Source organism: Pseudonocardia kunmingensis, assembly GCF_006716445.1.
Lineage (GTDB): Bacteria > Actinomycetota > Actinomycetes > Mycobacteriales > Pseudonocardiaceae > Pseudonocardia > Pseudonocardia kunmingensis.
Genome location: NZ_VFPA01000003.1, coordinates 288358 through 402532, shown reverse-complemented (window position 1 = coordinate 402532; position 114175 = coordinate 288358). Strand labels below are relative to the sequence as shown.

General features: G+C 73.6%; 109 protein-coding genes and 1 pseudogene (2 of these 110 running past the window's edge). 56 read left to right on the top strand and 54 right to left on the bottom strand.

The features are described 5' to 3' along the window. A protein-coding gene (locus FB558_RS24830) for an HNH endonuclease signature motif containing protein (RefSeq protein ID WP_142057350.1) crosses the window boundary here: on the top strand, positions 1-646 show its 3' portion. 626 nt of this gene lie to the left of the window's left edge; the window shows 646 of its 1272 coding nt (coding positions 627-1272); its start codon lies off the left edge, out of view; its stop codon occupies positions 644-646. Positions 647-672: 26 nt separating this feature from the next. Here FB558_RS24830 and FB558_RS43395 read toward each other — a convergent pair whose 3' ends face one another. Continuing rightward, the gene (locus tag FB558_RS43395; protein WP_170231517.1) at positions 673-819 is read right to left on the bottom strand and encodes a hypothetical protein; all 147 of its coding nucleotides are present in this window, start codon (positions 817-819) and stop codon (positions 673-675) included. A 211-nt stretch (positions 820-1030) separates the two neighbouring features. Next, positions 1031-3514, bottom strand: coding sequence for a PEP/pyruvate-binding domain-containing protein (locus tag FB558_RS24825; protein ID WP_142057348.1), 2484 nt, complete (start codon positions 3512-3514; stop codon positions 1031-1033). Positions 3515-3821: 307 nt separating this feature from the next. Here FB558_RS24825 and FB558_RS24820 point away from each other — a divergent pair, with 307 nt between their 5' ends. Then, positions 3822-4358, top strand: coding sequence for a universal stress protein (locus FB558_RS24820; RefSeq protein ID WP_246106730.1), 537 nt, complete (start codon positions 3822-3824; stop codon positions 4356-4358). Here the strand turns inward: FB558_RS24820 and FB558_RS24815 are convergent. Then, positions 4273-5433: an acyltransferase family protein gene (locus FB558_RS24815; RefSeq protein WP_142057346.1), complete on the bottom strand. Its 1161-nt coding sequence runs from the start codon at positions 5431-5433 to the stop codon at positions 4273-4275. The two genes, FB558_RS24820 and FB558_RS24815, sit on opposite strands and share 86 nt — an antisense overlap. 249 nt (positions 5434-5682) lie before the next feature. Between FB558_RS24815 and FB558_RS24810 the strand changes: the two genes are divergently transcribed. Next, positions 5683-7167: a SulP family inorganic anion transporter gene (locus FB558_RS24810; RefSeq protein WP_142057344.1), complete on the top strand. Its 1485-nt coding sequence runs from the start codon at positions 5683-5685 to the stop codon at positions 7165-7167. An 18-nt stretch (positions 7168-7185) separates the two neighbouring features. On the opposite strand, the gene FB558_RS24805 is transcribed toward FB558_RS24810, so the two are convergent. Next, entirely contained in the window at positions 7186-7542 is a 357-nt protein-coding gene (locus tag FB558_RS24805) for a hypothetical protein (protein WP_142057342.1), read from the bottom strand. A gap of 371 nt (positions 7543-7913) precedes the next feature. Here FB558_RS24805 and FB558_RS24800 point away from each other — a divergent pair, with 371 nt between their 5' ends. Continuing rightward, complete coding sequence (locus FB558_RS24800) at positions 7914-8252, top strand: DUF4175 domain-containing protein (RefSeq protein WP_142057340.1); 339 nt, start codon at positions 7914-7916, stop codon at positions 8250-8252. Between the two features lie 10 nt (positions 8253-8262). Here the strand turns inward: FB558_RS24800 and FB558_RS24795 are convergent, their stop codons facing one another. Beyond that, a complete protein-coding gene (locus FB558_RS24795) occupies positions 8263-9246 on the bottom strand; it encodes a YeiH family protein (RefSeq protein WP_211366927.1) in 984 nt (327 codons plus the stop codon). A 142-nt stretch (positions 9247-9388) separates the two neighbouring features. Between FB558_RS24795 and FB558_RS24790 the strand changes: the two genes are divergently transcribed. Beyond that, positions 9389-10321 carry a LysR family transcriptional regulator gene (locus FB558_RS24790; RefSeq protein WP_142057336.1) on the top strand — a complete coding sequence of 311 codons (933 nt, stop codon included), beginning with the start codon at positions 9389-9391 and terminating at the stop codon, positions 10319-10321. On the opposite strand, the gene FB558_RS24785 is transcribed toward FB558_RS24790, so the two are convergent. Together FB558_RS24785 and FB558_RS24780 are read right to left on the bottom strand one after the other, a co-directional pair. Further along, positions 10278-11042: a sulfite exporter TauE/SafE family protein gene (locus FB558_RS24785; RefSeq protein WP_142059043.1), complete on the bottom strand. Its 765-nt coding sequence runs from the start codon at positions 11040-11042 to the stop codon at positions 10278-10280. The genes FB558_RS24790 and FB558_RS24785 overlap by 44 nt on opposite strands. Next, positions 11042-11818, bottom strand: coding sequence for a GntR family transcriptional regulator (locus FB558_RS24780; RefSeq protein WP_211366824.1), 777 nt, complete (start codon positions 11816-11818; stop codon positions 11042-11044). The genes FB558_RS24785 and FB558_RS24780 overlap by 1 nt, the downstream gene beginning before the upstream one ends. Before the next feature lie 153 nt (positions 11819-11971). On the opposite strand from FB558_RS24780, the gene FB558_RS24775 reads away from it, so the two are divergent. Together FB558_RS24775 and FB558_RS24770 are read left to right on the top strand one after the other, a co-directional pair. Beyond that, entirely contained in the window at positions 11972-12532 is a 561-nt protein-coding gene (locus FB558_RS24775; RefSeq protein ID WP_142057334.1) for a GrpB family protein, read from the top strand. Between the two features lie 198 nt (positions 12533-12730). Continuing rightward, entirely contained in the window at positions 12731-13963 is a 1233-nt protein-coding gene (locus tag FB558_RS24770) for a hypothetical protein (RefSeq protein ID WP_142057332.1), read from the top strand. Positions 13964-14008: 45 nt separating this feature from the next. On the opposite strand, the gene FB558_RS24765 is transcribed toward FB558_RS24770, so the two are convergent. From FB558_RS24765 to FB558_RS45280, 7 genes are read right to left on the bottom strand one after another with little or no spacing between them, the layout of a single operon-like run. Further along, complete coding sequence (locus FB558_RS24765) at positions 14009-14938, bottom strand: ROK family protein (protein ID WP_170231516.1); 930 nt, start codon at positions 14936-14938, stop codon at positions 14009-14011. Next, positions 14935-15687: a copper homeostasis protein CutC gene (locus FB558_RS24760; RefSeq protein WP_142057330.1), complete on the bottom strand. Its 753-nt coding sequence runs from the start codon at positions 15685-15687 to the stop codon at positions 14935-14937. Before FB558_RS24760 ends, FB558_RS24765 begins: the two co-directional genes overlap by 4 nt. Then, positions 15684-17174, bottom strand: a complete 1491-nt coding sequence (locus tag FB558_RS24755; RefSeq protein WP_142057328.1) for a M81 family metallopeptidase — start codon at positions 17172-17174, stop codon at positions 15684-15686. Before FB558_RS24755 ends, FB558_RS24760 begins: the two co-directional genes overlap by 4 nt. A gap of 35 nt (positions 17175-17209) precedes the next feature. Continuing rightward, a complete protein-coding gene (locus FB558_RS24750) occupies positions 17210-18886 on the bottom strand; it encodes a dipeptide ABC transporter ATP-binding protein (protein ID WP_142057326.1) in 1677 nt (558 codons plus the stop codon). After that, positions 18883-19758, bottom strand: a complete 876-nt coding sequence (locus FB558_RS24745) for an ABC transporter permease (RefSeq protein ID WP_246106728.1) — start codon at positions 19756-19758, stop codon at positions 18883-18885. Before FB558_RS24745 ends, FB558_RS24750 begins: the two co-directional genes overlap by 4 nt. After that, a complete protein-coding gene (locus FB558_RS24740; RefSeq protein WP_170231515.1) occupies positions 19755-20732 on the bottom strand; it encodes an ABC transporter permease in 978 nt (325 codons plus the stop codon). Before FB558_RS24740 ends, FB558_RS24745 begins: the two co-directional genes overlap by 4 nt. Positions 20733-20739: 7 nt before the next feature. Then, positions 20740-22545, bottom strand: a complete 1806-nt coding sequence (locus FB558_RS45280) for a peptide ABC transporter substrate-binding protein (RefSeq protein ID WP_281288677.1) — start codon at positions 22543-22545, stop codon at positions 20740-20742. A gap of 166 nt (positions 22546-22711) precedes the next feature. Between FB558_RS45280 and FB558_RS24730 the strand changes: the two genes are divergently transcribed. Beyond that, on the top strand, positions 22712-23836 hold the full coding sequence (locus FB558_RS24730) for an ROK family protein (protein ID WP_142057322.1): 1125 nt from the start codon (positions 22712-22714) through the stop codon (positions 23834-23836). 19 nt (positions 23837-23855) lie between these two features. On the opposite strand, the gene FB558_RS24725 is transcribed toward FB558_RS24730, so the two are convergent. Next, positions 23856-24590 (bottom strand): hypothetical protein, encoded by a 735-nt coding sequence (locus FB558_RS24725; RefSeq protein ID WP_246106727.1) that lies wholly within the window; start codon positions 24588-24590, stop codon positions 23856-23858. A gap of 161 nt (positions 24591-24751) precedes the next feature. Between FB558_RS24725 and FB558_RS24720 the strand changes: the two genes are divergently transcribed. After that, entirely contained in the window at positions 24752-25492 is a 741-nt protein-coding gene (locus FB558_RS24720; RefSeq protein WP_170231514.1) for a thermonuclease family protein, read from the top strand. Positions 25493-25552: 60 nt separating this feature from the next. Here the strand turns inward: FB558_RS24720 and FB558_RS24715 are convergent, their stop codons facing one another. Both FB558_RS24715 and FB558_RS24710 read right to left on the bottom strand, forming a co-directional pair. Then, the gene (locus FB558_RS24715) at positions 25553-26824 is read right to left on the bottom strand and encodes an HNH endonuclease signature motif containing protein (RefSeq protein WP_142057318.1); all 1272 of its coding nucleotides are present in this window, start codon (positions 26822-26824) and stop codon (positions 25553-25555) included. Positions 26825-27787: 963 nt separating this feature from the next. Next, positions 27788-28336 carry an anthrone oxygenase family protein gene (locus FB558_RS24710; RefSeq protein ID WP_211366823.1) on the bottom strand — a complete coding sequence of 183 codons (549 nt, stop codon included), beginning with the start codon at positions 28334-28336 and terminating at the stop codon, positions 27788-27790. A 121-nt stretch (positions 28337-28457) separates the two neighbouring features. Between FB558_RS24710 and FB558_RS24705 the strand changes: the two genes are divergently transcribed. Both FB558_RS24705 and FB558_RS24700 read left to right on the top strand, forming a co-directional pair. Further along, entirely contained in the window at positions 28458-29498 is a 1041-nt protein-coding gene (locus FB558_RS24705) for an RCC1 domain-containing protein (RefSeq protein WP_211366822.1), read from the top strand. Between the two features lie 261 nt (positions 29499-29759). Continuing rightward, positions 29760-30632 (top strand): NAD-dependent epimerase/dehydratase family protein, encoded by an 873-nt coding sequence (locus tag FB558_RS24700; protein ID WP_142057316.1) that lies wholly within the window; start codon positions 29760-29762, stop codon positions 30630-30632. Positions 30633-30641: 9 nt separating this feature from the next. Here the strand turns inward: FB558_RS24700 and FB558_RS24695 are convergent, their stop codons facing one another. From FB558_RS24695 to FB558_RS44035, 4 genes are all read right to left on the bottom strand, one after another. Continuing rightward, the gene (locus FB558_RS24695; protein WP_142057314.1) at positions 30642-31871 is read right to left on the bottom strand and encodes an ROK family transcriptional regulator; all 1230 of its coding nucleotides are present in this window, start codon (positions 31869-31871) and stop codon (positions 30642-30644) included. 79 nt (positions 31872-31950) lie between these two features. Then, positions 31951-32982, bottom strand: coding sequence for an alcohol dehydrogenase catalytic domain-containing protein (locus FB558_RS24690; RefSeq protein WP_142057312.1), 1032 nt, complete (start codon positions 32980-32982; stop codon positions 31951-31953). A 54-nt stretch (positions 32983-33036) separates the two neighbouring features. After that, a complete protein-coding gene (locus tag FB558_RS24685; RefSeq protein WP_142057310.1) occupies positions 33037-33915 on the bottom strand; it encodes an MBL fold metallo-hydrolase in 879 nt (292 codons plus the stop codon). After that, positions 33912-34523, bottom strand: a complete 612-nt coding sequence (locus tag FB558_RS44035; protein WP_211366821.1) for an enolase C-terminal domain-like protein — start codon at positions 34521-34523, stop codon at positions 33912-33914. Before FB558_RS44035 ends, FB558_RS24685 begins: the two co-directional genes overlap by 4 nt. A gap of 11 nt (positions 34524-34534) precedes the next feature. Between FB558_RS44035 and FB558_RS44030 the strand changes: the two genes are divergently transcribed. The 3 genes from FB558_RS44030 (at position 34535) to FB558_RS24665 (ending at position 36606) form a co-directional block, all read left to right on the top strand. Next, positions 34535-34780, top strand: coding sequence for a hypothetical protein (locus tag FB558_RS44030; protein ID WP_211366924.1), 246 nt, complete (start codon positions 34535-34537; stop codon positions 34778-34780). Positions 34781-34867: 87 nt separating this feature from the next. Next, complete coding sequence (locus FB558_RS24670) at positions 34868-35920, top strand: aldo/keto reductase (protein ID WP_246106726.1); 1053 nt, start codon at positions 34868-34870, stop codon at positions 35918-35920. Positions 35921-36102: 182 nt separating this feature from the next. Then, the gene (locus FB558_RS24665; protein ID WP_142057306.1) at positions 36103-36606 is read left to right on the top strand and encodes a hypothetical protein; all 504 of its coding nucleotides are present in this window, start codon (positions 36103-36105) and stop codon (positions 36604-36606) included. Between the two features lie 18 nt (positions 36607-36624). On the opposite strand, the gene FB558_RS24660 is transcribed toward FB558_RS24665, so the two are convergent. The 10 genes from FB558_RS24660 to FB558_RS24615 form a co-directional block, all read right to left on the bottom strand. Beyond that, on the bottom strand, positions 36625-37722 hold the full coding sequence (locus FB558_RS24660; RefSeq protein WP_142057304.1) for a serine hydrolase domain-containing protein: 1098 nt from the start codon (positions 37720-37722) through the stop codon (positions 36625-36627). Further along, a complete protein-coding gene (locus FB558_RS24655; RefSeq protein ID WP_142057302.1) occupies positions 37719-38171 on the bottom strand; it encodes a GNAT family N-acetyltransferase in 453 nt (150 codons plus the stop codon). Before FB558_RS24655 ends, FB558_RS24660 begins: the two co-directional genes overlap by 4 nt. Then, a complete protein-coding gene (locus tag FB558_RS24650) occupies positions 38168-39139 on the bottom strand; it encodes an ABC transporter ATP-binding protein (protein ID WP_142057300.1) in 972 nt (323 codons plus the stop codon). The genes FB558_RS24655 and FB558_RS24650 overlap by 4 nt, the downstream gene beginning before the upstream one ends. Continuing rightward, complete coding sequence (locus FB558_RS24645; protein WP_211366820.1) at positions 39139-40149, bottom strand: ABC transporter ATP-binding protein; 1011 nt, start codon at positions 40147-40149, stop codon at positions 39139-39141. The genes FB558_RS24650 and FB558_RS24645 overlap by 1 nt, the downstream gene beginning before the upstream one ends. After that, entirely contained in the window at positions 40146-41327 is a 1182-nt protein-coding gene (locus FB558_RS24640) for an anhydro-N-acetylmuramic acid kinase (RefSeq protein WP_142057298.1), read from the bottom strand. The genes FB558_RS24645 and FB558_RS24640 overlap by 4 nt, the downstream gene beginning before the upstream one ends. Further along, the gene (gene murQ, locus FB558_RS24635; RefSeq protein WP_142057296.1) at positions 41324-42244 is read right to left on the bottom strand and encodes an N-acetylmuramic acid 6-phosphate etherase; all 921 of its coding nucleotides are present in this window, start codon (positions 42242-42244) and stop codon (positions 41324-41326) included. Before murQ ends, FB558_RS24640 begins: the two co-directional genes overlap by 4 nt. Next, positions 42241-43125, bottom strand: coding sequence for an ABC transporter permease (locus tag FB558_RS24630; protein WP_142057294.1), 885 nt, complete (start codon positions 43123-43125; stop codon positions 42241-42243). The genes murQ and FB558_RS24630 overlap by 4 nt, the downstream gene beginning before the upstream one ends. Then, positions 43122-44090, bottom strand: a complete 969-nt coding sequence (locus FB558_RS24625) for an ABC transporter permease (RefSeq protein ID WP_142057292.1) — start codon at positions 44088-44090, stop codon at positions 43122-43124. The genes FB558_RS24630 and FB558_RS24625 overlap by 4 nt, the downstream gene beginning before the upstream one ends. Continuing rightward, positions 44087-45634 (bottom strand): ABC transporter substrate-binding protein, encoded by a 1548-nt coding sequence (locus FB558_RS24620; RefSeq protein WP_211366819.1) that lies wholly within the window; start codon positions 45632-45634, stop codon positions 44087-44089. The genes FB558_RS24625 and FB558_RS24620 overlap by 4 nt, the downstream gene beginning before the upstream one ends. A gap of 119 nt (positions 45635-45753) precedes the next feature. Next, positions 45754-46470 (bottom strand): YwaF family protein, encoded by a 717-nt coding sequence (locus FB558_RS24615; protein ID WP_142057288.1) that lies wholly within the window; start codon positions 46468-46470, stop codon positions 45754-45756. Between the two features lie 1065 nt (positions 46471-47535). On the opposite strand from FB558_RS24615, the gene FB558_RS24610 reads away from it, so the two are divergent. From FB558_RS24610 to FB558_RS24590, 5 genes are read left to right on the top strand one after another with little or no spacing between them, the layout of a single operon-like run. After that, positions 47536-48555 carry a LacI family DNA-binding transcriptional regulator gene (locus FB558_RS24610; protein WP_142057286.1) on the top strand — a complete coding sequence of 340 codons (1020 nt, stop codon included), beginning with the start codon at positions 47536-47538 and terminating at the stop codon, positions 48553-48555. A 39-nt stretch (positions 48556-48594) separates the two neighbouring features. After that, positions 48595-49890 (top strand): ABC transporter substrate-binding protein, encoded by a 1296-nt coding sequence (locus FB558_RS24605; RefSeq protein ID WP_142057284.1) that lies wholly within the window; start codon positions 48595-48597, stop codon positions 49888-49890. Beyond that, a complete protein-coding gene (locus tag FB558_RS24600; protein WP_142057282.1) occupies positions 49887-50795 on the top strand; it encodes a carbohydrate ABC transporter permease in 909 nt (302 codons plus the stop codon). Before FB558_RS24605 ends, FB558_RS24600 begins: the two co-directional genes overlap by 4 nt. Continuing rightward, positions 50782-51666: a carbohydrate ABC transporter permease gene (locus FB558_RS24595; RefSeq protein WP_142057280.1), complete on the top strand. Its 885-nt coding sequence runs from the start codon at positions 50782-50784 to the stop codon at positions 51664-51666. Before FB558_RS24600 ends, FB558_RS24595 begins: the two co-directional genes overlap by 14 nt. A gap of 19 nt (positions 51667-51685) precedes the next feature. Continuing rightward, positions 51686-53053, top strand: coding sequence for a sulfatase-like hydrolase/transferase (locus FB558_RS24590; protein WP_142057278.1), 1368 nt, complete (start codon positions 51686-51688; stop codon positions 53051-53053). A gap of 81 nt (positions 53054-53134) precedes the next feature. Here FB558_RS24590 and FB558_RS24585 read toward each other — a convergent pair whose 3' ends face one another. Both FB558_RS24585 and FB558_RS24580 read right to left on the bottom strand, forming a co-directional pair. Further along, entirely contained in the window at positions 53135-54463 is a 1329-nt protein-coding gene (locus tag FB558_RS24585) for an MFS transporter (RefSeq protein WP_142057276.1), read from the bottom strand. 2 nt (positions 54464-54465) lie between these two features. Further along, a complete protein-coding gene (locus tag FB558_RS24580) occupies positions 54466-55437 on the bottom strand; it encodes a LysR family transcriptional regulator (protein WP_142057274.1) in 972 nt (323 codons plus the stop codon). An 82-nt stretch (positions 55438-55519) separates the two neighbouring features. Here FB558_RS24580 and FB558_RS24575 point away from each other — a divergent pair, with 82 nt between their 5' ends. From FB558_RS24575 to FB558_RS24560, 4 genes are all read left to right on the top strand, one after another. Further along, positions 55520-56461 (top strand): DMT family transporter, encoded by a 942-nt coding sequence (locus FB558_RS24575; protein WP_142057272.1) that lies wholly within the window; start codon positions 55520-55522, stop codon positions 56459-56461. Positions 56462-56471: 10 nt separating this feature from the next. After that, entirely contained in the window at positions 56472-57047 is a 576-nt protein-coding gene (locus FB558_RS24570) for an Lrp/AsnC family transcriptional regulator (RefSeq protein WP_211366818.1), read from the top strand. 109 nt (positions 57048-57156) lie between these two features. After that, positions 57157-58071 carry a DMT family transporter gene (locus FB558_RS24565; protein ID WP_211366817.1) on the top strand — a complete coding sequence of 305 codons (915 nt, stop codon included), beginning with the start codon at positions 57157-57159 and terminating at the stop codon, positions 58069-58071. Positions 58072-58280: 209 nt separating this feature from the next. Continuing rightward, positions 58281-59201: a ferritin-like domain-containing protein gene (locus tag FB558_RS24560; protein WP_246106725.1), complete on the top strand. Its 921-nt coding sequence runs from the start codon at positions 58281-58283 to the stop codon at positions 59199-59201. Between the two features lie 7 nt (positions 59202-59208). Here the strand turns inward: FB558_RS24560 and FB558_RS24555 are convergent, their stop codons facing one another. The 5 genes from FB558_RS24555 to FB558_RS24545 all read right to left on the bottom strand — a co-directional run bounded on the left by FB558_RS24555 (position 59209) and on the right by FB558_RS24545 (position 63436). After that, on the bottom strand, positions 59209-60108 hold the full coding sequence (locus FB558_RS24555) for a helix-turn-helix domain-containing protein (protein WP_142057266.1): 900 nt from the start codon (positions 60106-60108) through the stop codon (positions 59209-59211). Between the two features lie 173 nt (positions 60109-60281). Then, on the bottom strand, positions 60282-61772 hold the full coding sequence (locus tag FB558_RS24550; RefSeq protein ID WP_142057264.1) for an MFS transporter: 1491 nt from the start codon (positions 61770-61772) through the stop codon (positions 60282-60284). A 158-nt stretch (positions 61773-61930) separates the two neighbouring features. Further along, positions 61931-62089 carry a hypothetical protein gene (locus tag FB558_RS43390; RefSeq protein ID WP_170231513.1) on the bottom strand — a complete coding sequence of 53 codons (159 nt, stop codon included), beginning with the start codon at positions 62087-62089 and terminating at the stop codon, positions 61931-61933. Positions 62090-62449: 360 nt separating this feature from the next. Continuing rightward, positions 62450-62599, bottom strand: a complete 150-nt coding sequence (locus FB558_RS43385) for a hypothetical protein (protein WP_170231512.1) — start codon at positions 62597-62599, stop codon at positions 62450-62452. Positions 62600-63001: 402 nt separating this feature from the next. Next, entirely contained in the window at positions 63002-63436 is a 435-nt protein-coding gene (locus tag FB558_RS24545) for an Lrp/AsnC family transcriptional regulator (protein ID WP_142057262.1), read from the bottom strand. A gap of 161 nt (positions 63437-63597) precedes the next feature. On the opposite strand from FB558_RS24545, the gene pdhA reads away from it, so the two are divergent. The 11 genes from pdhA (at position 63598) to leuS (ending at position 76979) form a co-directional block, all read left to right on the top strand. Beyond that, positions 63598-64653: a pyruvate dehydrogenase (acetyl-transferring) E1 component subunit alpha gene (pdhA, locus tag FB558_RS24540; protein WP_425468066.1), complete on the top strand. Its 1056-nt coding sequence runs from the start codon at positions 63598-63600 to the stop codon at positions 64651-64653. Positions 64654-64670: 17 nt separating this feature from the next. Next, positions 64671-65642: an alpha-ketoacid dehydrogenase subunit beta gene (locus FB558_RS24535; protein ID WP_425468094.1), complete on the top strand. Its 972-nt coding sequence runs from the start codon at positions 64671-64673 to the stop codon at positions 65640-65642. Continuing rightward, positions 65639-66880: a dihydrolipoamide acetyltransferase family protein gene (locus FB558_RS24530; protein ID WP_142057258.1), complete on the top strand. Its 1242-nt coding sequence runs from the start codon at positions 65639-65641 to the stop codon at positions 66878-66880. The genes FB558_RS24535 and FB558_RS24530 overlap by 4 nt, the downstream gene beginning before the upstream one ends. A gap of 300 nt (positions 66881-67180) precedes the next feature. Next, positions 67181-68806, top strand: a complete 1626-nt coding sequence (locus FB558_RS24525; protein WP_142057256.1) for a peptide ABC transporter substrate-binding protein — start codon at positions 67181-67183, stop codon at positions 68804-68806. Beyond that, the gene (locus tag FB558_RS24520; protein WP_170231511.1) at positions 68803-69771 is read left to right on the top strand and encodes an ABC transporter permease; all 969 of its coding nucleotides are present in this window, start codon (positions 68803-68805) and stop codon (positions 69769-69771) included. The genes FB558_RS24525 and FB558_RS24520 overlap by 4 nt, the downstream gene beginning before the upstream one ends. After that, the gene (locus tag FB558_RS24515) at positions 69768-70670 is read left to right on the top strand and encodes an ABC transporter permease (RefSeq protein WP_142057252.1); all 903 of its coding nucleotides are present in this window, start codon (positions 69768-69770) and stop codon (positions 70668-70670) included. The genes FB558_RS24520 and FB558_RS24515 overlap by 4 nt, the downstream gene beginning before the upstream one ends. Then, entirely contained in the window at positions 70667-71668 is a 1002-nt protein-coding gene (locus tag FB558_RS24510) for an ABC transporter ATP-binding protein (RefSeq protein ID WP_142057250.1), read from the top strand. Before FB558_RS24515 ends, FB558_RS24510 begins: the two co-directional genes overlap by 4 nt. Continuing rightward, positions 71665-72486, top strand: a complete 822-nt coding sequence (locus FB558_RS24505) for an ABC transporter ATP-binding protein (RefSeq protein WP_142057248.1) — start codon at positions 71665-71667, stop codon at positions 72484-72486. The genes FB558_RS24510 and FB558_RS24505 overlap by 4 nt, the downstream gene beginning before the upstream one ends. Then, a complete protein-coding gene (locus FB558_RS24500; protein WP_142057246.1) occupies positions 72483-73721 on the top strand; it encodes a metal-dependent hydrolase family protein in 1239 nt (412 codons plus the stop codon). The genes FB558_RS24505 and FB558_RS24500 overlap by 4 nt, the downstream gene beginning before the upstream one ends. A 63-nt stretch (positions 73722-73784) precedes the next feature. After that, complete coding sequence (locus tag FB558_RS24495) at positions 73785-74300, top strand: DUF488 domain-containing protein (RefSeq protein ID WP_142057244.1); 516 nt, start codon at positions 73785-73787, stop codon at positions 74298-74300. A 186-nt stretch (positions 74301-74486) separates the two neighbouring features. Continuing rightward, complete coding sequence (gene leuS / locus FB558_RS24490; protein ID WP_142057242.1) at positions 74487-76979, top strand: leucine--tRNA ligase; 2493 nt, start codon at positions 74487-74489, stop codon at positions 76977-76979. A gap of 366 nt (positions 76980-77345) precedes the next feature. Here leuS and FB558_RS24485 read toward each other — a convergent pair whose 3' ends face one another. Both FB558_RS24485 and FB558_RS24480 read right to left on the bottom strand, forming a co-directional pair. Beyond that, entirely contained in the window at positions 77346-78968 is a 1623-nt protein-coding gene (locus tag FB558_RS24485) for an arylsulfatase (RefSeq protein WP_142057240.1), read from the bottom strand. A gap of 32 nt (positions 78969-79000) precedes the next feature. Next, positions 79001-80320, bottom strand: coding sequence for an MFS transporter (locus tag FB558_RS24480; protein WP_142057238.1), 1320 nt, complete (start codon positions 80318-80320; stop codon positions 79001-79003). A 108-nt stretch (positions 80321-80428) separates the two neighbouring features. Here FB558_RS24480 and FB558_RS24475 point away from each other — a divergent pair, with 108 nt between their 5' ends. After that, positions 80429-81241, top strand: coding sequence for an IclR family transcriptional regulator (locus tag FB558_RS24475; protein WP_170231510.1), 813 nt, complete (start codon positions 80429-80431; stop codon positions 81239-81241). 22 nt (positions 81242-81263) lie between these two features. Here FB558_RS24475 and FB558_RS24470 read toward each other — a convergent pair whose 3' ends face one another. Beyond that, complete coding sequence (locus tag FB558_RS24470) at positions 81264-82055, bottom strand: AraC family transcriptional regulator (RefSeq protein ID WP_142057234.1); 792 nt, start codon at positions 82053-82055, stop codon at positions 81264-81266. 101 nt (positions 82056-82156) lie between these two features. Between FB558_RS24470 and FB558_RS24465 the strand changes: the two genes are divergently transcribed. The 11 genes from FB558_RS24465 (at position 82157) to FB558_RS24415 (ending at position 90710) form a co-directional block, all read left to right on the top strand. Then, positions 82157-83026 carry a phytanoyl-CoA dioxygenase family protein gene (locus FB558_RS24465; protein ID WP_211366815.1) on the top strand — a complete coding sequence of 290 codons (870 nt, stop codon included), beginning with the start codon at positions 82157-82159 and terminating at the stop codon, positions 83024-83026. Then, positions 83023-83310: a hypothetical protein gene (locus FB558_RS24460; RefSeq protein ID WP_142057232.1), complete on the top strand. Its 288-nt coding sequence runs from the start codon at positions 83023-83025 to the stop codon at positions 83308-83310. Before FB558_RS24465 ends, FB558_RS24460 begins: the two co-directional genes overlap by 4 nt. A gap of 108 nt (positions 83311-83418) precedes the next feature. Further along, positions 83419-84669, top strand: a complete 1251-nt coding sequence (locus FB558_RS24455; RefSeq protein WP_170231509.1) for an ABC transporter substrate-binding protein — start codon at positions 83419-83421, stop codon at positions 84667-84669. 15 nt (positions 84670-84684) lie between these two features. Continuing rightward, positions 84685-85626, top strand: coding sequence for a carbohydrate ABC transporter permease (locus tag FB558_RS24450; RefSeq protein ID WP_211366814.1), 942 nt, complete (start codon positions 84685-84687; stop codon positions 85624-85626). Positions 85627-85663: 37 nt separating this feature from the next. Next, positions 85664-86464, top strand: coding sequence for a carbohydrate ABC transporter permease (locus tag FB558_RS24445; protein WP_211366813.1), 801 nt, complete (start codon positions 85664-85666; stop codon positions 86462-86464). Between the two features lie 16 nt (positions 86465-86480). After that, entirely contained in the window at positions 86481-87800 is a 1320-nt protein-coding gene (locus FB558_RS24440) for an alpha-L-fucosidase (RefSeq protein ID WP_211366812.1), read from the top strand. An 11-nt stretch (positions 87801-87811) separates the two neighbouring features. Beyond that, positions 87812-88531: a FadR/GntR family transcriptional regulator gene (locus tag FB558_RS24435; protein WP_142057225.1), complete on the top strand. Its 720-nt coding sequence runs from the start codon at positions 87812-87814 to the stop codon at positions 88529-88531. 25 nt (positions 88532-88556) lie between these two features. After that, entirely contained in the window at positions 88557-88949 is a 393-nt protein-coding gene (locus FB558_RS24430) for a nuclear transport factor 2 family protein (protein ID WP_142057223.1), read from the top strand. A 314-nt stretch (positions 88950-89263) separates the two neighbouring features. Beyond that, positions 89264-89473 (top strand): hypothetical protein, encoded by a 210-nt coding sequence (locus tag FB558_RS24425; protein ID WP_142057221.1) that lies wholly within the window; start codon positions 89264-89266, stop codon positions 89471-89473. Positions 89474-89630: 157 nt separating this feature from the next. After that, a complete protein-coding gene (locus FB558_RS24420; protein WP_142057219.1) occupies positions 89631-90266 on the top strand; it encodes a hypothetical protein in 636 nt (211 codons plus the stop codon). A 45-nt stretch (positions 90267-90311) separates the two neighbouring features. Next, complete coding sequence (locus tag FB558_RS24415; RefSeq protein WP_142057217.1) at positions 90312-90710, top strand: RidA family protein; 399 nt, start codon at positions 90312-90314, stop codon at positions 90708-90710. A gap of 6 nt (positions 90711-90716) precedes the next feature. On the opposite strand, the gene FB558_RS24410 is transcribed toward FB558_RS24415, so the two are convergent. Further along, positions 90717-91286, bottom strand: a complete 570-nt coding sequence (locus FB558_RS24410; protein WP_142057215.1) for a TetR/AcrR family transcriptional regulator — start codon at positions 91284-91286, stop codon at positions 90717-90719. 75 nt (positions 91287-91361) lie between these two features. On the opposite strand from FB558_RS24410, the gene FB558_RS24405 reads away from it, so the two are divergent. After that, a complete protein-coding gene (locus FB558_RS24405) occupies positions 91362-93119 on the top strand; it encodes an ABC transporter ATP-binding protein (protein ID WP_142057213.1) in 1758 nt (585 codons plus the stop codon). Positions 93120-93122: 3 nt separating this feature from the next. On the opposite strand, the gene FB558_RS24400 is transcribed toward FB558_RS24405, so the two are convergent. Together FB558_RS24400 and FB558_RS24395 are read right to left on the bottom strand one after the other, a co-directional pair. Next, complete coding sequence (locus FB558_RS24400) at positions 93123-93797, bottom strand: DUF6766 family protein (RefSeq protein ID WP_142057211.1); 675 nt, start codon at positions 93795-93797, stop codon at positions 93123-93125. A gap of 94 nt (positions 93798-93891) precedes the next feature. Further along, positions 93892-94329 (bottom strand): hypothetical protein, encoded by a 438-nt coding sequence (locus tag FB558_RS24395; protein WP_142057209.1) that lies wholly within the window; start codon positions 94327-94329, stop codon positions 93892-93894. 129 nt (positions 94330-94458) lie between these two features. Here FB558_RS24395 and FB558_RS24390 point away from each other — a divergent pair, with 129 nt between their 5' ends. The 3 genes from FB558_RS24390 (at position 94459) to FB558_RS44025 (ending at position 97571) form a co-directional block, all read left to right on the top strand. Beyond that, the gene (locus FB558_RS24390) at positions 94459-95649 is read left to right on the top strand and encodes a phosphodiester glycosidase family protein (protein WP_142057207.1); all 1191 of its coding nucleotides are present in this window, start codon (positions 94459-94461) and stop codon (positions 95647-95649) included. A gap of 88 nt (positions 95650-95737) precedes the next feature. Next, positions 95738-96361: a hypothetical protein gene (locus FB558_RS24385; protein WP_142057205.1), complete on the top strand. Its 624-nt coding sequence runs from the start codon at positions 95738-95740 to the stop codon at positions 96359-96361. A gap of 130 nt (positions 96362-96491) precedes the next feature. Next, positions 96492-97571 (top strand): hypothetical protein, encoded by a 1080-nt coding sequence (locus FB558_RS44025; RefSeq protein ID WP_211366811.1) that lies wholly within the window; start codon positions 96492-96494, stop codon positions 97569-97571. An 819-nt stretch (positions 97572-98390) separates the two neighbouring features. Here the strand turns inward: FB558_RS44025 and FB558_RS24375 are convergent. Next, complete coding sequence (locus FB558_RS24375) at positions 98391-99338, bottom strand: LysR family transcriptional regulator (RefSeq protein ID WP_142057203.1); 948 nt, start codon at positions 99336-99338, stop codon at positions 98391-98393. 72 nt (positions 99339-99410) lie between these two features. On the opposite strand from FB558_RS24375, the gene FB558_RS24370 reads away from it, so the two are divergent. Both FB558_RS24370 and FB558_RS24365 read left to right on the top strand, forming a co-directional pair. Next, positions 99411-99596, top strand: coding sequence for a hypothetical protein (locus FB558_RS24370; RefSeq protein ID WP_142057201.1), 186 nt, complete (start codon positions 99411-99413; stop codon positions 99594-99596). Between the two features lie 65 nt (positions 99597-99661). Further along, the gene (locus FB558_RS24365; protein WP_142057199.1) at positions 99662-101047 is read left to right on the top strand and encodes an APC family permease; all 1386 of its coding nucleotides are present in this window, start codon (positions 99662-99664) and stop codon (positions 101045-101047) included. A 9-nt stretch (positions 101048-101056) separates the two neighbouring features. On the opposite strand, the gene FB558_RS24360 is transcribed toward FB558_RS24365, so the two are convergent. Genes FB558_RS24360 through ku form a run of 3 tightly spaced genes read right to left on the bottom strand, consistent with a single transcriptional unit; the run spans position 101057 to position 102474 of the window. Next, on the bottom strand, positions 101057-101302 hold the full coding sequence (locus FB558_RS24360) for a zinc transporter Slc39a7 (RefSeq protein WP_142057197.1): 246 nt from the start codon (positions 101300-101302) through the stop codon (positions 101057-101059). A 60-nt stretch (positions 101303-101362) separates the two neighbouring features. Beyond that, positions 101363-101515, bottom strand: a complete 153-nt coding sequence (locus FB558_RS43380; RefSeq protein WP_170231507.1) for a hypothetical protein — start codon at positions 101513-101515, stop codon at positions 101363-101365. Beyond that, complete coding sequence (gene ku, locus FB558_RS24355; protein ID WP_142057195.1) at positions 101512-102474, bottom strand: non-homologous end joining protein Ku; 963 nt, start codon at positions 102472-102474, stop codon at positions 101512-101514. The genes FB558_RS43380 and ku overlap by 4 nt, the downstream gene beginning before the upstream one ends. 110 nt (positions 102475-102584) lie before the next feature. Between ku and FB558_RS24350 the strand changes: the two genes are divergently transcribed. Then, entirely contained in the window at positions 102585-104780 is a 2196-nt protein-coding gene (locus tag FB558_RS24350; protein ID WP_142057193.1) for an MMPL family transporter, read from the top strand. A 7-nt stretch (positions 104781-104787) separates the two neighbouring features. Here FB558_RS24350 and FB558_RS24345 read toward each other — a convergent pair whose 3' ends face one another. Continuing rightward, positions 104788-107400 (bottom strand): PEP/pyruvate-binding domain-containing protein, encoded by a 2613-nt coding sequence (locus FB558_RS24345; protein ID WP_142057191.1) that lies wholly within the window; start codon positions 107398-107400, stop codon positions 104788-104790. A 131-nt stretch (positions 107401-107531) separates the two neighbouring features. Between FB558_RS24345 and hutH the strand changes: the two genes are divergently transcribed. Continuing rightward, positions 107532-109079, top strand: coding sequence for a histidine ammonia-lyase (gene hutH / locus FB558_RS24340; RefSeq protein WP_142059018.1), 1548 nt, complete (start codon positions 107532-107534; stop codon positions 109077-109079). 1 nt (position 109080) lies between these two features. Here hutH and FB558_RS24335 read toward each other — a convergent pair whose 3' ends face one another. Then, positions 109081-110616, bottom strand: coding sequence for an MFS transporter (locus tag FB558_RS24335; RefSeq protein ID WP_142057189.1), 1536 nt, complete (start codon positions 110614-110616; stop codon positions 109081-109083). An 84-nt stretch (positions 110617-110700) separates the two neighbouring features. Here FB558_RS24335 and FB558_RS24330 point away from each other — a divergent pair, with 84 nt between their 5' ends. Then, positions 110701-111285: a TetR/AcrR family transcriptional regulator gene (locus tag FB558_RS24330; protein WP_142057187.1), complete on the top strand. Its 585-nt coding sequence runs from the start codon at positions 110701-110703 to the stop codon at positions 111283-111285. Between the two features lie 5 nt (positions 111286-111290). Here FB558_RS24330 and FB558_RS24325 read toward each other — a convergent pair whose 3' ends face one another. Then, entirely contained in the window at positions 111291-112430 is a 1140-nt protein-coding gene (locus tag FB558_RS24325; RefSeq protein WP_142057185.1) for an acyl-CoA dehydrogenase family protein, read from the bottom strand. Between FB558_RS24325 and FB558_RS44715 the strand changes: the two are divergent. Beyond that, positions 112429-112659, top strand: a pseudogene (locus FB558_RS44715) (TetR/AcrR family transcriptional regulator); the annotation flags it as partial. The gene FB558_RS24325 and the pseudogene FB558_RS44715 overlap by 2 nt on opposite strands. 422 nt (positions 112660-113081) lie before the next feature. Here the strand turns inward: FB558_RS44715 and FB558_RS44710 are convergent. The 3 genes in view from FB558_RS44710 to ilvA are tightly spaced (at most 7 nt apart) and all read right to left on the bottom strand, a layout consistent with a single transcriptional unit that may run on beyond the window. Next, complete coding sequence (locus FB558_RS44710) at positions 113082-113573, bottom strand: signal peptidase II (RefSeq protein WP_142057181.1); 492 nt, start codon at positions 113571-113573, stop codon at positions 113082-113084. Between the two features lie 7 nt (positions 113574-113580). Next, on the bottom strand, positions 113581-113817 hold the full coding sequence (locus tag FB558_RS24310) for a hypothetical protein (protein WP_142057179.1): 237 nt from the start codon (positions 113815-113817) through the stop codon (positions 113581-113583). Beyond that, positions 113817-114175, bottom strand: partial view of a threonine ammonia-lyase IlvA gene (gene ilvA / locus FB558_RS24305; protein WP_281288676.1) — the final stretch only. The gene runs 907 nt beyond the window's last position; the window shows 359 of its 1266 coding nt (coding positions 908-1266); its start codon lies beyond the right edge, outside the window; it ends in the stop codon at positions 113817-113819. Before ilvA ends, FB558_RS24310 begins: the two co-directional genes overlap by 1 nt.

The following is a 114175-nucleotide window of genomic DNA, read 5'->3' as shown; positions in this document are numbered from 1 at the left end:
CACCGGCCAGATCGACGACGCCGCCATGTTCGACGCCATCGCCACCGTCATCGACGCGAACTCGAAGCCGCTCGGCAAGGATGACCAGCGTCCCACCGCACAACGCCAGGCCGAAGCACTCGCCGACGCCTGCGGCTACGTCCTCGCCCACGGCGAGGCCGACACCCTGCCCGAGACCGGCGGGCGCCGCCCGCAGTTGAACGTCATCATCCGACTGGAGGACCTGGAGCAGCGGGCCCGGTCGGCGATGCTGGACTTCGGCGGCACCCTCACCCCCGAGTCACTGCGGATGCTGGCCTGCGATGCCGCCGTCGTCCCGATCGTCATGAACGGCGCCGGACAGCCCCTCGATGTGGGCCGCTCCACCCGGGTGATCCCGGACGGGTTGCGCCGTGCGGTCACCGCCCGGGACCGGGGTTGCGCCCACCCGGGGTGTGATCGTCCGCCTGCCTGGTGCGAAATCCACCACATCCTCGAATGGGAACACGACGGCCACACCGTGTTGTGCAACCTGGCGATGTTGTGCAAGGCGCACCATCGGTTGATCCACCATTCCGGGTGGACGGTCCGGATGCGGGACGGGCGGCCGGAGTTCATACCACCGAAATGGATCGATCCGCAGCAGAGACCCAGGCGCAATCACTGACCTGACCACGTTCCCCGGTCCCGGGCTCACCGTGCCGCGCCGGCGTGCACGGATCCGAGGATCGCGACAGCCGACGCCGCACCGCCTTCCTCACGGGCGAGGGCGCCGAGGCGTTCGGCGTTCCGGGCCATCGTCGGGTCGTGCGTCGCCGTGCGGGTCGCGGCGCCGGCCATGCTGCCGAAGCCGATGCAGATCGGCGGTTCGCCCGCCTCGAGGAAGGCGGTCCAGCGCGGCGTCCGCGATCCCGCCGAACGGACGCAGCAGCAGCTTGTCGACCGGTAGGACGCCCGGTTCAGCGCGCGGGCAGTGGCAGGGCCGGCATCGGGTTGCGGAAGTCAGGGGTCGGCACCCAGACCGGCTGGCCGTGCGCCAGTACCAGCACCCTCATCCCGGCTGCCGCTCGGCCTGGACCGCGACCGTGCCCGCGGCGCCGTCCACCGTGACGAGCTGACCGGTCTCGATCAGCTGGGTCGCGTCCGGCACGCAGATGACCGCCGGGATGCCGTACTCGCGCGCGACCGTGGGGCCGTGGGCCATCGGCGATCCGGTCTCGGTGACAAGGCCCGCCGCGGTCAGGAACAGCGGCGTCCAGCCGGGGTCGGTGGTCGGGGCGACGAGGATCTCGCCCGGCTCCACGCGGGCGTTCGCCGGGTCGAGGATCACCCGGGCCCGTCCGGTGGCGGTGCCCGCCGCGGCCGCCAGGCCGGTCAGCGTGCCGTCGGAGGCCGGGGCGCGAGGCACGAGAGTCTCCGGGTCGGTGCCGTCGGACAGCAGCAGTCCCGGGACGCGGCGTCGGCGCATCTCCCGCGCGTACTCGGCCCGGCGCTCGATCACCAGCGCACGCATGTCGGCGCCGTCGACGGCGGCGAAGGCCTCGCGGAAGTTGAGGAACATGATGTCGTCGGCGCGCTCCAGCAACCCGCGCTCGGTGAGTTCGGCGCCGGCGGCGAGCAGTTGCTCGCGCATCGCGGCGAACGTGTAGAGCCAGGCGAACTTGGGCAGCTCGCGCAGCCCGGCGATCGCACGGGCCCGGCGCAGCAGCACGCCTGCGAGCCGCGCCCGGACCGGGCGGGTGCGGCGGCCCCTGCGGACCAGCTCGTCGATCTTCGCCTCCGCCTCCCCGGCTGCCCGGGCGAAGCGCCGGTCCGGTGCCTGATCCGGGTCGGTGACCCGCAGGTAGCCCGCGATCGCCGCGAACACCGGCGCCGGGTCCTCGGCCCAGCGGGGCACGCCGACGTCGATCTCGGCCGCACCGCGGTGCCCGTAGCGCTGCAGGAACCCGCCGAGCCCGATCTCGGGCAGCTCCCCGGCGAGGTAGCGGGCGGCGAGCTCGGGCGGCGGCGTGTGCAGCAGCAGGTCGCGGTGCTCGGCCGCGGCCGTCGCCAGCTGCCACAGGGCCAGGTCCATCTCGGTGGTCACGTTGTGCGGCATCCCGCGCAGCGTCTCGTCGACCTCGCTCTCGGTGGCGATGCCCCCGAGCAGGGCGACCGCGCCCACCCGGGTGAACAGGGCGGCCCAGATCGGCGGCAGCATCTCCCGCATCCCGGGGCCGAGGAACACCCGCATCGTCGTCATCGCGAAGCGCAGCCGGTCGTTCGTGCTCGTCAGGGCCTCCGGCGGCCGCGATCGCCGCCGTATCGCCGCCGTGGCGCGTATCGCCCGCTCGCGGGCCCGGACCGGTGCGACGGCGGCGCCGACGAACCCGGCGAGCATGCCCGGCGCCAGCCGGAGCGCCGCGGGGAGCACGGTCCGCAGCCGGTAGGGCCGGCCGGGCACGGGGGCGAACCGCGGGTCGTCCAGGACCCACCGCATCGCGCCGGAGACGCGCGGTCCGTAGAGCTCCATGCTTCCGGGCAGCCGCGAGCGGAACGCCTTCGAGCGGGCGAAGGCGGTGAGGTCGAGGTACATGCGCCCGGCCACGTCGATCAGCCCGGGGTGACCGATGAACGGATCGGCCGGGACGCCCACGGTCTCCAGGTAGTCGGCCATGGCGGCCCGCATGGCCGCCATCCCCATCGGGGTGAAGGGGCGCAGCATGCCCTGCATGTGGCCGCCCTCCATGTAGACCCGCGGGCCCGGGCGGTCCGATCGAGGCAGCGGGAACAAGGTGGTGATCGGGCGGGACTGGAGCAGCCACAGCGTCTCGTCGCGGTCGAAGGCCCACTCGACGTCCTGGGGCGCGCCTGCGCTGCGCTGCAGCCGCTCGCCCGCGGCGCGCAGCTGCGACAGCCGGGCCGCGTCGAGGCAGCCGCCTGCCGGCATGAGCGGCTCCCGTCCGTTGACGACATAGTGGTCGGCGGGGGCGCTGCCGTCGACGACCACGTCCCCGAGACCGGCCACGGCGTCGACGACCATCTCGGTCCGGCACCCCGTGATGGGGTTGGCGGTGAACAGCACGCCTGCGGCGGCCGGGTCGACCATGCGCTGCACCACCACGGCCATCCGCACCGAGCCCTCCGCGATCCCGGCGGCCTCGCGGTACGCGCGTGCGCGCGGCTCGTCGAGCGAACCCCAGCACCGCCGCACCGCGTCGACCAGCTCGTCGGCGCCGCGGACGTTCAGCAGCGTCTCGTGCTGGCCCGCGAAGCTGGCGTCCGGCAGGTCCTCCGCCGTGGCGCTGGAACGGACTGCGACCGGCCCCGCACCCAGCTGCTCGTAGGCCTGCACGATCTCGCGGCGCAGGTCCTCGTCGAGCACCCCGGACGCCGCGAGCGCACGGTCGTGCGCGGCGGCCGTGACGCAGAAGCCCGCGGGCACCCGCTCGCCCGCCCTGATCATCCGGCCCAGGCCGGCGGCCTTGCCGCCGACGAGCTCGACATCGTCGGCCACGGCGAGCTCGACGACCGCGGTGGCGCGCTCGCCGCTCATCGGACCGACTCGCGCGCGGGCCGGCACTCCTGCCGGTGGCGGTCGGGGTAGCGCGCCGACACCTCACGGCACGCGAGCAGGTCGGACGAGGTGGCTTCCACGGGTGTGCTCCATCCGGACGCGCCGACAGGACGCCGACCAGACTTCCCGGCACACCGGAAATGACGGTACTCAGGCCGCTGTCCCTGTCAACGGCCCTGTCCCGCACCGCCCGTCCGAGCAGCCGCGCCGCCGGGTGCACCGGCGCCGCAGCGGGTATGCCCGGGAAGGCGCGCCAGCGCGAGGACCGGATCGAGGAGGGTCACGGGTGACGGTGACCAGGGGGCAGGCGGACGACGCGACCCCGTACGGCGATGCGGGGCGTGGTGATCAGGGCGGCGGGCGCCGGGAGCGGGTCGTCGTCGGGGTCGACGGCACGGCCGCGGGTGTCACGGCGCTGCGCTGGGCGGTCGACTACGCCCGGGGGCGCGGAGCGCGGGTGCTCGCGGTCGCGGTCAGCGAGCCGACGCCGGTGGTGGGCAGCGGAGCGGAGATCGCCGGCGGGCTGGCGGCGCAGAGCATGCTCGACGACGAGCAGTTCACCGCCGCCGCGGAGGCCTGGCTCACCGAGGCGATCACGGCGGTACCGGCCGCCGAGCGGCAGTCGGTGGAGCGGCGGGTGACGCGCGGGGATGCCGTCACCGTGCTGCTGGAGGAGGCCGGCGAGGCCGATCTGCTGGTACTGGGCAACCACGGCCACGGCGTCATCGGCGGTGCGCTCACCGGTTCGGTCGCGCAGCGCTGCGTCCACCACGTGACGTGCCCGCTGGTGCTGGTCCCGGCCCCGCGCGACGAGACCGCCTGACCACGGCGCGGCGCCCGGCTCGTGCCGTCCATCCGGCGATCCGGTCGGGGAGGGCGCTGTGCTTGCGGCTCAGCGCGGGCTTCTCGATCAGGTACCACGACAGCGCCGCAGGGACGACGACGAGGACCAGCCCGACCAGGACGAACAGCGGTGAGGGCGCCGCCGCGAGGCCGGTGAGGCCGAGGAGCTGGAACAGCGGCCAGTGGTAGATGTAGACGCCGTAGGAGAAGTCGGCGCGCATCGACCACGGCCAGGGGAAGCAGGTTCCCGACCAGGCGATGAGGTAGGCGAGTGGGGCCGCGCCGAGCACCCGGTAGTCGTGGAACACGGCCACGCTGCCGAGGAAGACCGCCGCCGCTGCCGCCGCGATGCTGCCGCGCATCGGGATGCGGTCGGCGTAGAGGTGGGCGAGCGAGCCCAGGAGGAACACGAAGAGCAGTCGCAGGACCCGCTCGTTGACCCAGACCGGCAGCCCCGCCTCCTGCAGCGCGGTCAGCACGGCGAGGACCGCGACGATGCCGGCCACCACCCATCGCCGGCGGCGCAGCACGCCGAGGACGCCGAGTGCGGCGACGACGGTGTAGCAGAACGCTTCGAAGAACAGCGTCCACAGCGCGCCGTTGAAGCTCAGCTCGCGGGGGCGGTCGACGAGGATGCCGGCGATGTCGTACTGCACGATCAGCAGCCCCGCGTTGGCGAGCACGTAGCGGATCGCGGACGGTTCGCCGGTGAACGGCGTGCCGGCCGGTAGGCCGCGCAGGAGCGCCGCGGCCGGCGCCGCCACCAGCGCTATGACCAGCAGGCAGACCCAGAAGCCGGGCATGATCCGCAGGAACCGGTGCCAGGCGAACCGCGGGAGCGAGGCGAGGTTCAGGTAGCTGCGGGTCACCAGGAAGCCGCTGAGGATGAAGAACCCGTCGAGGCCGAAGTCGCCCAGGGTCGACGCGCCCCACCGGGGCTGCCAGCCGGTGTGGAGCACCAGCCCGTGGCTGACGGCGACGGTCCCGGCGAACAGCAGACGCAGGACGTCGAAGCTGTTGGCGCGCGGATCGAAGGTGTCCCGCAGCGTTCTCATCGTGCTCCTGGGCCGATCGGACGTCGGTGGGCTCACCCCGTCGGGCGGAGCGAGGTCGTCGTGCCGTCCCCGCGTCGTCGCACCTTAACCCTTACGTGGCGGGAGAGTTGATCTCTCTCAGCGCAGCTTCAGCAACCACCGTCGCGGCGATCACATACCCGGCAACTCTTCCCGCTTGTCAAGGTAGGTTCGGGTGGTCGAGCCCCGACGTGCGTGGCTCCGCTCCCGCGCCCCTCCTCGGAAGAAGCGATGCCCCGCCCTGCTCTGCGCACGCTCCGTGCCACCCGCCCCGCCTGGCTCAGCTCACCCCGCCTGCTGCGGACCGAGGTGCTCGCCGGCCTCGTCGTCGCGCTCGCCCTGATCCCCGAGGCGATCGCGTTCTCGATCATCGCCGGCGTCGACCCCCGGGTCGGCCTGTTCGCCTCGTTCACCATGGCGGTGACCATCGCGATGACCGGCGGGCGCCCGGCCATGATCAGCGCGGCCACGGGGGCGGTCGCGCTCGTCGTCGCCCCGCTCGCGCGCGAACACGGCGTCGACCACCTGGTCGCGGCCGTCGTGCTCGGCGGGGTGTTCCAGGTCGTGCTCGCCGCGGCGGGCGTCGCGAGGCTCATGCGCTTCCTGCCCCGCAGCGTCATGGTCGGGTTCGTCAACGCGCTCGCGATCCTGATCTTCCTCTCCCAGGTCCCCCACCTCGTGGGCGTGCCGTGGGCGGTGTACGCGCTGCTGGCCGTGGGTCTGGTCGTGATCGTCGGGTTCCCGCGGCTGACCCGGGTGGTGCCCGCCCCGCTGGTGGCGATCACCGGCCTGACCCTCTTCACCGTGTTCGCCGGGGTGGCCGTGCCGACGGTGGGCGACCAGGGCGCGCTGCCGGACAGCCTGCCCGTGCTCGCGCTGCCCGCGGTGCCGCTGACCTGGGCGACGCTGAGCACCATCGCCCCGTACGCGCTGGCACTGGCCCTGGTCGGGCTGATCGAGTCCCTGATGACCGCGAAGCTGGTGGACGACATCACCGACACGCGTTCGAACAAGACCCGCGAGTCGTGGGGCCAGGGGGTCGCCAACATCGTCACCGGGTTCTTCGGCGGCATGGGCGGCTGCGCGATGATCGGCCAGACGATGATCAACGTGAAGGCGTCAGGAGCCCGGACCCGGCTGTCCACGTTCCTCGCCGGTGTCTTCCTGCTCGTGCTGGTCGTCGCGCTGGGCGACCTCGTCGGTCGGATCCCGATGGCCGCGCTCGTCGCCGTGATGGTCATGGTGTCGGTGGGGACGTTCGACTGGCACAGCCTCCGGACGCTGCGGCGCATGCCGAAGAGCGAGACGGCCGTGATGCTCTCGACCGTCGTGGTCACGGTGGCGACGCACAACCTGGCCTACGGCGTCGGCGTCGGCGTCCTCGTCGCGATGGTGCTCTTCGCCCGCCGGGTGGCGCACGTCGTCGAGGTCACCAGCGTGCTCGACCCGGACGGCGCGACGAAGATCTACCGGGTCAGCGGCCAGTTGTTCTTCGCCTCCAGCAACGACCTGGTCTTCCGGTTCGACTACGCCGACGACCCCGACGCGGTCGTGATCGACCTCTCCGCCGCGCACGTCTGGGACGCCTCCACCGTCGCGGCGCTCGACGCCATCACGGCCAAGTACGCATCCCGCGGCAAGACCGCCACGATCACCGGGATGAACGAGCCGAGCAGGGCTCGCCACGCCGCGCTCGCGGGAACCCTCACGGGCTGACGGCGGGTCGGGTCGGGGTCAGGTTCCGGCGCGGCCGCCCGTTCCCGCAGGTCGCGCGGGCCGGATGTCGGCCTCGACGAGGCAGGTGACCCCCGCCGCGCGCGTCTGGATGCACTCGCAGCGCTCCCGCACGCGATCGAGGATCTCGGTGTCCCCGAGCGGGAGGGCGACCTGCAGGTGCGGGCGGGCGGCGACCTCGGGGACGTCCAGCACGGCGTCGACGAGGCGGGCGCGGATGCCGGGAGGCACGCGGCACGTCTCGATGTGCAGCGCCGCCCTGGCGACCACGGGATCCGCCAGGTCGATGGCGGCGGTGGCGAGGAGTCGTCCGCTCGCGTCGTCGATGGCGACCTCGAGCCGTGAACGGTGGGTCATCAGCACGCCTTCGTGTGGAAGGGAGGAGGTGAGGTCGAGGCAGGGCGTTGCAGCGTGGCGGGAAAGCCCGTTCGTGTCGTGGGTCGCCGGCGGTGCGGCGCTCCACCGGCAGACTCGTGACCGGTGGCACGGCCGGCGGCCCGCTCCGGGTTCGTCGGGTGGGGCCGCTGCTCGTCGACGTGCCTCTTCGACCTTGGGTCCTCGCCGGGGCGGCGTCAACGCCCCCGATCGGCTGAACTGCGGTGGGCGGCTCGTCGCCCGTCCGCCGACGGGCGTGCGGGCCGTTTGGGCCGCGACGGGAGGGGGACCCCGCGGACGTGACGACAGGGCGGCCGGAACGGGGCGGTGCTGCTCGAGGTGGCCTCGAGCGGATGTCGGTGCCCCGGTGGATCCTGCTCGGGCTCGGCGCCGTGCTGGTGGTGGCCGGGGTGCTCGAGCTGGTCGGCGACGGGCCGGTGTGGATCTACGTCGTGCACCTGGTGCTCGGCCTCGGGGCGCTGGCGGTCGCGTGGTGGGGCGGCTGGGTGAAGCCGGCCGCGCTCGTGATCGGGCTGGTGTTCCTCGTGCTCTACGTGGTCGAGGCCGCGTCGCCGGACGTGGTCGGCGACAGCCCCGACCCGTCGAGCAACGCATCGCTGATCTTCACCGGTGTGGTCCTGCTCGGGGTGCTGGTGGCGCTCATGACGCCGTCGGGTGCGTCGCGGCGCTAGGCCCTGCAGCTCAGACGGCACCGGTGAGCGCGAGGGCGCCGAGCCCGGTGAGCGCGACGAGTGCCGTGGAGAGCGCGCCGAGGGCCAGGCCGCGGCGACCGGTGCGCAGGAGGGCGCCCAGCCGCACGGCGCTGCCGAGGCCGAAGAGGGCGGCCGCGAACAGCAGCGTCGTGGCGAGCTGGGCGAGCGACAGCACGCCCGGGGGCACCACCCCGCTGGTGCGCAGCAGCATCGTCGCGAGGAAGCCGAGGACGAACAGCGGGACGAGGGGCGGGCGCCTGCCGCCGGTGGTGCCGCGTCGCCGCCGGGCGAGGATGCTGACGCCTGCGACCATCGGCGCGAGCAGCACGACCCGGGTCAGCTTCACGACCACCGCGACCCCGACGGCGGCGGCGCCCGCGGGTGAGGCCGCGGCCACGACCTGGGCGACCTCGTGGACGCTCACGCCCGCCCAGGCCCCGAGGTGTTGCGGGCTCATCCCCATGGAGCTCCCGATCAGCGGGACCAGGGCGATCGCGGCGCTCCCGTAGAGCGTCACCAGCGTGATCGCCGTGGCCACGTCCTCCCGCTCGGTGTCGGTGACGCTGTCCATGGCGGCGATGGCCGAGGCCCCGCAGATGGAGAAGCCGGTCGCGATCATCAGGGCCAGTCCGGGGGAGACGCCGACGAGCCTGCCGAGCAGCAGGGTTCCGGCGAAGGCGAGGAGCACAGTCACGACGACGGCGACCACCGTCGCGGTACCGAGGCCGAGGACGTCGCCCAGACCGAGCTGGAGCCCGAGCAGCACGACCCCGAGCCGGAGGAAGACCGTCGTCGCCCAGCGCAGACCCGCGCGGGTCGACTCCGGCAGGAGCTGCCCGACGAGGACCCCCAGCACCACGGCGGCGGTCAGCGCGCTGACCGCCGGGAGCAGCACGTTCGCCCCGAAGGCGATGGCCGTCCCGACCGCGGCGGCCAGGACGCCCGGCAGGACGGTCCGCGCGCCCTCGCGCATCCGGCTGCCGGTGCCCGTGGTGTCGTCGGTGGCGGTCATGACGACGACGGTCGTCGATCCCGTGCCCGCCCGGTACCGGTCGATCGGACCTGACGTCATAACCCACGGCTATGCCAGGCGGGTGTCGTCATAACCTGGGGACGTGTCCCGGCCACCTGATCTCCCGTCGCTGCAGCTGCTGGTGCTGGTCGCCGACCGGGAGAGCCTGACCGCGGCGGCGGAGGAGGCGGGGATGAGCCAGCCCGCCGCCAGCAAGCGGATGACCGCGCTCGAGCGCAGGCTCGGGGTGCGCCTGCTCGACCGCAGCCGCCGGGGCTCGACGCTGACCGCCGCGGGCGAGCTCGTCACCGGGTGGGCACGGCGGGTGCTCGACGAGCTGAACGTCCTGGTCGAGGGCGTCGAGGTGCTGCGCCAGGAGAGCGAAGCGCACCTGCGCATCGCCGCGAGCCTGACGGTCGCGGAACACCTGCTGCCCGCATGGCTGGGCGAGCTCCGTCGCGCCGAGCCCGACCTGCGCGTCGGGCTGCAGGTCATGAACTCGACGCGGGTCTGCGACCTCGTGCGCGACCGTGCCGTCGAGCTCGGGTTCATCGAGTCGCCGGGCCCGCTGCGGGGGTTGCGGTCGCGGGAGGTCGGCCGGGACCGGCTGGTGCTGGCGGTGGCGCCGACGCACCCGTGGGCACGCCGACGCCGACCGATCGACGTCGCGCAGCTGGCCGGCACGCCGCTGATCAGCCGGGAAGCGGGGTCGGGGACCCGGGAGACCGTGGAGCTGGCGGTCGCCGCGCACGGCGAGCGCCTCGTCCGGCCGCTGCTGGAGCTCGGGTCGAGCGCGGCCATCCGCAGCGCGGCGCTGGCCGGTGCGGGCCCCGCGCTGCTGAGCGAGCTGGTCGTCGCCCCGGACGTCGCCACGCGCGCCCTCGTCGAGGTGCCGATCGCGGGCATCGACCTGTCCCGGAGGCTGCGCGCGGTGTGGCACGCCGGCACCAGCCCCGCCGGCTCCGCCGCGGCCCTGATCGGCCACGCCCTGGTCAGCCGCGCAGGGCGAGGTAGGGCGCGAGGGCCAGCAAGGTGACGACCAAGGCGTTCTTGAGGCTGCGGGTCGGCAGTGCGTGGGCGATCTTCCAGCCGATCAGCACGCCGGCCAGCTCGGGGATGCCGACCAGGGCCGCGAGGGGCCAGTCGATGGCTCCGTGCACCAGGTAGCCGACGGTGCCGACGCAGGCGATGACGATCGACTGGGCCTGGGCGGACGCCAGTGACTCCAGTACCGGGACGCCGAGGGCGACCAGCAGCGGCACCGTGAGCATCGGGCCCCCGATGCCCACGATCCCGGCGGCCACGGCGACGCCGAACCCGATGACGGCCACGAGCGGCGCCGACGGGTGGGCCGCCGGCACGACCCGGGCGCGGTGCTCGCGGTACCACACGAGCCCGGCCACGACCGTCACGAAGGCCCCGAGCACCAGGCCGAAGACCTGCTCGGACACCCCGGAGTTGATCAGCACCCCGAGCGGCGTGCCGAACACGGCCGCCCCGGCGAGGAGCATCGCGCTGCGACGGGTCGCGGGATCGCGCAGCTGGCCGGAGCGGGTGTAGGCGGCGGTGGCCAGCACACCGGTGGCGACGTGGGTGACGATCGCGGTGCCGGCCACCACCGACGGGGACGCGGTGGTGAGGGAGAACAGCGCGATCGTGGGCAGCACCCCGCCGGGGCCCACCGCGGTGATGCCGATCCCCCCGACCAGGCCCGACACCGCCAGCAGGAGCAGCACCGGGACCGTCAGCTCGGCCATCAGCACCGGTGGAGCGTGGCGTGCAGCGCCAGGCGGTCGGCGCGGATGCGGATCGACTCGGCGTCGACCGGACGTCCGTCGCGGAGGCGGGTGAGCCGCTCGATGGCGAACACCGCGGCGCCCGCCGGAACCTCCAGCAGCTCGGCCGTGGCCGGGTCGGCGTTGACCGCGTGGACCGTCACCTCCGCGCTCCCGAGCAGGCAGTCGGCGGTCTCCTCGATCAACGAGAACACGTCCCGCCCGGCCAGGTCCCCGCGCAGGACGCCGCGTCCGACGTCAGCGGTGAGGTAGGTCGAGTCCAGGGACAGCGGGAGGTCGTCCAGCATGCGCAGCCGCTCGATGTGCACCGCGCCCGCGCCCGGTGGCACCTGCAGCCGCTCGGCGATGGCCGGCGGGAGCTCGGTCACGACCCGGGCGGACCGGACGTGGTTGGTGATGGTGCCGTGTCCGGCCAACGTCTCGGCCAGCCCGGCGAGCCGATCCAGGCCGTGGCCGTACTTCGGCAGCACCACGCTGGTGCCGACCCCGCGCCGCCGGGTGACCAAGCCCTCGTCGCGCAGCAGTCGCAGGGCCTCCCGCACCGCGTTCCGCGACGCGTCGAACTGCCTGCCCAGGCTGTGCTCGTCGGGCAGCAGGCCGTCGGCGAACCTGCCTCCGACGACCTGGTGCCGCAGCACGTCGGCGACCTCCCGGGCCCGCTGCGCCCGCGGGCGCGAGGACCCGCGTCCGGGCGGGATCCGGCGCCTGCTGCCGGGGGGATCGGCGGTGTCGTCCACGCCGCCCACGCTAGTCACCCCCGGATTACGCCAGAGTTACGCCACCCGCCCTGACGTGCGCGGACGCGCTGGCAGGGCCGATGCGGGACGGGGCGCCCGTTCCGCCGGGCGGGTCGGTCACCCGGACGACGGCGGGTGCCGCACCCTTGCCCCATGCCCGAGGAGACCGAGTTGATCGGCGGACCGGAGAAGCGCGCGATCCGGATCGTCGCCCACGACCCGGCCTGGCCGACGAGGTTCGCCGCCGAGCGCGCGCGGATCGTGCAGGCGCTGGGGGCCACAGCGCGCCGGGTGGACCACATCGGCTCGACCGCCGTGCCCGGTCTCGCGGCCAAACCGATCATCGACATCGACCTCAGCGTCCCGGACCCGGGCGACGAGCCCTCGTACCTGCCCGCTCTGGAGCGGGCGGGCTACCACCTGCGGGTCCGCCAGCCCGGCCACCGCATGGTCCGCAGCGCCGCCCTCGACGTGCACGTCCACGTCTGCGGCGAGGGGAGTGACTGGGAGCGCAGGCACCTGCTCTTCCGGGACTGGCTCCGCCGCGACGCCGCGGACCGCGCCGCCTACGCCGCGCTCAAGCGCGAGCTCGCCGAGCGGGACTGGGCGGACATGAACGCCTACGCGGAGGCGAAGGGCGGCCTCATCGCGGAGATCACCGTCCGGGCCGAGGAGTGGGCGCAGGCGGTCGGCTGGAGCCCGCGGGTCGGCTGATCACCCGCAGCGTCCGGCGGTCAGCGGAGGGCGGCGTCGAGCGGGATGCGGACGGGCCGGGGCAGGCGGGCCGGGCGTCTCGGCTCGGAACGCCTGTAGCAGGTGGGCGACGAGCCGCCGGGGTCCGCGGCAGGCTCGTCGTGCAGGTCCGCTGACGCGGGCGTCGACGGCGGGTGGTCCATCCGGCACCCTGATCTCGTGGTGAGGACCAGCGGACCGGCTGCCGACGACCTCGGCGACGGCCCACCGGCCACCGCGGACGGGCGGCGACGGCTTCTCGCGCGACGGCACGGCCGGTCCCGACTCCCGTGGAGCCTCCTCGCGGCACTGGTCCTGCTCGCTCCGATCGCGTGCGCGCCTCCCGCCGAGCCGGGTCCCGTCCGGTTCGCGCGGGTCGACCTCCCGGGTGGCGCGGTGCCGCAGGTGCTGGCCGCCGCCGGTGACGACCTGCTGGTCGGGGTGCGGCACGGCGGGCCGGAGCCCCGGCCCGGGATCGTGCGGATCGGTCCGGACGGTGCGTCCACCGCGCTGACCGTCACGCCGACCAGCGGGTACGGCGCCACCGCGTCCTGGTACTCGCTGGACTACGACGGTCGGCAGGTCGTGGGGATCGGCGGCGACCGGGGAGGTGCGCACGGCAACGTGCGGTGGAGCGTGTGGACCGGGTCCGGCACCGCGGTGCAGGAGCAGGGGCAGGCGTTCAGCACCTTCGGCGGGTGGGGAGCCGGCGGTCTGGTCGACTCCGTCCTCACCGCCGGTGGGCCGGTGGTGGTCGGGTCGTGGCAGAGCGCGGACGCGGGGCTCGACGTCGCGTTGTGGAGCGCCGACGGCGCGACGTGGGTCCGGCGCGACTCCACCGGCACGCCCCTGGCCAGCACCCGCGACGCGCTCGGCTTCCCGCTCGACGTCGCCGCGCTGCAGCAGGGGCTGCTCGTCGTCGGCTGGCAGCTGGCCGCCGGAACGGGCGGCTCCGCACCCGTGGCGTGGCGTTCGGCGTCCGGGCAGGAGCCGTGGACCCGGACCCCGCTGCCCGACGCCGGCACGTCCGGCGCCGCCACGGCCGTCCGCTGCGTGGAGTCGACCTGTGCCGTGAGCGGGCGCGTCGACGGCGTCCTCGCCCTGTGGCGCCTCACCGGGGACCGGTGGAGCCGGGTGGCGGACGTGCCGCCGGTGCCGGTGGGGGCGCGCGGCCCGCTCCCGGCGCCGCTGAACCCCGCGGGCCCGCTCGTCCAGGTCGTGCCGGACGGCGCGCGGATCACGATCCTGCGCCTGGACGAGGCCGGCAGCACGCAGCGCCCGGCCGAGGGCCCGACCGGGACGGCGGTCTCCGCCGTCGAGGCCGGCGGATCGCTCTTCCTGCTCGCGGGTGCGAACCAGGAGGAGCTCGAACTGTGGCGGGCCGACGCGAGCGCGCTCCGGCTCCCCACCTGACGAGCGGCACTCTCGTCGGCCCCTAGCCGACGAAGGTGCCGTTCGTCATGCGGATCCCACCTCGTCGGCCGTGAGCGCCGCGCCCCACGCCCCGGCCCAGGGGCCGAGCGTCGCGGGGACGATCGGCGGCACCTGGTGGAACGTCGCGCGTGCCCGCAGCCGTGCGACGGCGGGCTCCAGGATGACGTCGGGCGCCTGTCCCAGCCCGCCCCCGACGACCACGCGCCCGGGGTCGACGGTCGCGAGCATGCCGAGCAGTCCGCGGGCCAGCGCGGTCGTGGCCTCGGCGAGGATCGCCGTGGCCGCGGGGTGGCCGGCCCTGGCGGCGGCCACGAGGTCCTGCGCGGTGAGCGCGTCGAGTTCCCCGGGTGACGCCGAGCCCGATGCCGCGACGACCTCGCGCCACCGCCGCGCCAGGTGCGCGCCCCCGATGAACGTCTCCAGGCAGCCGCGCTGCCCGCACGAGCACGGCCGGCCCTGCTCGTCCTGGCTGATGTGCCCGATCTCGCCGGCCGCGTTGTGCGCGCCGGGCTCCACCACCCCGCGGACGACGTGCGCGCTGCCCACGCCGGTGCCGAGCGCGACGACGTAGGTGTCCTCGTGGCCGCGCCCGGCCCCGAGCACGGCCTCGGCGCGGGCGGCCGCGCGGCCGTCGTGCACCGGTACGACGGCGAAGCCGAGCCGGGTGCGCAGCACGTCGCCGATCGCGACGCCCGCCAGCCAGGGCAGGTTGCTGGAGGTCAGGACGACGCCGCGGTCGTCCACGATGCCGGCCACGGTCACGGCCGCCCCGCGCACGGGCCGGCCGGCGACGAACGCCTCGACGTGCGTGGCGAGCTCCTCGAGCGCATCCCCACCGCGCGGCGTGGGGACGACGGCCTGCGCCATGGGGACGGCCTCCCGCACGCCTGCCGCCGCGAGCAGCAGCTTCGTCGAGGTGCCGCCGTAGTCGATCCCCACTACGTGCTCGGTCACGATCGAACCTCGCGCACCGCGGCCAGCAGCCGGCGGGCGAGCTCGGGGTCGGTGCTCGCGAACCGCCCGGCCTCCGGCGAGGACCCGAGGTGCACGCCGGGCTCGGCGGCGTGCACGCGGCTCGCGGAGCCGTGCACGGCGTCGACGCCGGTGGCGGCGAGCGTCGGCACCGACTCCGGCGTCACACCGCTGCCGGCCATCACCTCGAGCCGGCCCGCGGCGGCGGCGACCATGGAGCGCAGGACGGGCACGCCGTCGGGCGCCGCGGCCGCGCCGCCGGAGGTGAGGACGCGGCGCACACCGGTGCCGACGAGGGCGTCGACGGCGGCGACCGGGTCGGGCAGCGTGTCCACGACCCGGTGCACGGTGACGTCGAGGCCCCCCCCGGCGGCGTCGGCGGCGCGCGCGATGACGTCGAGGTCGAGCACGGGCGTGCCGTCCGCGTCGGTCGTGGTCGCGCCGACGACGATCCCGTCCGCGCCGCGCTCGGCGACGGTCCGGCAGTCGGCCAGCAGCACCGCCAGCTCGTCCTGGTCGTAGGTGAACCCGCCGGTGCGGGGCCGGACGAGGACGTGCACGCCGGGGCCGCCCGCGTCCCGGGCGGCCACCGCGGCGTCGACGAGACCCACCGGCGGGGTCAGCCCGCCCAGGGCCAGCGCGGTGCACAGCTCGATCCGCTCGGGCCGCACCCGGGCCGCGACCCGGATCCCCCGGACGTCCTGGACCGCGAGCTCCAGGGCGAGAGTCATGCCTTCACCGTCGCGAGAAGGGCCGGGTCGGCGTCGAAGGTGTCGAAGGGGAACATCGGCCGCGCGATGCGGGAGTGGCCGAGGCGTTCGAGGTCCTGGTCCACCGGCCCCGGCGTCAGCGCGAGCGTCCAGCCGCGCGCGATGTCGTACAGCGTGGGTTCGAGGTAGCCGATCTTCGTGACGATCGCCTGCGCCGTGGTCGGCTCCAGTCCGAGCGCGCGGAAGTCCTCGACGGCGTGGAACGCCTTGCGGAACTCGGTGACGATCACGCGCAGCCCGCCGACGGCGATCACGGCGATCCGCCCGGCGTGCGGGTCGCCCTCGGTCAGGGAGGCGAGGGTGCCGGTGATGCGGACGGGGCCGCTCACGCGGCTGTCCACGCGGGCACCGGCCTCGACGGAGACCTCGTCGCCGACCGCGTGGGCGGCGAGCTCCTCGACGGCGCCGGCGTCGAAGATCGAGGCGACGTACACCAGCGGCGCGTCCGCCCCGGTGAGCTCCGGCATGGCGAGCAGCCGGGTGAGCGTCCAGGTGACGTCGCCGCTGCCGCCCGCGCCGGGGTTGTCGCCCGAGTCGCTGATCAGGTACGGCGTCTCGGTGGCGGCCAGCGCCTTCGCGACGCCGTCGGCCAGGGTGCCGGGCGGGCCGACGAACGCGAAGTCCGCGCGCACCGACCACAGGTGGCGGGCGATCCCCTCCGCCTCGGCCGCCACCACGTCGGCGTCGGAGCCGGTGACGACCACGCTCGCGTGGCAGCGCGGCTCGTCGGCCCACGCGTAGCCGATCCAGATGGAGGCGTCGAGGACGCCGTCGCGCCGCTCGACGTCGGCGAGCGAGGCGTACAGGCTGCGGGCGGGCTCGACGCGGGTCGAGGTCTTCTCCCCCGGCAGCAGGATCGGCACCTTCACCCATGCGCGGACCGGCCGGACACCCTCGCGCACCTGGGCCACGAGGTTGCGGGCCGCGCGCTCGCGGGTCTCCCAGGCATCCTCGTGCGGGGCGAGCCGGTAGCAGGTGGGCAGGTCGACCAGCTCGAAGAACCGCGGCGAGATGTTGCCGTGCAGGTCCATCGTCGCGCCGACGAGGACGTCGGGCCCGATGACGGCCCGCACGGCCGTGACGAGGTCGCCCTCGGCGTCGCCCATCCCGACCACGCTCATCGCGCCGTGCACGTCGAGGTAGACCGCGTCGAGGCGCACCTGCGCGTGCAGCGCGGCGAGGCCGGCGACGATCCGCTCGCGGTAGTCCTCGTAGACCTGGGTCTCGACGGCGCCGCCGGGGATGGAGCGGGCGTAGAACACGCCCCGCCAGTCAGCGGCGTCGCGCAGCGGGGAACCGGGCGCGAGGAACGGGTAGCGGGCGACGAGCGCGTCGCCGGTGAGGCGGTGGAAGTCCCGGTGGCCTGCGCGGTGGGCGGCGTAGGCCGACGACTCGATCGCCATGCCGGCGATGGCGATGCGGGGCGTGCGTGGCGTGCTCAGGGTCATGCTCCTTGCGGGTGGTCGAGCAGGTCGTCAGCAGGTCACAGCGCGGTGAGGCGCAGTTCGCGTCGGCGGCGCTGCTCGACGGGGTCCAGAGAGGGTGCGGCGGCCACGAGGGCGCGCGAGTAGGGCTCGCGCGGGGCGCCGAGCACGCGGTCGGCGGACCCGTGCTCGACGATCACCCCGCCGCGCATCACGGCCACGCGGTCGGCGATCTCGTGCACGACCGCGAGGTCGTGGCTGATGAACAGGCAGCCGAAGCCGAACTCGGTGTGCACCTCGCGCAGCACGTCGAGGACCTGCTGCTGGACGGAGACGTCCAGCGCGCTGGTCGGCTCGTCGGCGATGAGCAGGCCAGGGCGCAGGGCGAGCGCCCGCGCCAGTGCGACGCGCTGGCGCTGCCCGCCGGACAGCTCGTGGGGGTAGCGGTCGAGGGTGCCGCCGGGCAGCCGCACGGCGTCCAGCAGCGCGGTGACGCGCGTGCGGCGCTCGGCCCGGTTCGGGCGGCCCGCGGCGTCCGGGTGCATCCGGAACGGCTCGGCCACCGACTCGCCGACGGTCATGCGCGGGTCCAGGGAGCCTGCCGGGTCCTGGAACACGATCCCGATCCGCGCCCGGAGCAGACGAGCGCGGCGACCGTGGCCCGTCAGCGCGGATCCCAGCACCGACGCGGAGCCCGCCGCGATCGGCACGAGCCCGACGGCGGCCCGCGCCAGCGTCGACTTGCCCGAACCGGACTCGCCCACAACCCCGACGATCTCCCGGGCGCCGACGACCAGGTCGACGTCCGTGACGGCGCGGAACGCGCGGCGCCCGCGGCCGTAGTCGACGCACACGCCCTCGAGGCGCAGGGCGTCCCCGTCCGCGGGGGCGACCTCGTCGGCCGCCGCGGGCTCGTCAGCGAGCCGGGGCAGCTCGGGCACGGCGGCGAGCAGCCGGGCGGTGTAGTCGTCGGACGGCGCGGTGAGGACCTGCTGCACCGGCCCCTGCTCGACCACCCGCCCCTGGTACATGACGGCGACGTCGTCGGCGATGTCGGCGACCACGCCCATGTTGTGGGTGATGAGGAACAGCGCGGCGCCGCGCTCCTGCACCAGGCGGCGCAGGAGGTCGAGGATCTCGGCCTGCACCGTGACGTCGAGCGCGGTGGTCGGCTCGTCGGCGATGATCACCTCGGGTTCGCAGGCGATCGCGATCGCGATGACGACGCGCTGGCGCTGCCCGCCGGAGAACTCGTGCGGGTAGCGGCCGGCGCGGGCGGCGGCGTCCGGGATGCCCACCTCGGTGAGCAGCTCGACGGCGCGTGCCGCGGCCACGTCCTTGGCCGTGCCGTGGTTGCGCAGCGCCTCGGCCACCTGCGCGCCGACGGTCATGCTCGGGTTGAGCGCCGTGGCCGGTTCCTGGAACACCATGCCGACGCGGGCGCCGCGGACCCGGCGCAGGTCCTCCCCGGTGAGGCCGACGACGTCCGTGCCGCCGACGCTGACCCGGCCGCTGGTCCGGGCGTTGCGCGGCAGCAGCCCGAGCACCGACATCGCGGTGACGCTCTTGCCGGAGCCGGACTCCCCGACGAGCGCGAGGACGCGGCCGCGCGCCACCGCGAGCCGGACGCCGCGGACGGCGGGCACGTCGCCCTCGTCGGTGGTGAAGGTGACGTGCAGGTCGTCGACCTCGAGCGCCGCCGTCGATTCGTCCGCGGTGGCGGAGACGGTCGTCATGCGCGCTTCCCCTTCACGTCGAGCATGTCCCGCAGGCCGTCGCCGATGAAGTTGAAGGCGCAGACGACGGCGACGATGGCCAGGCCGGCCGGGAAGATCAGCCACCACGCGCCGGAGTAGACGAGGCCGACCCCGGAGCTGAGCATCGCGCCCCAGTCGGTGGCGGGCGGCTGCACGCCCATCCCGAGGAAGCTCATGTAGGCGACCAGCAGGATCGCGTCGGCCACCTGGAAGGTGGCGTTGACGACCACCGTGCCGATGGTGTTCGGGACGATGTGGCGCAGCACCGCGCGCCGGTGGGTGCCCCCGCCCGCCCGGACGGCGAGCACGTACTCGCGCGTCTTCAGCGACACCGACTCGGCGCGCACCAGCCGCGCCGGCACCAGCCACGAGACCAGTCCGATGACGAGGATCAGCAGCGGCAGGGTCGGCCGCGTGATGGCCGAGACGACGAGCAGCAGGAAGATCGCGGGGATGGCGATGCCGGCGTCGACCACGCGCATCATCACGGCATCCACCCAGCCGCCGACGTAGCCCGCGGTCGCGCCCCAGAGAGTCCCGATCAAGGTGGCGAGCACTCCCGCGGAGAGGCCGACGAGCAGCGAGATCTGACCGCCCTGCATGAGCCGGCCGAGCACGTCGTAGCCGACCGAGTCGGTGCCGAGCAGGTGGGCGGCCGACGGCGGCTGGTTGGCCTCGGCGAGGTTCGTGTGCACCTGGTCGGTGGGGTGCACGAGCGGGCCGACGACGCTGAACAGCACCAGCAGGGCGAGCACCACGAGGCCGACGACGGCCATCCGGTTCGCGAGGAACCGGCGCAGCGCGCGTCCGCGGGGCACGGGACGGACCTCGCCGTCGAGCGTCGCGGTCACTGCAGGCCTCCTCGGGTGCGCGGGTCGATCGCGGCCTGGAGCAGGTCCGCGAGCAGCGACCCGATGACGGTGGCGATCGCGATGACGAGGACGCAGCCGAGCAGCACCGGGAAGTCCCCGGCCTGGGCCGAGCTCCAGAACAGCAGCCCCATGCCCGGGTAGTTGTAGAGCTGCTCGACGACGAGCGCGCCGCCGAAGATCACCGGGATCTGGTAGCCGAGCATCGCCACGACCGGCGTGAGCGAGTTGCGCAGCACGTGCCGGCGCAGCACCGCGGCCTCGGGCGTGCCCTTGGCGCGCGCGGTGCGGACGTAGTCCTCGGCGAGGCTGTCGATGGTCGACGAGCGCGCGTACCGGCTGAACGTCGCGACGGCGACCAGCGCCCCCGTGAGCACCGGCAGCACGAGCGCGCGCGGCTCGGCGAGGACGCCGAGCACCGTGCGGCCCTGCGGGGCGAGCGCGGGGAACCAGCCCAGCCACTGCGACAGCACGACGATGAGGATCAGCCCGAGGAAGAAGCTGGGCGTGGAGTACAGCACCACGGCGAACGTCGTGGCCGAGTAGTCGAAGCCCGAGCCGCGTCGCGCCGCCTGCCGCACGCCCAGCGGCAGCGCGACCGCCAGCGCCACGACGAGCGACAGCCCGGTGAGCAGCAGCGTCTTGGGCAGCCGCTGCGCGATCGCGTCGGCCACGGGCTGGTTCATCACGAAGGAGTCGCCGAGGTCCCCGCTCAGCAGGCGCCCGAGGAACGCGAGGTACTGCTGGGGCAGGGGCTGGTCGAACCCGTTGGCCGCGTTGAACGCCGCGATCTGCTCGGGGGTGGCGGTCTGCCCGAGGACCCCGCGCGCGGGGCCCCCGGGCAGCGCCTGGAGGAGCAGGAACACCACCACGGTCACGAGCAGGACGACGAGCACGGCCTGACCGGTGCGCCGCAGGACGAAGCGCAGCAGGGGGTTCATGGTCGTGGTGGTCATGGCGTCCTCAGCTCTCCCAACCCCACCGCTGGGGGTAGAAGTTGGCGCCCGGGTCCTGCGTGGTGCCGGTCAGGCCCTCGGCGATGACCGAGACCTGGTAGACGGGGTTGGGCAGCCACATGACGGGCAGGTCCTGGGCGAGCAGGGCCGAGTACTGCGCCATCGTCCCCTGCTCGTTGCTGAGCACGGCCGCCGACAGCAGGGCGTCGGCCTCGGGGTTGGAGTAGCTGCCGAAGTTGGCCGTGCCACCGGTGCCGAAGATGCGCTCACCGGTGGGGTAGGCGCCGAAGTACCAGCTGCCCGCGGTGCCGAAGTAGCTCAGCTGCCACGTGCACTCGGGGTCGCCCGCCTCGCACGGGACGGTGCGGGAGAGCACCTGGTTGAGCGGCGCCTGCTCGAGGTAGACGCCCACCCCGACCTGCTGCAGCGCCGACTGGATCTCGGCGAACTGGTTGTCGGTCTCCTGCGAGCCGCTCTGCACGAGGAACGTGAGCTCCATCCGGGTGCCCGCCGCGACGCCCTCGCCGCACTGGTCGGGGCCGCTGCCCGGGTTCGTGCAGGCCAGCACGCCGTCCGGGCCCGGCGTCCAGCCGTGCGCGGTGAAGAGCTGCGTGGCGGCCGCGAGGTCGAACGGGTAGGGGTTGTTCGCCTGGACCTCCGACAGGTAGTCGCTCGCCGGCTCCTGCGGCACGGGGCCGTAGCCGGGGTCGGCCGCGCCGTGCCACACGACGTCGGAGATGCCGACCTGGTCGACCGCGTGCTGCAGCGCCTGGCGCACGTAGAGCTGGGAGAAGACGGCGCCCATCTGCGGGTGGTGGAAGTTGTAGGGCATGTACGTGACCGACCACCCGGTCCACGGCTCGACGCGGTAGCCGAGGCCGGTGTACTGCTGCTCCTGCGCGAGCGCGGAGCTCGAGATGTACCCGTAGTCGACGGACTTGGCGCGCACCGCGTTGACCTCGGCGTCGGCACTGGTGAACGGCAGGAGGTTGACCTCGTCGGCGCGGGCCGGGTCGGTGCCGTCGTAGGACTGGTTCCGCACGAGCTTCACCTGGCCGTTCGCCGCGTACTCCGCGGCGGTGAACGGGCCGGAGACGACGTCCCACAGGGGGTTGGTCTCGTAGGAGGCGAGGTCCTCGGCCTCGGCGACGAGGTAGTCGAAGATCTGGCGTGCCTGGGCCGGGTCACGGTCGCCGTCGCCGACGGCGCCGTCGTCGCTCGTCTTCGCCCACGCGTGGTGCGGCAGCGGCGTGATGAGGGTCAGCTGCGTGGAGGTGAACCACTGCTGGTTGTAGGCCTGGTCGAGGGTGAGCACGACCGTCGACGGGTCCGGCGTCTCGACCGCCGTGACGTTGTCGGGCATCTTGCCCTCGGCGTAGGAGGCCCAGCCGTCCTTGCCCGCCTTGATCAGGTTGAACCAGAACTCGACGTCGCGGGAGGTGACGGGCTGCCCGTCGCTCCAGCTCATGGCCTTGAGCGCGAGGGTGACCTGCGTGCCGTCGCCGGACCACCGGATGGACTCGGCGACCGAGGCGGCCTCGTCCAGGGCGACCTCGCCCGTGCTGCCGTTGAAGGCAACGAGCGAGGGCCACAGGCTCTTGTAGATCGAGATGTTGTGGGTGGCCAGCGTGCCCGGGACGCCGATCGGCAGGATCCAGTTCGGGGTGGCGTTGGCCGGGAGGGCGTAGTTGACGACGGAGCCGTCGCCGCCGCTCTCGTCGCCGCCGGAGCCGCAGGCAGCAAGGGTGAGCGCCGCGGCGACCGCCAAGGCGGTGCCGCGCACGAGTCGCGCGGCGAGTGGGGGTCGGGACACTACTTCCTCCATTGCTGGCAAAAGTTCCTGCAAGATGGCAATATGCAACCAGCATCGCGCCGCGTTCAACAGCCCTTCGTCGTTACGGACCGATAAATTCAGCCAGGACGAGCCCGGCGAAGGGGACGAACAGCGGTGAACTTCGTTCGTTCTTGGAAGAGGGGCCATGTCCGAGGCAACCGCCGCCATCGTCGAGCTCGTCGCCACCGGTCAGGCCGTCACCCGGGCCGCGATCGGCAAGGCGCTGGGCTGGGCGCCCTCGACCGTGTCGCTGCGCGTGGGGCAGCTGCTGGCTTCGGGTGTGCTGCACGAGGCCGACCTCGCGCCCTCCCGCGGCGGCCGGCCGGGACGGATCCTGCGGCTGCGCGACGACGGCGGCTGCGTCGTCGTCGCGGACGTCGGCAGCCACCACGCGCGCACCGCGGTCGTCGACCTCACCGGCGCCCTGCGCGACGTGGTCGAGGTCGAGGTCGACGTCACCGAGGGCCCGCACGCCACACTCGACCGGATCGTCACCGCATGGGGCGAGGCCACCCGGGGCAGCACGGTCCTCGCCGCGGGGCTCTCACTCCCCGGCCCCGTCGACTCCGACCGGGGCGCGGTCGTCCAGGCCTCGCGCATGCCCGGATGGAACGACGTCGCGGTCGGCGCGATGGTCGGCGAACGGCTCGGCGTGCCCGCCGTGGTCGAGAACGACGCCAACGCGATGGCGCTCGGGGAGCACTACGCCCGCCCCGACCACGCCAGGGACTCCGTCACCATCAAGGCGGGCACCGCGATCGGCTGCGGCCTCGTCGTGGGCGGCCGGATCTACCCCGGCTCCTCGGTCGGCGCCGGCAACATCACCCACACCCGGGTGGACGTCGCCAGCGCCACCCCGTGCTCGTGCGGCAACCTCGGCTGCCTCGAGACGGTGTCCTCGGGCGCGGGCATCGTGCGGCTGCTGCAGGCCCGCGGGATCGAGGTCGGCTCCACCGCCGAGGTCGTGCGCCGGGCGCAGGACGGCGACCCCGAGGTCTCCGCGCTGGTCCGCGCCGCCGGCGGCTACCTCGGCGCCGTGCTGTGCACCGTGGTGAACCTCGTCAACCCCGGCGCGGTCTACCTCGGCGGCGCGCTGTCCTCGGTGGAGCCGTTCGTCGCAGCGGTCCGCGGGCGCGTGTACGAGGGGTCGCACCCCATCGCCACCGGGCACCTCGTCATCGACGCCACCGTGACCGGGCCGGACGCCGGCGTCATCGGGATGGGGCGCCTCGCCGTCGCCGCGGCCCACCGGGGCACGCCGGCGGCGTAGCGGACACCATCCGCGCCGGTCAGCCCGCGATGACGACCGCGCGCTCGCGGATGCGGTCCCAGAGCGGGTACGGGACGTCGGCGAAGGAGAAGACGTCCTCGACCGTGGCGAAGACGACCCCGGCGGCGCGGACGTCGGCGATCCGGGCGGCCACGCCGATCTCGGTCCCGCACGTGTTCGCGATCGCGTGCGGAGGCGCGCTGTTGAGGTCCACGAGACCGCCGTCGTCGTAGTCGCGAGGGAGGTCGGGTCGTCCGATGCGCAGTTCCCGGGCCATCTGGGGGTCGGCGGCGGCGAGGCGGCGTGCCTCGTCGCGCCGGGCGCGGGCGGCCAGGACCGCGGCGACGGCGGGATCGGTGCCGGCCGGGCCGAGTGCGGCGGTGGCCGGCTCCGACCGGGCGGGGGCCGAGGACCACACCTGTCGACGCAGGACGACGGAGTGCACAGCAGCGATGATCGTGAGGCCGATCGCCATGCCACCGACGTCCACCGTGCCGGTGACGAGGAAGAGCGCGACGACCGCCGCGGTGTAGAGCGTGGCCCACAGCCACATCAGCGGCCTGCGGGTGCGCAAGGCGGCGTGCACGAACGGGACGAAGCTGAGCATCCCGAGGGAGAGCACGATCACGAAGAGGTACCAGCCGCCGCGGAGGAACCAGCTCACGGGGCCCGAGCGCGGCCCGGCCGGCGCGACGGACGCCGGTGCGGAGACCCGCGCCTGACGGAGGTGCGGATCGGGCATCGGTGCGTTCACGGTTCTCCCTCGTTGCGCGGTCGTCGGGCGAACTGTCGCCCCCGCGCCACGACTCGTTACGGAGATGTTGAACGTGTAACGATCATGGCTTCGCGCGCCGATCAGATTCCGGAGCCTCCGCTCGGATGCTCGTGCCTGCATCTCGAGATGGAGTGCCTCGGATGAGGACCGGTGGGAAGCTGCTGATCGGCTTCGTCGGGTTCGTCGTGATCGTCGGATCCTGCGGACAGGCCGAGGGGGACCCGGCCACGCAGCCCCGGACCGTCAGTGCCTTGCCGGCCGCGCAGCCGGCCGCCCTGCCGACCCTGCACGAGGCGACCTGCCATTCCCACGACATCGTCTACGACGGCGACGACACCTGCCACCCCGGCGGCGAGCTCGTCACCGTCCGGCGCGTCGTCGACGGCGACAGCCTCGAGACCACCGACGGCCGCCGCGTCCGACTCCTCGGTGTCGACGCTCCCGAGGCCGACACCTGCGCAGGCCCGGGCGCGGCCGAGCACATGCGCTCGCTCGTCGAGGGTGACGAGGTGAAGCTGCACGCCGAGCCGGGCGTGGACGTCGACCAGCACGGCCGTTTCCTGCGCTACGTCCAGTACGCGGCGACCACCGACCGGGACGACCAGCCGCTCTACGCCTACGACCTCGGCAAGTCGGTCGTGCTCGCCGGGTGGGCGACGCCGGTGGCGAGCAGCGACGCGAACGCCAGCTACGAGGAGCGGCTCTCGGGTGCCCAGGGCATCGCGCAGTACCGGCCGGAGGGCGTGTACGCCCCTCCCTGCGGCGAGCCGCTCGTCTACGGCGACGACGGCGACCGCGTGGAGGTGGACGTGGACGTGCCGAACGTCGACCTGCCCGACGGGGCGCTCACCGGCGGGTACTGCGCGCACGAGTGGTGCTGACAGCGCTTCCCGTCGAGCCCGCCCTGTGGCGGCCTGCGGCCCATGTCGCAGACGATCCGGTCAGGGGTTTCGGCGGGGTCGTTGTTGGTAGTCGATCCATTTCGGTGGTATGAACTCCGGTCGCCCGTCCCGCATCCGGACGGTCCACCCGGAATGGTGGATCAACCGGTGGTGCGCCTTGCACAACATCACCAGGTTGCACAACACGGTGCAGCCGTCGTGTTCCCATTCGAGGATGTGGTGGATTTCGCACCAAGCAGGCGGACGATCACACCCCGGGTGGGCGCATCCCCGGTCCCGGGCGGTGACCGCCCGGCGCAACCCGTCGGGGATGACGCGGGTCGAACGGCCGACGTCCAAGGGCTGCCCGGCGCCGTTCATCACGATCGGCACCACGGCGGCATCGCAGGCCAGCATCCGCAGTGACTCCGGGGTGAGGGTGCCGCCGAAGTCCAGCATCGCCGACCGCGCCCGGGCTTCGAGGTCCTCCAGTCGGATGATGACGTTCAACTGCGGCCGGCGCCCGCCGGTCTCAGGCAGGGTGTCGGCCTCGCCGTGGGCGAGGACGTACCCGCAGGCGTCGGCGAGTGCTTCGGCCTGGCGTTGCGCGGTGGGACGCTGGTCGTCCTTGCCGAGCGGCTTCGACTTCGCGTCGATGACGGTGGCGATGGCGTCGAACATGGCGGCGTCGTCGATCTGGGCGGTGATCTTCCCGCCGGATCCGTCGCGGTTGCGGCGCAGGTGCAGTGTGTTGACCGGGGCGGGTGGGGTGTCGTCGGGTTCGGGTCCGTCGTCGTCGAGGGCTTCGATCAGCTGGGTGCCGAGGTTGCGTAGTTGGGTGGGCCGGTACTCGCTGGCCAGGGCGGCGAGTTGTTCTTCCAGTCCGCCGCGTTGGGCGTCGGTGAGCCGCCCCGCCGCCGGGGTGTTCAGCAGTCCGGCGATGACCTCGACGTGACGCAGGCCGGCCTGTCCGGCGGCGAACGCCTTCGCGGTGGCCGGCAGCCGGGCGGGGAGCACGGTGCCGTCCAGCCCGATCTGCTCGCACGCCTGCTCGGCGGCGAGGACGCGGCGGTGGGCCTCGAACCGGTCACAGCCGAGTAGGTCGGTCAACGCCCCGGTGGTGTCCCGATACCCGCGTTCGGTGAAGGTCCCGCGCCGTTGCAGGGCGGCGGTGGTGGCGACGGTGAGGTGCTCCAGCTGTCGTGACAGTCCTTCGCTGACCGTCAGCACCGACAACAACTCGGGGTCGGAGGTCAGGCCGGATTCCGCGGCCTGCCGCAATTCGTCCAGCGCCTGTTGGAGGTGGTGGTGTGCGGCGGCGACTGCGGACATACCCTGAGTTTAGTCGAACATGTTTTCGAATGCAGGTGGCGTTCGGGTGGTCCGTGTTTGCAATAGTGAACGTGTCTCCCGGGCTCGTGGACTTATCGAGGCGTTTGGCAGATACATGATCAGATAGACGTGAGCGGGGTTGGGGGAAGATCGAACCCCGCTCATGTCTATGTGTCATGAAAACTCCTGTGGGCGGGCCGTTCCCGGCTCGAGGCCACTGCCGTCAGCGTCGGCCCGGTGCTCGGCGCAGTCGGCCTGCTCCCCCTGCCCCCGCCCGTCGCGGGGTGGCCGGGTTGGTGCAACTACCGAATATCGTGGCCGGCCGGGCGGCCGTCCCCGACATGGCCCAGGCCCGTCTGGACGAGAACGTCCCTGCCTGGTGGGTGGGCACCTGGCTGTGGTCCCGTTCCGTCACCTGCGTGTGATCATCGGACCGGCCCGAGGCCGTCCAGGCGCTCTTGATCGGCGGAAACGGGACATGCGCTGCACGGGTGCGGCTCAGGCCGCTGCATCGCTGATCAAGGCCGATTCGAAGGGGTTGGGAACGGCACCACAGCCGGATGAGTGGCACCCGGCAGCGACGGTCTCGTCCTGGACCGGCCGGGGCCAGGTCGGGGACGGCCGCCCGGGCGGCCACGATATTCGGTGGTTGTGCCAACCGGGCCACCCTCGCCACCGGAGGTCGGGTAGGGCGCCGGACCGAACTGCGAGTGATGCCTGGACGCGGGGGTGGGGCAGCTGGTCTCGAGCCGGGAACGGCCCGCCCACCGCAGCCCACCAGGCTGCTCCTGGCCGGTGCGATCGCCACCGGCACCGCACCGGGGAGCGAGAACCCGGCGTCGACGCCGGAGCGGCCCACGTCCATGCGCTGCCTCGGGCATGCGCGACTTCGGCGGCCGCCATGATTCGAAGTATCGGTTGCCCATCGCTGTCCGCACGACCATGGACAACCGAAACCGCGGATCACGGGGTGGTGCGGCCCCGCCCGTCCACCGCCACCGCGCGGATGAGGCAGGCGAACGCGGCGGTGGCCGTGATGGTCCTCGCGAGGTTCCACCGCGTCCAGGCCGCCTCGAAGCCGGCGCGCAGGCCGGCGATGTCGGCGATCCGGCCGGGGTCGCCCGCCGTGTCGATCGTGGTGTTCAGCGGGATGTGGACGACGAAGGTGATGATCTGCGCCGTCGCGGCGAGCACGAACCCGGCGGCGGTCCATGCCAAGGCCCGTCGGTGGCCCTGGCGCAGGCGCAGCACCGCGGCCAGGGCGGCCAGGGCCGGCGCGCCGAGGAAGATCGTCATGAACCACCCGTTCTCGACCGCCCGGTTGATCTGCTGCACGGCGCGCACGAACGTCTCGTCGTCCACCTGGCCCAGTCCGGGCATGACCGGGACGGAGAAGGTGTAGAACAGCCCGGCGTACAGCCCGGTGGTGAGGGTGGCCGCGAACAGCGCCGCGCCCCGGATCGTCGTCATCGCGGTGTCCTCCCGGAGCCCGGGGATCGTGTTCGTCGTCATGGCGTCCAGTCGATCGGATCGGGGTGCGATCGCCCATCGTCGAGAGGCTCGACGGCATGCCCGCCCGTCTCACGTGGAACCACGGATCCGCGGCGGGCGTGCGGCGGGCAGGCTTCCCGTTGTGACCCGCTCATGCCGTCGTCTCGTCGCTGCGGCCGCCGCCGGGGTGACCGTGGTGCTCGGCCTCGCCGGCTGCACCGCAGCCGACCGGGCCGTCCTCCTCGCGCCGCCGTGCCGCGGCGGCGCCGGTGCTCCCCAGCCCGTCGAGCCGGTGCCGGGCACCGTGTACGCCTGGAAGCCGCACTTCGCGGCGGACGCGGGCGGCGCGCACATCGGGGAGGGCGAGCCGGAGGCGGTGCCCGGGTGGAGCGCCGTCGTGTCGCTCGCGAGCTCGGGTTTCACGACGTACGCGGTCCGCGCCGACGGCACCGTCTGGGCCTACGGGCTCGGCCACAAGGGCAGCCTCGGTGACGGTGACCTGAGCAGGCACGCCGTCCCCACGCCGCAGCAGGTGCCCGGGATCACCGATGCGCGTTCCGTGCACGTCGTCGGCTCGGCGGCGTTCGCCGTGCGCGCCGACGGCACGGTGCTGGCATGGGGGGAAGGACTGCTCGCCCACGGTGGGAAGCGCGACACCGTCCGCGACCACGTCGCGTCGCCGATCCCGGTCGAGGGCCTGACGGGGGTGCACGGCATCGCCCCGGGTGCCCTGACCGCGCTCGCGCTGCGCGTCGACGGGACCGTCGCCGGCTGGGGCGTCACCATCACCGAGGTCCTGGGGGAGCGCGCCGACACCTCGGTGACGGGCATCAGGGGTGTCTCCGGTGTCGTCTCGCTCGCGTCCGTCGGAGGCGCCGTGGTGGCTGCGACCGCCGGGGGCGGCGTCTGCGCGTGGGGCGACAACGCGCACGGCCTGCTCGGCGTGAGCCCCACCGGCGGGCAGACCGGCAGGCCGGTCGCGGTGGCCGGGCTCGTGACGTCGTCCAGGTCGCCGGCGGGTCGGACGTCGCCTACGCGCGGGACCGGCACGGGGGAGTGTGGGCCTGGGGTCGCGGGGCGGCGGGCGCGCTCGGCGACGGGCGGGCGGACGGCCACGTCGCCGCCGTACCCGCTCGGGTCGCGGGCCTGCCGCCCGCGCGGTGGATCGGGGCCGCCGGCCTGACCGGCTACGCCGTCGACGCCGACGGTGGCCTCTGGGCGTGGGGGTCCGCAGGCCCCATCGGCCGCTACACCGCGGGCGCGGCGCTCACGCCGGTGCGGATCCCGCTGCCCGGCCCGGTCCTGGCCGTCTCCGGGAGCCACGCGCTCCTCGCCGCGCCGTCGTCATCACCGCGCCGTCCGCCACGACGACCGTTGTTCTGTAGACGGACTCAACCTAATTTGGAGGGCGAGACCGGCAACGATCACCGCGGGGAGCTGAGGAATGCGTATCGCGGTCACGGGCGCGGCGGGCCGGCTCGGTCAGCGGGTCGTCACCCGTGCCGTCGGCGCCGGTCACGAGGTGATCGCCGTGGACCTGCCGGCCGCGGTCGCCGGGGAGCAGGTCGACGGCGTGGAGTGGCGGCCGGCGGACGTGACCGATCTCGAGCAGGTGCGCGCCGCGCTCGCCGGGGCGCAGGGCGTGGTCCACCTCGGGGCGCTGATCCACCCGCGCTACCCGGAGCCGCTGGTCACCCGCACGAACGTGGACGGCACGCACCACGTCCTGGTTGCGGCCGAGGAGCACGGTGCGGGCGCGGTGTGCCTCGCGTCGAGCATCAACGCGATCGGGGGCGTGTTCAGCGCCGCGGCGCGCTACGACGCCTTCCCGGTGACCGAGGAGCACGCGTCGTACTGCGAGGACTCCTACAGCCTCTCGAAGTGGATCCTCGAGCAGCAGTCCGCCGCCTTCGCCCGCCGCAGACCGGACGTCGCGTTCACGGCGCTGCGGCTGCACGCGCTGTGCGAGGAGCACGCCGAGGCCCGTGCGCGGTGCGACGACGAGCGGCGCCGCGGTGAGCTGTGGGGCTGGACGTCGCTCGACTCCGCCGCCGCGGCCTGCCTGCTCGCGCTGCACCGCCGCTCACCCGGCCACGCGGTCTGCAACATCGTGGCGGCCAGGACCGCCAGTGCCACCCCGTCGCAGGAGCTGGCCCGGCGCTGGTACCCGGACGTGCCGCGGACCGAGCAGATGCCGGGGGACGCAGGCTTCTACGCGACGGCGGCCGGGCGCGCGGTGCTCGGCTGGGACGCCCGCGACGAGCACCCCGCGGTGTCCGACGCCGAGCGGGCGGGCGCGGCGGCGACGGCCCCGTAGCCGGGTTCGTCAGAGCGCACCCTCGCGAAGATGATGTCCCGTCCGGGTCGTCGCGAAGGCGTCGAGGAAGGCGTCGATGGCCGCCTCGGCCGCGCCCAGCAGCGGCGCCGCCCCTCCGAGCTGGGCGGGGACGACGTCCGTCGACCGGTTCGACAGCGCGGGGCGGTGGTACTCGACGGCGTCCCGCAGCTCGGGTTCGAAATGCCGCAGGAGGTGGGCGAACAGGCCGCTGAGGATGATCCGCTCCGGGTTGAACAGCGAGATCAGGGTGGCGATGCCCGCGCCGAGCGGGCGCACGAGTGCCGCCAGCGCCGCCTGGGCCTGCGGGTCGTGGTCGTCCGCGCGGGCCAGCAGCTCGGCGAGCGCGGTGCGGCGCCCGGAGGCGCCCTCGACCGTGATCCCGGCGTGCCGGAGCACCGCGTCCGCTCCCACCTGGGTCTCCCAGCAGCCGTGACCGCCGCAGTGGCAGGGCAGCCCCCCGGGATCGACCACCATGTGCCCGACTTCGCCGCCGTAGCCGGGGTGGCCGCCCAGCAGGAGCTTGCCGTCCACGACGAAGCCGCCGCCGACCCCGAGCTCGGCGTGCAGGTAGATCATGTGGTCGTGATCGCGGCCTGCCCCGCGCAGGTGCTCGGCGAGTGCGGAGAGGTTGCTCTCGTTGGCGGTCACCACCGGGACGTCCACGTCGACGCGCCTGCGCAGCTCCGCCACCAGCGGGAGGTCGCGCCAGCCCAGGAGCGGCGCGAGCGCGACGGAGCCGTCCGTGGCCCGCACCAGGCCGGGAACGGAGATGCCCACCGCGAGCGGCGGCGCGGCGAGCGCGTCGAGCCGGTCGCGGACCAGGTTCGCGAGCTGGTCGAGGCCGGCGCCCGGGTCGCCGGGGACGTGGTCGTGGGGCACCTCGCCGACCTCGGACACGGTGCCGCCGAGGCTCACGAGCGCGGCGCGCAAGGTGTCGGCGCGGATGTTGACGGCCAGGACGCGGGCCCTGTCGTCGCGGGGAGCGACGAGCAGGGACGGGCGGCCGCGCCTGCCGCCGGACGCCTCCGAGTCGGACTCCCTGACCAGCTCCCGCGCGATCAGCTCGGCGACCAGGTCGCCGACCGCGCTGCGGGTCAGCCCCGTGACCCTGCCGAGCTCGACCCTCGTGCTGGGCCCGGACAGGTGCAGGTGGCGCAGCACCGTACGCAGGTTGTGCCGGCGGACGCTGATCGTGTCGCGTCCCGTGCCCACACCCATGGCGCTCACCCCTGCGAACGGGTCCGAGAGGCGACTGTCGCACAGCGGCGCGCCCCGCTGCCTGCGGGGTGGAGCGGTGTCATGAGCCGATGCGGATGACCGACTTGATCCCGCCGGGGTCGCTCGCGAACGCCCCGGACCAGGCTTCCAGCCCGACCTGGCCGGTGAGCAGGCCGCCCGCCCACGCGGCCCCGGCCCGGCGGAGGGCGTCGTGACCCGCCTCGAAGTGGCAGCGGTTCGAGTTGACCGTGCCCATCACGATCTTGTTCCCGGAGACCAGGTCCCGGGTCAGCGCGGCCAGGTCCACGGTTCCCGCCGAGCGGATGTCGCCCACGCCGACCAGGCAGGCCGCCCCGCCGGGCGCGGTGCGCGCGACCGCCTCGGCCACGAGGGCGCCGCAGCATTCCACGACGGCGTCGAACACGCCGTCGAGCTGGTCGGTGGAGGTGTGGTAGATCGCGCCCAGGGCCTCTGCCTGCCGCCGCTTGGGTCCGTGCGCCACGCGGTCCACCACGTGGACCTCCAGCCCGCGCTGCGTGCCGAGCAGGGCGGCGAGCAGGCCGATCGGCCCGGCGCCCAGCACCAGCGCGCGGCGCGGGGGGCGGCGCGCGGCGTGGTCCAGCTGCTCCCACGCCTTCGCGACCACGCTGGCGGGCTCGACGAGCACGCCGGCCAGGCCGAGGGCGGGATCGACCCGGACCGCGTACTCGGGCTCCAGCCGGAAGCGTTCGGAGGCGAACCCGTCGCGGCCGAGGATGCCGCGCTCGGTGTACCGGCCGTTCTCGCAGAGGTCGAACCGGCCCGTCGCGCAGAACGGGCAGGGGACCGGGTCCGGGCGGCGGACGATGCCCACGACGAGATCCCCGGGCGCCACCCCTGCGGTCGCAGGCGCCTCCAGGACCCGGCCCAACGACTCGTGGCCGACGACGAGCGCGTCGCGGCCCTCGGGTGGGCGCCGCGGCCCGGCCGCGACGATCTCGCGGTCGGTACCGCAGACGCCGACCGCCACCGCCTCGACGAGGATCTCCCCGTCCTCGAGCAGCGGCTCGGGGACGTCACCGAGGACGAGCTCGCCGGCGTCTCCGCGACGTCGGACGCTCAGCGCACGCACGTGGAGATCTCCTCTCGTACCCGAGCGGTCGGTCGACTAGTTTTGTATCTGAACTTAACATAGGCTGAAGGTCTCGATGCGGAGGAGCGAGCGGATGCGGATCGTCGACCTGAGGTGCGCGGTGATCGGTGACAGCCCGATCGTGCGGATCGTGACCGACGAGGGGGTCGACGGGTTCGGTGAGATCGAGTCGTCCAAGCCGTACATGCGCCCGGTGGTGGAGATGTGCATGGGGACGAGGACCTCGGCACCCGCGCGGGCGGCGAGGTCGACCGCCTCCTCCGCGGACATGTTGCCGACGATGTTGCGGGCCTCCCGCTCGGCGTCCCTGCCGTTGATCGGCAGCAGCACGACGTGCACGCCCAGCCGGGTGAGCTCGTCGCCGAGCCCGGCGTAGTCGATGCAGTCCCCCGAGTGGTAGACCCGCGTGCCGGCGAGGTCGAGGACGTAGCCGAGGAAGCGCGCAGGCCCGCCCGGGCCCTCCGCACCGGTGCCGTAGGCGTCCGCCATGTCGATGCCGTGGTGGGCGGGCAGCGGGTCGACCCGCACCGCACCGACGGTGAGCGGCCTGCCCGGCCGGGCGGGTTCGACGAGGTCCCGCCGGATCCCGAGCGAGACGAGCCGCTCGACCACCGGCTCCGGCACCACCCACCTCGCGGTCGACGCCGCCTCGGCGAAGGCGCGGGCCACGTCGACGTCGAGGTGGTCGCCGTGCTCGTGGGTCACCAGCACCGCGTCGACGCCCGCCGCATCGGCCGCCGCGAACGGCGGCGGGAACCGCCGCGCCCCCGTCGGGGTCAGGTAGGGATCGACCAGCACCGTCGCGCCGCCCCCACGGAGCAGGAACCCGGCCTGCCCCAGCCACCACAGCAGCACCTCGCCGTCGGGGAGCGGCGCCGCCGCGGCGTCGGCGAAGGACCAGGCCCGGGTCATGCGAAGAACTCCTCGTCGCCGGGGCGCAGGTGGGCCTTCGCGGCCTCCCGGTCGAACTCGACCCCCAGCCCCGGCCGGTCCCACACCTCGACGAACCCGTCCACCACGATCCGCTCCGGCAGCCCCGTCACGATCGAGTACCACCACTCCGGGCGCGCCACCGGGTACTCGAACGCGATGAAGTTGTCCGGCAACGTCGCACACACCTGCACCAGCGCCGCCAGCCCGAACACCCCGTCCAACACCCCGTGCGGGGCGATCTGCACCCCGTGCAGGTCCGCGTACTCGGCCACCCACTTCAACTCCGCGATCCCACCCACGTCACACGGATCCGGCCCGACCACCCGCACCGCCTGCGTCGAGACCAGGTCCTTGAAGTTCTGCCGCAGGTAGACCTGCTCGCCGGTATGCGTCGGCGTGCTCGTCGCGACCGTCACCTCCCGGTACTGCTCGGCGTGCACCCACGGCACGTAGTCACCGGTCAGCAGGTCCTCCACCCACATCAGGTTCAGCGGCTCCAACGCCCGCAACAACCGGATGGAGTCGGACACGGTGAACCCCGGCCCGGCATCCAGCGCCAGCCCCACCTCGTCCCCGAGCACCTCCATACCGGGACTTCCTGGTCGGTGAGGATCCCACCGACGTGGAGCGGTGTCTGCTGAAGATCCGGCGGTTCGCCGGGTTCAAGCCGTGGGGTGCGGCGGTGTCGGCGATCGAGATCGCGTTGTGGGACGTGGCGGGTAAGGCCGCGGGGCTGCCGGTGTACAAGCTGCTGGGCGGCAAGGTGCGTGACCGGGTGCGGGTGGGACATGTTCGAGGGCAACCCCGGCCATCCCTCGCGCGCGGTCGCGCTCGTCGAACGTGATCACCCCGAACTGACAGTGCTCGTTCCGAGCAGGACCCGGCCGATCGGCGTCCGCCGGTTCGGGCCGGGACGAACAGGAGAGGCCTGATGAGCATCGAGACCAGGTTCCTGGGCGCCAGCGGACTGCAGGTGCCCGTCCTGACCATGGGGACCATGACCTTCGGCGGCGCGGGCAGGCACGCCCCGATGGGGCAGGTGCAGGTCGACGAGGCGACGCGCATGGTCGACATGTGCCTTGAGCGGGGCGTCGACTTCTTCGACACCGCCGACGTCTACTCGCAGGGGCTGTCGGAGGAGATCCTCGGGCAGGCACTGGGCAAGCGCCGCCAGGACGCCCTCGTCGCCACGAAGCTCAACGGCCCGATGGGCGAGGGCGTGAACGACCGCGGCCAGTCCCGCCACCACATCATCGCGGCGTGCGAGGCGAGCCTGCGGCGGCTCGGTACCGACTGGATCGACCTCTACCAGGTGCACTCGGTCGACGAGCGGACGCCGATGGAGGAGACCCTGAGCGCGCTCGACGACCTGGTGCGCCAGGGCAAGGTGCGCTACATCGGCTGCTCGAACTACTCGGCGTGGCACCTGGTGAAGGCGCTGTCGACGTCCGAGCGGCGCGGGGTCGAGCGGTACGTCTCGCTGCAGGCCTACTACAGCCTCGTCGGCCGCGAGCTGGAGCACGAGCTGCTGCCGGCGTGCCAGGACCAGGGCGTCGGCGTCCTCGTCTGGAGCCCGCTCGCGGGCGGCTTCCTCACGGGCAAGCAGCGCCGGGGCGAGGCGCCGCCCGCGGGCAGCCGCCGCGAGACCACCGGCGACACCGGCACGATGGACGCCGAGCAGGGCTTCGACGTCGTCGACGTGCTCGACGGGATCGCGCGCGAGCGTGGCACGAGCATCGCGCAGGTCGCGATCAACTGGCTGCTGCGCCGCCCCGGCGTCACATCGGTGATCATCGGGGCCCGCACGCCGGAGCAGCTCGAGGACAACCTCGACGCGGCGTCCTGGGAGCTCACCGCCGAGGAGGTGGCCCGGCTGGACGAGGTGAGCGCCCGCCCGCTGCCCTACCCGTACTGGCACCAGCTGAAGATGAACCGCCCCCGCCTGCGCTACACGCTGGCGGACTCGGGCGCACCGCTCTCCTGATCGACGACACACATCCGGTGGAGGCCGCACACGTGCCCGGCGCTGTGTGCGGCCTCCATCCGGTCTGTGCGGTCCGGCTCGCCTCCGTGGCCGCTGCGTTGCCCGGCCCGGATCTGCGGCGGTACCGTTGCGGTGATCACGTGGGGTGGGGCGACGGGCACGTGGGGCGACGGGGGTGGGACATGAGGCGAGTGGTGCGCTTCGCGGGTGGGTCCGCGGTGGTGCTGGCGGCCCTGTTCGTCGGGTCGGGGACCGCCGTCGCGGCGCCCGCCGGGCCGGCCGTGGCCGGCACCGTGGGGACCCAGCAGGGCAGTGGGTGCAGCGATTCCGCGGCGGGCTCCGGCTCCGGTGGGAGCGACTCCTCGACGGCAGCGGGTCCGCTCGACATGCTGTGCCGGCTCATCCAGCAGGGTGGCGCAGCCGCGTCCGGCGGCGGGGCGGCCGGTGGCACGGGTGGCGCCGCGGCGACCAGCGGGTCGTCCCGCAGCGCAGGCACCAGCAGCGCGAGCACCAGCAGCGCGGGCACCGGCAGCGCGGCCACCGGTGGCGGCACCGCCGCCACCGGCGCGAGTGCCACCGCCCCGGCCCCTGGCTCCCCGGGCGCGGCCGCTCCGCCCGCGGGTGGCGGGGTGCTCAGCAGCATCCTGGCCTTCCTCGCCGGGTGCCTCCAGGCCGTCGGCCTCTGATCCGCGGGTCCCGTCGGATCAGGCGGGTGCCTGCGCGTGCAGCAGTGCGTGCGCGGCGTCGAGCGCAGGCCGCCACAGGATCTCGTTCGGCACCGGCGGCCCGCTGACGTGCAGCCGGTTCGTCGCCAGCACGACGGTCGCCCCGTGCCGCGGCAGCACGGCGATCGTCGTGCCGGTGAAGCCCGGGTGGCCGAACGCCGTGGTGGTGCAGCCACCGGCCGTCGTCGGCCACGAGCGGAACCCGCGCGACTGGCCCGGGTCGGGCCCGCAGGCCAGGAACGCCGCCGTCGCCGCCGCGTCCCAGGGGCCGTCCCCGGACGTGCTGCGGCACAGCGCGCCGCCGATCCGCAGCAGGTCCTCGACGTCGGAGAACAGCCCGGCGTGCCCGGACACCCCGCCGAACGTGTGGAACGCGTTGCCGTCGTCGACCTCGCCGACCAGGACGTGGTCGCGCCAGCCGGCGAAGTCGGCGCCCGAGCGCGGCACCGGGTAGGGGGAGCCGGTGTCGAGCATCTCCTTCTCGATCGTGTCGCCCAGCCCGCCCGCCGCGACCTCGGCGCCCACCGGCGCCGCGAACGCGGTGCGCTCCGTGCCCGCCGCGTCGAGCACCAGCTCGGTCACGGCCGCAGGCAGCGACGCACCCGCGGCCGCTTCGACGACCTGCCCGAGCAGCATGAACCCCAGGTCGGAGTAGTGCCGCCCGGTGCGGGGCGGATAGCGCAGGGGCAGCTCCCGCACCAGCGCGGCGCCCTCCTCCGGGCCGCCGACGTCGCAGTACGTCGGCCACCACTCCCACAGCCCTGCGCGGTGCAGCAGCAGGTCGTCGAGCGTCATCGGGCCGACGCCCGGCAGGAACCGGCGAACGGGGTCGGCCAGGTCGAGCTCGCGTGAGGAGGCGAGCGCCAGCAGTGCCGTCGTCGTGGCGGCCACCTTCGTCACGGACGCGAGGTCGTGGCTGGTGGCGACGGTCATCGGGAGCGGCTCGGGCACGCCGGACACCTGCCGGTGCCCCGTCACCGCGACCGCGTCGACGCCGGGCGCCCGCACCGCGAGGCAGGCCCCGGGCGGGCCGGGTGGGGCGACGATCCCGCGCACGACCTCGGAGAGGCCGATCATGCGAGCGCCCGCTCGAGCTCGATCTCCGGCACGCCGTACTCCGCCTCGACGCGCTCGCGCCCGGTCGGCCGCCACCCCTGCCGCTCGTAGAACGCGCGGGCCGGAGCGTTCGGCGCGAACACCCACAGCGCGGCGGTGCCCGCCCCGGCCTCCCGCAGGTGGCCCAGGCACGCCTCCAGCAACCGCGCTCCCAGCCCGCCGCCCTGGGCGCGCGGGTGGACGTAGAGGCTCTCGACCCGCGCGTCGGCCACCGAGCAGCGGGCGACCCCGACGACGGCGCCGTCGTCGGCGACGAACGCCGCCGATCCCGCGAGCGCGGCCCGCCACAGCGCGGTGGCGCGGTCGCGGTCCATCGCGGGCGGGTCGAACGCGGCGTAGCTCGTCGTCCAGCAGGCGAGGAACACGTCGACGACCGGGTCGAGGTCCTCCGCTCGGGCCGCCCGGATCACAGGATGGCCGGCAGCGACGCGGCCGCTGCCACGTGGCAGGCCGCCCGGTGCCCGGGGCGGATCTCGCCCAGCAGCGGGAGGTCGGCGCGGCAGACGTCCTCTGCCACTGGGCAGCGCGGGTGGAACGGGCAGCCCGACGGCGGGGAGACGGGGTTGGGCACCTCGCCGACGACGGTGGCCGCGAGCGGCTGGGCCAGCGTCGGGTCCGGCACGGGGACCGCGCCGCGCAGCCCGGCCGTGTAGGGGTGCAGCGGGTGGTCCAGCACGTCCTTCCACCCGCCGTCCTCGACGACCCGCCCGAAGTACATGACGGCGACGCGGTCGCTGATCTGGCGGACCATCGCCACGTCGTGGCTGATGAAGACGTAGGCCAGCTGCAGCTCGGCACGCAGGTGCACCAGCAGGTTCATCACCTCGGCGCGCACGGAGACGTCCAGGGCGGACACCGGCTCGTCCAGCAGCAGGACGCGCGGCGCCACGGCGAGGGCACGGGCGATGCCGACGCGCTGGCGCTGCCCGCCGGACATCTCGTGCGGCAGCCGCTGGGCGAAGGCCTGCGAGAGCCCGACGAGGTCGAGCAGCTCGCCGACGCGTCGGGTGCGGTCGCGCGCGGTGGCGCCGATGCGGTGGACGGCGAGCACCTCCTCGAGCGCGCCGCCCACCGACTGGCGCGGGTCGAGCGAGGAGTACGGGTCCTGGAAGACCATCTGGATCCGCCGCCGCTGCTCGCGCAGCTTCCGGCCCCGCAGCGCCGTGAGGTCGACGCCGTCGAGCACGACGCGCCCGGACGTCGGGTCCTCCAGGCGCACCAGCACCTTCGCGAGCGTCGACTTCCCGCAGCCGGACTCGCCGACGATGCCCAGCGTCTCGCCGGCGTCCAGGGTCAGCGACACCCCGTTGAGGGCGTGCACGACGGCGTCCGAGTCGCGCACCGGGAAGCGTTTGACCAGGTCAGTGGCCTCGAGCATCACGTCCACTCCTCGGGAGCCACCCAGCACGCGGCGCGCCCGGCCGCACGTTCCAGCAGTGGCGGCTGCTCCCGGCAGACGTCGCGGGCCTGGGGGCAGCGGGGCCGGAAGGCGCACCCCTGCACGTGCTCGGTGGGCAGCGGCGGCCTGCCGGGGATCTGGGCGAGCGGGGGACGGGCGTCGTCGGCCGGGTTGGGCAGCGACGCCAGCAGCCGCTCGGTGTAGGGGTGCTGCGGTGCGGCGAAGACCTGCCGCACCGGCGCGTCCTCCACGACGTGCCCGCCGTACATCACGACCACCCGCTCGACCAGCCGCGCGACCACGCCCAGGTCGTGGGTGACCCAGATCGTGGTCATGCCCATCTCGCGCTGCAGCTCGGCGACGAGCGCGAGGATCTGCTGCTGGATGGTGACGTCGAGCGCGGTGGTGGGCTCGTCGGCGATCAGGAGGGTGGGGCGCAGGGCGAGCGCCATCGCGATGACCACGCGCTGCCGCATTCCACCCGAGAACTCGTGCGGGTAGGAGCGGCTCGTGCGCTGCGGGTCGGGGATCCCGACCCGCGTGAACAGCTCCAGCGTGCGCGCCCTGGCCGCGTCGGCGTCGACGCCGTGCACGCGCAGGGCCTCCCCGACCTGGTCGCCCACGCGCATGAAGGGGTTCAACGACGTCATCGGGTCCTGGTAGACCATCGCGATCTCGCGTCCCCGCAGCGCGCGCATCTCCGGCTCGCTCAAGCCGGCGAGGTCGCGGCCCTGGAACTGCACGCGTCCGCGGCTGATGTGCAGCGGGTCGCCGAGCAGCCGCATCAGGGCCAGCATCGTGACGGACTTGCCCGACCCGCTCTCCCCGACGACCCCGACGGTCTCGCCACGGCTCAGCGTGAGGTCGATGCCGTGCACGATCTCGACGGGACGGCGGCGGCCCGCGGCCACGGCCAGGTCGCGGACCTCGAGCACGGGGGCGTCCCCCGTCGTCGGGACCGCCGCGGCGGTCGTCGGCTCCGTCCTCACCCCGCGACCCCCTCGGCGACGGTCAGCCGCAGCGACGCGGGCGGGCCGGTCAGCGGGTCCGGCAGGCGCAGCGGTCCGGCGCCGGGGGTGATCGCGCCGAGCACGCGGGGCGCGGACGCGCCGGTGGCCGTGGGCAGCGTCGCCGGGAGCCCGTGCAGCGTCTGCCAGCCGATCAGCGCGAACGCGATCGCCTCCTTGTCCGACGGCGGCGCGCCGAGCTCGGCGGAGGTCGCGAGGCGCACGCCGGGGATGCGGTCGGCGAGCATGCGCATCATCGTGGGGTTCGCGCACCCGCCGCCGGAGACGACGAGGGTGTCGACGCCGGCGGCGCGCACCGCGTCGGCCACCGTCTGCGCGGTGAGCGCGATGAGCGTGGCGATCAGGTCGACCGGCTCGACGGCACGGGCGTGCCGGGCGAGCGCGGCGGTCAGGTAGCCGTCGTGGAACAGCTCCTTGCCGGTGCTCTTCGGGGCGGGCAGCCGGTAGTAGGGCTCGGCTAGCAGGTCGGCGAGCAGGACCTCGTCGACCCGGCCGCGCGCGGCGAGCGCGCCGTCGGCGTCGTAACCCGCTGGGTGCGCGCCGGTGCGCAGCACGGCCGCGTCGACCAGGGCGTTCGCCGGGCCGATGTCCCATGCCAGCGGCCCGCCGGTCGCGCCGGGCACGGTCATGTTGGCGATGCCGCCGAGGTTCAGCGCGGCGGGCCGCCCTGGCAGCGCGCCGAGCAGCAGGGTGTCGAGGTAGGACACCAGCGGCGCCCCGTGGCCGCCGACCGCGATGTCGCGGATCCGGACGTCGGCGACGACGGGCACGCCGAGCCGCTCGGCGATCCACGCGGGCTGCCCCAGCTGCAGCGTGCCGAGCGCGTGCCCGCGGGCCACCCAGTGGAAGACGGTCTGCCCGTGCGAGCACACCGCGTCGACGGGCGCGGCCGCCGCCGTCTTCTCCGCCGCGTCGGCGAACGCCTGCCCGATGAGCGTGTCCAGCTCGCACACCTCGGCCAGCGTCGTGGCGGCCGGTGGCAGCGCGGCGAGGATCCGCGCGCGCAGCGCCGGGTCGTAGGGGGTGCTCGAGGTGGCCTCGACCTGCCCGTGCAGCGCGTCGCCGCGGATCCGGAAGTCGACCACGGCGGCGTCGATCCCGTCGTGCGACGTCCCGGAGATCATGCCGAGGACCTTCACCGCTCTCCCTCCATCGCCGCCCGCAGGCGCCCGTCCACGGCTGCGAGGCGCGCTGTGGCCCGCTCCTCGTCGAGCCCGCTGTGCAGGCGCAGGATCGCGAGCTTCACCTGCATGTCCGAGGCCTCCAGTGCCGCCGCGGCACGATCCTGGGGCTCGCCCGTGATCGTGGCGACCATCCGGATCGCCCGCTCCCGCAGCTTCGCGTTGGAGGCGTTCAGGTCGACCATGAGGTTCCCGTAGGTCTTGCCGAGCCGGACCATCACGATCGTCGAGAACATGTTGAGCACCAGCTTCTGCGCGGTGCCCGCCTTGAGCCGGGTGGACCCGGCGACGACCTCGCCGCCCACCGGCACCTCGATCGCGTGCTCGGCCGCGGCGCTCAGCGGGGTGCCGGTGTTGCAGGACAGCCCGACGGTCAGGGCGCCGCGCTCGCGCGACACCGCGACGGCGGCCACGACGAAGGGGGTGCGGCCGCTGGCCGCGAGTCCCACCACGGAGTCGAGCGGGCCGACGTCCTCGCCCGTGATCGACGCGCGCCCGGCGTCCTCGTCGTCCTCCACGCCCTCCTGGGCGGCGAACACGGCGTCCCGGCCGCCCGCGATGATCCCGCGGACCAGCTCGGGGGGCGTCCCGAACGTCGGCGGGCACTCCGAGGCGTCGAGCACCCCGATGCGGCCGGGCGTTCCCGCTCCGACGTAGAGCAGCCGCCCGCCCGCGCGCACCCGCTCGGCCACGGCCTCGATCGCCGGCACGATCTGCGGCAGCGCGGCGCGTACGGCCGCGGGCACCTCGGCGTCGGCCTCGTTCATCAGCGCGGCGAGCTCGGCGACGCTCGCCGTGTCGATGGTGGCGAAGCGCGGATCGGCCCGTTCGGTGACGAGCCCGCCGAGGCCCTCCCCGTTCGCGAGCTCGGTCACCTGCGGTCTCCGTTCTTCGGGTCGAGCGCGTCGCGCACGCCGTCGCCGAGGAGGTTCAGCCCCACCACCAGCGCGACGATCACGGCGCCGGGGGCGGCCATGGTCCACCACGCGACGTTCACCAGCACCCGGGCCTCCAGGACCATCGAGCCCAGCGACGGGGCCGGGGGAGGGGTGCCCAGGCCGAGGAAGCTCAGCGACGCCTCGGTGAGCACCGCCCAGGACAGCGACAGCGTGATCTGCACGATCACGATCGGCGCGATGTTGGGCAGGACGTGGCGGGCCAGCGTGCGCAGCGGGGAGAAGCCGAGCACGGTGGCCGCGCGCACGAAGTCGGCCTCCCGCAGCGACAGGACCGGCCCGCGCGTCACCCGCACGAAGATCGGCGTGTAGACGATCGCGATGGCGATCGCCACCGTCAGCCAGGTGCGCTCGAACGCCGAGGCCAGCGCCAGCGCCAGCAGCAGCGGCGGGAACGCGAACAGCACGTTGGTCACCCCGAGGATCGAGCGGCCCGACCACCCGCCGAAGAAGCCGGCGAGCACCCCGGCGACGGTGCCGACGACCGTCGCGATCGCGACCGCCACCACGGCGATGAGCAGCGAGTTCGCCGCGCCCGCCGCGGAGCGGGCGAACACGTCGCGGCCGAACTGGTCGGTGCCGAACCAGTGCGTGCCCGACGGGCCCTGCAGCCGGTCGGCGGGGTTCTGGGAGATGGCGTCGAACGGCAGCGCGCCGGTGGCGGCGGCCAGCGCGGCGAGCACCACGAGCGCGACGAGGACGGCCCCGACGAGCCCGCTGCGGCTCGCGAGCGTCCGCCGCAGCAGGCCGCGCCTGCCCGGGGGGACGGCGACCGGGGCGTCGGTGGCGACGGCGGTCATGACGCACGCACCCGCGGGTCGATCAGCCGGTACAGCAGGTCCGTCGCCAGGTTGACCAGCACGAACGTCAACGCGATGACCAGCACCGTGCTCTGCACGACGGCGTACTCCTTCTGCTGGATCCCGAGCAGCACCTGACGCCCGATGCCCGGCACGGAGAAGATCTGCTCGACGACGACGGCCCCGCCGAGCAGGTAGCCGAACTGCAGGCCCGTCATCGTCACGATCGGCACGAGCGCGCCGCGCAGCACGTGCCGGAACTGGATCGCCCGCGGTCCCACGCCCTTGCCGCGCGCGGTGCGCACGAAGTCCTGGCCCCGCACCTCCAGCAGCGCCGAGCGGGCCGTGCGCATGATCGGCGCGGCGAGCCCGAACCCGAGCACCAGCGCGGGCATCAGCATCTGCTGGAGGTTGAGCGCCGGGTCGCTCGTCAGCGGCGCGAACTGCTCGGCGTTGGGGTTGTAGCCGAGGAACCGCGCCGAGGCCGCGAGCAGCGCCGAGCCCAGCAGGAACGCGGGGATCGACAGCCCGGCAAGCCCGAACGTCTGGCCGACGGCGTCACGCGCGGAGTTCGGGCGCGACGCGGACAGCATGGCCGCGGCGACCCCGAGGACCAGCCCGACGACCAGCGAGAGTACCGCCAGCTCGAGCGTGATCGGCAGCGCCGCCGCGGTCATCTCCAGCACCGACTGCCCGCTGCGCTGCGACGCGCCCAGGTTGCCCGTGAGCACGGCACCGATCCAGGTGAAGAACTGCACCACCAGGGGCTGGTCGAGCCCGTAGTAGGCCTCCAGCGCGGCGCGCTGCGCGGGGGTGAGCGCGGCGGCCTCGGTGCCGAGGCTCGCCGTGATCTGGTCGCCGGGGATCGCCCGGAGCATCACGAAGACCAGGACTGCCACGCCGAGCAGGGTGAGCGCGGCCTCCAGGATCCGGCGGGCCAGCGGGTGCCTGAGGACCGCGGTCATGACCCGCTGACGGTGGTCTCGCGCAGGAACTTCAGCGAGCCGTTGGCCATCGGAGTGAAGCCGCTGACCTCGGGCGTCGTCGCGGTGTAGGTGAAGCTGGTGAACAGCCACACCCAGGCGGCGTTGTTCTCCAGCTCCGCCGACACCTGCTCGTAGACCGCCTTGCGCGCCGCGGGGTCGGACGTCGCCTTGCCCTGGGCGAACAGCGCGTCGAGGGTGGGGGAGCTGTAGCCGGCGACGTCGTTCAGGTTGCCGGTGCTGGTGAAGTAGCGCCCGTACATGCCGTCCGGGTCCGGCCGGCCGCCGTTGAGCGCCACGGCGCTCTGGAAGTCCGCGGCCACCCAGCGGTCGACGAAGGCGCCGGACTCCAGCACCTCCAGGTTCACCGTGATGCCGGCCTCGGCCAGCTGCGCCTGGATGTTGGTGGCCTCGTTGACCGACGTGGCGTACTCGCCCTGCGAGACGATCGTCGAGATCGTCAGCCCGCCCGCGTGACCGGACTGCGCCAGGTACTGCTTCGCCTTCGCGACGTCGCGCTGCGGGCACGGGCGCGCCGCCGGGTCGGAGCGGTAGGCCGGGGAGGTGATCGGCCCGGTCACCTCGCCCTCGCCGAGCGCGGCGGTGTCGAGCACCTGCTGGCGGTCGACGGCGCACTGGACCGCCAGCCGCACGTTCACGTCGTCGAAGGGCGCTTTGCGGGCGTTGAACTGCAGGGCGTGGTACGAGAGCTGCGGCGTCTTCGCGACCTGCACGCCGGTGGCCTCCGCGCTCTGCGCCACCAGCGGGTCGTCGAACACCGCGAACTGCACGTTCCCCGACTGCAGCGCCGAGACGATCGACGTCTCGTCCGGGATCACCCGGAACTCCAGCGACGACAGCGCGGGCGCCCCGCCCCAGAACGACGGGTTCGCGGTGAGCCGGATCGACTCGTTCGGCGAGCGCTCGGCGAACGTGAACGCGCCGGTGCCGTTGGGGGTGTCGGCGAGCGTCTGCTCGGAGTCCTCGCTGGAGAGCATCGCGAGGTTCACCGTCGCCAGCGCGGCCAGGATGCCGGCGTCCGGGCCGGACAGGGTGAGCACGACGGTGGCGGGGTCGGGCGCCTCCACGGCGGTGACCGAGGCGAGGCTCGCGGCCGCGACCGCGCCCGTCGCCTCGTCCCGGATCCGGTCGAGCGAGGACTTCACGTCGGCGGAGTCGAAGGCGCTGCCGTCGGCGAACGTGACGCCCTGGCGCAGCGCCAGGGTGAGCGTGGTGCCGTCCTCGGACACCTGCCACGACTCCGCGAGCCCCGGCACGACCTCGAGGTTCTCGTCCAGCTCGGTGAGGGTGCCGTAGAGCTGTTCCAGGACGTTGACGGCCTGGAACTGGGTGGCCTTCCAGGGGAAGAGCGTGTCGGGGTCGGAGGTGGCGCCCACGACGAGCCCGCCCGGGCCCGCCGCCTCGCCGCCGGCCGGTGCGCCGCCGGAGCCGGAACACGCGCTGAGCAGCACCGCCCCCGCCACCGCGAACGCGCCGAGCCGCACCCCCCGCCGGCTCGCCGTCACGTTCCGAAGCATCGTCGCACCCTCCGCACCCGCATCCCGCTGCTGTCGGCGGCAACAGGACCACAGCGGCACGCGAAGGTCAAGAGTTTCCGGGCTGGGCTCTCATCCGTAACAAACTTTCACGACGACGGTGACGCGTTCCGGCTCTCGCGCGAGCGGGTCCACGGCCAGGTCAGCAGGGCCCAGGCCGACAGCCCGACCACGAGTTCGACGGCCAGGTACCAGGGCCATTCCCCCATGATGTCCAGGAGCGAGGGGTTGTCCGGCCTGCCGCTGACGAACACGTAGTTCGTGCCGGCCAGCGCGTTGAACCCGAGCATCGCCACGCCCCATCCCACGGTGACCGCGGCGGCGTAGGCGAAGCTGCGCCAGTCCGGCCGCATCCCCGCCCACCAGGTCAGGAACACGGCCGCCCACACCACGAGCAGGTGCTGGCCCCAGAAGCTGAAGAAGTCGATGCTCGGGGCCGCGGGCGCGTCCAGGGCCGGTGTGAGCACCGCCTGCGGGACCAGTGTGAGCCCCCAGTAGTAGGTCAGCGCGTAGGCCCGCCGCCCCCGCGACCACAACGCCACCGCGGCCGCCATCCACGAGAGGTCGGAGATGTGGAACGGCAACGAGTGCTCGACGTCGAACCGTGCGGGCGTCAGATCGTAGATCAGGATCGGGACGTGGAAGGCGACCACGACCACGGCGAACGCGCGGCCGAGAGGCGCGACCGCGGGCCCGCCCCGGTACCGGCTCCCGAGCCGGGCGAGGACCACCACGCCCACGGCCAACAGGGCCAGCACCAGCCAGTGGGACGCGCCGTAGGCGGCGAACGAGCGCTGCGGCTCCACCGGGCCAGGCTAGTGCGTCGACCCCGCGATTCCGGCGGCTCCGATCATGCCTCGAGGCGCGGGTGATCGCCAGGAATGGTGTCACGGCGACAGATTTGTCGCGCTCCCACCACTTCTGCTGATCATGGCCGGTTGCGCGTGCCGCGGAACGGCCTGTGCGTGACGCGGTCGACGTCATGGGTCTTCGGCCGCGTGTTCAGACCCATGGTGTCGATGTCGTCGTGGGATCTCCTGTGGGCGGGCCGTTCCCGGCTCGAGGCCGCTGGTTCCCGCCTCGGCCCGGGTCTTCGCCGCAGTCGGCGCCTTGCCCTGTCCTCTCCCGTTGGTGAGTGGCCGGGTTGGGTGAACTACCGGGTGTTGTGGCCGGCCGGGCGGCCGTTCCCGGCATGGCCCAGGCCTGTTCGGGACGAGTCCGTCGCTGCTGGGTGGGTGCGCACCTTGCTGTGGTCCCGTTGCACCCCTGACAGCTGATCATCGGCTGTTCGGGGGGCCTGGGTGGTCATGATCGAGGTGTCGGCGCAATAACGGGCGTTTTCAACACGGGAACGCACCGACTTGCTGATCATGAGGTCGGGCGCCCGGGTGATCTGCTGGTGTCGGGCAGGACCGTGTCGAAGGGGTTCGGGAACGGCACCACAGCCGGTGGAGTGGCACCCGGCGGGGACGGTCTCGTCGTGGACCGGCCGGGGCCATGTCGGGGACAGCCGTCAGGGCGGCCACGTCACTCGGTGGTTGTGCCCACCCGGCCACTCTCGCCACCGGGGGTGGGTAGGGCGCCGGGGTGACTGCAAGTGAGGCCTGGAACGGGGGGTGGGGCAGCGGTCTCGAGTCGGGAACGGCGCGCCCACGCCAACCCGCCGCACGGGGCGCCACCACGGCGCCCGGTCGGGCGTGCTCACGCCCCCCGTGTCCGGGCACGCCCCCCGATTCGTCCCGCGCGACCCGTCGACGGGGTGCGCGGGCGCGGACGGGGGGCGTCGGCGTCGGGCATGGCCCGGTGAACGCTCCTGGCCGCCGCACCGGACGGACTTGACGGCGGCCGAGCGCCTGGTGAATGCTTTCACCATGCCAGGTGGGAGAGCGCGTCCGACGCTGCGCGAGGTGGCCTCGGCCGCCGGTGTCTCCGTCGCGACGTGCTCGTACGTGCTCAGCGGGCGCTCGGACCGGGTGCGGCAGCTGCCGCAGGACACCCAGGACAAGGTCCGCGAGGCCGCGCGGCGCCTCGGCTACGCAGGCAACACCGCCGCGCGGGTGCTGCGCCGGCAGCGCACGGAGCTGATCGCCCTGGTCTACGCGCCGCCGGTCGGCCCGTGGGTGGACCGGTTGACCATGCAGTGCGAGGACGTCGCCGTGGCGCACGGCTACTCGGTCATCGGGCTGCCGATCCGCCACCCCGAGCGCGCGGAGCACTCCCTGCGCGTCATCACGCAGGGCTACGTCGACGGGGCGATCTTCGCGCCCGGCCTGGCCGACGGCCTGGACCTCGACCGGCTCGCCCGGAGCACGCGGGCGGTGGTCGCGTTCAGCGAGCACCTGGAGCCCGGGCCGGCCGACGTGGTCCGCAACCACATCCGCGCGGCGGTGGGGGAGGCCGTCGCGCACCTGCTGCAGACCGGGCACCGGCGCATCGGCTACCTCTCCCACAACGACCTCACCGCGGCGTCCCGGTCCCGGGACCTCTACCTGGGCTACCGGGACGCGCACGAGCACGCCGGCGTGCCGGTCGACCCCGCGCTGGCGCGCCCCGGCGCCACCTCGCGCGAGGAGGCGCTGGTCGGGGCCCGTGCGCTGCTGGACGCCGCCGACCCGCCGACCGCCCTGATCAGCGAGTCCGACCGGGGCGCGCTCGCCACGCTGCAGGTGGCACGCGAGCGGGGGCTCGCCGTGCCGGACGACTTCGCCGTGATCGGAGTCGGCAACACCCAGGAGGCCGTCGTCTCGTTCCCGGCGTTGACCAGCGTCGGGATGGCGCAGTTCGACTTCACCGAGATCGTCGAGATCCTCTTCGCCCGCATCGACGAACCCGATCGGCCTCCGCGCGTGCTCGACCTGCCCTGGGTCCTCGAGCGCCGCGCGTCCGCCTGATCCCCCGCCCGAACCCCCGAACACGACAGAGAAGGGACGATGATGTCCGCATCGCGCCAGTTCACCCGCCGGTCCCTGCTGCGGTACGGCATGGGGGCCACGGTGCTGGGCGCCGTCGGCGCCACCACCGCCTGCGCGCCCATCCAGCCGGCCCCGACGAACGGCGGCGGGGCCGGCACGTTCACGGTCTACTGGAACGCGGGCCACGCCTACGACGCCTACCAGGCGGTGTTCGACCGGTTCGGCACGGACCACGGCGTGACGGTCAACGTGCAGAAGTTCCAGTGGCCGGACCTGACCACGAAGCTGGTGGCCGACTTCCAGTCCGGCAACGTCCCCGACCTGGTCGAGGAGACCGGTGCGGGCACCGGGATCCAGTACGGCGTGCCCGGCAACGTGCTGGCGCTCGACGAGCTCGCGGCAGGCGATGCGGAGATGGGGTTCCCCGACGACTTCATCGAGGCGTCGGTGACCTCCCGCCAGTACGAGGGCAAGACGTACTCGATCCCGTTGCAGCTGACCGCGAACGGGTTGCTGTTCTACAACAAGCAGCTGCTGTCGGCGGCGGGGTTCCCGGCCCCGCCGACCACGTGGGAGGAGTTCCTCGAGGTCACCCGCGCCACCACCACGGGCGACGTGTCCGGCACGGCGCTGAACTCCGACTACAGCTACAGCGCGCCGTTCTACTACCAGCAGCAGGTCGTCTACAGCGACGTGGCAGGCGGCGAGTTCATGATCCCGGCCGACCGGGCCGACCTGGCGCTGCAGTACATGCAGGACCTGGTCCACGTCCACCGGGTCTCGCCCCCGCCCGTCGCGAGCACCGACTACTCCGGGCCGCAGAAGCTGTTCTCGGCGGGGCGGGCGGCCACGTTCCTGTCCGGGCCGTGGGACATCGGGCCCGTCCGCACCGGCAGCCCGGACATCGACCTGGGCCTCGCGCCGCCGCTCACGGGCGCCGTGCAGGCCACCTCGCTCGCCGGGTCCGGGCTGATGATCCCGGCGAAGGCGAAGAACCCCGAGCTGTCGTGGGAGCTGGTCCGCAGGCTCACCGCACTGGAGACCGAGCTGGCCGTCACCGCGGAGGTCGGCATGTCGATGCCCCGCAAGAGCTGGGCGCAGGACCCCGCGGTCGCCGACGACCCGGACCTGAAGGTGATCGCCACCGCGCTGGGCCTGGTGACGGAGGAGGACCCCCAGCTGGCGGCCAGCGGGCACCGGGCCCAGGTCAACGAGCTCTACGAGAAGGCCTACCAGGAGATCGTCATCCAGCAGCGGCCCGTCGGTGAGGCGCTGGCCGACTTCCGCACGGCGGCGAAGGGGACGCTCGGATGACCGCTGCGACCTCCACCCCCACCCCGGCGCGGAGCCCGAGGACCTCCCGGCAGCGCGCGCAGGCGAGGACCGCCTGGTTGTTCCTGTCCCCGGCCGTCGTGTTCTTCGCGCTGCTGTTCTTCCTCCCCATCGGCAACCAGCTGCTGGCCAGCGCCTACGGCGGGGTCGGCGGCACCGAGTACGTCGGCGCCGGCAACATCGTGCGGGCGCTGGCGGACCCGGAGGTGCAGCACTCGTTCTGGATCACCCTGGTCTACGCCGCGGGCACGCTGGTGATCGGCATCGTGATCGGGCTCGGCCTCGCGGTGATCCTCAACCAGTCGCTGCCGGGCCGCACGCTGTTCCGCTCGGTGCTGCTGGTCCCCTACCTCACGTCGGTGTCGATCATCGGTCTGCTGTGGCGCAACATCCTCGACCCGCAGATCGGCATCCTCAACCGGGTGCTCGACGCGCTCGGGCTGCCGGGGCAGACCTGGCTGAACACCGCGCCGCTCGCGACGATCATCGGCATCACCGTCTGGTCGTCGGCGGGCTACACCATGGTGCTGTTCCTCGCGGGCCTGCAGGGCATCCCGGGCGTGTACTACGAGGCCGCCCGCATCGACGGGGCGGGCCCGTGGCGGCGGTTCTTCTCGATCACGCTGCCGCTGCTGGCGCCCACCACGCTGTTCGTCTGCATCATCGGCGTGATCAGCGCGCTGCAGCAGTTCGCGCTGCCCTACATCGTCACCGGCGGCGGCCCGGGCAACGCCACCTCGCTGTACGCGCACCGGCTGTTCGTCACGGCGTTCGAGACCAACCAGTTCGGCTACGCGGCGGCGCTGTCGCTGCTGCTGCTCGTCGTCGTCCTCGTCCTGTCCGTCGTGCAACTGAAGATCGGGGACCGGACCCATGACGCTGCTTGACACCGCGCCCGCCCCCGCGGCCGCTCCCGCCGGCAGCGTCGTCCGCCGCGACCGCCTGTTCCCCGGCGACCGGGCCGCCTCCTACGTGCTGCTGGTGCTGCTCGGCCTGGTCACCGTCCTGCCGCTGCTGTACATGCTCGCCCTGTCCCTGCAGTCCGACGCCGAGGTGTTCGCCGGTGAACCGGTGCTCTGGCCGGCGGAGCCGCAGTGGGACAACTTCGTGCGGCTGTTCGAGGCGGCGCCGTTCGGCCGGTTCTTCCTCAACAGCCTGATCATGGCCGGGGCCATCACGATCGCGCACCTGGTGTTCGACCCGCTCGTCGGCTACGTCTTCGCCAAGTTCGACTTCCCCGGCAAGCGGATCGCGTTCGTCGCGGTGCTCTCGACGCTGATGGTGCCGTTCTTCGTGCGGATGCTGCCGATCTACGCCATCTTCTCCAACCTCGGCTGGATCGACACCTACCAGGGCCTGATCGTGCCGTTCCTGATGGACGCCTACGGCATCTTCCTCATGCGGCAGTTCATCCAGCCCCTGCCCGACGAGCTGATCGAGGCCGCGCGCGTGGACGGCGCCTCCGAGCTGCGCATCTACCTGCAGATCATCCTGCCGCAGTGCAGGCCGGCGCTGGCCGTACTGGCCCTGCTGACCTTCGTCTTCCAGTGGAACGAGTTCCTCTGGCCGCTGATCGCCACGAGCACCACCGAGATGCGGACCATGCCGATCGGGCTCACGTTGTTCAACCAGGAGTACTTCACGCAGTGGAACCTCACCGCGGCCGGTGCGCTGATCCTGTTCGTCCCCACCGCGCTGTTCTTCGTCGTCACCCAGAAGTTCCTCGTCGAGGGCATCTCGCTCTCCGGCCTCAAGTGACCAGCTCAGGAGCGCACCGTTGACCCGTCCCAACGTCGTCGTCTTCCTCACCGACCAGCAGCGGTGGGACACCCTGGGGGCCGCGGGCAACCCGCTGGGCCTCACCCCGAACCTCGACGCGATGTGCCGCACCGGAACGATGTTCGAGGTCGCCTGCACCACGAACCCGGTGTGCGCCCCCGCGCGGGCCGCGCTGCAGACCGGGCAGTACCCCACCAACGCCGGCGTCCACCGCAACGGGCGTCCCCTGCCCGCGGACGCGCCGACCCTGGCCCGCGAGTTCGCGGCGGCCGGCTACCAGACCGGCTACATCGGCAAGTGGCACCTCTCGGGGGAGGAGCCGGTGCCGAAGGAGGACCGCGGCGGGTACGAGAGCTGGCTCGCCGCGAACCTGCTCGAGTTCAGCTCCGACGCCTACCACACCGTGGTCTACGACGAGGACGACGAGGCGGTGTTCCTGCCCGGCTACCGCTCCGACGCGCTCGTCGACGCGGCCATCCGGTTCATCGCGCGCGCGAGCCGGCACGACCAGCCGTTCCTGCTGTTCCTGTCGCTGCTCGAGCCCCACCACCAGAACGAGCAGGACAACTACCCCGCGCCGGACGTCTACCGCGACTCCTACACGAGCGCCTGGCTGCCCCCGGACCTCGCCGCCCTGCCCGGCACCGCCCACCAGCACGCGGGCGGCTACTACGGCCAGATCAAGCGCGTCGACGAGGGTTTCGGACGGCTGCGCGACGCGCTCACCAGCCTGCGCCTGACCGACTCGACCCTCGTGCTCTACACCTCCGACCACGGCTCGCACTTCAAGACCCGCAACGACGAGTACAAGCGCTCACCCCACGACGGCTCGATCCGGGTGCCGCTGGTCGTCGAGGGGCCCGGGTACCGCGGGGGCCGCCGGGTGCCCGCGCCGGTGAGCACGGTCGACGTCGTGCCCACGCTGCTGGCCGCGGCAGGCATCGCGGCGGGGGAGCACCTGGACGGCCGGCCGCTCGACCGGTACTTCGACGTCCCGGCCGAGGCCGCCGACGGGGTCCTCGTGCAGGTGAGCGAGACCGAGGTCGGCCGCGCCCTGCGCACCTCCCGCTGGAAGTACCACGTCCACGCCCCGGACGCCGGTGACGTGCCGTGTGCCGACACCTACACCGAACGCGCCCTCTACGACCTCGACGCCGACCCGTACGAGCTGGACAACCTGATCGACAGCGAGAACCACCGCGACATCGCCGCGCAACTCGGCCGGGCGCTGGCCGACGCCGTCCGCAGGGTCGAGGGCATGGAGGTGGCGATCCGGCCCTGGCAGGGCGAGACGCGCCGCCTTCGCCACCCCGACCCGACGGCGCGGGGCGGGCCGCTCCCGGCCCGCATCATCGAGGGCTCCTGACCGCACCTTGGAGCCGTACTGCTGTTCTTGCGCGCTCCACACAGCAGTACGGCTCCAAGGTGCGTCCGGTTCGCCGGCCTTTCAGGGGCGCGCGACGCTCTTGCGTACCTGCCGCAGGTCGCGTCCCTTCGTCTCCGGCATCGTCAGGACGGTGAGGACCGAGACGGCGAGCGCCACGACGGCGTAGCCGGTGAACAGGGCGGGCGAGCCGATGCCGGCGAAGTAGCTCTGCAGGTAGGGCGCGGTGCCGCCGAACGCGGCCACGGCGACCGAGTAGGGCACGCCCATGCCGGCGGCGCGGATGCCGGTGGGGAACAGCTCGGCGTACAGCGCGGGGACGATCGCCGCGCCCGCCGCGACGAGGGCGAGCGCGATCGACGTGGCGAGGAAGAGCGTCCACGCACTCGTGCCGGCGAGCGCGTCGAGCGGGAACAGCAGGACCGCGAGCAGCACCCCGGCAACGATGAGCGCCGGGCGCCTGCCGACGCGGTCCGACAGCCTGCCCCACAACGGAAGGGCGGCCATGAACACGACCGTGGCGCCCGTGCCGGCCCACAACGCGGCCTGCGGGTCGACGCCGCGCGCGCTGATCGCGTACGCGGGCGCGCTGATCGCCCACACGTAGTAGGAGATCGTCAGCCCCACGGTCAGGCCGATGACCCGCAGCATCGCCATCGGGTTCGCCACGAGCGCGCGCCAGAACGAGGTGGGCAACCGTTCGGCGTCCGGCGCGTCGGCGGGGTCGGCGGCGTCGAGGAACGTGTCGCTCTCGCGCAGGCGCAGGCGCATCACCAGCGCGTACAGACCGAAGACGCCGCCGAGGACGAACGGGATCCGCCAGCCGAACGCGGTCATCTGCTCGGGGCTCAGCAGGCCGGACAGGACGGCGCCGAGCAACGTCCCGCCGAGCACGCCCACCGAGCCGGACACGTAGATCAGGCTCGACCACTGCCCGCGGCGTTCGGGCGGCGCCATCTCGGCGACGTAGGTCTGCGCGGCCGGCAGCTCGCCGCCGTGCGCGAGGCCCTGCGCGAGGCGGGCGAGCAGGAGGATCAGCGGCGCCGCGATGCCGATGCTCGAGTAGGTCGGGGTGAGCCCGATGACGAGGCTGCCACCGCCGGCCAGCGCGACCGTCAGGGCCATCGACAGCTGCCGGCCCTTCCGATCGGCCAGCCACCCGAACAACGCCCCGCCGAAGGGTCGCGCGACGAACCCGACCGCGAAGATCGCGAGCGTGCGCAACAGGTCGGCGCCGCTGTCCCCGGAGGCGAAGAACTGCGAGGCGAAGAACGTGGCGAACGTGGCGTAGATGCCCCAGTCGAACCACTCCATGGCGTTGCCCGCGCCCACACCGACGAACGTGCGGATGCTGCTCTGCGCCCCCGCGGGCCGTGTCGCCGAGTGATCCATGCCTACCCCCTCGCCGTCGAGTCGGCGTCAGTGTGGCCACTGATCACCGGTTCCGGTAGATCCGATCCGCTCGTGACGACCCGGGTGGTCTCGCCCGCGATCGCCCGCAGCTCCTCGCACGCGGCGCGCACCGGCGGCGTGTGGGCGACGGCGTCGCGGACCACGGCCAGGATCGAGCGGACCGGCACCGGCGAGACGACGCGCACGGCGCGCGTGCCGGCCGGGAGGCGGGCGGCGCCGAGCTCGGGCAGCACGGTGATCCCGATGCCCGCGGCGACCAGCGCGAGCGCCGTCGGGTAGTCGTGCGCCTCGATGTGGAACGGCGGCCGGAATCCGGCCGCGGTGCACGCCTCGACCAGGTTGCGCCGGCACCAGCCGCGGGCGAAGTCGTTGTCCACCCAGCGCTCACCCGCGAGCTCGGCCAGCTCGATCTCGCTCCGGTCCGCGAACGGGTGGGCCTGCGGCAGCACGGCGACGTACGGGTCGTCGAGCAGGTGGTGCGCGGTGAACCCGGGCCAGGCGGCGAAGTCCGGGCGCTCGACCGCGATCTGCACGTCGGACCGGGCACCGGCGTCGTCGGGCAGCCACTCGCGCAGGGCGAGGTCCAGCCGGACGCCGGGGAACTCGCCGGTCAGCCTGCGCACCACCCGGGGGAGCCAGGCGGCGCCGACGGAGGCGAAGTAGGACAGCGACAACGCACCGGTGCGGCCCGCCTTCAGGTCCGCGATGACGGCCTCGGCCTCACCGAGCCGGTCGAGGATCGCGTCGGCCTGCTCGGCCAGCAGCAGCCCGGCGGCCGTCGCGCGCAGGCCACGACCGGCCCGCTCGAACAGGGCCAGCCCGGTCTCCCTCGCCAAGGCGGTGACGTGCTGGCTGACCGCGGACGGGGTGTAGCCGAGGTTCGCGGCGGCGGCCTGCACGGACCCGCTGGCGACGACGGAGCGGAAGATGCGCAGGCGGTGGGTGTCGAGCACGCCGTCGACGCTACAGTCGTACTGAATCGAGCGGTAGCAACAGTCGCTGGTGCTGAACGGTTGGCCGGCGCAGGCTGGAGCCGTGACGTTCTCCCGGCAGTTGCTCCCCCTCGCCGCCGCGGCGACGACCGTCGTCCTCTGGGCCTCGGCGTTCGTCGGTATCAGGGCCGTCGGCCACGAGCTGTCACCCGGGGCGCTGGCCCTGGGCCGGATGCTCGTCGGGTCGCTCACGCTGACCGCGATCGTGCTGGTGGTGCGCGCCCGCCCCGGTGTCGCGCCGGTGGCGCTCCCGCGCGGGCGCCTGCTCGGCGCGATCGCCCTGTGGGGTGCGGCCTGGTTCGGGCTCTACAACCTGGCGCTCAACGCCGCCGAGCGGCACCTCGACGCGGGCACCGCTGCGCTCCTGGTGAACGTGGCGCCGGTGGTGGTCGCGGTGCTGGCCGGGCTGCTGCTGGGGGAGGGCTTCCCGGCGCGGCTGCTGGCGGGTATGGCGGTCGCGTTCGCCGGGGTGGTGCTCATCGCGACGACGACGTCCGCCGGTGGTGCCGACCTCACCGGGGTGCTGCTCGGGCTGCTCGCCGCGCTGCTCTACGCCGGTGCCGCCGTCGCGCAGAAGCGGCTGCTGGCCCGGATCGACGCGCTGACCCTCACCTGGGTCGGCGCGGTCGCGGGGACGGTGGGTCTGTTGCCGTACCTGCCCGCGCTGCTCGCCGAGCTGGCGGCGGTGCCCGCCGCGACGGTGGGTGGGATCGTCTACCTCGGCGTCTTCCCGACCGCTCTCGCGTTCCTGACCTGGGGGTACGCCCTCTCGAGGACGACCGCGGGACGGCTGGCCGCCGCCACCTACGCCGTGCCGCCGATCGTCGTGCTGCTGTCCTGGGCGCTGCTCGGTGAGATCCCGGCGCCGCTCGCGCTCGCCGGCGGGGTGCTCTGCCTCGCGGGGGTGGTCGTCGCGACCCGACCGAAGCGCCGCCCTGCCGCCGTGGCGGCGCAGGCTCCGGCCCAGCCGGTGACCACCGCCTGACCCGCCTGGCATGATTCGAACGATCGTCGGCCGGCAGGGGCTCCTGCCGAGCGCGGCGCGAAGGACGTTCGGCTCGTGCGGGTGGGAGGGCGCCGTGGACGCGGTGGACCAGGCGATCCTGCGGCGACTGCAGCGCGACGGCCGCCAGACCAACCGCGAGCTGGCCGACGCGGTGGGGGTCGCCCCGTCCACCGCGCTGGAGCGCACCCGGGCGCTGCGGGCCCGCGGCGTGATCACCGGGTTCCACGCGGCCGTCGACCCCGCGGCGCTGAACCGCAGCGTGCAGGCCCTGATCTCGATCCGGATCCGCCCGCAGTCCCGGGAGGCCATCGAGAACGTCCGCGACAGCATGGCGGCCCTGCCCGAGACCCTCGGCGTGTTCGTGGTGACCGGCAACGAGGACGTCCTGGTGCACGTCGCCGTGCCCAGCACGCAGTACCTGCGCGACTTCGTCCTGGACCGGCTCGCGCGCCGCAAGGAGTTCGTGGACGTGCGCACCACGGTGGTCTTCGACTACGTGCAGCCGGTGGAGCAGTCCGAACTTCCGGACGACTCCCGCCGCGTTCGCCGAAGTAACTCCGGTTGACCAGGCCTTCCGCGTCGCCGAGTCGAACGGGTGGCGGGCGAGAAGGTGTCCGCCGAAGGACGTTCGATCCGAGGCGTCTCCTGCCGCTGATCTGCTCATGCTCGCCGGTGTGGAGCAACAGAAGGACCGGTTCGGCGTCCCGCTCGTCCTGCTGGCCGGGGCCCTGTGGGGGACGGTCGGGCCCGCGCAGCTGCTGGCCGGCCCCGTCGCGGGGCCGGCGGCGCTCGGCGGCGCGCGGATCCTGGTCGGCGGGCTCGTGCTGGCCGCGGTGGTGCTGGCGACCGCCCCCCGGTCCTTCCGGCTGCTGACCGGTTGCACCTGGCCCGCGGTCCTCGCGGCGGCGGCCGCCACCGCCACGTTCCAGACGGCGTTCATGACCTCCGTGGTGACGACGGGTGCGGCCGTCGCCACGGCGCTCACCTTCGGCGTCGCGCCGGTCGCCACCGGGATCTGCGAGCGCATCGCCCTCGGCACCCGGCTGACGCGGCACTGGGTGGCGGGCACCGGCTGCGCGGTCGTCGGGTGCGTCCTGGTGGTCACCCCCTCCGACGGCGTGCGGGTCGACCTCGTCGGTGCCGCGCTCGGGGTGCTGGCAGGCGCCTGCTTCGGCGTCTACACCGTCTCCGCGAAGCGGCTGATCCACCGCGGCGTCCCGATGCCCGCGGCCGTCGCGGTGACCCTCCTGGTGGGCGGGTCGGTCCTGGCGCCATGGACCCTCGCCGCCGTCCCCGGGCTCGCGACACCGCGCGGGCTGGCGCTGGTGGTGTGGCTCGGGCCGGTCACCGCGGCCGCCGCGTACTGGTTCTTCGTGACCGGCCTGCGCCGCGTCAGCGCCGCGACCGCGGGCACGCTGTCGCTGGTCGAGCCGCTGGTCGCCGCCGGGCTCGCGGTGCTGCTGCTCGGCGAGCGCCTCTCGGCACCGGTGACCGCGGGCGCCGTCCTGCTGCTGGGCGGGCTCGTGGTCGTCGCCCGGCCGGTGCCCGCGTCCCGGCGGCGCGGCGCGGAAGCGCGGATCCGGACGTGAGGAGAACCGTCACAATGGTTCCTCGAAATGGCGATGAAGTTGTTGGACGTTGTGCACGAAGTTCGCATGTCGCCTGATCGGACGGATACCGTCCGCGGTCCCCGGTCGTTTCTCCGGATAGATGGGGATCGCTGCGCGGGTGCCGCGGCAGCGCCGTCGTGCGTTCCCGTGAGGAGACTCGAGTGTTCGAGGGTTTTGCCAGGTCGTTCGTGAACGACGCAATCGGTCGCAGCGCGGAGAACGCCGTCGACCGCCGCCGGTTTTTGCGGGCGGCGGGCCTGACCGGCGCGGGAATCGCCGGGATCAGCGTCGCCGGCGCGGGCACCGCGTTCGCCGGCGGCGGTGACGACGACCAGGACGGCCCGAGCGACGCGGCCGTGCTGAACTTCGCGCTGAACCTGGAGTACCTGGAGGCCGAGTTCTACCTCCGGGCCGTCACCGGTGAAGGGCTGAAGGATTCGCAGGTCGACGGCGCGGGTGAGCGCGGAGCGGTCCGCGGCGGCCGCAAGGTGCGGTTCGAGAGCACGCTCGGCAGGCAGTACGCCGAGGAGATCGCGGACGACGAGCGCGCCCACGTCGACTTCCTGCGCAGCGCGTTGGGGGACGCGAAGGTGGCCCGTCCGGAGATCGACCTCGACGAGGCCTTCACCGCGGCCGCCGTCGCCGCGGGGGTGATCGGGAAGGGCGAGGAGTTCGACCCCTTCGCCGACGAGAACAGCTTCCTGCTCGGCGCGTTCATCTTCGAGGACGTGGGCGTCACGGCGTACAAGGGCGCCGCCCCGCTGGTGTCGAACAAGACCTTCCTCGAAGCCGCGGCGGGAATCCTCGCGGTCGAGGCGTACCACGCCGGTCTCATCCGCACCGTACTGCTCTCCAAGGGGCTCGAGGATCCGGCCGGGAAGATCTCCGACGCCCGCGACTCCCTCGACGGCGGTTCGGATCTGGACCAGGGGATCGTCACGGGTGGCACCGCGAACATCGTGCCGGCCGACGACAACGGGATCGCGTTCTCGCGCACGCCCGGCCAGGTCCTCAACATCGCCTACCTGAACCCGGCCGCCGTGACCGAGGGCGGGTTCTTCCCCGCGGGGGTCAACGGCGAGGTCACCACGAGCGACGCCAACGGTTGATCCGGCGTCACCCCGTCCTGGGTGGCGGTGGCGCGTCCCCCTCCGCCACCCAGGACAGCGGGTGCCGGGGACCGGCACCCAGGAACTCGCTCAGCGCGGCCACCGACGGCGCCCCGCCGCGCGCGGCGGCGGCGCGGACGCACGCGAGGTGCGCGAGCCGCGACCACGACGCCGCGCACGGAGCGGTGTGCAGCGTGACGTCCTGGGCGCGCGCCCACCCGAGGACCGCCGGGGGCACGGTGCCGCTGCACAGCGCGCGACGTGCGGTGCCACAGCCGCCGAGGCCTTCCAGGAACGCCGTCAGTGCGCTCGGCTCGCAGCCGGGGCCGGTGTCGATCGCGGCCAGGCGCGCGCCGAGGGTCGTCCAGCGCGCGACCCGCCCGACGACCCCGGGCACGCCGGCGCGCAGCACGAGGAGCCGCAGCGACGGGCCGGCGTGCAGGCCCTCCACGCGGTCGACGGCGGCGTCGAGGTAGGGCTCGGCGGCCAGCCACAGCGTGCCGTCCGCGCCGGGGACGAGCCCCCGGGCCCGCCAGACCTTCGCCACGGCGGCGTTGCTGATCCCGAGCTGCGTCGCGACCAGCCGGGTCGACCAGCGCGCCGCGCCCTCCGGCGGGGGTTGCAGGGTGCGGGCGACGACGGCGTGGGCGTCGACGGTGGGGGGCCGGCCGGAGCGGGGCGCGTCCGCGAGCCCGGACAGCCCCGCCGCGCGGTACCGGCCCCGCCAGCTGACCACGGTCTGGCGTGAACAGCCCAGCAGGTCGGAGACCGCGGTGGCGCCCAGCCCGTCCCGGGACAGCAGGACGATCCGGGCCCGCAGCGCGCGCGCCGGCGGGCCGTCCCGGATCCAGGACTCGAGGACCGCGGCGTCGTCGGCGTCCACCACCACGGCGGGCGTGAGGCGCATCGCGAGCCGCTCAGGCGGCGCGGAGGAGCAGGAACGTCGCCTCCACGCCGCCGTGGGCGAGCGGTGTGTCTCCTGGAGCGGGTCGCATCGTGGCCGGTCCCTCCGCAACGGTCGCGTCGATGTCCGACGGGTGTACGGGAACGGCCTGCGCACCGGTTCGACACCGCACGCGATCAGGTGGCGCGGCGACCCCCCACGGCGACGGCGACAGCGGCCAGGGCCAGGCCGCCGAGGGCCAGCTGGAACGCGGTCCGGAAGCCCGCCACCTGCGCCGCGGTGCCCGCGTCGGGGGACGCGGCGGAGGCGATGCCGACGAGCAGCGCGAGGCCGGTGGCGCCGCCGAGCTGGTCGACGCACCGCTGGACGCCGGACGCGACGCCCGCGTCCCCGTCGGTGACGTCGGTCAGCGCCGCGTTCTGCAGGGCGATGAGGCCGACCGCCATCCCCACCGCGACGGCCACCATGCCCGGCAGCAGGTCGACCCAGAGGTCACCGGCGACGGGCAGCCGCGCGAGCCAGGCGACGCCCGCGGCCGTGGTCGCGAGGCCGAGCAGCGCGGTCCTGGTGGTGCCCAGCGCGCCGACGAGGCGGGCGACCTGGGTGACCGCGAGCAGCAGGGCGAGGCAGAACGGCAGGAAGGCCAGCGCGGCGGCGAGGGGGTCGAACCCGAGCACGTCCTGCAGGTACAGGGTGGAGAGGAAGAAGGTGGTCGACAGCGCCGCGCTGAGCAGCGCCGTCGCCACGTTCGCGGCCGACCGGACGCGGTGCCGGAAGAAGCGCAGGTCGACGAGCGGTCGACGGGTGCGGGCCTCCACGAGCAGGAACGCCCCGAACGCGACGAGCGCCAGCAGGATCGACCCGGTGGCGGTGGGGTCGGTCCAGCTGCGCTCACCGGCCCGCACGATCCCGAAGACGAGCGCGAGCGGTGCGACCGTGAGGAGCGCGGCGCCGGGCAGGTCGAGGCGGACCCGTGCGGTGGGGGCGTCGCGCCGGAGCAGGAGCGGCGTCGCGACCAGGACCAGCAGCACCAGCGGGGGGTTGACGAGGAAGATCGCCCGCCAGTGCAGCAGCTCGGTGATCACCCCGGAGAGCAGGACGCCGACGACCAGCCCGCTGCTCGAGATCGCACCCCATACGCTCAGCGCGCGGGCACGCTCCCGCGCCCCGGGGAACAGCAGCGCGATCAGCGACATCGCGGCGGGCGACGCGATGGCCTCCCCGGCGCCCTGGGCGAACCGGGCGAGCACCAGCGTGGTCAGGTCGGTGGCGAGCCCGGCGGCCAGCGAGGCGACGCCGAACAGGCCGGCGCCGACCAGGAACATCCGGCGCCGGCCCAGCAGGTCGCAGAGCCGCCCGCCGAGGAGCAGCAGCCCGCCGCCGACCACGGTGTAGCCGGTGACGACCCACGTCAGGGACGACACCGGCGCGTCCAGGTCGGCGCCGATGGAGGGCAGGGCGATGGTGACGACGGTGACGTCCACCGCGATCAGGAGCTGCAGCAACGAGAGGAACGCGAGGGCCTGCCAGCGGCGGCGGCCGTCGGCGGGCAGGGGGGAGCGCACGGGATCGTGGGAATGCACGGGGTTCTCCAGGCTCGGCGCGCACGGTGCGCGCGAGTGGGTGGGGGACACGTGTCCCGCGGAGAGCTCGGCGATCACCGGCATGCGGACGACCGGAGGGGCCGACCGCGTCCGTGTGCCGCGGAGTCCGCGAGCCCGGAGCTACTTGCTGAAAACGCCCACGAGCCGACGCTAGCAGCCGCCGCAGTCTGATCGAGCAGGGGCGTTGGTGATCGCTCCTGGCGATCAGAGGGGCGGTCGCGCTACTCGGGTCGCCGGGGACGGGGCACCTCGTCCGGAGGTGCCTCCGACGGGCGCTGCACCTGCGTGCTCGCCCGCAGGAACACCTCCGACGGGCGGTGGGCCCGTAGGAGCACCCGGTACGGGGGCTCCCGCCTGCGTCTCGCGCGATCGTCGTCCACGTCGGCCTCCCGGATCCGTCGCTGCCCCTTGCCGCGACGGTGCCCGGGTGCAAATCGCTCCAAACCAGGTTCACCGCTCCGTTGGACGGTGGGTGGCGGGGTAGCCGGATCCCATGACGGACCACGACGCGCGCGAGGACACCGGCACCGAGATCCGCGACGACCGCGCGCGGGCCTTCGCCGAAGGGCTGCGCCGGTTCGAGCGCGACGCGGACGCCGCGGCCTTCGCCGGACTCTTCGCCGAGGGCGCGGTCAGGGTGCGTTCCGCTGAACGCGGTCAGGCCGCGGTCGTGACCCGGCGGGGGAGCAGGGCGTCCAGGATCGGCTCGGGGTCCAGGCGTTCGCCGAACCAGTTCGGGGTCAGGGTGGTGCGCGCGATCCGCAGCCGGCGCGGGTGTGCATCTCGATGAGGCGTTCGGTGTTGCCGGTCAGTGGTGGGCCGGTGGTGGGGATCGGGGTGGCGTCGGGGCGGTGGAACTGCCACCGGTCGGGCAGCCGCCGGATCGACACCGGAGTCTCCAGGGGTGTGAGCTGGTGTTCTCCGGTTCAGGATGGCATCGGGGTCGGACAGTTCCCGGGCCCTCGGCTGCGTTCCGCGGAACGCGACCGAAGGCACGTACTGGCACAAGGCGCGGGTCGTGCTCGCATGATCGGTGTGAGTCGCACGTGAGGGTTCTTTCGGCCGCGCCGCTGTACTTCTCGTGGCCGGGTTCGCTTCGGTGATCGTCAAGAACGGTATCTCGACCGCAGGAGTGCGGCCGTGGCACCAGTTTCGGTGATCATGGGCTCGTCGGCGTTCCGCGGAACGCTGACAATAGCGATCACAGGGCGCGGGATCGGGCCACGGCCAGGTGTCCGGCAGCGTGCTGATCCGCAGGGTGGGGAATGCGGCCGGCGGGCACCGGCTGATCGTCAGCCCGCCTCGTCCTCGAAGATCAGGAACGTGCGCGTGGCGAGGACGCCGGGGATGGCCTGCAGCTCCTCCAGCACGACGCGGCGCAGGGCGTCGTTGTCGGCGGCCCGGACCAGCAGCATGACGTCGAACTCGCCGCCCATCAGCGCCATGTGCCGCACCTCGCGGATCTCCCGCAGCCGCTCCCGCAGGTCGCGCCAGCTGTTCTGCCGCACCGAGAGCGTGACGTAGGCGGAGGTGGTCAGGCCCACCTTCAGCGGGTCGACGGTCGCGGTGAACCCGGTGATCACGCCGTCGGCGACGAGCCGTTCGAGCCGGGCGTAGGCGTTCGCCCGGGAGATCGTCACGCGTTCGGCGAGGGCGCGGCCGGACAGCCTGCCGTCGGCCTCGAGGGCGGCGATGATCCGGCGGTCGATGTCGTCGAGGGTGTCCACTCGTCTCGCTCCCGGGCGGCTGGGCGGTGCTCGGTCGGCCGATCGGCCCGGCTGAACAGATAGCGGCAGCCAGTCGTCTCGGTTTCGTCCATGAGCGTAGCCAGTTGGCCCGCTGCGGCGGCAGCATCTCCTCGGAATGGCTCGCCGATGGAGGTGTGGGAGTGGACGAGGACGTCACCACCGTGCGGTTCCTGGACGAGTCCGGCCGGCTGCTGGACGGGCGGGAGGCACCCGACCCGGCGGTGCTGCTCGACGGCTACCGGCAGCTGGCGCAGGCCCGCCGGCTGAACGAGCAGGCGGGCGCGCTCGTCCGGCAGGGCAGGCTCGCGGTGTACCCGTCGTCGCGCGGGCAGGAGGCGTGCCAGGTCGCGTGCGCGTCCGTGCTCGGTGCCGGGGACTGGCTGTTCCCGACCTACCGGGACACCGCCGCGATCGTCGCCCGCGGGGTGGACCCGGTCGAGGTGCTGGGGATGTTGCGCGGCGACTGGCACTGCGGCTACGACCCCGTCTCCCACCACGTCGCGCCGCAGGCCACGCCGCTGGCGACGCAGCTGCTGCACGCGGTCGGGGTGGCGCACGCGGCGCGGCTCAAGGGCGAGGACACCGTGGTGATGGCGCTGTGCGGCGACGGCGCCACCAGCGAGGGCGACTTCCACGAGGCCTGCAACTTCGCGGCGGTGTTCGCGGCGCCGGTGGTGTTCTTCGTGCAGAACAACAAGTACGCGATCTCGGTGCCGCTGGCCCGGCAGTCGGTCGCGCCGTCGCTGGCCGCGAAGGCCGTCGGCTACGGGATGCGGGGCGTGCGCGTGGACGGCAACGACCTCCTCGCGCTGACGGCGGTGCTCGGCGAGGCCGTCGCCCGGGCCCGCGCGGGGAAGGGCCCCACGCTCGTCGAGGCCGACACCTACCGCGTGGAGGCCCACACCAACGCCGACGACGCCACCCGCTACCGCCCGGACACCGAGGTGCAGGAGTGGACGGCGCGCGACCCGATCGTCCGGCTGCGGGCCCATCTCGACGCCGAGGGCGTGCTCAGCGAGGAGGTCGAGCGCGAGGTCGTCGCGGCGGCCGAGGCGGTGGCGGCGCACGTGCGGGCGGGGATGGGGGCGGAGGCGCCTGTCGACCCGGAGGAGCTGTTCGCGCACGTCTACGCGACCCCGACGCCCCAGCTGGTGGAGCAGCGCGCGGCGTTGCGGGCCGAGCTCGAGGAGGCCTGACGGTGGCGAAGACGACGATGGCGCAGGCGATCAACCGCGCACTGCGCGACGCCATGACCGCCGACGACTCGGTGGTGGTGTTCGGGGAGGACGTCGGCCCGCTCGGCGGGGTATTCCGGGTCACCGACGGCCTGACCCGCGACTTCGGCGAGGCCCGGTGCTTCGACACGCCCCTGGCCGAGTCGGGCATCGTCGGGATGGCGGTCGGGATGGCCATGAACGGCATGCGCCCGGTCGTCGAGATGCAGTTCGACGCCTTCGCCTACCCGGCGTTCGAGCAGATCGCCAGCCACGTCGCGAAGTTCGCCAACCGCACGCGCGGGCGGATGCGCCTGCCGATGGTCATCCGGATCCCGTACGCGGGCGGCATCGGGGGCGTCGAGCACCACTGCGACTCCTCCGAGGCCTACTACGCGCACACGCCGGGGCTGACGGTCGTCGCGCCCGCGACGAACGCCGACGCCTACGGGCTGCTGCGGGCGGCGATCGAGTGGCCGGACCCGGTGGTGTTCCTCGAGCCGAAGAAGCACTACTTCTCCAAGGAGGAGGTCGACGTCGACGCCGCCGTGCCCCCGATCGGGCGCGCGGTGGTCCGCCGGACCGGCCGCGACGCGACGCTGATCGCCTACGGGCCGTCGGTTCCGGTCGCGCTGGCCGCCGCCGAGCAGGCCGCGGCCGAGGGGCGCGACGTCGGTGTGGTCGACCTGCGCTCGATCGTGCCGTTCGACGACGAGACCGTCTGCGCCGAGGTCGTGCGCACCGGGCGCGCGGTGGTCGTCGCGGAGGCGCCGGGGTTCGCCTCGGTCGCCTCGGAGGTCGTCGCCCGCGTGACCGAGCGGTGCTTCCACCACCTGGAGGCTCCGGTGCGGCGGGTGACCGGCTTCGACGTGCCCTACCCGCCGCCGAAGCTGGAACAGCACCACCTGCCCGGCGTCGACCGGGTCCTCGACGCCGTCGACGCGCTGCAGTGGGACGAGGGGGCCGCATGAGCACGCAGGTCTTCACGCTGCCCGACCTCGGCGAGGGGCTCACCGAGGCCGCGCTCGTGCGGTGGCTGGTCGCGGTGGGCGACACCGTCGCGGTCGACGCCCCGGTCGCCGAGGTCGAGACGGCGAAGGCGGTGGTCGAGGTGCCCTCGCCGTTCGCAGGGGTCGTCGCGCAGCGGCACGGCGAGGAGGGCGCGACGCTGACCGTCGGGGAGCCGTTGATCTCCGTGGAGGCTCCCGCGGCCGCCGACACCTACGTCGAGGAGGAGCGGGCCGGCTCGGGCAACGTCCTGATCGGCTACGGCACGTCCGCCGCGCCGGCCCGCCGCCGCCGTCGCGCGAACCGGGCGGCCGGCGCCCCGGCTCCGGCCGGCGCCCGGCCCGCGGTGAAGTCGCCGATCGTCCGCCAGCTCGCCCGGCGGCGGGGGATCGACCTCGCCACGCTCACCGGCACGGGCCCGCACGGCGTGATCACCCGCCGCGACGTCGAGGCGGCGACGGCGGCCGCGGACGTTCCCGCGGCGCCGGACGTCGACCGGCGCACCGGCCTGCCGATCCGCACTCGGGTGCCGCTGCGGGGGATGCGCAAGGCGGTCACGGAGACCCTCACCCGCAGCCGCAACGAGATCCCCGAGGCCACCACCTGGGTCGACGTCGACGCGACCGCCCTGCTGGAGCTGCGGGCCGAGCTCGCGGCGGGAGGTGCGGCGCCGGGCGTCCTCGCCATGGTCGCGCGGTTCGTCGTGGCCGGGCTCGCCCGCTTCCCCGAGCTCAACGCCCGGGTGGACACCGAGCGGGACGAGATCACCCACCTCGACGGGGTCAACCTCGGCATCGCGGCGCAGACCGTGCGCGGGCTCGTCGTGCCCGCCGTCCGCGACGCGCACCGCATGGGCATGCGGGGTCTGGACGCCGAGATCCGCCGGCTCACCGCGGCCGCCCGCGACGGCTCGAGCACCGCGGCCGAGCTGACCTGCGGCTCGTTCACCCTCAACAACTACGGCGTGCTCGGCGTGGACGGCAGCGCCGCGATCATCAACCACCCCGAGGTCGCCATCCTCGGCATGGGCCGGATCTTCCCCCGGCCCTGGGTGGTGGACGGCGAGGTCGTGGCGCGCCGGATCGTGCAGCTCTCGCTGGTGTTCGACCACCGGGTCTGCGACGGCGGCACCGCGGGCGGGTTCCTGCGCTTCGTGGCCGATGCGGTCGAGTCGCCGACGTCGGCGATGGCCGACCTCTGACCGACGGCCCGCGCGGTCACGGCTGCGATCGCCGGTCCGGGGTCCAGGAGCTCCCGCCCGTTGTCGAGCAAGATCGCCGACTCAGTGCGTGTACTGCTGGTCAGACAGCAGTGAGTGCACTCGGACGGCGATCATGTCGGCGTGCCCCGGCGAGCGAGTCCGCGAGTTCGTCGAGTTCACCATCCGGCCGGCGCGAGCGGCGCTGCCGCGGCGTCGCGCGTGATCCCGGGCCGCGCGTTCCGCCCCTTCCCACTACCGTGCGGTCATTCCGGGCCACGACGAGGTGGGAGGACCGAGCGCTTGCGGATCTCCAAGCTGATCGGAGCGGTGCTGGCGCTCGCGCTGGCCGCGACGGGGTGCGGGGGTGGGATCAACCGGGACGACGACCGCCTGCAGCGCGGGATCGTGGTCGTCGGCACCCCCCAGGAGCCGCCGATCGTCAACCCGTGGCTGAGCGAGGGGAACCTGCAGGCCACGTACTCGATCGCGCTCTCCATGCTCTACCCGTTGTGGCGCGTCACCCCGGACTTCAGCTACGAGCCGCTGCTGCTGGAGGGCGAACCGGAGATCACCCAGGACCCCTTCACGGTGACCTACCGGCTCAAGCAGGAGGCCACGTGGAGTGACGGTGTGCCGATCACCGCCGACGACATCCTGTTCACGCTGCAGACCTGCCGGAACCCCGACTTCGACATCGCCGTGCGCGCGGGGTGCGAGAAGGTGGACATGGCGGCGTCCCGGGTGGTCGACGACAAGACCTTCCGGATGGTGTTCACCGAGCCCTACGCGCCCTGGAAGTCGCTGTTCAGCAGCGGTCCCGGGGCGATCCTGCCGGCGCACGAGCTGGCGGGGAAGGACTTCGACGAGATCTGGGACGACGAGATCACCGTCTCCAGCGGGCCGATGACGTTCGGCGGCTGGAACAAGGGCCGGGACATGACGCTGGTTCGCAACGAGCGGTTCTGGGGCGAGACGCAGGCCCCGGAGCAGGTGGTGCTGCGGTTCATCGAGGACTCCACCGTGCAGGTGCAGGCGCTGCGCGGCGGCGAGATCGACGTGCTGACCTCTCAGCCGCAGCTCGACCTCGTGGAGCAGGTGCGCGAGGTCCCCGGCGTGCAGTCCCAGGTGCTCGCGGGCGGGTCGTGGGAGTTCTTCGAGATCAACCACGGCGTGTCCGGGCTCGACGCCGAGCACGCCTTCGTCCGGGAGGCCATCGCGCTGGCCGTGAATCGGGAGGAGCTGGTGCGGGCGCTGATCGGACCGATGAACCCCGAGGCGCAACCCCTGGACAACCTGGTCTACGTCAACTCGCAGGAGGAGTACGACCCGGCCTTCCGGCGATGGCGCTTCGACCCCGATGCGGCCCGGCGGTTGCTGGACGAAGCGGGCTGCCCGGTGGGCGAGGACGGGATCCGGACCTGCGGCGACGGGGTGCGCCTGTCGTTCGACTACGGCTACACGGCCGGGAACGAGCTGCGGGAGCTGCAGTTCGTCGTGCTGCAGTCCTACCTGCAGGACGTCGGGATCGAGATCATTCCGCAGCCGCAGGACGCGGCGACGTACTTCGGCGAGACCTGGCCCAGCGGCGAGGACGGCGCGTGGGAGCTGTTCAACCAGGCATGGGTGGGCAGCGCCGATCCGAACCCCGCGCTCGCGCTCTGGGAGTGCGACGGCGAGATGAACTACCGCTCCTCCTGCAACGAGGAGGTCACCGCCCTCATCGCGCAGAGCCGCACCGAGCTCGATCCGGCGCGGCGCGCCGATCTGCTCAACCGGGCGAACGCCGTGATGGCCCAGGAACTGCCCGCCCTGCCGCTCTACCAGACACCGGCCTTCCTCGCGTGGAGCACGGCGCTGGACGGTCCGGCGACCAACCCCACGGACTGGGGTTACCTGTGGAACGTCGAGCGGTGGAGGATCGGGTGATCCGCTTCATCGGCAAGCGCCTGCTGCTGTCCGTCCCGGTCCTGCTCCTCGCCAGCGTCGTCGTGTTCTTCGGGCTCTCCGCGATCGGCGACCCCTTGGCCGAGCTGCGCCGCTCGCCGAACGTCAGCCAGGAGACGATCCAGAACACCATCGAGGCCAAGCACCTCGACGACCCGTTGCCGGTGCAGTACGGCTACTGGCTGCGCGACGCCGTCACCGACGCGTTCGGCACCACCACCTTCGGGCAGGAGATCTGGCCGGAGCTGTCACGGGCGGCTTGGAACACGCTGCAGCTGGTGGTGGCGGCCGAGGTGATCGCGCTGCTGCTCGCGGTCCCGATCGGCGTGATCTCGGCGCGCCGGCAGTACTCGTGGCTCGACTACGGTCTGACCGGGCTGAGCTTCCTCGGCTACTCGATCCCGGTCTTCTGGTTCGCGCTGATCCTGCAGGTCGTGTTCACGAACCTGTTCCTCGACACCGGGGTCCGGGTCTTCTACACCTCCGGGCTCAACTCGGTGGATCCCGGAGGCGGGCTGGTCTTCGTGCTGGACCGGCTCCAGCACCTGGCGCTGCCGGTCCTCGCGCTCGTGTACCTGAACGTCGCGGCGTACAGCCGGTACATGCGCAGCGAGATGCTCGAGGTGCTCGGCGCGGAGTACCTGCGGACCGCGCGGGCCAAGGGCGTGCCCGAGCGCCTCGTCGTGCGCAGGCACGCCCTGCGCAACGCGCTCATCCCGCTCGTCACGGTGGCCGCCCTGAACTTCGGCATGACGTTCGGTGGCGCCATCGTCACCGAGACCGTCTTCAGCCTCGACGGCATGGGGCTGTTCTTCATCGACGCCCTGGAGAGCCGCGACGTCTACAGCGTGATGGCGTTCCTGATGCTCACGGCGGTCTTCATCATGATCGGGAACCTGCTCGCCGACCTCAGCTACGGCTACCTCGACCCCCGGAGCCGCACATGACCTCCGCCGCATCCGGTGCGGGCCCGGACGTCGTGCACCGCTCTCCCGGGCGGCGCGCGCTGCAGCGCTTCGTGGCGCACCGCCTCGCGATGGCCAGCCTGCTCGTCTTCGTCCTGATCACCCTCGTGTCCCTGCTCGCACCGTGGCTCGCGCCGTACACCTACGACGAGCTCGACCTGCAGAACGTCAACCTGCCACCGACGTTCCAGGACTGGCACCTGTTCGGCACCGACAAGGTGGGTCGCGACTACTTCAGCCGGGTGCTGTACGGAACGCAGACCTCGGTGCTGGTGGCCGTCCTCGTCGCGATCCTGTCCACCGTGATCGGCACGGTGGTCGGCGCCGTCTCCGCGTTCTACAGCGGCGTCGTCGACAACGTCCTGATGCGGATCGTCGACTTCGTCCTCACGCTGCCGTTCCTCGCGGTCGTCCTGGTGGTGGCCGCCTACCTCGGCGGCGGGTCGCCGGTGCGGGTCGCGGTGATCCTCGGGCTGCTGATGTGGACCACCATCGCCCGCATCGTGCGCGCCCAGTGCCTGCCGCTGCGCGAGGTCGACTACGTGCAGGCCGCGCGCGTGAGCGGGGCCGGCGACCTGCGCATCATCTTCCGGCACATGGTCCCGAACACGATGGGCGCGATCATCGTCAACGCCACCCTCGTGGTGGCGCAGGCCATCCTGCTGGAGTCGACGTTGTCCTACCTGGGCTTCGGTATCGACCCCCCGACGCCGGCCCTCGGGCAGCTCATCTCCGCCGGTCAGGGCTCGATGCTCACGCAGTGGTGGCTCGTGGCCGTCCCCGGCATGATGATCGTCGTCCTCTCGCTGGCGATCAACTTCGTCGGCGACGGTCTGCGGGACGCCCTCGATCCCTCGGCGCCGACGGGGCGGGCGGCATGAGCGCGGACGCCGTGCTCTCGGTCCAGGGCCTGACGACCGAGTTCCGCACGCCGCGAGGTGCCGTCCGCGCGCTCGACGACGTCAGCTTCGACGTCCGGCCCGGCGAGACCGTCGGCGTCGTCGGCGAGTCCGGCTCGGGCAAGAGCACCGCCGCCCTGTCGGTGCTCGGGCTGCTCCCACCCGCGGGGCGCGTGACCGGGGGCCGGGCGCTGTTCGACGGCCGGGACCTGCTGGCGATGCCGGCCGAGGAGCTGCGGAAGCTGCGCGGCGACGACGTCTCGATGATCTTCCAGGATCCCCTCACCTCGCTCAACCCGGTGCTGACGATCGGTGCGCAGGTGGCCGAGGCGGTGCTCGTGCACCGGGAGGTGCCGGAGAGCGCCGCCCGCGAACGTGCGGTGGAGCTGCTCACGTCGGTGGGCATCGAGGACGCGCCGCGCCGGCTCGACCAGTACCCGCACGAGTTCTCCGGGGGGATGCGGCAGCGAGTGATGATCGCGATGGCGATCGCCAACGAGCCGAAGCTGCTGATCGCCGACGAGCCCACCACGGCGCTCGACGTCACCGTGCAGGCCCAGGTCCTGCGCGTGCTGGCAGAGGCGCGGGACCGGACGGGCGCCTCCACGATCCTGATCACCCACGACCTCGGCCTGCTGGCCGAGATGGCCGACCGGGTGGTGGTCATGTACTGCGGGCGCGTGGTGGAGACCGGGGACGTGTTCGGCATCTTCCGCGAGCCCCGCCACCCGTACACGCGCGGCCTGCTGGCCAGCCGGCCGGGAGCGACCGCCGGCGCGCGGCGGTTGCCCGCCGTCCCCGGCCAGCCACCGAGCCTCGCCGCCCCACCGAGCGGGTGCACCTTCCACCCCCGCTGCGAACTGTCGCGGGGCCGGGAGCCGTGCCGGCGCGACGAACCCGACCTGCTGCCGGTTGACGGGACGGGCCGGACGAGCCGCTGCCACTACCACCACGAGCTGGCCCACGAGGAGGCGCGATGACCGACCGGGAGGTGGTGCTGCGGGTCGACGGGCTGGTCAAGGAGTTCGCACCTGCCGGACGGTTCGTCCGCCGCGGCACCCCGGGCACCCGCGCGGTGGACGACGTCAGCTTCGAGCTGCGCCGGGGCGAGACGCTGGGTCTGGTCGGCGAGTCCGGATGCGGGAAGACGACCACGGCGCGCTGCGTCGTGCGCCTGCTCAGGCCGACCGCAGGGCGGGTGGACTTCCGCGGGCACGACCTGGCGACGATGGGCCGGCGCCGGCTGCGCGGTGTGCGCCAGGACATCCAGATGGTGTTCCAGGACCCGTACGCGTCCCTGGATCCGCGCCTGACCGTCCACGAGATCATCGCCGAGCCGCTGCGCATCTTCGGCCGCTACCGCGGAGGCGCGGGGCCGCGGCGGGTCCGGGAGCTGCTGGACCTGGTCGGGCTCGAGGCGGGGCACGAGAACCGCTACCCGCACGAGTTCTCCGGGGGCCAGCGCCAGCGCGTCGGGATCGCCCGCGCGCTCGCCCTCGACCCCCGGCTGGTCGTGCTCGACGAGCCGGTCAGCGCGCTCGACGTGTCGATCCAGGCACAGGTCATCAACCTCCTCCAGGACCTGCAGGAGGAGCTGGACCTGACCTACCTGTTCATCGCCCACGATCTCGACGTGGTCCGCCACATCTCCGACCGCATCGCCGTGATGCGTCGGGGCCGGATCGTCGAGACCGGGGAGCCCGAGCAGATCTTCGACCACCCCGCCGACCCGTACACGCAGGAGCTGCTGATGGCGAAGCCGATCACCGACCCCACCCAGCGGGGTCGGCGCGCGTGACCCGTCTCGTCCTGCGCGGGGGCACCGTGTACGACGGCACGCTCGCCGCACCGGCGCCCGCCGACGTCGTCGTGGAGGCGGGCCGGATCGTGGACGTGGGTGTCGACCTCGACGGCGACGAGGCCGTGGACGTCGGTGGCTGCGCGGTGCTGCCCGGCCTGATCGACTGCCACGTCCACCTCACGATGATCTCCGGAGACCTGTTCGAGAGCGCGCAGCAGCCGTTCTCGCTGCAGTTCTACGAGGGCGCGCGGAACATGGTGCGCACCGTGGCGAGCGGCGTGACGACCGTGCGCGACGCCGGCGGGGCGGACATGGGCATGCGGGTCGCCCAGGAGCGCGGCCTGATCCCCGGTCCGCGCATGCAGGTGTCGCTGACGATGCTCAGCCAGACCGGCGGACACGGCGATCCCTGGTGGCCGTCGACGTGCGTCATGGACTTCTCCCCACCGCACCCGGGTCGCCCGTCGGCGGTCGTCGACGGGCCCGAGGAGATCCGGCGCAAGGTGCGCGAGCTCGTGCGGGCCGGGGCCGACGTGGTCAAGGTGGCCACCAGCGGCGGCACGGTCTCCCCGGGCGCCGACTCGCGCACCCCGCACTTCCGCGACGACGAGATCGTCATGCTGGTCGAGGAGGCGGCGGCCGCAGGCCTGTCCGTCATGGCGCACGCCAGCGCGCAGGGTGCGAAGAACGCCGTCCGGGGCGGGGTGCGCTCGATCGAGCACGGGCAGGAGCTCGACGACGAGACCATCGCGCTGATGGTCGGGCGGGGCACCTGGCTCGTCCCCACGCTGTCGGCCGGCCTCGGGCTGCAGCGGGCGATCGAGGCGGGGCAGCCGTTCCCGGACCGCATCCTGGAGAAGATCCAGCGCACGGCCGCGGCCCGCTCCCGCACGATGGAGCGGGCCCTGCAGGCCGGCGTGCGGTTCGCGATGGGATCCGACACGCCCCTGATCCCGCACGGGGAGAACCCCACCGAGCTCGCCCTCCTCGTGGAGCACGGGCTGTCGCCGGTGCAGGCGCTGCACGCCGGCACCGGCTCGGCGGCGCACCTGCTGGGGATCGCGGACGAGGTCGGCACGGTCATGCCGGGCAAGCGGGCCGACCTCGTGGTCGTGGCGGGTTCCCCGCTCGACGTGCACGGGTTCGGCTCGCGGGTGCGGGCGGTGTACCAGGGTGGCCGGATGGTCTCCTCCGGTTCGTCGGTCCCGGGCGGCGGAGCCGTCACCGGCTGACCTCCGGTTGCGGTTCCGCGCACCCCTCCGGTGGTGCGCCGCCCGAGGCGGGTAGCCCGCACCATGACGCTGCGGACGATCGGCCACGGCACCGCGAGCGCGGAGCGGCTGACCGAGCTGCTGCGCGGCGCCGGCGTGCAGCAGCTGGTGGACGTGCGCACCGCGCCGGGCAGCAGGCGCAACCCCGAGATGATGCGCGAGGCGATGGCCCGGTGGCTGCCCGAGCAGGGGGTGGGCTACCGCTGGGAGCGTCGCCTCGGCGGGTGGCGGCGCGACCCGCCGGACTCGCCGGACACGGCCCTGCGGAACCGCTCCTTCGGCGGCTACGCCGCGCACATGCGCACCCCGGAGTTCCTCGGCGCCGTCGAGGAGCTGCTCGGGGACGCCGCGAGCACGGCGGTGATGTGCTCGGAGTCGGTGTGGTGGCGCTGCCACCGCCGGATGATCGCCGACTTCGCCGTGCTCGTGTGCGGCGTCCCCGTCGAGCACCTCATGCACGACGGGCGCCGCACCGAGCACCGCCCGACGCAGGGCGTGCGCCTGCGTGCGGACGGCCTGCTCGTCTACGACGCGTGCTGAGGTGGTTCTCCGTTACAGTGCCCTCGTGCTCACCCGCCCGGGCCTGCTCCTCACCTGGCCGCGCTGAACCCGGCTCACCACCGGCGCCGTTCAGCGCGGCGGGTCGCGTGGCGCCGGTGCACGATGCAGGTGCGGGTGACGTCGTCTCCTCGCACCTGATCGCAGGCTCCAGCGCGCGAGGTCGGGATGGACGCACGGACGGGCACGGGGCGGGACGGGTACGACCCGCTGGGGATCGTGGACAAGTGGGTGGAGCGGTGGCGGCGGCTGCGCGTGTTCGAGGCGGGCGGGCTCGCCGCGCCTGCGGGGCAGGCCGTCGAGGCGAGACCGCGCTCGTACGTCGTGGGGATGTATCCCTACCCCTCGGGTGACCTGCACATGGGCCACGCCGAGGCGTACTCGATCACCGACGTGCTGGCCCGGTTCGCCCGGCTGCGGGGGCGCAACACGCTCTGCCCCATCGGTTGGGACTCGTTCGGGCTCCCGGCCGAGAACGCCGCGCTGAAGCGCGACCTGGACCCGCGGGACTGGACCTACGCCAACATCGCGGTGCAGGCGGAGTCGTTCGCACGGCTGGGGGTGTCGTTCGACTGGCGCACGCGGCTGCACACCTCGGACCCGGAGTACTACCGCTGGAACCAGTGGCTGTTCCTGCGGCTGTTCGAGAACGACCTGGCCCACCGGGCCTCCGCGCCGGTCAACTGGTGCCCGGTGGACCGGACGGTGCTGGCGAACGAGCAGGTGCTCGGCGGCCGGTGCGAGCGCTGCGGCACCCGCGTCCAGGTGCAGCACCGGACCCAGTGGTTCTTCCGCACCACGCGCTACGCGCAGCGCCTGCTCGACGACATGGCCCAGCTGGAGGACGGCTGGCCGGCGCACGTGCTGGCGATGCAGCGCCACTGGATCGGCCGCTCGGAAGGTGCGGAGATCGCGTTCGCCGTGGAGGGGCGCGACGAGCCGCTGCGGGTGTTCAGCAGCAGGCCGGACACGCTGTTCGGCGCCACGTTCCTGGCCGTGGCCGCCGACGCGCCGCTGGCCGACGAGCTGTGCGCGGACTCGCGGCGCGAGGCGCTGGCCGCGTACCGCGACGAGCTGACCGGCGGTTCCGACGCGGGGCGGCGCGCGACCAGCGGGGTGGAGTTGGGCTGCAGCGCCGTCCACCCGATGACGGGCGCGCGCCTGCCCGTCTACGCGGCGGAGTACGTCGTGGCGGGCTACGGCACCGGCGCCGTCATGGGGGTGCCGGGCCACGACCAGCGCGACCTGGACTTCGCCCTCGCGATGGGCCTGCCGGTCGTCGTCGTGGTCGACACCGGGGGAGCCGACCCGGCCACCAGCGGCACGGCCGCCGACGGGGACGGCGTGCTGGTGAGCTCCCCGGGCTTCGACGGGCTGGCGCGGGACGCGGCGATCCGTGCGGTCACCGCCGAGCTGGAGCGGCGCGGCGCCGGAGCGGCCGCGGTGCGCTACCGGCTGCGGGACTGGCTCGTGTCCCGGCAGCGGTACTGGGGGACGCCGATCCCGATCGTGCACTGCCCCGCCTGCGGCGCCGTCCCGGTGCCGGACGACCAGCTGCCCGTCCGGCTGCCGGAGACCGGCTACGAGCTGCGCCCGGACGACGGCGCCGCCCCGCTGGCGAGCGCCACCGCGTGGGTGTCCGTCGACTGCCCGGCGTGCGGGGGCGCGGCCCGCCGCGACACCGACACGATGGACACGTTCGTCGACTCGTCCTGGTACTTCCTGCGCTACCCGAACCCGCGGTACGCGGACGGCCCGTTCGACCCGGCCGGGGTCGCGCGGTGGCTGCCCGTCGACGAGTACGTGGGCGGTGTGGAGCACGCCACCGGGCACCTGATCTACGCGCGGTTCGTCACGAAGGTGCTGCACGACCTCGGCCTGCTGCCCTTCACCGAGCCGTTCACCCGTCTCACCAACCAGGGCCAGGTCGTGATGGCCGGCCGGGCGATGAGCAAGAGCCTGGGCAACCTCGTCAGCCTCGCCGAGCAGCTGGCCGCGCACGGCCCGGACGCGGTGCGCGTCACGATGCTCTTCGCCGGCCCGCCGGAGGAGGACCTCGACTGGGCGGACGTGTCCCCGGCGGGCGCGGTGAAGTGGCTGGCACGGGTGTGGCGGCTGTGCGCGGACCTCGGGCCGGCGGCGCCCGGGACAGGCGACCCGGCCGTGCGCCGCCGCGTGCACCGCCTGGTCGCCGAGACCACGACGCTGGTGGAGGGCAAGCGCCTCAACGTCGCCGTGGCCCGGCTGATGGAGCTCACCTCGGCGCTGCGCACCGCGGTCGACCGTGGCCATGGCCCCGCGGACCCGGCCGTGCGGGAAGGGGCCGACGCGCTGGTCCGCATGCTGTCGTGCGTCGCACCGTTCACCGCGGAGGAGTGCTGGGAGCGGCTCGGGCACGCGCCGTCCGTCGTGCAGCACGGCTGGCCGGAGGCCGACGAGGCGCTGCTGACCGAGGAGAGCGTCACCTGCGTCGTGCAGGTGGGCGGGAAGGTCCGGGACCGCATTCCGGTGCCGCCGGGCATCGGCGAGGCCGAGCTGCGCGCCGCGGCGCTGCGGTCGGACCGGGTCCGGGCGGCCCTGGACGGCGCGTCCGTCGCCCAGGTCGTCGTGCGCCCGCCGGGCCTGGTCAACGTGGTACCGGCGCGCAGCGCTCGGCGGTAGGCGGCCGCGGGCGGCCGGATCGGCCTCGCACACCGACTCCGGTGCTCGCACACCGACTGCAGTCGGTGTGCGAGCACCACGATCGGTGTGTGAGCGGAGGGGGTTCCAGGTGGTGGGCGCGCCGGCGGCGCTCGTCGGTGAGCTCGCGGTCTTCGGCGGGCTCTACTACTCGTTCACGCCCCCGGCGCCCGGAGTGCCGATCTCCCTGCAGACGGCGATGGTCCCCTGGGTGTGCCTCGCGGTCGCCGTCGAGAGGTGTGGGCGGACATGGGCCAGGTCTTCGACGAGCTCTGATCCCCGCCTCCACCTGACGAACGGCACTCTCGTCGGTACCTCACCGACGAGAGTGCCGTTCGTCGGAGGGGATCACTCCTCCGGGAGGCCGTGGCCCCTCTCCGCGTAGATCTGCAGGACCTTCTCGCGGGGGATCACCCCGCAGCGTTGCGCCCACTCCGCGTAGGCCGACTCCAGCTCCGCCACCAGGTCGGGGTGCTCGCTCGCCCGGTCGTGCAGCTCCGTGCGGTCGGCGTCGATGTCGTAGAGCTCCCACGGGTGCCGGTACTTGCGCACCAGCTTCCAGCGGCCGCGACGCACCGCGCAGTTGCCCTCGTGCTCCCAGAACAGGTCGCGGTCGGCGTCGGCCTCGCCCCGCAGGGCCGGCAGCAGGCTGCGGCCCTCCGGCGCGGGGATCGGCCGTCCGCCGCGCTGCGCGGGGTAGGCGGCCCCGGCGACCTCGGCGATGGTCGGCAGCACGTCGACGAGCTGGCTCGGGGTCGTGCACAGCCCTCCGGCGGCGGCCTGCAGACCGGCGGGCCAGTGCACGATGAAGGGGGTGGAGATCCCGCCCTCGTGCACCCAGTGCTTGTACTCCCGGAACGGGGTGTTCGACAGGTTGGCCCACGCGCGGCCGTAGCTCTGGTAGGTCTCCTCCGGTCCCGGACGCAGGCCGGGGACGTTGCCGGGGACGACCTGCCCGCCGGTGCGCGAGGTCTCCTTCAGGGGCACGAAGGCGCCGACGAACTCCTTCACCGACTCGGGCGGCATCTCCTCCGCGCAGCCCCCGTTGTCGGACAGGAACACCACCAGCGTGTTCTCCAGCCGCCCGGCGTCCTCGAGCTGCCGCAGCACCTTCGCGATGCCCTGGTCCATGCGGTCGATCTGGGCGGCGTAGACCTCCATCCGGGAGGCCTCCCACTCCTTGTGCGGGGCGTCCGCCCAGGCCGGGACCCGCTCGTCGCGGTCGGACAGGTCCCACTCGGGGCTGATGATGCCGCTGTCGACGAGGCGCTTCATACGCTGCTCGCGCAGGGCGTCCCAGCCCTCGTCGAACCGGTTCGCGTACGTCGCGATGTCCTCCTCGGCGGCGTGCAGCGGCCAGTGCGGCGCTGTGTAGGACAGGAACATGAAGAACGGGTCGTCGGGGCGCTCGTCCTCGTGCTCGCGCAGGAACTCCACGGCCGAGTCGGAGATCGCGTCGGTGTAGAACCAGCCCTCGGCGGTGGCCTCGTGCTCGATGTTCTGCTCGCCGCGGACCAGCGTGCGGGGCTGGTAGAAGCTCCCCGCGCCTTCGAGGGTCCCGAAGAACCGGTCGAACCCGCGGCGCGTGGGCCAGGCGCTGTTCGGGTTGTCCATGTCGACGGCCAGGTGCCACTTGCCCGAGAGGTAGGTGGCGTACCCGGCGTCCCCCAGCACCTCGGCGACGGTGGCGCAGTCCTCGGAGAGGTTGCCGGGGTAGCCGTCGGGGGAGTCGTCGAAGTTCAGGATGCCGATGCCGACCTGGTGCGGGTGCAGGCCGGTCATCAGCGACGCGCGGGACGGGCTGCACCGGGCCGTGTTGTAGAACTGGGTCATCCGGACCCCGCCCTCGGCCAGCCGGTCCAGCGCCGGGGTGCGCACCTCGCCGCCGTAGGAGGCGATGTCGGAGAACCCCATGTCGTCGGCCAGGATCAGCAGGACGTCCGGCCGGGCGCGCTGATCTGCGTTCGTCATCGCTTCTTCGCTCCTCATCGCTTCTTCGAGCCTCACTGTGTGGCGGGCTGCGCGGCCCGCGCGTCGTCGATGTCGCGCCGGTGGGTCTCGGGCAGGAACACGAGCGACACCAGCGTGATCGCCGCCATCGCGATCACGTACACCGCGACCGGCCACACCGACCCCGCGTAGTACGAGACCAGCGACGTGGCGACGAGCGGCGCGATCGCGCCCGTGGGGATGACGCCGATCTGGTACACCGCCGACATGCCCGAGTAGCGCACGCGGGTCGGGAACACCTCGGCGAACAGGGCGCCCTCGGGGCCGAACATCATGCACGCGGCGACGCCCCAGCCGATCACCACGCCGAGGCAGATCAGGTACGGGTTCCCGGTGTTGATCAGCCAGAAGATCGGGAACGCCGTCACGAGCGCGATCGCGGCGCCGGCGCCGAAGACCGGGCGGCGCCCGATGCGGTCCGATGCGCGGCCCGCGGCGAGGATGACGAAGAACCCGACGACGGAGGCGACCAGCAGGCTGTTGAGCACGATCGACTGGTCGAGGCTCAGCACCGTGACGGTGTAGGTGACCAGGAACGCGTTGTAGATGTTGAACGTCACCGACTCGCTGACCCGGGCCCCCATCGCCAGGAAGGTGACCTTGGGGTGGCGGGTGAACACCTCGACGAGCGGCAGCGCGGCCTTCTCCTCGGCCTTCTCCAGCGACCGGAACGCCGGCGGCTCGTCGATCTTGAGCCGGATCACCATGCCGACGACGACCAGCACGATGCTCAGCAGGAACGGCACCCGCCAGCCCCACGACTGGAACGCGGCCTCGGGCAGCGCGGTCACGGCGGTGACGGCCAGCGTCGAGGACAGCAGCCCGATCGGCACCCCCAGCTGGGGCCAGGAGGAGTACCAGCCGCGCTTGGTCCGCGGCGCGTGCTCCACGCACAGCAGGACGGCGCCGCCCCACTCGCCGCCCAGGCCGATGCCCTGCAGCATCCGCAGCACCAGCAGGATGGTCGGCGCCGCGACGCCGATGGCGGCGTAGTTGGGCAGCAGGCCCATCGCGAACGTCGACAGGCCCATGATCAGCATCGTGATCACGAGCATCTTCTTGCGGCCGAGCCGGTCGCCGAAGTGGCCGAAGATGAAGCCGCCCAGCGGGCGGGTCACGAAGCCCGCGGCGAACGTGCCGAACGCGATCATCGTGCCGACCAGCGGGTCGAACTCGGGGAAGAACTGGCTGTTGAACACCAGCGCGGCCATCGTCCCGTAGAGGAAGAAGTCGTACCACTCCACGACCGAGCCCAGCAGGCTCGCGGCGGCGACCTTCCGAATCGGCGTCTCGACCGCATCCTTCCGGTCCATCAGTCAGCTCCTCTGCGTTGAGTTCTGTCCCGATTTATGGGACACTGATACGGCACGTGGGACACCATGGTCGGCACGACCGCGGCGTGTGTCAAGGGAGGGGTGTGCGTGGAGGACCGGACGAGCGGCAGCCTGATCCACCGGGCGGCCCACATCCTCACCGTGCTGGCGGCGGCCGAGCAGCCGCTCTCGATCCGCGCCCTGGCGGAACGGGCGGAGCTGTCCAAGAGCGCGGTGCAGCGGATCCTGGCCGACCTCGTCGCCACGGAGCTGGCCACGCAGGAGCCGGTCAGCAGGCGCTACCGCCTCGGCCCGCGGACGCTCGCGCTCGGCATGGCCTACCAGCGCCGCATCGACGTCCGGCGGGTCGCGCTGCCGCGCATGGTGGCGCTGCGCGACGCCACCGGCGAGACCGTCGGCATCTCGGTCGGCCTCGCCGACCAGCTGCTGCACGTGGACCAGGTCGAGAGCACGTCCCCGCTGCACGCCCGCTTCGACATCGGGCGCCCGCTGCCGCTGTGGAGCGGTGCGCCGGCCCGGCTGCTCCTGGCGGTGCGCGACGACGAGGACATCCGGCGCGTCGTGTCCGAGCGCGCCGGCACCGACGTCACCCCGGTCAACCCGCCCGACCCCGATGCCCTCGTCCAGGACGTGCAGGCGGTGCGGGCGGCGGGCTACGCGTGCGCGTTCGAGGAGACGCTGCCCGGCGTGAGCACCATGTCGGTCCCGGTGCGCGGTCCGCAGGGCGAGCTGGCCGCGGTGCTCTCGCTGACCGCCCCGAGCGCCCGCCTGCCCCGCGAGCGCGTCGAGGAGCTGATGCCGACGGTCGCGGCGTGCGCCCGGGCGATCAGCGGCGATCTGGGTTGGCTAGGCGCACCGGAGGACCCGCAGGTGGTGCCGCTGGGCCCCGCATCCGCATGACGAACGGCACTCTCGTCGGTACCTAACCGACGAGAGTGCCGTTCGTCGGTGGGGGGCCGGATCGGATCGCTCGCGGGCTCGCGCCCAGTTCGCGTCTGCACGTCTTGTTGAACGCCTGCAGGTCGTCCATGCCCACCGTCGCCGCGATGGCGGGGATCGACATCGTCGTGGCCGTCAGCAGGTGGTGGGCCCGCGCCATCCGCCGCCGCCGGATCCAGCCGACGACGGGGAGGCCGGTCTCGGCGCGGAAGAGCCGCGTGAGGTGGTTGTGCGACACCCCGGCGACGCGGGCCACGTCGGGCACGGTGAGCGGACGGGCCAGGTTGGCCTCGATGTGGGCGATCGCGGCGGCGACGGCGCCGTGGCGGGCGCGCCCGGTGTCGGGCTCGGGGAGCTGGGCGATGCGCCACAGCGCCGCCCAGACCTCGGCGGCCACCCGTGGCGAGTCGCCCGGTGACGCCCCGATCGCCGCGCGGAACAGGTCCGAGAGCACCGCGGCCGACGCTCCCGCCTCCTGCACCGCCGGCACCGTCAGCGGCTCGCCCGCCGTCGACGGGCGGAAGTGGGCGAAGAGGTGCTCCGAGCGACCGGTGTAGTCGAACCGGACCTGCACGCCCGCCGGCACCAGGCTGACCGAGCCGGGCGCGACGGCGAACGGGTGCCCGCCGACCGTGAGCGTGGCCGCGTAGCCGTAGAGGTGCACCTGCCACAGGTCGGGCAGCCGGAAGACGTCGTGCAGGCTGCGGACGCCGTGCACCCCGACGCCCGCGTTCGCCACCACGGGCGGCTCCGCGAGGTGCAGCGCCACACGCATGGTGAGAAATTACCACCAGTGGCGAACCAGACCCACGCGCTGGACGCCCGGTCCTTCCTACGCTCGGCGAACACCGACCAGTCGCCCAGTGAGGGAGAGACGTGGCCCGCCCCCATCGCAAACACCTGCTCACATCCGTGCAGATGGCCCGGTTCGTCGCGCACGGCGCCCACCGCATCGACGCCGTGGTGCCCGCCGAGATGAACGCCGAGGCGATCGACGTCCTGCGCGCGGGCATCCCGGCGGTGCCCTACGGCACCCCGCTCTCGGAGACCTTCGAGGAGGGGTCGTTCGCGCAGCGGCTCGTGCAGCTGCCCGAGGTCGCCGGCGCGATCCGCAGCTTCGTCGGGCCGGACCCGACCGTCGACCACCACGCCGTGCACATCCGGCGCGCCCACGAGGGCTCGGCCCAGAACCTGCACGGCGACGCGATCATCGACGTGCGGCCCGACGCGTTCGACGTGCAGCTCATGTACTACCCGCAGGAGGTCACGCTCGAGATGGGCGGCACGCTGTCCGTCCCCGGGAGCCACCTGCGCCGCACCAACGAGTCCGACACCGGCCGCTACCAGAACCTGCGCGGCCAGACCCGGCTCGTCTGCCCGGCGGGCACGGTGGTGTTCCTGCACCACGGCATCTGGCACGGCGGCCGGCGCAACGACAGCGACACCGACCGCTACATGTTCAAGATCCGCTTCAACCCGACCGTGCGCCAGCTGCGGTTGTGGAACACCGACGACCTCGACGGCCCGGCCGTCGCCGCCGAGCTGGGGCAGCTCTTCCCCTGGTACGAGCACGCCACCGGGCGACTGGAGATCTACAACCGGGTCCGGCTGTGGCAGGCGCTCATCGGCGACCAGACCTACGACCCGGACTACTGGGTCACCCGCGTGACCAACCGCCCCACGCGCGTGGTGGCCCCGCGCAGCCTCAACCCGCACGCCCCCGCACCCGCCCAGGAGAGCGCATGACGACGAGCACGCAGCAGCAGACGCTCCGCCAGCAGGTGCTGGTGCTCTACCTCGCCTCGTCGGCGCTGGACTCCCCGGTCGTCGGCTGGTCGGTCTACGACGGCACCGGGGAGAGCACGCCGACCACCGGCGACAGCGACGTCCCGCCGTACGAGAGCGGGCTGGACGCGCTGAAGGACGGCTGGCGCCTGTTCCAGGCCGCGCAGCTGCTGCCGCCGCAGCCGGGGCACGAGTACGACGTCTCGTTCCTCAAGCACGAGTTCTTCTTCGAGAAGCTCGTCTGATCTGCGCGAGACATCCGATGGATACTCGACAATTGCCCCTTGACGGGCATCGCAACAGCCGCCAAGGTACTCGAACATCGGATGTCTCGCTCAGTGTCGAGGAGCAGCATGAAGACCATTCGCAAGCGCGTGCTCGCGGCCGCCGCCGCCGCTGGTCTGGCCGTGGCCCTGGCCGCGTGCGGCTCCGGCGGTGGCGGGGGCAGTAGCACCGCCGACGGGCGCACCACGCTCGTCTGGAACATGTGGAGCGGGTCGACCGCCGAGGTGGAGGCCTGGAACCACCTCTCGGAGATGGTCACCGCGGCCCACCCCGACATCACGCTCGAGTTCCAGACGAGCAGCTTCAACGACTACTGGACGAAGCTCGCGGCGCAGGCCAGCGGCGGGGACGCGGGCTGCATCCTCGGAGTGCAGTCCTACCGCGCGCCCGGCATCGCACCGCTGCTCACGCCGCTCGACGACCTGCTGGCCGGCGCGGGTGTGAATGCCGCCGACTTCGACCCCGCCATCTGGGAGGCGTTGCGGGTGGACGGCGAGCAGCTCGCCGTGCCCTACGACTTCGGCCCGCTCGTGATGTTCTACAACGCCGACCGGTTCCGCGAGGCCGGCGTCCCGGTGCCGGCGACCGACTGGACGGTGGACGACTTCCTCGCCGCGGCGCAGACCCTGACCGGCGGCGGGAAGCACGGCTTCGCGGTCTACCCCACGATCGACAGCGTGATCCCGTGGTCGCTGTCCCTGGAGGGCGCCGAGCCGGTCAACGCCGAGGGCGAGCTCGAGCTCACGCAGCCCGGCTTCGCCGCCGCCGTCCAGTGGTACACCGACCTCGTCACCCAGCGGAAGGTGGCGCCGCAGGTCGTGGCGTCCAGCGACCCGACGCCCGCGCTGAGCTCGTTCATCGCCGGTGACGCCGCCATGGTGATCGACGGCCCCTGGCAGCTCGTCAACGTGGTCGACCAGGCCGCGTTCGAGGTCGGCGTGGCGACGATCCCGGCCGGTCCGTCCGGCTCGCACAGCCAGGTCGCGGGCTCCGGGTTCGGCATCTCGCAGACCTGCGAGGAGCCCGAGGCCGCGCTGCGCGCCATCTCCGTGCTCACCGGCCCGGAGGCGCTGCAGTACCTCGCCGAGCAGGGGCGGGCCTTCCCGGCGCGCACCGCGCAGCAGGAGGCCTGGTACAGCCCGGAGCTCGCCGGGGCCAAGGAGGGGCTGCAGGCGGCGATCGCGAACGGCGTGCCGGCACCGGCCACCGAGAACTACACGCAGGTCTCCCAGCTGTTCCAGCAGTACGGCGTGGAGGCGGTGAACGGTCAGCAGGCCGTGCCGGAGTTCCTGAGCACGGTGCAGCAGCAGGCCGGCTGACGGGAGGCGGATCTCGTGACGCTGTCGACCTCCGCCCCTGCCCCGCCCACGCCCCGCCCGGCCGCCACCGAGCCGGCGCGCGGTCCGCACCGCCGCGACGGGCGCGCCGCGCTGGGGTTCCTCGCCCCGAGCGCGAGCGGGTTCCTGCTGTTCACGCTCATCCCGCTGGTCGGCTCGCTGGCGATCAGCTTCTTCGCCTGGCCGGTGATCGGGCGGCGCGAGTTCGTCGGGCTGGAGAACTTCGGCGAGCTGCTGAGCGACCCGATCTTCCACCGGATCATGCTCAACACGCTGGTGTTCGTGGTGCTCTACGTGCCGCTCAACATCGTCGTGTCGCTCGGGCTGGCCCTGTGGATCTCACCCCGCATCCGCGGGCGCGGCATCTACCGGTTGCTGTTCTTCATCCCGACGGTCACGCCGATGATCGCCAACGCGCTCGTGTGGCGGTTGCTGTACCAGCCCGGCGGTGTGATCGACCGGGCGTTCCAGGACGTGCTCGGGATGCCCGCGCCCAACTTCCTCGGTGACAACCGGTGGGCGATGGCCGCGGTGATCCTCATGTCGGTCTGGCAGGGGTTCGGCTACAACATGCTGGTCTTCTCCGCCGGGCTCGACGCGATCCCGCAGAGCCTGCAGGAGGCGGCCTCGATCGACGGGGCCGGGCCGCTGCGCCGGTTCTGGCACGTCACGCTGCCGATGCTCTCGCCGTCGATGTTCTTCGCGATGATCATGACGCTGATCACCTCGTTCCAGGTGTTCGTCCAGCCCTACGTGCTCACCGGCGGCGGCCCGGGCGTCACCACCGAGACGATGGTGCTCAACCTCTACCGGCAGGGGTTCCAGCAGTTCGACCTCGGCACGGCGTCGACGATCGGCTGGTTCCTCTTCATGATCATCATGCTGGTCACCGCGTTGCAGTTCCTCGGCCAGAAGCGGTGGGTGCACTATGACGACTAGGACCGCGACGACTAGGACCGCATCCGCTCGACGCGTCGTGTCGCAGGTGCTGCTCACGGCCGTGCTCCTGCTGTTCCTGATGCCGTTCGTCTGGATGATCGCCACGGCGCTCAAGCCGCCCGCCGAGGTGTTCGGCATCGACACCGGGCTGATCGGCTCGGAGATCCGCTGGTCCAACTTCGCCGAGGCGTGGAGCTACCTGCCGTTCGGCCGGTTCATGCTCAACGGCCTGTTCGTGGCGGTGACGGGCACGGTCGTCGTGTGCGTGACGTCGGTGCTGTCGGCGTACGCGTTCGCGCGGCTGCGCTTCCGGTTCCGCGACCGGCTCTTCCTGCTCTACCTGGGCACGCTGATGGTGCCGCAGGAGGTCACGGTCGTCCCGATGTTCATCCTCATGCAGCAGCTCGGCTGGGTGGACAGCTACGCCGCGCTGATCCTGCCCTGGGCGTTCACCGCGTTCGGCACGTTCCTGCTGCGCCAGTTCTTCCTCTCGATCCCGCGTGAGCTGGAGGAGGCCGCGACGATCGACGGCGCGAGCCGCGTCCGGATCCTGCTGCAGGTCATCGTGCCGATCGCGAAACCCGCCGTCGCGGTGCTGGCGGCGTTCACCTTCATCAACTACTGGAACAGCTTCCTGTGGCCGCTGATCGTCGTGAACAGCCGCGACATGTCGACGGTGCCGCTCGGGCTCAACCTGTTCCTCTCCCAGAACGGCAACCAGTGGCACCTGCTCATGGCCGCCTCGGCGATCTCCATGGTGCCGACCGTCGCCATGGTCGTGCTGCTGCAGCGCCACCTCGTCCGCGGCATCGCCCTGTCCGGCCTCGGTGGCCGGTGACCCCCCGGAGGACCTCGTGACCGACTGGAGCCGGCTGCAGCGCCCGCTGCCGGACTGGTACGCCGACGCGAAGCTCGGGATCTTCGTCCACTGGGGCGCCTACTCGGTGCCCGCGTGGGCGGAGCCGACCGGCGAGCTGGGCGCGGTGGACGAGGGCACCTGGTTCCGCCACAACGCCTACGCCGAGTGGTACGCCAACACGATCCGGTTCGACGACAGCCCCGCCCGGGAGCACCACCGGCGCGTCCACGGCGACGCGCCCTACGACGACTTCCTCGACGCCTGGAAGGCCGAGGAGTTCGACCCGCAGGGGTGGTGCGACCTGTTCGCACGCGCCGGCGCCCGCTACGTCGTGCCCACGACCAAGCACCACGACGGGATCGCGCTCTGGGACGCGCCGGGCACCGGCACCCGCAACACGGTGCACCGCGGGCCGCGTCGCGACCTGGTCGGCGAGCTGGCCACGGCCGTGCGGGCGGCCGGGCTGCGCTTCGGCGTGTACTACTCCGGCGGCCTGGACTGGCACGTCACCCCGCACCTGCCGGTGATCGCCACGGCGGCGGACGTGCGGGCGCTGCGACCCGTCGACGCCGCCTACGCCGTGTACGCCCACACCCACGTGCGGGACCTGGTGGACCGGTACCGCCCGGACGTGCTGTGGAACGACATCGAATGGCCCGACGCGGGCAAGCACGACGGCGCGCTCGGGCTCGCCGAGCTGTTCCGGCACTACTACGCGACCGTGCCGGACGGTGTCGTCAACGACCGGTGGGGCGACACGCACCGCGACTTCCGCACCAGCGAGTACCAGCACGGCCTCGCCAACGAGGGTGCGGCGGCCTGGGAGAACTGCCGGGGCATCGGGCTGTCGTTCGGCTACAACCAGGCGGAGGACTCGCGGCACCTGATGAGCGGCCCGCAGCTGGTGCGCCACCTCGTCGACGTCGTCTCCCGCGGCGGGAACCTGCTGCTCAACGTCGGCCCCACCGCGAGCGGTGCCATCCCGACGGGGCAGCGCCGGACCCTGGAGGCGCTCGCCGGCTGGATGGCCGCGCACTCCGCGGCCGTGCACGGCTCGCGCCCGCTGGACCCGGCCGTCGCCGGCCCCTCCGACGCGCCGTGGGTGCGCTGGACCCGCACCGCCGACCGGGTCTGGGCGCTGGCGGAGCCGGTGGGCGGCCCGCTCGTCCTGCCCGCCCGGGCCGACCGGCTCGACCTCGCCTCCGCCGCGCTCGCCGACGGCACACCGGTCGTGGCGCGCCCGGACGCCGGCGGCGTCGCGGTGGAGCTCCCGGCCGCCGGCACCCCGGTGGCGGTCGCGTTCGCCGCGGTCTGAGGGCCGCGTCCATGGCGGTCACTGACGAGGCGATCCTCGAGATCAAGGCGATGATCCGGTCCGGCGAGCTGCGTCCCGGCGACCGGCTGCCGCCGGAGAAGGAGCTCTCCGAGGCCCTCGGCCTGTCCCGCAGCTCGCTGCGGGAGGCGGTCAAGGCGCTCGCGATCATCCGGGTGCTCGACGTGCGCCGCGGCGACGGCACCTACGTCACCAGCCTGACCCCCGAGCTCCTGCTCGACGCGATGTCGTTCGTGGTGGACCTGCACCAGGACGCGTCGGTGCTGGAGCTGTTCGAGGTGCGGCGCATCCTGGAGCCGGCGGCGGCGGCGCTCGCCACCCCGCGCACCACGCCCGCCGACGTCGCGCACCTGCGCGGCCTGCTCGTCGCCGTCGACGACACGACGTCGGTGGACGAGCTCGTCGCGCACGACGAGGTGTTCCACCGCTACCTCGCCGACCTGGCCGGCAACTCCTACCTGGCGGGCCTCCTGGAGACCCTGTCGAGCAGCACGCTGCGTGCCCGGATCTGGCGGGGCCTCACGCAGGAGGGCTCCGTCGAGCGGACCCTCGCCGAGCACCGCGTGATCGTCGACGCGCTCGCGGGCGGCGACGCGGCGCTGGTGGCCGCGCACGTCACCGTGCACATCAATGGCGTCGTCGACTGGCTGCGGCGGTGCATTACCCCGGAGGTGATCGACCGGCGTCCGCCGAGCGTCGAAGCTGGGTCCTGACAGCACGACGACGGGAAGGAACCCGATGACCACCACGCCCGACACCGACCGGACCGAGACGCCGACCGCCGCCCTGGTGGCGGACTACCTGCAGGCCTGGAACTCCACCGACCCGCAGGCGCGGCGCGCGCTGATCGAGCGCGTGTTCGCCCCGGACGCCCGCTACGTCGACCCGCTCGCGGACGTGACCGGCACCGACGCCCTGGACGCCCTCGTGGCCGGGGTCCAGGCCCAGTTCCCCGGGATGCAGTTCTCCGCCGTCGGCGAGGTCGACGCCCACCACGACGTCTGCCGCTTCCGGTGGGGCCTCGGCCCGGAGGGGGCCGAGCCCGTGGTGATCGGCTTCGACGTCGCGACGGTGGCGGCGGACGGCCGGATCACGGCGGTGCACGGCTTCCTGGACCGGGTGCCGGGCTGATCGGCGGCTGCCGGGCGGGCCGCGGCACCGGCGCGAGTCGGTCACCGCGGCGCAGGTGCGGCCCCGGGCCCGGAACAGTGCCGCCGACCGAGTGATTCTGCCGACCACGGAAACGCCCTGCGTAATGACATTCCCCGATCGGGCGATAGCAGACCGAGGGGGACGGTCTGCGAGTGGGGCTCGTGGGGCCGTTTCTCGGCGCGGCCACGGCGACCGCGGCCGGCAGAGCCAGGGGGAACGATGAGCACGTTCATCCAGCAGCAGCGTCCAGCGCGCCCGGCCGGGACGGGTGCACCGCCGGTCCGGTCGGGCCCGTGACGGGCCTGGTGCGGCTGCACACCGTCGCCTGGGGGTCGTTGTGGTTCCTCGTCGTCGTCGCCTTCACCGCCGGTGTCGGAGTGATCCAGGCGGCGGGGGCCGCCGGTGCGATGCCGCCGCTCACCTCGCCGGTCGAGGTCGTCGTCGAGAACGGGACCGACCAGCCCAGCTCCGCGCCGGTCCCGGACGTGCTCGGCGCGCCCTGACCGGCGAAGCCGCGCACGGTCCCCGACCGGCGGTTGACGTGGGCCGGTGGCCGGGGCAGTCTCGGCGCCTTGCCGGAACGGGAGTCGTCATGAGAGTGCCGCGGGGCCCGGGCGGTGCCGCGCCCGTCGAGTCCTTCCGCGACTGACGGTGTGCGCGATGGCGGTGGGCAGCGGCGCCCCGATGCGTGAGCCCGGTGGGGGTGGGGCCACCACCGGGCCGGTGGACGCCGGCACGGGCGTGCCGGTCCGCCAGTTCGTGCTCCTCGCAGCGCGGCTGCTCGAAGCAGGAGGCGTGGCGGAGGTGCTCACCCAGGTGGCGCTGGCCGCCCGTCGGCTCCTGTCCACCGTCGACGCCGTCAGCGTCACGGTGCACAGCGGCGACGGCTTCCGCACCCCGGTCAGCCTGCAGCCGGCGGCGGCGGCACTCGACCAGGTCCAGTACGACACCGGCGCAGGCCCCTGCGTGGCCGCGGCCCGGATGACGGGACCGGGCCTCGTCGTGGGCCGCGACCTCGCCGCGTCCGGGGAATGGCCGGTGTTCGCGCGGGTCGCGGTGGACCGCGGGTACGGGTCGGTGCTGTCCGCGGCCCTCGCGCCCGATCCCGGGTCCGCGGTGGCGCTCGGTGCGCTGAACCTGTACTTCCGCCGTCCCCACGCCCCTGACGCTGCAGTCCAGGACGTCGCGCTACTGCTGGCCACGCACGGCGCGCTCGCGCTCGCGCACGCCCAGGCCCTCAGCTACGGCGTGGTCCAGCACGGGCGATTGCGCAAGGCGGCGGCGCTGCGCCGCTGACCGAATCGGGATGACCGGCCCGGCTCCGGTTGGCAGGCTGGGGGTGTGATCGAGAGACTCCGCACCGACCACCTGCACCCGACCTCCGGCTACCACCACGTGACGATCGCGAGCCCCGGCCGGCTCGCCTTCCTGGCAGGCCAGATGCCGATGGACGGGACGGGGGAGCGGGTCGTCGGGGTGGGCGACCTGGACCGCCAGGTCGACGTGACGATCGAGAACACGCAGCGGGCGCTCGACGCCGCCGGTGCGCGCCCCGAGGACGTCGTCCGGTCGGTCGTGTACGTGGTCGGCGGGCAGGAGGCCGCGACGGCCGCGTGGCACCGCTTCGCCTCCTCCCCGATCGGTGCGGCGTTCACCAGCGCCAGCACGCTGCTCGGCGTCGCCGCCCTCGGGTTCCCCGACCAGCTCGTCGAGCTGGAGCTGACCGCGGCCCTGCCCTGACGGCACCTACGCGGCGACGGCCTTCCGCAGCGTCCGCAGGCACAGGGCGAGGGCGTCGTGCTCGGGCACGTCGTCCTCGCGGGTGTGCAGCCAGGTGGAGAACAGCAGCGACCAGAGCACGGACAGGATCCACTCCGGGGTGAGGTCCGGGTCCATCGTGCCCTCGGCGTGGCCGCGCCGCACGAGCTCGAGGACGGCGCGGTCGGACTCGCTCATGTGGTCCTCGGGCGGCCCGAACAGCTGGGGCTCGCTCAGCATCAGCATCGGCCCGTCGCCGAGGGCGAAGTAGGCCTGGCAGACCCGTTCCAGCGCGGCCAGCGCGGGGCCGTCCTGCGGCCGCGCGCGCTCGGTGGCCGACGCGATCTGCTCGACCAGGTCCGCGGTGATGCCGGCGATCAGGTCGGCGCGCTCGGGGAAGTAGCGGTGCATCGTGGTGCGTCCCACGCCTGCGGCGCTCGCCACCTCGGCGAGCGACGCGCCGGATTGCTGGGACAGGATGCTCACCCCGGCGTCGAGGATGGCGCGGCGCGTGCGCGCACGAGTGCTGCTCGGGGCGGCATCGAGCTCCTTGACCACGTGGTGACAGTACCGCACTGCGCCATAATGGAACTGGTTTGACGAGAACGGAACAGTCGTGTTCCACTATCGGCCATGAGTACTCCAGTCGCGGTGTCCGGGCTCCACCTGATCCGGGCGATCGCCCGGCCGCACCTGCGCACGCTGCTGCTCGGCCTGGCACTGGCGCTTGCCGGTTCCGCGACCAGTCTCGCCACACCGATGGTCACGAAGTGGATCCTCGACTCGCTCGGCGCGTCGGCGTCGCTCGCCGGGCCGATCACCGCGCTGGCCGTCCTGCTCGTGGTCGGTGCCGCGATCTGGATCTGCGAGTGGATCCTGCTCGGGACCCTGGGGGAGCGGGTCGTGCGCTCGGCCCGCGAGTCGATGGTCCGCCGCTTCCTGCGCGCGACCGTCCCGGGCATCACGCGGCGGTCACCGGGAGAGCTCGTCGCCCGCGTCACCTCCGACACCGTGCTGCTGCGCGAGGCCGTGGCCTCCAGCCTGGTCGGCCTGGCCAACGGGGTCGTGATGCTCGTCGGCACGCTGGTCCTGATGGCGGTGCTCGACCTGGTGCTGCTGGCCACGACCGTCGCCGCGGTGATCGTGGTCGTCGTCCTGTTCGCGGTGCTGATGCCCGCCATCGCGACGGCCCAGGAGCGGGCCCAGGAGCACCTCGGCCGGCTCGGGGGCGTGCTGGAGACCGCGTTGCGGGCCATCCGGACGGTGAAGGCGAGCCGGGCGGAGGAGCGCCAGGCCGCGGGGATCCTCGCGCACGCCGACGCGTCGATGCGCCACAGCGTCCGCGCCGTGCGCCGGGAGGCCGTGGCGTGGACGATCTCCTGGGCCGGGATCCAGACCGCGATCATCCTGATCCTGGGCGTCGGCGCCTGGCGCGTCGGTGCCGGGCTGCTGGAGGTCTCCACCCTGATCGCCTTCCTGCTCTACGCGTTCGGGCTCATGGAGCCGATCATGGAGCTGAGCCAGAACCTCACGGCGCTGCAGGCGGGCATCGCCGCGGCCCGCCGGATCGCGCAGGTCGAGCAGCTCGAGCAGGAGGACACCGGTTCCGCGCAGCCGGGCACCACCGCTCCGCAGGGCGCGACCGGTGCGGTGCTCGAGCTCCGCGACGTCGTCGCGGCCTACGGCCCGGAGCAGGCGCCCGCCGTCGACGGCGTCGACCTGGTGGTGCCGGCGCGCGGGCACACCGCGATCGTCGGTCCGTCGGGTGCGGGGAAGAGCACGCTGTTCGCGCTGCTGCTGCGGTTCCTCGAGCCGCGGCGCGGCGAGATCCTGCTCGCCGGGCGCCCGTACCGGGAGCAGACGCCGGACGAGGTGCGGGCCCGCCTGGCCTACTTGGAGCAGGAGACGCCGGTCGTGCCCGGCACGGTCCGCGACAACCTGCGCTTCACCCACCCCGACGCGAGCGAGGACGAGCTGCGGGCGGCGCTGGAGCGGGTGCGGCTGCTCGACGTCGTCTCCGCGCTCGACGGGGGCCTCGACGCGCCGCTGTCGTCCTCGTCGCTGTCGGGAGGGCAGCGCCAGCGGATCGCGCTGGCCCGCGCGCTGGTGCGCACGCCGGACGTGCTGCTCCTGGACGAGGCGACGGCGCAGGTCGACGGGCTCACCGAGGCCGCCGTGCACGACGCGATCCGCGAGCAGGCCCGCCTCGGCGCGGTCGTCACGGTGGCCCACCGGCTCTCCACCGTCGTCGACGCCGACATGATCGTGGTCATGGAGGACGGGCGGGTGCGGGCGCGCGGTCGCCACGAGGAGCTGTTGGCCTCCGACGAGCTCTACCGGGGCCTCGTCGAGGCGTTGCGCATCGGTCCGCAGCTCGCGCCGGCGGGTTGAGCGTCAGCCCGTCTCGCCCGTGTCGGCGTGCGCGGCGCCCACCGGCTTCGACTCCGGTGAGCCGCGCTGGCGCAGGTAGACCCCGAGCACGGCCATCGATCCCACCGCGAGCATCTCGGACTGCCAGTTCTGCAGGGTGCGGTTCCAGAAGTCCGCTTCGGCGAGGTAGCCCAGCCAGGTGACGGGATCCTGCCTGCTGCCGAGCTGCTCGGAGTTGAACGCCGCCCAGCCGGTGACGGACTGGGCGAGCCAGGACAGGACGAAGATGCCGCCCATCACGATCCCGAGGGAGCGGGAGAACAGCAGGCCGCGCCAGTCGTCGAGCCGTGCCCCGCGCGGTGAGTCGTCCCGGGCGTGAGCACCGACGAGCTGCTCCACGTCCGACTCCGGGCCGGCCTTCTCGACGTCCTTCGACTCGGGCGAGCCCTTCTGCACGAAGTACACCGTGGCGAAGATGTAGAGGAAGAACTGCAGGTACTCCGACTGCCAGTTCTCCACGACGTCCACGGCGAACGTCGAGGACGTCACGTAGTGCGCGAGCGAGACCGGATCGGCCCCGTCGGAGATCTGCTGGTCGTTGTACTGCGCCTGACCGGCGAAGGCCTGGCCGACGAGCATGAGCAGGAACAGGCCGCCGAACACCAGCCCGATCCCGTTGTTGCGCAGGGTCGTCCGCACGGCGCTCACCGCCCCATCAGCCCGAGCAGGGTGAAGTACACGAGCCCGACCACGATCACGGCCAGGTACGCCACGAACAGGATGCGCACGGATCTCACGGCCCCTCCAGACTGCACGTGTAAGGGGCATCGCCGTTCGCCGTGCAGCCGGCCGCGATGACCTTCCAGCCGTCGGCGGTGCGGGTGAGGAACAGCGTGTCGTCGGCGAGGCGGACCTGCGCCTCGTCGCCCCAGACCTCCGTCTGCTGCACCTGACCGCCCGACGGTGCCACGTCGGCGACGGCATCGGTGCACGTTTGCGGACCGTCGTGCTCGAGGCTCGCGCGGGCGGCCGGGGCGAGCAACGCGCAGCGGGCGGCGGGGTCGCCGGTGGCGAAGTCGGCGGCGGCGCGTTCGACGTCGGGACGCTGCATCGCCGAACAGCCGGCGAGGAGAACGGCGGCGCCGCACAGGGCGACCGTCCGCGGAAGATTCATGATCATTTCTACCCCTCCGCTCGTCCCGCGAAACGCCGGGCAGGCGAGCCGGATCACCGGATCGGGCGCCGTTGGGACTCCTGAGGGTGAACGCGGCGTGGAGCCGCCCCGCCCGCGCGCCCGCGCATGATCCGATCCGCGTCATCGGATGATCACAGCGCCTGATCACGGCGTCGGGAGGTGGCGGTGCTCGCGGTGGTCCTGGCGGCGGTGCTCGCGTTCGCCGTCCCGGCAGGCGACCCACCGCCGTCACCTTCCCCGGAGGGCGAGCGCGCCCTCGCCGAGCTGCACCCCGCGCGGGCACTCGCGCCCGGCGTCAGCCATCGCGAGCTCCGCACCACCGCGGCCGCCGGCCAGGTGCTCGGCGACGTCGTCGAGGTCGACCTCGGCGTCTCGTCGGTGCACGCCGACCTGCTCACCCCGGGGGCCGTGGCCGCCCGCGGACCGATCGCGGAGATGGCGAACGGCACGGACGCGGTGGCCGGCATCAACGGCGACTTCTTCGACATCGGCGCCACCAACGCTCCGACCGGGCCGGCCGTGATCGACGGCCGACCGCTGAAGGCGGCGGTGCCGCAGGGCCGCCGGATGGGCCCCGCCGTCCCGGGTGCCGAGACCGACCACGTGTTCACGGTCGGCACCGACCGCGTCGCCCGCATCGACCGGCTGCGGCTGGACGCGCGGGTGGAGGCGCCGTCCGAGACGATCCCGGTGGTGGCGCTGAACCAGTACGCGGTGCCCGTCGACGGGATCGGGATCTTCACGCCCGAGTGGGGTGAGGTCGAGCGCGGCCGGACACTCTGCGGCACCGACGTCGACCGGAACGCCCCCTGCGCGGCCGAGCAGGCGGAGGTGCAGGTGCGCGACTCCACCGTGGTGCGGGCGGGGCCCCCCGGCGCCGGTCGGATCCCGGACGGCGAGCTCGTCCTGACCGGGCGGGAGCAGGGTGCCGAGACCCTGCGCTCGCTGGAGGTCGGCGACCCGGTCGAGGTCTCCTACGAGCTGGTGCCGGAGAGCGGCGAGTCCCCCGAGTTCGCCGTCGGCGGCAGCCCGATCATGTTCGCCGGTGCGCCCGTCGCCGACCTCGACGACCGGGAGCGCGCGCCCCGCAGTGCCGTCGGCACCAGCTCCGACGGCCGGCGCCTCTGGCTGCTCACCCTCGACGGGCGGCAGTCCGACAGCGTCGGGGCCACGCTGCGCGAGCTCGCCACGCTGCTGCGCGAGATGGACGTGGACGACGCCGTGAACCTCGACGGCGGCGGCTCCTCGACGCTCGTCCACCGCTCGCCCGGCGCCGGCGAGGTCACGATCGTCAACGACCCGTCGGGCCCCTCGCCCCGGCTGGTGCCCAACGGCATCGGGATCTACAGCGGATGAACGCGCACGTCACCGGATCGAGCGGCGAGGGCGGTCCGAAGATCGGGTACTGCAGTGGAGCGAGGGGCGGAGGTGAGCGAGGGTGCCCATGGACCTGTCGAGTCGGCGCCGGTCGAACCGGGAACTGTCGGGCCGTGGCGAGTCCGTCGCCATGATGTGGCAACGCGTCCGCAGGGCCCGCGCCGAGGAGCGGTCGGCACGGGCGCTGCACGCCGCCGAGCACGCGGCCGCGGCGGCGGCGGAGCGCTACCGGGCGCTGCGCAGTGCGGCCACCGAAGGGGTCGGCCCGTCCACCGGCGCCGAGGGTGGTGGTGCCCCCCGCGGCCCGATGCCCACCTGGCAGCAGTTGCTGCTGCTCATCGTCGGCGGCGGCCTGCTCAGCGGGCTGCTCGTCATCTGGTTGCTCGCGGCCGCCTACGTCGGGCCCGCCGCCATGCTCGTCCTGCCCACGATCGCCGGGCTGGTCGCCGGGTTCGTCGTGCTGCGGCGCCGGCACCCACCGGCGCCGAAGCCCCTGCGCCACCGCCCGTCCGTCGCCGACCTCGTCCGGGCCACGCAGGAGCTGCACGACGCCGAAGCGGCGCTGCAGCGCGTGCGGAGCGGGCACGACGGGTCGGGCGAGGTGAGCGCGCCCGCTCCGGAGCCCCCGCAGGCTCCCGTCCCGCGACCGGCCCGGCCGCCGTGGCCCGCCCCCGGGGCTCCGCAGACCTGACCTGGCGCGTGACCCGGGACACCCTGGACCACTACTGGACACGATGAGTTAAATTCTGCGCGCACGAATACCCCGTTCGGGCCCTGACCGTCGTCCGGTCAGGCGTCTTCGCTCCCCGGGAGTGCGCACGGTGAACACGGACCGTAATTACTCGGCGACGTCCCGCGTCGACGGGCAGCCCCGCGCGCGCCGAGCCGGGATCAGCGTCGACGCGCTCGTCCAGCGGGAGGCCGCCGCGGCCGCCGGGCGCCCGGGTGGGGCCCATCGCCGCGCGCCGCGCCGCGGAGTCGCGCCTGCCCCGCTCTTCGCCGCCACCGCCGTGGCGGGTGTCGCCGCGGCGAGCGTGTCCTCGGTGGTCGTGCTGTCCGGAGACACGGCCCCGACCGGCCTGGTCACCGGTGACGTCCGGGCTGCCGGCCACAGCAGCACCGATGCCGGCGGCATGCTGTTCACGGCCGAGTCGTCGACCGGGGCTCCCGACGCCGGGCACCAGCTCGTCGACCCGGGCCGGATCGCCGCGCTCGCCCGCCTCGCCGCGGGCGCCCCGACGGTGCTGGCCTCCGTCGCGCTCCCGCAGTGGCTCCCGCCCGCACCGGGTCCCGCGGCGCCGGTTGCGCCTCCCGTGGCACCGCCCGCCCCGCTCGCGGCCGTCCCGGCCCCCCTGGCTGCGTCCCCCACTTCTGCGAGCCCGGACGAGCGCGACGACCCCACCCGCAGCCGTGCGACGCAGCACGCCTCGGACGACCGCTCGCACGACTCCTCGCCGCGCCCTGACCGCCCCGGCGAGGACCACCACGACGGCAACGACGACGACCCGCGACCGAGCCCGTCTCCCAGCCCGTCGCCGGACCCGTCGCCCAGCCCGTCGCCGGATCCTGAGCCCACGCCCGACCCGACGCCGGATCCCGAACCCACGCCGGACCCGGAACCGACTCCGGACCCCGAACCCACACCGGACCCCGAACCCGAGCCGGAGCCGGAGCCGACGCCCGAGCCGACCGACCCGCCCGGCGGCGACCACGGCGAGGACCCCTCCGGCCCGCCGGACGGCGGTTCGGACGGTGGCGGTTCGGACGGTGGCGACTCAGGCGATGGTGGTTCGGACAGCGGTGGTTCGGACAGCGGTGGCTCCGGCGGCGGTGGCTCCGAAGACGGTGGCTCCGACGGCGGTGGCTCGGGTGGCGGCGATGGTGGCGGGAGCCGGCAGTAGCGCGTGACCGCATACGTTCGCCGGTTGTGAACTGCGGCGGCTCGCCGTGCGGGCGAAAGGAACTCCGGGAAGAGGGATTCGCATGACGAACGGCACTTTCGTCGGCTAGGTACCGACGAGAGTGCCGTTCGTCCGGGGGAGCCTGGCGATTGGGGCTTCGCGTTCCGCGGAACGCGCCTGTGCACGACCCGGTCGACGTCATGAGTCTCGGGGCGCAGACCCATGGTGTCGATATGCTCGGGGAAAGCTCCTGTGGGCGGGCCGTTCCGGCTCGAGACCACTGCCGCCCGCCCCGGCCCGGTTCCGGGCGCAGTCGGCCGGGTCCCCCTGCCGCCGCCCGTCGGCGAGGCGGCCGGGTTGGCACAACTACCGAGAATTGTGGCTGGCCCGGCGGCCGTTCCCGACATGGCCCAGGCCTGTTCCGGACGAGCTCGTTGCTGCCGCGGCTCCCACCCGGACGAACGGCACTTTCGTCGGTACCTAGCCGACGAAAGTGCCGTTCGTCATGCGAATCCCGTTTCGGAGCCCACGAGTCAGCCGCGTTCTTGACCCCCTCGGCGCCGGGGGTCGGGCCGGGCGCCGGGGCGACCGCGAGCGACGCCTGGACGCGGGTGGGGCAGCGGTCTCGAGCTGGGTACGGCGCGCCCACCGCGGCTCGCCCTACCTGTCGCGAACGTCCGTGGCCACCGCACTCGCCCGGCTTCCCTCGCGCCGCTACCTGCCCCCACGGTTGAACGGAACACCAGGGTCGTCCACTCGTGATCGAACTGCGCTGGTGTTCCGCTCACCGCGTTCCCGCGGGACGGGCGGCCAGGGGTGTCAGCCGACCGGGCGGAGGCGCTCGGCCGGCCCGGCGCCGCGCGCGGCGTGCGCAGCGGTCCGGAGCGCGGCGAGCCCGCGGGCGATGTGCGGCTGGCTGCGGCTGCCGCGGCGGGTGCAGGTGAGGATGCGGCGCTGCGGGGCCGTCGGACCCGCCAGCGGCACCGCCACCACCGCGAGCTCGGCCGGGACCGGGACGAACCTCGGCTTGAGGCAGACGCCGAGGCCGGCGGCGACGAGCGTGGCCACGGCCGACCAGTCCATGGCCTCGTGGGCCGCCTTCGGGGTGAACCCGGCGGCCGCGCACGCCGCGGTGGTGATCTCGTGGTGGTCGCAGGTGCCGGGTGCGGGCAGCACCCACGGCTCCTGCGCGGCCTCCTCGAGGGCGACGGACGTCCGCTCCGCGAGCCGGTGGCGGCGGGGGAGGAGGAGGTCCTGCGGCTCGTCGAGGAGGGGGTGCTGCTCGAAGCGCGGGTCGTCCAGCGGGGGCCCGTCCTGGTGGGGCAGGGTGACGGCGATGTCGATGTCGCCGGTGAGGACGCGTCCGAACGCCTCCGCGGTCTCGACCTCCAGCACCCGGACGGTGATCTCCGGTCGGTGCGCGTGCAGGTCCTCGACGGCGGGGACGACCAGGGTGCGCAGGCTGGAGGTGAAGCCGGCCAGGCGCAGGCTCATGGCGGCACCGACGGTGTCGGCGTGCAGGTCCCCGCGAGCCCGCTCCCAGCGGGCGGCGAGGTCGTCGGCGTGGCCGAGCAGGGTGTGGGCGGCGGGGGTGAGGCGCACCCGGCGGCCGTCGGGCTCGAGCAGCGGCACCTCGAGCTCGTGGGCGAGCTGGCGGAGCTGCTGGGACACGGCCGACGGGGTCAGGTGCAGCGCCCGTGCCGCAGCCGTGACCGTGCCGAGCTGGTGCACCACGCGCAGGACGTGCAGGCGCCGCAGGTCGATCATGTAGCTGGATCGTACAGTCCCTTGTAAGAACGTGAAATGGACCTGACGGGTCCGGTGCGCCACGCTCGACGTGTGGATGCGACCTCCCCGACCTGCCCCGGCTGCGGCTGGCCCGTCACCGAGCCGTACCAGGTCCTCTCCCGGCACTCGACGTCCGAGGGCGTGCTCGTCTGGAGCCGCTGCCCGTGCGGGCGGTTGCAGGCGCACCGGGCCGACGCGGTCGTCGTGCGGTCGAACGGGTGCCGGCGCGCGCCGTAGCGCGCTCCTCAAATCAGGATCAAGAGGGTCGACGCGGCGCGTGCGCCACGTCACACTCCTTCGACATGACGGACTCCGCGCCACCCCAGGCCCAGCCCGAGCTGAAGCGGGCGATCGGACCGAAGCTCCTCCTCTTCTTCGTGGTCGGCGACATCCTCGGCACCGGCATCTACGCCCTGACCGGCTCGGTGGCGGGAGTGATCGGCGGCGCGCTCTGGTTGCCGTTCCTCGGCGCGTTCGTGGTCGCGTTCCTCACCGCGTTCAGCTACCTGGAGCTCGTCGGGAAGTACCCCGGGGCCGGCGGCGCCGCGCTGTACACGCACCGCGCGTTCGGGGTCCAGTTCCTCACGTTCATGGTCACCTTCACGGTGATGAGCTCGGGCGTGACGTCCGCGGCGTCGGCGGCGAAGGCGTTCGGCGACACGTACCTCAAGGAGTTCGCCGTCCTGCCGCTCTGGATCGTGGCGCTGGCGTTCGTCGCGGGCCTCGCGGTCATCAACTACCGCGGGGTGGGGGAGTCGGTCAAGGCGAACGTCCTGCTCACGTGCATCGAGGTGAGCGGCCTGATGATCATCATCTTCGTCGGGGTGTGGGCGATCGGCGGCGGCCAGGGGGATGCGAGCCGGCTCGTCGAGATCAACACGGACGACAGCGGGCCGCTGCTCGCGATCACGGGCGCGGTCTCGCTGGCGTTCTTCGCGATGGTCGGCTTCGAGGACTCCGTCAACATGGCCGAGGAGACCCGGGACCCGGTGCGGATCTTCCCGCGGGCGATGCTCGTCGGCATGGCGGTGGCGGGCGCCATCTACGTCGTCGTCGCCGTCATCTCCTCGATGCTCCTCCCCTCCGACGAGCTCGCCGCGGCCGGCAGCGGTGCCCTGCTCGCCGTCCTCGAGGTCGGTGCCCCCGGCTTCCCGCTGCAGCTGTTCGCCGCGATCGGGCTGCTCGCGGTCGTCAACTCGGCGCTGATCAACATGCTCATGGCGAGCCGCCTGCTGTACGGGATGGCGAACGAGCGCGTGCTGCCGCGGGTGTTCGCGACGGTGCACCCGAACCGGCGGACGCCGTGGGTCTCGATCCTGTTCAGCAGCGTCATCGCCTACGCGCTGGTCGTCAGCGTCGACCTGAGCGTGCTGGGCGGCACGACGGCGCTCCTGCTGCTCGCGGTCTTCACGATCGTGAACGTCGCCGTGCTGGTGCTGCGCAAGGACAAGGCCGAGCACGCGCACTTCCGGGCGCCGACATGGGCGCCGGTGGTCGGCATCGTCCTGTGCGGCTTCCTCGCGACGCCGCTGTCCGGGCGCCCGATCTCGCAGTTCGTGATCGCCGGGATCCTGCTGGCGATCGGCGCGGTGCTGTGGCTGGTCAACCACCTCGTCGTCGGCCGGGTGGAGTTCGACCCCACGCGCCTCGACGACAGCCGCGAGCACCCGCACGGCCCGCCGCGGTAGCGCCGCGGGTCAGCCGCCCCGGCCGACCGGCTCGTCGTGGTCGTGGATGTGCGCCTCGCCCGCGTGCTCGCTGTCGAAGTCGACGTGCGGCACGTGGGCGTGCTCGACTTCCGCGTGGTCGTGCGGGTGGCTGTGCTTGGACGCGAGGTGCTCGAACGTGCCCGCCGTCTCGCTCCAGTTGTGCGTGACGTGCCAGTGCTCGTGGTCGTGCACCGTCGCGTCGTGGGTGTGCTGCTCGAACTCCGTGCCCGCCATCTCGCCTCCCTCGTCGCCGATCCTCCCGGGTGCCCGCCCGGGAGTCCCGGAAACACGCGCTCAGCCGGCGGGCGCGATGACGACCACCAGGTCGTGCCGGTCACGTCCGGTGTCGCGGCAGTCGGGCTCGGTGCACTCCCGGACGGCCTCGGCGACCAGCACGAGGGTTCCGTGGCAGTGCTCGAGGTCGCGCGTGCAGTCGGGGCAGCTCACGAGGCCTTCTTCCGCCGCGCGGTCGAGCCGGAGGCGGCGGCCACGGCCTCCTGGAGCTGGTCGCGGCTCATCGAGGAGCGCCCCTTGACGTCGAGCTCGCGCGCCATCTTCGCCAGGTCGGACTTGCTGAGCCCGGACAGGTCGGACGCGCCGTCGGACGCGGCCTTCTGCTTCTTCCTCCCGCCGCCGCGGGCGTCGGCGACGCTGCGCTCCAGCGCCGCGATCAGGTCGGTCATGGCGGTCGGCTCGGGCGGCGCGGCCTCGGTGACGGTCTCGCGGCCGCGGCGCTTGTCCTCGACCAGCTTCTCGACGCGCTCGGTGTAGGTGTCGCGGAAGTCCTCGGGCTTCCAGGGCCCGCTCATCGCCTCGATCAGCCCCGTCGCCATGTCCAGCTCCTTCCCCTTGGGCTTGGCGGCCCCCGGGAGGTCGAGCGCCGAGCGGTCCCTGATCTCGTCCGCGAAGAACAGCGTCTCCAACGCGAGTGCCTCGCCGTCGGCGCGCAGCACGGTGAGGTACTCCTTGCCGCGCATCACGAAGGTGGCGACGCCCGCCCGGTTGGTGCGGGTCATCGCCTCGCGCAGCAGGCCGTAGGGGCGGGCGTACTGCTCGTCGGTCGGTGCGAGCCAGTAGGTCTTCTGGAAGAAGATCGGGTCGATCTCGTCGAGGTCGACGAACGTGGTGATGTCGATCGTGCGCGAGCGGCCGGGCGCGATGTCGGCGAGCTCGTCGGGTTCGACGATCACGTGCTCGCCGCCGCCGACGTCCTTCCCCTTGACGATGTCGGAGTACTCCACCTCCTTGCCCGTGCGCTCGTTCACCCGCTGGTAGCGGATGCGGTCGGAGGTGCCGCGCTCGAACTGGTGGAAGTGGATGGTGTGGTCCTCGGTCGCGCTGAACAGCCCGACCGGGATGGAGACCAGTCCGAAGCTGATCGCACCCGTCCAGATCGCCCGTGCCATGCCTGTCAGTACCCCGAACCCGTGGCCGCACACGCTCGACAATACGAGCAAGCGCTCGTAATCTGAGCCGAACACGAGAACTCGCTCGTGTTCATCGTGGAAGGCTGCCCATGCTCGGCCGTCTCGTCACCAGGGCTCCCCGGCGGATCCTCGCCGTCTCCGGGCTCGCCTTCGTCGTCTTCGCGGTGCTCGCCGCCGGAGCGGTCGAGGCCCTCTCGCTCAACCGCTACGAGGCGGGCGGCTCGGAGTCCCTCGCCGCCCGGGCCGAGCTCGCCGAGCGGTTCGGGACCGGCAGTCCCAACGTCGCCGTGCTGGTCACGCCGCGGGCCGGGACCGTCGACGACCCGCAGGTCGCTGCGGTCGGCGCCGCCCTCACCCGGGAGCTCGGCACCTTCCCGGGCGTCGGGGACGCCTGGTCGTACTGGAGCCCGGACGCCCCCGCCACGCTGGCCGCCGAGGACCGCCGCCACGCGCTGGTGCTCGCCTGGGTGCCCGGTGACGCCGACCGGGTGCGCGCCGAACTGCTGCCGGCGATCGCCGCGGAGGTGATCGACCCGCTCGCGACGGACGCGGTCGCGCTGCAGCTCGGCGGGGCCGACGAGGTGTTCCGGGTGGTCGCCGAGCAGTCGCGGGCCGACTTCGTCCGCGCGGAGCTCGTGGTGGTCCCGCTGGTCGGACTGCTGCTCTGGCTCGTCTACCGCAGGCTCGCCCCGGCGCTGGTCACGCTCGTGGCGGGCCTGTTCGCCGCGGTGGCCGCGCTGGGCATCCTGCGCGTCGTCGCGCTGTTCACCGAGGTGTCGACGTTCGCAGCGAACGTCGCGCTCGTCATGGGGATCGGCCTCGGCGTCGACTACGGGCTGTTCGTGATCTACCGGTTCCGGGAGGAGCTGGTCGCAGGGCGCGCCGTGGACGCGGCGGTGCGCGCGACCGTGCGGCACGCGGGGCGCACGGTGGTGTTCAGCGGCGTCACCGTGGCCGCGTCGCTGGCGGTGCTGCTGGCGTTCCCGTTCCCGTTCCTGGCCTCGTTCGCCTACGCGGGCGTCGCGGTCGTGGCCACCGCGGTGTTCGCCGCGCTCGTGGTCCTGCCCGCCGCGCTGCGGCTGCTCGGGCGCCGCGTGCTGCGCAGGCGCGAGCCCGTTCCCGGGGCGCAGGGCTTCTGGTTCCGCCTGGCCCAGGGCGTGATGCGCCGGCCCGTTGCGGCCGGCGGCGCCGGGGTGCTCGTCCTGCTGCTGCTCGGCGGGCCGGCGCTCGCCGTGGACTTCGGCTCGCCCGACGACCGGCTGCTGCCCTCCTTGCAGCCGGTGCGCGGGATGTACGACGCGGTCCGCGCCGAGTTCACCACGGAGGAGGCCGACGCGATCCAGGTGGTCGCCGCGGAGGCCGTGGACGTCGGGGAGTACGCCGCCGCGCTGTCGCGGATCGACGGGGTGCTGCGCGTCGACTCGGCCGCGGGCGCGTTCGCCGACGGCGCGCGCACGGGTGCCGCCGGGCCCGAGGGCCCGAGCCGGTTCCTCGCCCCCGACGGTGGGACGTGGTTGTCCGTGCTGCCCACCGGCGAGCGCCTCGCGTCGGACGCGCCCGGGCTGGTCGCCGACGTGCGGGCCCTGCCGGCGCCGGTCCCGGTGCTCGTCGGCGGCTACCCGGCGGAGGTGGCGGACTACCGCGACGGCGTCGTGGAGCGCCTGCCGCTGGTCGGTGGGCTGATCGTGGTGGTCACGTTCGTCGTGCTGTTCCTGATGACCGGCTCGGTGGTGGCGCCGCTGAAGGCCTCGGTGCTCAACCTGCTCTCGCTCACCGTGATGTTCGGCGTGCTGGTGTGGGGCTTCCAGGAGGGAGGGCTCGCCGGGTTGCTCGGCTTCACCCCGACCGGCCAGACCGAGCCGAGCATCCCCATCCTCATGTTCTGCATCGGCTACGGGCTCTCGATGGACTACGAGGTGTTCCTGCTCGCCCGGATCAAGGCCGACTACGACCGCACCGGCGACGTCGTCGGCTCCGTGCCGCGCGGGATCGCGCGGTCGGCACCGCTGGTCAGCGCCGCGGCCCTGATCCTCGCCGCGTCGTTCGCCGTGTACGCCACCAGCGGCGTCACGATCCTGCAGATGCTCGGCGTCGGCATGGCGCTCGCCGTGCTCGTCGACGCCACGGTGATCCGCGGCGTGCTCGTGCCGGCCGCGATGGCGCTCGCCGGGCGCGCCAACTGGTGGGCCCCCGCGCCCCTGCGGCGCCTGCACGACCGCATCGGCCTCGCGGAGGAGGCGCCGGACCGCGAGCCCGCCCGTGCCATGGATACCAGTAGCCGGTGACCGGGGATCACACGCGGACGGTGCCGGCCGCTCCGTCCAGCGTCACCTCCTGGCCCGTCGTGATGCGGTCCGTGGCGTCGGCCACGCCGACCACGGCGGGGATCCCGTACTCCCGCGCCACCACCGCGCCGTGCGAGTTCGGCCCACCCATCTCCATCACCAACCCCCCGGCGGTGAGGAAGAGCGGCGTCCAGCCCGGGTCGGTGGAGGGGGCGACGAGGATCTCGCCCGGCTCCAGGTGCGCGCCGACGGGGTCGAGCACGACGCGCGCGGGCGCCGTGACGGTGCCGGCGGAGGCGGGCGTGCCGACCAGCGCGCCCTCGACCGCTCCCGGACGCGCGACGGCCTCCGGCTCGGTGCCGTCGGAGAGCAGGACCCGCGGGACGTGCCTGCGCCGCAGCTCCCGGTCGTACTCGGCGCGGCGGGCGACGACGGTGGCCCGGTGGTCGGTGCCGGCCAGCGCGGTGCGCACCTCGGCGAGGTCGAGGAAGAACACGTCGCCGGGCGCGGCGAGCAGGCCGCGGGAGGTGAGCTCGCCGCCGATGGCGGCCAGCTGCGTCCTGGCGTGCGTGATCAGCCGCACGAGGTAGTCCTTGGGCGTCTCCCGCAGCCCGGCGAGCCGGCGCGCCCGGCGCAGGGCGAACCGCACCGCGGGCGCGCGCCACCACGACCGGCGCCGCACCCGCTCGACGGCGGCGGCGATCGCGGCGTCGGCCGCGAGCGCGCCGCGGGCGAAGACGGCGTCCGGGGCCAGCGCGGGGTCGTCGAGGCGCAGGTAGTTGGCGAGCACGCCGAGGATGTGGGTGGGGTCCTCCGACCAGCGGGGCATGCCCATGTCGATCTCGGCGACGGCCCGGTGGCCGTAACGGAGCAGGAACGCGGCGAGCCCGCTCTGCAGCGCGGGTGGCAGGGCGGCGTCGCGGTAGCGCCGTGCCAGCTCGGTGGGCGCCGTGTCCCGCAGCGCGGCCGCCGCTGCGCAGTCACCGCGCAGCGTGCGGGCGAGGGTCCACAGCCGCAGGTCCATCTCGGTGGTGCCGTTGTGCGGCAGCGACCGCAGCACGTCGTCGGCCGCCGCGTCGTCGAGGTCGGCCCCCGCGAGCCGCCGGGCCGCGGCGAGCAGGACCAGGCCGGCGGCCGCCGCCGGGAACACGCCGGGCATCACCGGGAAGGCCTGCCCCAGCACCCGCACGACGCGGTCGAGCCGTTGCGCGGCGCTGCCCTGCGGCGTCGACGCGGCGAGCGCACGGACGCGGTCGCCGATGCGCTCCACCCGCCGTCGTGCGGCCGCGGGGCGTGCCAGCGCCCGCGCGACCTGCGCCGGCACCCGGAAGCGGATCAGCACGCCCGCGAGGCGTCGGGCGAACCGCGCCCGCGACGGCCGCTCGACCGCGAGGCGCGGGTCGTCCAGCAACGAGCGGAACACCGCGGCCGAGCGCGACTCCATGATGTCCAGGATCCGGGGGACGACCGCGCGCCCCACGTCGGTGCGCAGGGCGGCGGTGACGTCCACGAACGCGCGCCCGCCTGCCGTGCGGAACGCGGGTGGGCCGGCCACCGGGTCGGGCACCGGCACCCCGAAGGCCAGCTCGGACGCCGTGGCGGCGATCACCCGGAACCCCGAGAGCCCCATCGGCGTCACCGGCCGGGTCAGGCCCTGCGCCAGGGTGGCGCAGATGTAGACGCGCAGCCCGCCGGGGGACGGCTCCGGGAGGGGGTGCAACGTGGTGATCGGGCGGGACTGGGTGAGCCATGGCGTGCCGCCCGCGTCGATGGCCCACTCGATGTCCTGGGGCGATCCGTAATGCGCCTCGACCATCCGGCCGAGTGCGACCAGCGCGGCGACCTGCGCGTCGGTGAGGCAGGACCGCCCGGGTCCGCCGGTCGCGGGCACCTGCTCGGTGCCGCCGCCGGGCAGCGGGCGTACCTGCACCGCCTTGTCGCCCAGCCGGCGCTCGACGACCACGCCGCCGTCGTCGACGACGAGGTGGTCGGGGTTCACCGCCCCGGAGACGACGGCCTCGCCCAGCCCGGGGCTCGCGTCGATCACGGTGCGGGTGCGCGTGCCCGTGACCGGGTCGGCGGTGAAGAGCACGCCGGCGACCTGCGCGTCGACCATCCGCTGCACCACCACCGCGAGGTGCACGTCGCGGTGGCCGATCCCCTGGGTGGCGCGATAGCTCACGGCCCTGTCGGTCCACAGCGAGGCCCAGCAGCGGCGCACGGCGTCGAGCACGGACTCGGACCCGACCACGTTGAGGAACGTGTCCTGCTGGCCCGCGAAGCTCGCCCACGGCAGGTCCTCGGCCGTCGCGGAGGAGCGCACCGCGACGGGGACGTCCTCGCCGAGGCCTGCGTAGGCCTGCCGCACCGCATCGGTGATCGCCACCGGGACGGCGGCCTCGCGCAGGGCCTTCCCGGCCCGCTCCGGATCGGTGCCCTCGACCGCGTCGAGCACGTCGTCGGCCACCTGCGCGTACGCCGCGGTGGTGACCGCGAAGCCGGGCGGCACCGGGAACCCCGCGTTGACCAGCTCACCGAGGTTCGCGGCCTTGCCGCCCACCCGGGGCAGTGCGTGCGCGTCGAGATCGCGAAGTTCGACGACGAACTCCTCGATGGCCATGACGCAACGGTAGCTCCGCGCGGCCAGAAACTCAACACTGGTTGAATAGTTGGGCAGGACGCGGAGCGTGACCGCCGGTTCCCCACGGGTGGACGCTGGCCTCGCGCGCGAGTGAGGTGTCAGATGGCGTGATGCCTGCACTCGCGCCCGTCGTCGTCGGTACCCGTCCGCTCTCCGCGCAGGAGGTCGTCGCCGTCGCCAGGGAGGGCGCGCCCGTCGCGCTGTCGGCGGAGGCGCTGGCGGAGATCGCCGCGAGCCGCAAGGTCGTCGAGGCGCTGGCCGATGACGTCGAGCCGCACTACGGGGTGTCCACCGGCTTCGGCGCACTGGCGACCCGCCACATCCCGCTCGAGCGGCGCGCGCAGCTGCAACGCAGCCTGGTGCGCTCGCACGCCGCCGGCTCCGGCCCCGAGGTCGAGCGGGAGGTCGTCCGGGCCCTGATGGTCCTGCGCCTGGCGACCCTGGCCACCGGCCGCACGGGCGTGCGGGCCGAGACGGCCGTCGTCTACGCCGAGATGCTGTCGGCGGGCATCACGCCGGTCGTGCGCGAGTACGGGTCGCTGGGCTGCTCGGGCGACCTCGCACCGCTGGCGCACTGCGCGCTCGCGGCGATCGGGGAGGGCGAGGTGCGCGACGCGGACGGCGTGCTGCGCCCGGCCGCGGAGGCGCTCGCGGCCGCGGGGATCGCGCCGGTCGTGCTGGCCGAGAAGGAGGGGCTGGCGCTGATCAACGGCACGTGCGGGATGCTCGGCATGCTCCTGCTGGCGTGCGCGGACCTGCGCAGGCTGCTGCGCACCGCCGATCTCGCCGCCGCGATGAGCGTCGAGGCCCTGCTGGGCACCGACGCGGTGTTCGCCCCGGACCTGCAGGCGCTGCGCCCGCACCCCGGGATCGCCGACAGCGCGGCCAACCTGCGGGCGGTGCTCGCCGACTCCGCGATCATGGCCAGCCACCGCACGCCGGCCTGCACGCGGGTGCAGGACGCGTACTCGCTGCGCTGCGCGCCGCAGGTGCACGGGGCCGCCCGCGACACACTCGCCCACGCCGAGGCGGTGGCCGGGCGAGAGCTCGCCTCGGCCGTCGACAACCCGGTCGTCACCGCCGACGGGCGGGTGGAGAGCAACGGCAGCTTCCACGGCGCCCCGCTCGGCTACGTGCTCGACTTCCTCGCGATCGCCGTGGCGGACGTGGCCTCGGTCAGCGAGCGGCGCACCGACCGGTTCCTCGACGTGGCCCGCAACCACGGTCTCCCGCCGTTCCTGGCCGACGACCCCGGCGTCGACTCCGGGCACATGATCGCCCAGTACACGCAGGCCGGGATCGTGTCGGAGCTCAAGCGCCTCGCCGTGCCGGCGTCCGTCGACTCCATCCCGTCCAGCGCGATGCAGGAGGACCACGTCGCGATGGGCTGGACGGCGGCCCGCAAGCTGCGGCGCGCCGTCGACGGGCTCGCGCGCGTGGTGGCGATCGAGCTGCTCACCGCCGCTCGCGCCATCGACCTGCGGGCCCCGCTCGCCCCCGCCCCGGCCACGGGCGCCGCGCGCGACCGGCTGCGCGCCGCCGTCGCGGGCCCCGGCCCCGACCGCTACCTCGCTCCCGAGATCGAAGAGGCCGTGCGGCTGGTGGCCTCCGGCGAGGTGCTCGCCGCCGCCGAGGCGGTGACGGGCCCCCTGCGCTGACTCACGGGGCGGGAGCAGCGGGGACCGGACGCAGGTTCCACAGCCGCACCGTCACGATCGCCGCGGTGACGGCGAGCAGGGCCGAGCCCACCGTCGCGGCGGTGGTGAACCCGGCGGTGAAGGCGTGCTCGGCGGTGGCGCGCAACGCCGCGGCTGGGGCGTCGGGGAGCTGCTCGGCCACCGCGACGGCGCCGCCGAGGGTCTCGGTCGCGGCGTCCGCGGCGGCGGGCAGGAGGCCCGCCGGCAGCGCGGCGCGGGTCTGCGCGGTGTAGACGGCCGCGGCGATGCTGCCCAGGACGGTGATCCCGAGCGCGCCGCCGAACTCGGCACCGGCCTCGCCGAGCCCCGCCACCGAGCCCGCCTTGTGCGGTGGCGCCGTGCCGACGATCAGGTCGATCGCCAACGGCGCGACCATCCCGGTGCCGAGCGTCACCACGGCGTACGCGGTCATCACCGCGGCCGGGGCGCTGTCCACGCCGACCCGGCTCACCAGCAGGAACCCGGTCGCGGCGACGAGCAGGCCCGCGCCGGCGAGCAGGGCGGGTCGCACGGACCGGGCGAGCCCGGTGACCAGCCCGATCCCGAGCACGGTCCCGGCGATCGCGGGCAGCTGCCACAGCGCCGCCGTGAACGGGCGGATGTCCAGCACGACCTGCAGGTACTGCACAGCGAGGTAGCCCATTCCCGAGCTGGCCACGACCATGACGACGTAGCCGCCGAACGCCGCGCTGAACGCGCTGTTCCGGAACAGACCGACATCGACGAGCGGGTCGGCCATCCGGGCCTGCCGGAGCACGAACACCGCGCCGAACGCCAACCCGGACACGACGGCGAGCAGCCCGGTCCACGCGACCGCGCCGGCGTGCACCAGCTCCTTCACCCCGTAGACCACCGGCAGCACGGCGGCCATCGACAGCAGCGCGCTGACCGGGTCGAACCGGGCCGGGTGCGGATCGCGGGACTCGGGGAGCAGTACCGGGCCCAGCACCAGCAGCAGCACCATCACGGGCACGTTGATCAGGAAGAGCGCGCCCCACCAGAACCGCTCCAGCAGCAGCCCGCCGACGATCGGGCCGAGGGCGAACCCGCTGGTGAAGGCGGCCGTCCAGATGCCGATGGCGGCGCGGCGCTGCGCGTCGTCGACGAACATGCCGCGCAGCAGCGCGAGCGTCGACGGGGCGAGCGTGGCGCCGCCGACCCCCAGCAGTGCCCGGGCGAGCACGAGCAGCTCGGCGCTGGGGGCGTAGGCGGCCAGTACCGAGGCGGTCCCGAACGCGGCGGCGCCGATGAGCAGCAGCCTGCGCCGTCCGATGCGGTCGCCGAGCGCGCCCATGGTCAGCAGCAGGCCTGCCATCAGGAAGCCGTAGACATCCATGATCCACAGCAGTTGCGGACCGGTCGGCGTGAGGTCGGCGGCGAGCCAGGGGGTCGCCATGAACAGCACGGAGAGGTCCATGGAGGCCAGGAGGGCCGGGAGTGCGAGCACGGCCAGGCCGGTCCATTCGCGGCGTCCGGCACGGGGTTCGGAGCGGGTCACGAGCCGGAATGGTACGAGCGTCAAGGACGCTCGTCTAGGACATTGTCCAAGACGGACGTCAAGGGGAGTCGTTAGGCTGCGCCCATGGGCAATCGGGAAGCGCTGCTCGCCGGGGCCAAGCGCTGCATCCTCGAGAAGGGGTACGCGCACACGACGGCGCGCGACATCGTCGCGGCGTCCGGCACCAACCTGGCGTCGATCGGCTACCACTTCGGCTCGAAGAACGCGCTGCTCGACGCCGCGGTCCTCGACGCGTTCGACGACTGGGGCGAGGACATCGAGGTCGCACTCGGTGAGCACCGCGGCGGCCCGGCGGTCGACATGCTGGCGGGTTTCCTCGACGCCCTCATCGAGAAGGTGCGCACCAATCGGCCCGTGGCGGCGGCGAGCGTGCAGTGGGTGGCCCAGGTCGAGTTCTCCGAGCTGGTCCGCTTGCAGCTCGCGCAGGCCTACGGCGGTGCCCGGCGGGAGTTCGCGGCGATGATGATGCAGGTCGAGGAGGACGAGGTCGACGACGAGACGGCACGCACGGTCGGTTCGCTGGGGCTGGCCCTGGTCAACGGGCTCGTGCTGCAGTGGCTCGTCGACCCCGACGGTGCGCCCTCGGGGCAGGACGTGGCCGCCGCACTGCGAGCGGTCGCGGCGCCGGCTGCCGCGCCGCGCTCATGACGCCGTCAGCGCGCGAGTGACCGCGCGATCACCAGCCGCTGTATCTGGTTGGTGCCCTCGAAGATCTGAGTGATCTTGGCTTCGCGCATGTAGCGCTCCACCGGGAAGTCGCGGGTGTAGCCGTAGCCGCCGAGCACCTGCACCGCGTCGGTGGTCACCTTCATCGCCGCGTCCGTGGCCACCAGCTTCGCCACGCTCGCCGCCCGCCCGTACTCGCGCCCGGCGTCGCGGCGGCGGGCGGCGTCGAGGTAGGTGGCGCGGGCGGAGCCGACCGCGGCAGCCATGTCGGCGAGCAGGAATCCGAGGCCCTGGTGGTCGATGATCTTCCGGCCGAACGCGGTGCGTTCGTTGGCGTACGCCGTGGCGGTGTCGAGGGCGGCCTGCGCGATGCCGGTGGCGACCGCCGCGATTCCGAGCCGTCCCGAGTCGAGCGCCGAGAACGCGATCGCCAGGCCCTGGCCCTCGGCGCCGATCAGGCGGTCGGCGTCCAGGACGGCGCCGTCCCAGTGCGCGGTGGTGGTGGGGACGGCGTGCAGGCCCATCTTCTCCTCGGGCCGTCCGAAGGACAGGCCCTTCGCCCGGCCGGGCGCGAGGAAGCAGGAGACGCCGCCGCTGCCGGGCGCCGTGCGGGCGAACAGGGCGTAGAAGCCGGCGCGGCCGCCGTGGGTGATCCAGGCCTTCGTGCCGGTGATGCGGTAGCCCTCGGCCACGCGTTCGGCCTTGCAGGCGAGCGCGCTCGCGTCCGAGCCCGCCTGCGGCTCGGAGAGGCTGTAGCCGCCGACCAGCTCGCCGGCGAGCATGCGGGGGAGCCACCGCTGCTGCTGCTCGGCCGTGCCGTACGTGGCGAGCGGGAAGCAAGACAGCCCGTGCACGCTCACCGCGACGGCCACGGCGGCCCACCGCGCGGCGAGCTCCTCGAGCACCTGCAGGTAGACCTCGTAGGGCTGGGCGCCGCCCCCGTGCTCCTCGGGGTAGGGCAGGCCGAGCAGGCCGGCCGCGCCGAGCGTGGCGAACAGGCCCTCCGGGTAGGTCTCGGCCCGCTCGTGCTGCTCCACGCGCGGGGCGAGCTCCTTGTCGGCGAGCTCGCGGGTGAGCGCGAGCAGGTCCTCGGCCTCCGTGGTGGGCAGCAGCCGGTCGACGGCCATGACGGCTCCTCGTATCGGTACTGAGAGGGGAACTCCAGTACCGTATAGAGTAGCTCGCATGTCGACCCCCGTCCGGCGGGGCGCGGTCCGCCGGGAGCAGCTGTTCGACGCCCTCGTGCGGCTGCTGCTCGCCGAGGGCTTCGCCCACCTGACCCTCGACGCCGTCGCGGCGCGCCTGCACTGCTCGAAGCGCACGCTCTACGCGCTCGCGGGGAGCAAGGAACAGCTGGTCCGGGCCGCGGTGGTGCACTTCTTCCGCGGAGCGACCGAACGGGTCGAGGGCGCCGTCGTCGCCTGCACCGACCCGGCCGCCCGCGTCGGCACCTACCTGCGGGCCGTCGCCACCGAGCTCGCGCCGGCGTCCGCGCGGTTCTTCGACGACGTCGCCGGCTTCCCACCGGCGGCCGAGGTCTACGAGCGCAACACCCGCGCCGCCGCGGCCCGCGTCCAGCAGCTGGTGGCCGACGGGGTCGCGGCGGGCGCGTTCCGGGACGTGCACAGCGGCTTCGTCGCGGACGTCGTCACCGCGACGATGGTGCGCATCCAGCAGCGGCAGGTCGCGGCGTCAACGGGCCTGGACGACGCGGAGGCCTACGAGCACCTCGCCGAACTGCTCCTGCACGGGCTCACGGCGCCCCCCGGGCCGAGCGATCAGCGCGTCGACGCCGCATCCGCGTCCCGTGCGTCGGGCAGCAGCGTGGCGGCCACGACGAGCACCACCCCGACGGTGAGCAGCGCGTCCGGGAGGTTGAACGTGGGGAACCAGCCGGTGTGGAAGTAGTCGGTGACCGCCCCGTCGACCGCGCGGTTGACGAGGTTGGTCACGGCCCCCGCCACCACCGCGGCGAGCCCGAGCACGCCGACGGGCGGCATCGTCGGCACCGTGGACCACGCGTAGCCCGCGATCGCGAGGGTGATCGCGCCGGTGACCGCGACGACCACCCCCGTCGGCAGGCCCGCGCCGAGGCTGAAGGCCACGCCGGTGTTGTGGGTGAGCCGCAGCTGCAGCAGCCCGAGGTCGACGGCGCTGCCGTCGGCGAGCAGCTCCTCGACGACCTCCTTGACCACCCACGCGAGCGCGACGAGGGCGACGACGAGGACGGCGAACTGCGCGCGGCGACGCGATCGGGAGGGGAGGGCCACACCCCCATCATGCCCAGCGGTGAGCGACCACCAGCTCGCGGTGCGGGTCGTGCGGGACCTGCGGCGCGCCGCTGACCACGAGCCCGGCACGTTCCCACGGGCGGTTCACGGCCTGGAACGGGTCCTCTGCCGCCTGCCACTCGGCCCACGCGAGCACCCGCGGCCTGCCGAGCAGGTCGAGCACCTGCGCCACCCGGACGGCCCGCCACGGACCCGCGACGGGCTCGCCCGCGTACAGGCGCATCAGACCAGGAAGCGGTACGCCGTGGTCCCCGGTGCGACGTGCTGGATCTTCAGCGGGCTGGCCTCCATCCGCTTCCACAGCGACTCGTAGCCGTCGCGTTCGGACAGCTCGAGGCCCACGAGCGCGGCACCCGTCTCGCGGTTGTCGCGCTTGATGTACTCGAACAGCACGATGTCGTCGTCCGGGCCGAGCACCTCGTCGAGGAAGCGGCGCAGGGCGCCCGGCTCCTGCGGGAACTCCACGAGGAAGTAGTGCTTGAGCCCGCGGTGGACGAGCGAGCGCTCGACCACCTCGGCGTAGCGGCTCACGTCGTTGTTGCCGCCCGAGAGCAGGCAGACGACCGTGGCGCCGGGGTCGA

Coding starts and splice junctions, on each gene's coding strand:
- leuS (WP_142057242.1), top strand. CDS start 74,487: ATGGACGCACGGACGGGCACGGGGCGGGACGGGTACGACCCGCTGGGG.
- FB558_RS24610 (WP_142057286.1), top strand. CDS start 47,536: ATGCCAGGTGGGAGAGCGCGTCCGACGCTGCGCGAGGTGGCCTCGGCC.
- FB558_RS24710 (WP_211366823.1), bottom strand. CDS start 28,336: ATGACGACGAACACGATCCCCGGGCTCCGGGAGGACACCGCGATGACG.
- FB558_RS24505 (WP_142057248.1), top strand. CDS start 71,665: ATGACCGACCGGGAGGTGGTGCTGCGGGTCGACGGGCTGGTCAAGGAG.
- FB558_RS24720 (WP_170231514.1), top strand. CDS start 24,752: ATGAGGACCGGTGGGAAGCTGCTGATCGGCTTCGTCGGGTTCGTCGTG.
- FB558_RS24715 (WP_142057318.1), bottom strand. CDS start 26,824: ATGTCCGCAGTCGCCGCCGCACACCACCACCTCCAACAGGCGCTGGAC.
- FB558_RS24535 (WP_425468094.1), top strand. CDS start 64,671: ATGGCGCAGGCGATCAACCGCGCACTGCGCGACGCCATGACCGCCGAC.
- FB558_RS24570 (WP_211366818.1), top strand. CDS start 56,472: ATGATTCGAACGATCGTCGGCCGGCAGGGGCTCCTGCCGAGCGCGGCG.
- FB558_RS24555 (WP_142057266.1), bottom strand. CDS start 60,108: ATGCGCCTCACGCCCGCCGTGGTGGTGGACGCCGACGACGCCGCGGTC.
- FB558_RS24695 (WP_142057314.1), bottom strand. CDS start 31,871: ATGGGTGTGGGCACGGGACGCGACACGATCAGCGTCCGCCGGCACAAC.
- FB558_RS24460 (WP_142057232.1), top strand. CDS start 83,023: ATGACGACGAGCACGCAGCAGCAGACGCTCCGCCAGCAGGTGCTGGTG.
- FB558_RS24605 (WP_142057284.1), top strand. CDS start 48,595: ATGATGTCCGCATCGCGCCAGTTCACCCGCCGGTCCCTGCTGCGGTAC.
- FB558_RS24530 (WP_142057258.1), top strand. CDS start 65,639: ATGAGCACGCAGGTCTTCACGCTGCCCGACCTCGGCGAGGGGCTCACC.
- FB558_RS24665 (WP_142057306.1), top strand. CDS start 36,103: ATGAGGCGAGTGGTGCGCTTCGCGGGTGGGTCCGCGGTGGTGCTGGCG.
- hutH (WP_142059018.1), top strand. CDS start 107,532: ATGCCTGCACTCGCGCCCGTCGTCGTCGGTACCCGTCCGCTCTCCGCG.
- FB558_RS24310 (WP_142057179.1), bottom strand. CDS start 113,817: ATGCGCCTGTACGCGGGCGAGCCCGTCGCGGGTCCGTGGCGGGCCGTC.
- FB558_RS43395 (WP_170231517.1), bottom strand. CDS start 819: ATGGCCGGCGCCGCGACCCGCACGGCGACGCACGACCCGACGATGGCC.
- FB558_RS24760 (WP_142057330.1), bottom strand. CDS start 15,687: ATGACTCTCGCCCTGGAGCTCGCGGTCCAGGACGTCCGGGGGATCCGG.
- FB558_RS24430 (WP_142057223.1), top strand. CDS start 88,557: ATGACCACCACGCCCGACACCGACCGGACCGAGACGCCGACCGCCGCC.
- FB558_RS24345 (WP_142057191.1), bottom strand. CDS start 107,400: ATGGCCATCGAGGAGTTCGTCGTCGAACTTCGCGATCTCGACGCGCAC.
- FB558_RS24480 (WP_142057238.1), bottom strand. CDS start 80,320: ATGGACCGGAAGGATGCGGTCGAGACGCCGATTCGGAAGGTCGCCGCC.
- FB558_RS24685 (WP_142057310.1), bottom strand. CDS start 33,915: ATGACCCGGGCCTGGTCCTTCGCCGACGCCGCGGCGGCGCCGCTCCCC.
- FB558_RS24350 (WP_142057193.1), top strand. CDS start 102,585: ATGCTCGGCCGTCTCGTCACCAGGGCTCCCCGGCGGATCCTCGCCGTC.
- FB558_RS24650 (WP_142057300.1), bottom strand. CDS start 39,139: ATGCTCGAGGCCACTGACCTGGTCAAACGCTTCCCGGTGCGCGACTCG.
- FB558_RS24775 (WP_142057334.1), top strand. CDS start 11,972: ATGCCCGAGGAGACCGAGTTGATCGGCGGACCGGAGAAGCGCGCGATC.
- FB558_RS24815 (WP_142057346.1), bottom strand. CDS start 5,433: ATGAGAACGCTGCGGGACACCTTCGATCCGCGCGCCAACAGCTTCGAC.
- FB558_RS24740 (WP_170231515.1), bottom strand. CDS start 20,732: ATGACCACCACGACCATGAACCCCCTGCTGCGCTTCGTCCTGCGGCGC.
- FB558_RS24550 (WP_142057264.1), bottom strand. CDS start 61,772: ATGCCGGTGATCGCCGAGCTCTCCGCGGGACACGTGTCCCCCACCCAC.
- FB558_RS24485 (WP_142057240.1), bottom strand. CDS start 78,968: ATGACGAACGCAGATCAGCGCGCCCGGCCGGACGTCCTGCTGATCCTG.
- FB558_RS24785 (WP_142059043.1), bottom strand. CDS start 11,042: ATGGCCGAGCTGACGGTCCCGGTGCTGCTCCTGCTGGCGGTGTCGGGC.
- FB558_RS24660 (WP_142057304.1), bottom strand. CDS start 37,722: ATGATCGGCCTCTCCGAGGTCGTGCGCGGGATCGTCGCCCCACCCGGC.
- FB558_RS24755 (WP_142057328.1), bottom strand. CDS start 17,174: ATGACCCTGAGCACGCCACGCACGCCCCGCATCGCCATCGCCGGCATG.
- FB558_RS24625 (WP_142057292.1), bottom strand. CDS start 44,090: ATGACCGCGGTCCTCAGGCACCCGCTGGCCCGCCGGATCCTGGAGGCC.
- FB558_RS24670 (WP_246106726.1), top strand. CDS start 34,868: ATGAGCATCGAGACCAGGTTCCTGGGCGCCAGCGGACTGCAGGTGCCC.
- FB558_RS44035 (WP_211366821.1), bottom strand. CDS start 34,523: ATGGAGGTGCTCGGGGACGAGGTGGGGCTGGCGCTGGATGCCGGGCCG.
- FB558_RS24585 (WP_142057276.1), bottom strand. CDS start 54,463: ATGGATCACTCGGCGACACGGCCCGCGGGGGCGCAGAGCAGCATCCGC.
- FB558_RS24455 (WP_170231509.1), top strand. CDS start 83,419: ATGAAGACCATTCGCAAGCGCGTGCTCGCGGCCGCCGCCGCCGCTGGT.
- FB558_RS24435 (WP_142057225.1), top strand. CDS start 87,812: ATGGCGGTCACTGACGAGGCGATCCTCGAGATCAAGGCGATGATCCGG.
- FB558_RS24495 (WP_142057244.1), top strand. CDS start 73,785: ATGACGCTGCGGACGATCGGCCACGGCACCGCGAGCGCGGAGCGGCTG.
- FB558_RS24405 (WP_142057213.1), top strand. CDS start 91,362: ATGAGTACTCCAGTCGCGGTGTCCGGGCTCCACCTGATCCGGGCGATC.
- FB558_RS24510 (WP_142057250.1), top strand. CDS start 70,667: ATGAGCGCGGACGCCGTGCTCTCGGTCCAGGGCCTGACGACCGAGTTC.
- FB558_RS24420 (WP_142057219.1), top strand. CDS start 89,631: ATGGCGGTGGGCAGCGGCGCCCCGATGCGTGAGCCCGGTGGGGGTGGG.
- FB558_RS24360 (WP_142057197.1), bottom strand. CDS start 101,302: ATGGCGGGCACGGAGTTCGAGCAGCACACCCACGACGCGACGGTGCAC.
- FB558_RS24730 (WP_142057322.1), top strand. CDS start 22,712: ATGTCCGAGGCAACCGCCGCCATCGTCGAGCTCGTCGCCACCGGTCAG.
- FB558_RS24595 (WP_142057280.1), top strand. CDS start 50,782: ATGACGCTGCTTGACACCGCGCCCGCCCCCGCGGCCGCTCCCGCCGGC.
- FB558_RS24630 (WP_142057294.1), bottom strand. CDS start 43,125: ATGACCGCCGTCGCCACCGACGCCCCGGTCGCCGTCCCCCCGGGCAGG.
- FB558_RS24330 (WP_142057187.1), top strand. CDS start 110,701: ATGGGCAATCGGGAAGCGCTGCTCGCCGGGGCCAAGCGCTGCATCCTC.
- FB558_RS24325 (WP_142057185.1), bottom strand. CDS start 112,430: ATGGCCGTCGACCGGCTGCTGCCCACCACGGAGGCCGAGGACCTGCTC.
- FB558_RS24365 (WP_142057199.1), top strand. CDS start 99,662: ATGACGGACTCCGCGCCACCCCAGGCCCAGCCCGAGCTGAAGCGGGCG.
- FB558_RS24795 (WP_211366927.1), bottom strand. CDS start 9,246: ATGCGCGAGGGCGCGCGGACCGTCCTGCCGGGCGTCCTGGCCGCCGCG.
- FB558_RS24515 (WP_142057252.1), top strand. CDS start 69,768: ATGACCTCCGCCGCATCCGGTGCGGGCCCGGACGTCGTGCACCGCTCT.
- FB558_RS24700 (WP_142057316.1), top strand. CDS start 29,760: ATGCGTATCGCGGTCACGGGCGCGGCGGGCCGGCTCGGTCAGCGGGTC.
- FB558_RS24805 (WP_142057342.1), bottom strand. CDS start 7,542: ATGACCCACCGTTCACGGCTCGAGGTCGCCATCGACGACGCGAGCGGA.
- FB558_RS24470 (WP_142057234.1), bottom strand. CDS start 82,055: ATGCGTGTGGCGCTGCACCTCGCGGAGCCGCCCGTGGTGGCGAACGCG.
- FB558_RS24810 (WP_142057344.1), top strand. CDS start 5,683: ATGCCCCGCCCTGCTCTGCGCACGCTCCGTGCCACCCGCCCCGCCTGG.
- FB558_RS24600 (WP_142057282.1), top strand. CDS start 49,887: ATGACCGCTGCGACCTCCACCCCCACCCCGGCGCGGAGCCCGAGGACC.
- FB558_RS24385 (WP_142057205.1), top strand. CDS start 95,738: ATGGACCTGTCGAGTCGGCGCCGGTCGAACCGGGAACTGTCGGGCCGT.
- FB558_RS24800 (WP_142057340.1), top strand. CDS start 7,914: ATGTCGGTGCCCCGGTGGATCCTGCTCGGGCTCGGCGCCGTGCTGGTG.
- FB558_RS24750 (WP_142057326.1), bottom strand. CDS start 18,886: ATGACGACCGTCTCCGCCACCGCGGACGAATCGACGGCGGCGCTCGAG.
- FB558_RS24375 (WP_142057203.1), bottom strand. CDS start 99,338: ATGATCGACCTGCGGCGCCTGCACGTCCTGCGCGTGGTGCACCAGCTC.
- ku (WP_142057195.1), bottom strand. CDS start 102,474: ATGGCACGGGCGATCTGGACGGGTGCGATCAGCTTCGGACTGGTCTCC.
- FB558_RS24825 (WP_142057348.1), bottom strand. CDS start 3,514: ATGAGCGGCGAGCGCGCCACCGCGGTCGTCGAGCTCGCCGTGGCCGAC.